The organism is Serratia sp. 4542 (genome assembly GCF_016805595.1).
Lineage (GTDB): Bacteria > Pseudomonadota > Gammaproteobacteria > Enterobacterales > Enterobacteriaceae > Serratia > Serratia nevei.
Genome location: NZ_RXKV01000010.1, coordinates 1 through 113,977, shown reverse-complemented (window position 1 = coordinate 113,977; position 113,977 = coordinate 1). Strand labels below are relative to the sequence as shown.

Below are 113,977 nucleotides of genomic sequence, written 5' to 3'. Positions count from 1 at the left end.
ACGGGCTGCGCCGGGTCAACAACGACTATCTCGATCTGGCGCGCACGATGCGCGCTTCGCGCTGGGCGCAGCTGCGGCACGTGCGGCTGATGGCGGCGCTGCCGGCCTTCGGCTCCGGCCTGCGCATGGCCGCCGCCGTCGCGCCGATCGGCGCCATCATCGGCGAATGGGTCGGCTCGGCCGAAGGGCTGGGCTACGTGATGCTGAACGCCAACGCGCGCATGCAGACCGACGTCTGCTTCGCCGCGCTGTTTATTTTGGTGCTGATGACCGTGCTGCTGTGGGCTGCGGTGGATGCGCTGCTGCGGCGCCTGATCGCCTGGGCGCCGGAAAACGACTGATGATTGCAACCATAACCAGGGATAAAGGAACGACCATGATCAAACAAACCGTTTGCGGGCTGCTGCTCGGCGCAGCCATCACCGGCCAGGCCGGCGCGGCCGAAAAGCTGACGCTGGTGCTCGACTGGTACATCAACCCCGATCACGCGCCGATTATGGTGGCCGAGCAGATCGGCGCCTTCAAGGCCGAAGGGCTGGACGTCAAGATCGTGCCGCCGTCCGATCCGGCGCTGCCGCCGCGGCTGGTGGCCGCCAAACAGGCCGACCTCGCCATCACCTATCAGCCGCAGCTGCATTTCTTCGCCGATCAGGGCCTGCCGCTGATGCGCGTCGGCACGCTGATCAACACGCCGCTGAATACGGTGATCGCGCTGGATAAAAACATCACGTCGCCGGCGGATCTCAAGGGCAAAACAGTGGGTTACTCGGTCAGCGGCATCGAACAGGCGACGCTGGCCACCATGGTCGAACACGAGCACCTCAGGCCGCAGGACATCAAGCTTATCAACGTCAACTTCCAGCTGACCAGCGCCCTGCTGGCGGGCCAGGTCGATGCGGTGATCGGCGGCTACCGCAACATCGAAGCGCTGGAGCTGAAGCTGCAGGGCAAGACGCCGGTGGTGTTCAACGTCGAAGATTACGGCGTGCCGGCCTACGACGAGCTGATCATCGTCGCCCACCGCGATGCGGTGAACGAGCCGAAAATCCGCAAGTTCCTCGCCGCGCTGAAGCAAGGCAGCGACTACCTGCATGCGCACCCGCAGGACACCTGGCTGGCATTCGCCAAGGCGCACCCGGAGCTGAATACCGAGCTGAACAAACAGGCGTGGCAAGCCAGCCTGCCGCTGTTCGCCCGCGATCCGGCCAAGCTGGATCGGGCACGCTACCAGGCTTACGAACAGTTCCTGTTCGACAACAAGCTGATCAAGAAAATCACGCCGGTGGAACAGTACGCGGTGGAGCTGGACTGATCACGCCGAGGCGGCCGGTGGCGCCACCGTCACCTCGCCCTGGCCGCTGCGCTGCAAGGCCGCCTTCACCAACCCGTTGGCCTTGCAGCGCTCGATAAAATCGTTCACGTAGGTGGCGCCCTGAGTTTTTTGCCGCGGCACCGCCATCGCCTGCCGGATGGCGGTGAAGTGCCCCTCCAGCACCCGGTAGCCGGGATGGGCGGCCGCAGCGGCCAACAGCGGCTGGCGCACGCCGGCCGCCGCCTCCAGCCCCCGTTCGAAAAACAGCGCGATCGCCTCGGCGGAGGTTGCCGCCCGCACCAGCTGCGCCTGCTGCAGCGTGCGCGATAAAAACAGATCGTACGCCGCCCCCTGGCCGACCGCGATGCGCACCTCCGGCCTGTCGAGCTGCGCCACCTCAAAGTAAGGCGCGTCGTTCGCCACCAGATAGGTTCCCTCGATGATCACGTAGGGCTCGCTGAAGGCGATCTGCGCCGCGCGCACCGGCTCGATGGCCATAAACGCCAGGTTCCAGGCGCCGCTGTCCAGGTCGGCGAACACCTTGCCCGCCGCGTCATAGGTGACCAGTTCGAGCGCCACGCCCAGTTCCTGGGCCAGCGCGGCGGCCAGCTCCACCGAAGCGCCTTGCGGTTTGCCACCGGCCCCGGCCTGTGCCAGCACCGGATTGCCGTAGTTGATCGCCGCGCGCAACACGCCTTGCGGGGCCAGATCGTCGAGTACCGCGGCGGGAATCGTCTGCATACTTCCTCCTGAATGGCTGATGGGCGCACCGTCGTGGCGCTCATTAAGCGTAGAGCGAAACCTCCGACCAGCAAGCTTTCGCCGCCGAGGCCGCCGTCGGCGTGATTAACGTCACACTATTGTCATAAAAATGTACAATAGCCGCCGCTCGTCGGCCGTAGCGGGAGATCGCGCGTTGTTCCGCCGCCGGCAATAGGCTATACCCTTCACTTTTCGCGCCGCGGCACGCTCGGCGGCGCAAACCAGGGCAGCAACGGTTTTATTTCAATCAGACAAGGTTTGGCGGATGGTTTTAGCAGTCGTTTCGTTTGTTCTCTTTTTGGCGTCGATTTTGATTTATCGCACCCGGGCCGCCGCCAACCGCTGGTGGTTCGCCATTCTGCTGACGCTGCTCGGCAGCTATCTGGTGCTGAACGTCATCCTGATCGCCAGCAACTACTTCACCGGCGACGGCATCACCGACGCGGTGATTTACACCGTCACCAGCAGCCTCAAAGGCGCGGGCATCAGCAAATACGTGCTGCCGTTTATCGGCCTGCTGGCGGCGCTGGGACTTATCTTCGCGGTGCTGGCCCGCAGCCTGCTGCGCCGCAAGGCCAAAGGCAGCAGCGTGGCCTACAGCGTCGTCGCCGTGCTGCTGGCGCTGTTCTCGGTCGGCACCACCCCGGCGTTTCAGGACATCTCGCTGCTGGTCAAGAGCCAGATCGTCGGCGATACCGCCGATTTCACCACCTACTACAAGGCGCCGAAAAAGACCGTACAGGGCAAGCGGCCGAACCTGGTGTACATCTATGCCGAGAGTCTGGAGCGCACCTACTTCGATACCGAGCTGTTTCCCGGCCTGGCCGACGAGCTGAACGCCCTGCGCACGGACAGCATCGATTTCAGCAACACCCAGCAGCTGCCGGGCACTGGTTACACCATCGCCGGCATGGTCGCCTCGCAGTGCGGCATTCCGCTGTTCGCACCTTTCGACGGCAACGCCTCCAGCGCGGTCTCCACCTTCTACCCGGAGAACGTCTGCCTGGGCGACGTGCTGAAGGCCGCCGGCTACAGCAACTATTTCTATCAGGGCGCCGAGCTGGCGTTCGCCGGTAAAGACACCTTCCTGAAATCCCACGGCTTCGACCACGTTTACGGCTTCAAAGAGCTGCGCGAACAGGTCGCCGATCCGAGCTACAAAAACGACTGGGGCTGGTACGACGACAGCGTGCTGGACGTGGTGTACGGCAAGTTCGTCGAGCTGTCCAGGCAGCGCCAACCGTTCTCGCTGTTTACCCTGACCGTCGACACCCATCACCCGGACGGCTTTATCTCCGCCGGCTGCAGCAAGAAAAGTTACGCCTGGCAGAATAAAGAAAACCGTTCGCTGAGCGCGGTGGCCTGCAGCCAGCAACACATCGCCGCGCTGATCGACAAGATCAAACGCTCGCCCTATTTCAGCAACACCGTGATCGTGGTGTCCTCCGATCATCTGGCGATGAACAACACCGCCTACGATATCCTGACCAAACAGAAGCGCCGCAACCTGTTCTTCATCATCGACGGCACCCGGCCGCTGGCGGAACAGCGCAACGAGAAGCGCAGCACGCTGGACAACGGCGCCACGGTGCTGGACGTGATGGGCGGCGACAACTACATCGGCCTCGGCCGCAGCAGCCTGTCGGCGCCGTCGCTGTCTACGGTGTTCCTGAACATCGAAGAGAAGATCAACGGCTGGAAACCGGCGGTGATCAACCAGTGGGGCCTGCCGAACCGCATCAGCGACTACAGCGTGGATACGCGCCAGCGCAGCTTCAGCTTCTCCGGCGTCACCTACAAGGTGCCGTTCATTCTGCGGGTAGGCGATAACCGCATCGAACCGATGTTCAACGTCTACCTCTCCACCCCGCTGCGCAAGCAGCTGGCCGGGCTGGGCGCGGGGGAAAAATTCGTCTGGGTCGATAAATGCTACGAGATCGGCCGGGTCTGGGCACCGCAGCTGGCGCTAAGCACCGACATCTGCGTGGCCTCCGGCACCCTGGCCTCACCGCCGCAGATCGTGCAGGCCAGCGGCGAACGCTTCCGCGGCAAGGTGAGCTTTACCGCCCCGGCGGCGGACAGCGTCGCCGATTATCAAAACGCCGTTGCTCGCCTGCAGGTGGACGACGCGGCGATGAAGTACCGGGCGGACAGCATCGAGTTCATGCTGCCCGGCCTGCCGGAGCAGGTGAAGGCCATCACCGGCGTTTCCGGCGTCGAGGAGTGGGGCCGCTGGTCCGACGCCAACCTGGCGCCGGCGGTCGACATCGATTACGTCGATCCGCTGCCGAAGCGCTTCGATCTGGTGCTGCGCGCCCGCGCCTACGGCAATAACGTCGGCGAACCGATTTCGGTGCGCGTCGGCGACGAAGAGCGCTTCGTGTCGCTCGGCGAACAGGACAGCACCGTCACCCTGCGCTTCGACAACCCGCGCGGCGCGCAGAAGATCAGCATTACCCCGCCGGCCCCCACCGAGCCGAAAGAGAGCGCCAGCGGCGGCTTTACGCCGAAGAAGCTGGGCATCGGCCTGGTGTCGTTGAAGGTCGAGGCGGCCGACCCCGCCTCCTGATCCCCGCGCCTTCACGGGCGCGGTATTTTCTTTGCCGCGCCCGTCATTTCGACCAAGCTTTTACGCCCTTCTTCGGCTAACCTGTGACGGTAAAACGCCGCAACCCCGCCACAGAGCCGGGACATCCAAGGAGAAAGTATGAGCTATGCCCCACCTCGCAGCGGCCTCAGCGCCGATCAGGCACTCGATCAACTGGAAGCCCTGTATGACGCCGCGGTAGACGCGCTGCGTCAGGCGGTCGGCGACTTTATCAGCCACGGCACGCTGCCGGATGCGCAGGCGCGCGCCGCCGGGCTGTTCGTGTATCCCGAACTGCGCGTCAGCTGGGACGGGCAGCAATCCGGCCCGAGCAAAACCCGCGCCTTCGGCCGCTTCACCCATCCCGGCAGCTACAGCACCACCGTGACCCGGCCGCAGCTGTTCCGCCACTATCTGGCCGAACAGCTGGCGATGCTGGAGCACGATTACGCCGCCCATATCGAAGTGGCGCCGTCGCAGCAGGAGATCCCGTTCCCTTACGTGATCGACGGCTCCAGCCTGGCGCTCGATCGCTCGATGAGCGCCGGCATCGCGCAGCATTTCCCCACCACCGAGCTGGCGCAGATCGGTGACGAAACCGCCGACGGCCTGTACCACACCACCGACAACCATTTCCCGCTGTCGCATTTCGATGCGCTGCGCGCGGATTTCTCGCTGGCGCGGCTGCGGCACTACACCGGCACGCCGGTGGAGCACTTCCAGCCGTTCGTGCTGTTCACCAACTACACCCGCTATGTGGATGAGTTCGTGCGCTGGGCCTGCGCCCAGATCGCCGATCCGGCCAGCCCGTACATCGCGCTCTCCAGCGCCGGCGGCACCTATATCACGCCGGAAACCAGCGCCCCGGAGCAGGCGGTGTCCGATCTGGCGTGGAAAAACCACCAGATGCCGGCCTATCACCTGATTTCGCGCACCGGCCAGGGCATCACGCTGATCAACATCGGCGTCGGCCCGTCCAACGCCAAAACCATCTGCGATCACCTGGCGGTGCTGCGCCCGAGCGCCTGGCTGATGATCGGCCACTGCGGCGGCCTGCGCGAAAGCCAGTCGATCGGCGACTATGTGCTGGCCCACGCCTATCTGCGCGACGATCACGTGCTGGATGCGGTGCTGCCGCCGGATATTCCGATCCCGAGCATCGCCGAGGTGCAGCGCGCCCTGTACGACGCCACCAAGATGGTCAGCGGCATGCCCGGCGAAGAGGTCAAACAGCGCCTGCGCACCGGCACCGTGGTCACCACCGACGACCGCAACTGGGAGCTGCGCTATTCCGCTTCGGCGCGGCGCTTCAACCTCAGCCGCGCGGTGGCGGTCGACATGGAGAGCGCCACCATCGCCGCTCAGGGTTACCGCTTCCGGGTGCCGTACGGCACGCTGCTGTGCGTCTCCGACAAACCGCTGCACGGCGAAATAAAACTGCCGGGCCAGGCCAACCGCTTCTATGAAGGGGCGATCTCCGAGCACCTGCAGATCGGCATCTGCGCCATCGATCTGCTGCGCGCCGAGGGCGACCGCCTGCACTCGCGCAAGCTGCGCACCTTCAACGAACCGCCGTTCCGATAACGGTTATCAGGCCCGCTGCGGCGGGCCGTTTTTTCCTCAACGCACCAGCGCCAGCGCGCGTTTCTCCTGGCTGCGGCCGCCGGCGATCGACAGCAGAATGTCTTTGACCAGCAGCGCCGGGGCGGACAGCGCCTGTTGGCCCGACATGCACAGCGCCAGCGGCACCGACATCGTCGGCGCATTGATGCGCGCCATCCAGGCCTTGGCCGGGCCGATCATCGCGCGTGCCACCGATTCCGGCAGCACGGTCGCCCCCAGCCCGCCGGCGATCGCGGCGCTCAGCGCGCCCGAGGATTCGATCTCCCCCACCACGTTGACAGCCAGCTTGCGCAGCGCCATCGCCTCTTCCAGCTGATTGCGCACCGCATCGCCCTCGCGCGGCAAGAACAGGTTCAGCCGCGCCACGTCCAGCAGCTCGACGCTGTTGCCGGGATGCGGCACCGCGCGCGTCGCCACCAGATAAAGATCTTCCCGCATCAGTGCAATGGCGTGCAGCCCGGCGGGCATCTTGGCGCCGTAGACCATCGCCATGTCCAGCATCTGATTGGCCACCTGCCCGGCCAGCGCCGCGCCGCTGTTTTCATGCAGGCTGAGCAGGATGCCCGGCTGCTGATCGCGCAGGCTCTGCAGCAACGGCAGCGCCAGCTGCGCCGCGGTGCTGCCCGACGCCAGCCCGAGAGACACCTGGCCGCTCATCGCCTGCCCGGCGCTGTTGACCGCGCTCTGCGCCTGCTCGCACTGGCGCAGAATGGTCTGCGCGTGGGCATAGAGAATATTGCCGGCCTCGGTCGGCTGCACCCCGCGCTTGGTGCGGATCAGCAGCTGTTGTTTCAGCTCCCCCTCCAGCGTCGCCAGCTGCTGGCTGAGCGCCGGCTGGGCGATGTGCAACACCTCTGCCGCCTGGGTCAGGCTGCCGATATCAACGATTTTCACGAAGTACTTCAGACGTCTGAAATTCATAGTGCCTCCAGCGAGCCGCTAAATTGAGAATGCCGAAATCCGGTCAGGCACCGCAGCAAGATCCGGGCCAGAGTCGGTAAACGGCCATGGAAGCGGGATACACGGCGGCCGACGGCCGTTCGTCGGGCGGCGAGCGCCACCGCGCAGGGCAGGCGTTGCACCACAGGCAAGCAACGGCCCGAACAACGGGCCATCCGGGGGCACTGCGCGCGGGATAAGCGACAAAAGCGAGAAAAAGCAGCAGGTTGGGCAATCTTGCAGCAAACGACCGCATCTGGCGTTTTCACGCTTTACAAGCCGCAACCGCCCCGCTATTATTCGCCCCGTTCAAACGATTCCTCTGTAGTTCAGTCGGTAGAACGGCGGACTGTTAATCCGTATGTCACTGGTTCGAGTCCAGTCAGAGGAGCCATATTTAGAGAAGCCCGCTCAGGGAAACCCGAGCGGGTTTTTTGTATTTCAGCCGCCGTCAAAAGCTGCGTTTCGCCACCAGATAGGCGCCCGCCACCAGCAGCAGGGCGCCGAACAGCGCCGCATGTACGCCTAAGTGCGCCACAATTGGCCCGGTGACCACAAAGGTCAACATGGTGCCGACTGTTCCACAGGTCAGAATGAAATTCACCAGATTGGGTGAGGAAACACTCGCTTGCTGTGAGCCGAGCGTAATCACCGTGGTATAAATCGCGCTGGAAACAAAACCAGGCCCGAAGATGAAATACTTTAAGATGTGAATTTCATCGCCGCTAACAAACAGGAACATGGTCAACGTGGCTAAGGCTGCGAGCACCGGTGGCTATAACAGCATGACCGTGCAGGACATGATGCAGGGAGCCGCGGAGAAGCGCTTCGAAGTGACGCTCCCGGACAAACCGGTGCAGTGGCTGACGGACAATGGTTCGGCGTATACGACGCATGGCACGCGCAAGTTCGCCACAGAGTTGAATCTGGAAGCCTACACAACGGCAGCGAGCAGCCCACAGAGCAACGGCATGGCCGAGCGGTTCGTGAAGACGATGAAGGAAGACTACATCGCGTTCATGCCAAAACCGAATGTGCGAACGGCGCTGCAGAACCTTGCTGAGGCGTTCAATCATTACAATGAAAACCATCCGCACAGCGCACTGGGATATCACTCCCCGAGAGAACACCGGCGCCTGCGGGCATTGTTAACTTAAGATACAAAAGCTGTCTGGAGATAGCGGGTCAAGATCACCTTCAGTGTCAATGCCCAGAGCGAGGAATACGGCTTTGTTAATCACGCTGCCAGCCTGACGAACCCCCACCACGATACAGTCAAGATAAACAATGGGATACAGTGCATCAAGAGACCTATTTTACCACTTTGTCACCTGTTCTTTAACTGCATCGGTGACTTTAGATATCAGCGTGGGAGACACGCCCGTATCGTACATTTCCTTGAACGTGGCGACGATTTCGCGGGTGGTCATGCCTTTGGCATAGAGGGACCAAATCTGGATGTCCATCTGCGCAATACGCGTCTGGTAACTGAGGTTCAAAGGTATTTTCACGGTCACGCGGGGTGTTCAGCTCGCTCTCGCCGTCATCACTCAGCAGCATTTTTGACGCGTAGCCATTGCGGGTATTTGAGCCTTTTTTGGGCGCGTTTTTCTCGTGTCCGAGGTGCTCGCTTAGTTCTGCATTGAGCGCCGTTTCGACGGTAAGCTTCGTCAACATCCGGAAAAACTGGTTGAGGTCGGCTTCGGTTTTAAGGCCTTTGCCAGTTCAGCAGTCAGCGCTTTGAGTTTATTTTCGTCCATAACTGCCTGTCTCGGTTGTGGGAATGAACATATCAAAAACAGGCAGATACACAATTTAAATTACAGTCTCTATTCGCACGGCTTTGGTCGAGAAATTCTACGGCGACCGAGTGGTATTATATTTCATCTTCTTACTCCACGCCTATACCCTATGGTTTACAAAGTTATTTTATCGCATGGCACATATAACCCCCTCCCTTTAATACTATATCCTTTAAGCATTCAAATATAGCCAATAAATGGATGAACTCGCTTTTGTCTGACGGGATGAACATAGCTTAAATATGAATCACCCGGTGTAGCCTCCACCGTTAAAGATGTACACAACCCTTTAACTGTCTCAAGCGTAACTTGCCATAGAAATATTGATCTCATATTAGAGATCCGAGTAATTTCCATTGATGCAACGACAAAGGGATCTTTCGATTTTTTTTGGTATGTAGACACCCAGTGATTAAGCCTTTTATTTTTCAACTCGCCACTCAAAAGATCGTAGTCGAACGTAACATAGTATTCAGTTGGATAAGCATCCGAAAGCCCATCATACATAAACATCTGAACAATATTATATGCATAGCCGTTGATCCGGTTCGTTGTGTGTTTTCTCCATATTGGCATTTGCCTGCTAAGACCCCAGTCTTTTTCAATAAAACTAGCCAAATAAATAATCTTATTAGCAGACTGGAAATCGAGAATACCTTTATTATTGGTCGTGATCCACGACTCAAGGCCATAAGGTCGTGGATAGGGGCAGCCGTTTTCCTGTAAAAATTCGTTACCTGATTCAGGGTGTAAAATAGGTGGAATTGGTGATTGCCACATTGAGCGCCAGAGCAGCGTAGAAAAATTCAGAGGTGGCAGCTCAGCACGAGCAATGACTCTGCCAGCAACCGCACGGAGATGTTGTGCACTATATACAGCTAGAAGTTGATAACGTGGATCAGATGTTAGCATAGCATAAATATCCATCACTACAGTCGTATAGTTAGATAATAGTACATGCTCTAAAATTACAATGCCATAGTATATATTGTGTAACGTAACGACAGGTACAGATTCATGAACGCTCTGGCCTGTTTGCCAGGCTGGCAAAAAGTTGCGGTATATGGCAATACGTAGATATAATCATACAACATCAATGTGCTATGACATGGAGTGTTCACTTTGAAAAAATCAATGTTGCTCTTTTTGCCGCTCATTTATTCATGCAATGTATATGCAAATAAAAATCTCTGCTCTGAAAAAACATCAGCCAACAACGCCTTTAATAATGCCATCTTGGCTCAAGAGTGGTCAGCTAAGAAAACGCCTAAAAAAATCAGCATGCGTATAACCAGCAAGGATGACTATATCTCGGCTGATTCCCAGGTAGAGTTTGATGACTGCGGTACCCTGCTGCATTCACGCGCTAAAAAAACCGTCAGGTCACAAATTAACAAGAGTATTTTAGTGATCCAGTTCAGCAGCACGCTTGATAAAAACCATAGCAACTGGGATTACAGCTCAACATTTAACATGTCTATGATTGAGAATGACAATGCCCGCCATGAGCTGATGGCGCAAGAAATCAGCGGCACCGTGCTCACCGATGGCGGTGGCCGAATCGTCCGTTCGGAAGAGGCATCCGACCTGCTAATCAAGCAAAAGCACCAGTCAAGCAAGGCGGTAACAACATATTTAGCCGATGACGCCGGGAGGCTGTCCAAGACAAAACGCGTTAGTACGCTGGGCAATGACAGTGGCAACACCGTTTATAGTTATGGCGCTAAAAATCTTTTAATAAGAACAAAATCAGGTACAACCACCGCAGATTTTACTTATGATAATGACGATAGAGAGTTAACCAGCAAAGAAGTGATGAAGTCCTTCACCACAGAAACGACCACAACCACCTGTAAAAGCTGGAATAAGTTTGGAAGATGTATTAATGCTCAGCAAAATATTTCAATTTTGATTAAAGACGTGAAGAAAAACCGGGATAACGTCTACGACCACGTTGCAGAAATAAAGTATGACTATGTTTACTAGATTGTTATCGGGGGAATAGTTTCCCCCAATGATCTGCGGCTAGCTCAAGACGCAGAAACAATCCCGGCGGCGGCAAACCGCTCCCTCAAAAGCTGCGTTTCGCCACCAGATAGGCGCCCGCCACCAACAGCAGGGCGCCGAACAGCGCCGGCAGATTCTCGCGCAGCGCCGCCGGGCCGGCGCGGTAGACGTCCACCAGCAGCCCCATGCACAGCTGGCTGGCGACCAGGATCGAGATGGTGGCCGCCGCCCCCAGTTTTTGGTAGCCCAGGATACCGGCAAACACGAACAGCGATCCCAGCAGCCCCGGCAGCAGCATCCACCACCTGGCGGCGCCGGTCACTTCCGCCACCGCGCCGAGGCCGTTTTTGGCCAGCAGCAACCCCACCAGCAGCAGTAAACCGACGCTGGAGTTGATCACCAGCGTGATAAGGATGGTCGAGACGCTTTCGGTAATGCGCACCATCAGCAGATTCTGCACCACCAGTCCCATTCCCGCCGCGATCAGCAGCAATAGCATATTCATCGCCCTGCCTCCCGGGATCAGCGCGCCGGCGGCGTGGCCCGCTCGTCGAGCGTCAGCTGCAGGAAGGTCAGATCCAGCCATTGGCCGAATTTGGCGCCCACCTGCTCCATACGCCCTACCTCATGGAATCCCTGCGCCAGATGCAGCTGAATGGAGGCCTGATTGCCGGATTCGATGCCGGCCACCATCACGTGCTTGCCGATCTCCCGCGCCCGTGCGATCAGGGCGATCAACAGCGCTTTGCCAATCCCTTCACCGCGATGCGCCTGATGGACATACACCGAGTGTTCTACGGTATGGCGATAGCCGTCCCAGGCGCGCCAGTCGCCGAACGACGCGTAGCCGATCGCCTCGTCCGCGCCGTTCACCGCCACCAGCACCGGGTAGCCCGCCGCCTGCCGTTCGCCGATCCACGCCGCGCGATTGGCCGCATCCACCGTTTGTTCATTCCAGATGGCGGTGCTGTTCAACACCGCGTCGTTATAGATGGCGGCAATCGCCGCGCTATCGTTGAGCGTCGCATTTCGTATAATCATGGTTTACCCCGGCCAATTGTCCACTATAATACTACGATATGAATATTAAATTAGACAATCTAAATCAGCTGATCGGCGCACGCATTCGCATTGAACGCGAGGCGCGCCACTGGTCGCTGTCCGATCTGGCTGAGCAGGCGGGCGTTTCACGGGCGATGGTTCATAAGATCGAGCGCGGCGAGAGCAGCCCGACGGCGATGCTGCTGGGCAGGCTGGCGGGGGCGTTCGGCCTCAGCATGTCCAAGCTGATCGCCCGGGCGGAAACTCAGGAAGGCCGGCTGCTGCGCCGGGAAGATCAACCGATCTGGGTCGATCCGGAGAGCGGCTACGTGCGGCGCCACGTTTCGCCGCGCACCGATCTGCCGCTCGATCTGGTGCGTATCGAACTGCCGGCCGGCGCGACGATCCCGATGCCGGCTTCGGTGTATGCCTTCAAGCGCCAGCTGATCTGGGTCTTATCCGGCGAGTTGGTCTTTGTGGAAGGTGACGCGCGCCATGACATGGCCGAGGGAGACTGCCTGGAGCTCGGCCCGCCGGCGGACTGCCGTTTTGAAAACCAGAGCGACCAACCGTGCGTGTATATGGTGGCGGTGCTGAGCGCCGCCTGACGCCCCGCCCGCGCTAGCCCTGCGTCGGCCGGTTATAGCCGGCGCGGAAAAACTTCTCCGCCAGCCGGCTGTCGCCGCCGGAAAAGAACTCGCTCATCGGCTCACTGCCGAGGCCATAGGCGCGACTCAGCTGCCCGGCTTCGAACGCCGCCCGGTTTTCGTCGCCGCAGCGCTGCGCCAAATGGTGCGCATAGCCGAGCACAAAGCCGCGCTTATAGTCGGAGCAAAAGCGCGACAGCTCCGCCTCCGGCTTCAGGTTCTCCGCCTTTAGCCCCGCCAACAGCCCTTTGCCAAAATGGTCACCCACGGTTTCCTCCTCATTACGCCATCGCTATATAATAAAATATACAGCGAATAAGCGAACGAGAACATACTCCCTAAGTTTTACTCGCCGCATAAAAAAGGCCCGCCAAGCGGGCCTGAGGGAAAGCGGGCAATCACAGCGTGAAATTCAGCCCTTCGCTGACGGTCTTGCCCAGCGGCAGACGGCCCGACGGCGCCTCTTTTTCCTGCAGGAAATCCGGCAGGCGGGCCTTGTCGCCCGGCTTGCCGATCGCCACCATGGCGTGCACCGCATAGTCGTCCGGCAGCTGCAGCGCCGCCTTAATCTTGTCGTGGTGAATGCCGCTCATGCAGTGGGTCAACCAGCCTTTCAGGTGCGCCTGATGCGCCAGGCTGGCCCAGGCGGCGCCGGTGTCGAACGCGTGGGTCGGGTTGTCCACCAGCCGTTCGCCGTTCAGGCTGGTGGTTTTGGAGACGATCACCACCAGCGCCGAAGCGTGCTGCGCCCAGCCGCGGTTGAAGTCGATCAGGAATTCCAGGTAGTTCTCCCAGCTGTCGGAACCGTGCTTACTGTAGGCAAAGCGCCACGGCTGAATGTTGTAGGCCGATGGCGACCAGCGCGCCGCTTCAAAAAAGCTCAGCAGCGTTTGATCGTCGATGGCGTCGTTGGCCATCGCGCGCGGCGACCAGCGCTCGATAAATTGCGCATCAATCGGGTAATCGGAGGTTCTTGGCTGGCTCATGATAGGTTCTCGCAGTGAAGTAAAAACAAAAGTTCGCTGATATTCCCACAGCTTAGAACGATAAAACTTTTATTTCGTGCCATTGCCCTGCGGCAGCTCCTGCTGCAGCCAGGCGAGAAACGCCCTGACCGGCGGATGCCGCTCGCGCCCCGGCGCGCACAGCACGCTATAGGCGGCGCCCGGTACGCGCACCTCCGGCCGGTACGCCACCAACAGACCGTTGTCCACCATATCGGACACCATCACCGAACTGGCGAGCACCAGCCCCTGCCCGGCCACCGCTGCCTGCAGGGCGTAATGCTCCTCGTGATAGCTGCGCATCGCCGCATGGCGCTGCCACCAGTCTACGCCGGCGGCCCGGCACCAGTCGCGCCAGCCGCTGTCGTACAGCGCCGAATCCCCCCACTTGACGGTGATCAGCACCGGGTTTTCCGGCTCGGCGGCGGCCAGATCCGGCGCGGCGTAGACGCCAAAGCTTTCCTCCAGCCGCGCCGTCTGATGCAGCGCGGGATACTGCGCACGGCTGTAACGCACCGCCACGTCCACGCTGGCGTCCTGCTGCAGATCGATCACCTCGGCACAGGCCTCCAGGCGCACCAGATAGTGTGGGTACGCCTGGTAGAAACGCCCCAGGCGCGGCACCAGCCACAGCGCCGCGAAAGAGTGCGTGACCGAGACGCACAGCGACCCGGTGCTGGGCTGCGGCCGCAGGCCCTCGAGCGTGGCGGCGATGTCCAGCAGCGCGCCGTGCACCCCGGCAAACAGCGTTTCTCCCTTCGGCGTCAGCCGCACGCCGCGCGGCACCCGCTCGAACAGCGCAAACCCCAACTGCTGTTCCAGCGCTTTGATCTGGTGCGAAATCGCCGTCGGCGTCACCGTCAGCTCGGCCGCCGCCAGCTTGAAGCTGCGCAGGCGAGCGGCGGATTCAAAGGTGCGTAATGCGTTGACGGGCAGCGTGGCGAACATGGCGAAGCCTCTTGAGATGAGTTGAAATCATCCTGGCAGAAAAGCCGTCATTTGTCGCCTGCCGCCACTTGTTTCTAGAGTAGGGCTCAATTCACTTGATACCGAGGAACATGACATGAATACAACTCATCAATCCAAGCGTCTGGTGGTGCTGGTCGGCAGCCCGCGCCGCGACGGCAACAGCGCCACGCTGGCGCAGGCGATCCTGGCGGGCGCCGCCGAAGCCGGCACGTCCGCCAGCCTGCATTTTCTCGATGATTACCTGAGCGGTTTTCTGAGCGATGAACGCCACACGCCACCGCCGGCCGATCGCTACGCCGAGCTGTTCCTGGAGCACTTCCTGCCGGCCGATGGCGCGGTATTCTGCACGCCGATTTACTGGTACGGCATGTCGGCGCAAACCAAAGCCTTTTTCGATCGCTCGTTCAGCTTCTATTCCAACGCCTACCCTCAGGCGGAACAGGTGCACCAGCGCATGAGCGGCAAGCGTATCGGGCTGGCGGTAGCGTCGGAAGAGACCTACCCCGGCGCGGCGCTGGGCATCGTGCATCAGATCCAGGAGTTCAGCCGCTACACCCATTCCGCATTCGTCGGCGTGGTGCACGGCGCCGGCAACCAGCGCGGCGAGATCGCCCGCGATCCGCGCAATCCGCTGCAGGCCGCCCGCGAACTGGGGCGCGAGTTCTTCACTCGCCCCTATTCGGATTATCAGATGGACAGCCCGCGCAGTACGCAGGTCTGGGAGGAGTAAGCGCGGCGCCCGGCAGCAATTGCAAACATAACGTTAGCATCTGTCGCAATCTGTTGCGGGCCATTGGCCCGCCGTTGCCGCGCTTGTATGATACGACGCGGCGCCAGACGGTGGCCGCCGATCTCAAGCGGAAGCGAACTGCAATGTCTAAACAGTGGAAAATAGCGGCGGCCAACGCCGGTTTACGTCTCTATACCCGCATCGCGGGCAATTTCCGGCCCGCAGCGAGCTTCGATCCGCAGCAATCCTTTGAACGCATCGTGATTTTCTCCACCAGCGCCCTCGGCGATCTGATGTTCAATACGCCCGCCATCCGCGCACTGTGCGAACGCTATCCCGGCGCGCAAATCACGCTGGTCTCCAGCCATAAAAACCGGCAGCTGGTCGAAGGCAGCCCCTGCTTTCATGACGTGATTTACTGGGACCACAAGGCCAAAGACATGTTGGCCGTTATCCGGCGCCTGCGAAAAAACCGGCCACAGCTGGCGGTCATCCTGCACTCGAAGGCGCCTTACGACGTGCTGGTCGCCATCGCCGCCGGTTGCCAATACCTGTTCAAAGACGTTTACGGCAACAAACCGAGCGGCATGGAGCGCTGGCTGACCGGCGTCAGCCACAGCAGCGACGGCCATTTGATTCAGCGCAAGCTGGATATGGTGGGGCAATTGGGGTGCCGTACCGACAATCCTGACATGTTCATCCCGGTCGCTTTTCCCGCGCTGGCGAAACCGGCGGGCAAGATCCTGATCGGCTTTCAGATGGGCGCCTCCGAAACGCTGCGCCGCTGGCCGGTCGATCGCTTTGTTGAGCTGGCGCAACGGCTGCTGGCGCACTCCCCCGACTGTCAGATCGCGTTGATTGGCAGCAAGGCGGAGCGCAGCCTCGAGCGGGAATTTATGGCGGGTTTGAGCGAAGAACAGCAACAGCGGGTGGTAAGCCATATCGGCGCGACCACGTTGCCGCAACTGCTGGCGACGATCGCCAATCTGCAGGTGCTGGTAACCGGCGATACCGGGCCGCTTCACCTCGCCGTGGCGTTGAAAACCGCCACCGTCAGCCTGTTCGTCACCGCTAACCCGCGGCATACCGGCCCCTATCAGGACAGCGAACGGCATCAGGTGATGCACGTGCCGGTTGACAGCGCCGCGCTGAGTGCCGCTGAGCGCCGCCAGCCGCTTAGTATTATCGCGGCGGAACAGGTGTGGGAGAAGACGCTGGCGGCGCTGTCGTCTGCACAGTCCCGATCGGCCGCCGTTTAGGCTGCGACAGCAGCAGCGCCAGCGGCAGCCAAAACAGGTACCAAAACTCCGCCGGATTGGCGATCACAAACATGCCCTGCGAACTGTAGAACACCAGCATAAACAGAAACAGGCCCGCCTCCCAGCGCCGCCCTGCGCGCCAGTGTGCGATGGCGAGCCGCGCGCCATATCCCAGCAGCGCCAGCAGCAACAGGAAACCCACGCAGCCGCCCTTCAGCAACGCGCCGAGGTACAGGCTGTGCGTGGTGTGGTTCAGCTCGCCGGTGTAATTGAGAAAGTTAAGCTGCTTATCAAAGCCGTAGCCGAAGAACGGCGCCTGTTCGATCAGCGCCAGGCTGTGGCGCCAAATGCTGATGCGAACAAAGCTCTGTTGATACAGCTCGCCAAAACGCGTCAGCAACATTTCGCCGATCGCGCTGTAAACGACGGCAAGAACCACAGCCAGCGCGCCGGGCAACAGAAACCACAGCCACCGTCCCGGCCGGTGTCGATAAGGCATCGCCACTACCACCGCGAGCGCCAGTGCGATCAGCGGGCCGCGGCTTTGCGTCAGCACCATGAATGCCAGCAGCGGCGGGATAAAGCACAGCGCCGCTTTTTGCCCGGTATCGCGGAAAATCATCAGGCTCAACAAAATGGCGATGGCGGCGTAACCGGCCAGATCGATCACGTTGCTCGGCCCCGGATTGCGGGCGGTGGTTTCTCGCAGATGATAAATCGACGGGGCGTCGACCAGCGTCAGATACAGGCACAGCGCCGTCATGCCGGCCAGCATCGCCCACTGCAGTTGGTGACGCCGCTCACCGTCGAGCAGCGTCACCAGCCAGGCGAGGTAGAGCAGGATATAGGCGCTGTGGGTCAGGGCCGACGGCATGTCGCCCGGCGTCTCGCCCCACAGCGCGCTGAGGGAATAATAAAGCAAAAACATCAGCGCCAGCCCGCCCCCCCAGCGCGCCTGACGATTGGCCCACAGCTGCCGCCGCAGCGGCGGCCAGGTGAATACGGCGGCCAGCCATAGCAGCGCCGCCAAATGAAACAGGTTGTTGACGCGGGTCTGCCCGCAAAAGATCGCGCTGAAAAACGCGAAGGCTAAAAACAGCGCGCTGCCGAAGCGATAACACCGCTCAGGCTTGCTGAAAGTAAACATTGCCGTCCACCTTCTCGAAGATATCGCTGCCGATAGCGCTGTGCAGGGAGAGGTTTTTTATCGCGATCTGCTGCTTTTTCATGATCGCGCCGGCGTGTCGAAAAGCGGGGATCACCAGCGACTCCACCTTGTCCGCCAGGAACGTGGGCAACCGATCCTGCTCCGTTTCGTAAAAGCGCGGCAGGTGGAAGTTGTTCATGTCCAGCCCGGCGATAAACAGCTGCTTGAAGCCGAGATAGGCGATAATTTGCAGCGCCCAATAGGCCACGGTGCCGGCATCGAAAATGCCGCAGCGGATATCCTGGCTAAAGCCGAGCATGCGGCTCTCGGCGGCAAAAACCACGCCGTTTTCCCGGCAGTAGTGCTCCCACAGCGCGCCGCTGTCGATCCGGGGGCGGTAAATCTTGCAGGCCGCGTCTTCGACGATCGCCAATCGGCAAGCGATCGCCGCCGGGCCAAAGCGATCGAGAATGCGCGCCACGCCGTGCACGGTGGTGAACAGCGTCAGCTCAGGCCGTTGAATGACGTCGCGCACGATCTCTGGGCGGCTGTCGATAAACCCCATGTCCACGATGACGTAGAAGCAAAAATCCACCTGCCGATGCAGAAAATAGGCGCCGTTGACCCCGATGGCGGGCATGGCGGGAATATTTTCGAAGCGCAGCGCCTTCACCGACGGGCCGGTAGCCGTCAGCAGCACCTCCCCCCGGCAGCTGCTGCGCAGTTCGCTCAGCGGGACGATCGGCACCGGCCGGTGCTTGTACCATAAGGCGGCGATTTCACCGCCTTCGCCGCGCGCGATCTTCACGTAGGGCCAGAGGTTTTCGTTATGCCGATAAGGGCGCGCGTGGGAATAGCGGTAGACCTGCTTAAAAAAAGAGCCCATGGTGGCGATGTCCTATCCAGAGTGCGTGACGATACCTACAGAGGCATCTTTCTGTATGCTCAGAATTTAAAAACGTGTCAGCACTGGCCAGGCCGCACAGCGAGTATCTAAATATTCGTTTAATGAGGCAATTTTTGTAATTTGAATTATTAGTCAGCGTATCGACAAAAGATATGTCGAAGTGTTAATTGAATGAGAAACTGTTGCAGTGCGTAAAAATAACGTGAGTGGCAGCGGCACCGCCGCTTGGCATTGATGGGGTTTTGTTATAACGTATCACAACTTCAGCCAAAGGAAGACGACGATGAAAATCCAGCTGTCGCTGCTGTTTCTCAGCCTGCTGGCCGGCAAGGCCGCGGCGTTTCAGTCAAAAGTGCCCGAACCGCGCCCGGAACAGGCGCGCGCGGCGGAACAAAACATCGAAAATCTGTTTTACGGCTTTCACGCCATGGATGCCCAGCCGGTGAACATCGGCAGCTGCGCGGCGGTGCCGGTAGCGGGATGCCAATGCGCGTTCTGCACCCAGCTGCGGCAGGCCGGGCGCTGAGTATGATTTAAATCACCAGCAACTCATCGAGCAATGCCGGGTTACGCTCAATCAGCAGCAGAAGTTTCAGTGCCGACCCCGAGGGTATGCGGCGTTCCTGCTCCCAGCTTTGCACCAGTCCCACGCTGGCCCCCACAGCCTTGGCAAACTCCGCCTGCTTCATCCCACGGGATTTGCGCAGCAGCTTGACGTCTGGAATAGCATGACGGTGAACATGCTCGGATTTTGGCGTCATCTTACCCTTTTCGATCGCCACCATTTCGTTCATACTGCTGACCAAATCGTCGAAAAGTTCTTTTTTCATAATGCTTTAATTCCTTCGTCACGCCATTTCGCCATCGTTAATCAAGTTGTTGAACGATGGATCTCAATATCGCCTTTTCCTGTCCGGATAAATCATCCTTTTCATTTTTACGGTATATCAACAATAAATAGACTCGGCCGCTGGGCGCCGTCAGATAATAAATCACTCTTACGCCGCCGCGTTTTCCCTTTCCGTCCAGCCCCCAGCGTATCTTTTTGCATCCGCCCGTGTGGCTGATCGTATCCCCTTCATGATGGTTCAACAGCAAATAGCTTTGGAAAGCCTGAAAGTCATCATCCTTCATCAATTCAGCCCGCTTTCGGCTGAAAACGGTCGTTTCGATAAACTCCAGATAGTCCATTATCATCGCCTCCTGCGATCGTTCCCTCCAGCCTACTCGTACAGGGTACGATAATCAAGGGGGTTCACCCCAGCTCATACTGCACGATCAGCTGCCCTTTCTTCATCTTTACGCCGGTGATCGCAATTGCCCCCACCTCCGCCAGCGTGGCGACATGGGTGCCGCCGCAGCCGTAGGCGGGCAGTTCGCCGAAACCGACCTGGCGCATCCCCTCCACCGCCTGTTGGCGGCGGGGTAAATCGGCGGCGATCAAGCGCGCCAGCTCCGCCTGCAAAAAGTCCGCTTCTACCGTCTGCGCATCCGGCCCTGGCGTAAACGTGATGCGCCCTTCCCCCGGCCAATGATGCGCCTTGACCGGCCGCCAGCCTCGGGTTTCTCCCAGCCAGCCGATCAGATGCCCGCCGGAGTGCCAGCGGGCGTGCAGGCGGCGCTGCGCTTCATCGATTTGCATCGTAACCGGCCCGAGCGGCAGCGACGCGGCGGTAAAGTGCAGCACGGTATCTCCTTGCTGCTGCACCCGCAGCACGGCGACGCCGCCTAACGTCCCCACGTCGGACGGCTGGCCGCCGCCCTGCGGGTGGAACAGCGTGGCGTCGAGCACCACGGCGTAAGCGCCCGCCTCGGCCGGCGCGCAGCTCAACACCTGCGCCTGGCCCTGTACATCGTCGCTGTAGTAATAACGTCGTTCGGTCATCATTTTTCTCCTCGGTTCGAAGAGCCATTATATTCATGTCATAATCGAGGGATAATCCGCCGCAATTACAATGGACCTTTGCGTCATGAGCACAAATCTTTCTTACGCCCTGTTGCCCGAAATGGCCGTTTTCGTTCAGGTGGTAGAGAGCGGCAGCTTTTCCGCCGCCGCCCGTAAACTGGGCACCTCGCCTTCCGCCGTCAGCCGCAGCGTGGCGAAGCTCGAGCAGGCGCTGGCACTGCAGCTGCTGCACCGCACCACCCGCAAACTGCGGCTGAGCGAAAGCGGCGAAGAGGCGTTTGCGCACTGCCGCACCCTGCTGGCGGCGGCCGACGCGGTCATGGCGATCGGCGGGCGCGGCGCCGTGGAGCCCGAGGGGCTGGTCAGCGTCAGCGTGCCCAAGGCGGTGGGCCGCTTCGTGCTGCATCCGCACATGCCGGAGTTCCTGCGCCGCTACCCGAAGGTGGACGTGAGGCTGAGGCTGGAAGATCGCTACATGGATTTGATCGACGATCGGGTCGATCTGGCGCTGCGCATCACCGATCGCCCGTCGCCCGGGTTGATCGGCCGCCAGTTGATGAGAATAGACCATCTGCTGTGCGCCACGCCGCACTACCTGGCGCAGCACGGCACGCCGCAGCACCCGCACGATCTGGCGGCGCACAGCTGCATCTATCTGGGCGAAACGCCGAGCGACGCGCAATGGAAGTTCCGCCGCAGCGGCAAAACGGTGACGGTCAACGTGCGCGGCCGCTACGCCGCCAACCACACCGGCGTGCGGCTGGACGCGGTGAAACAGCATATTGGCATCGGCAGCCTGCCGTATTTTACCGCCCGCCAGGCGCTCGACGACGGCGAGATCGTGCAGGTGTTGCCGGAATGGGATTTCCTCAGCAGCTATCACGGCGGCCTGTGGTTACTCTACGCGCCTAACCAGTATCTGCCGCCCAAACTGCGGGTGTTTATCGACTATCTCGTCGCCTGCCTGGCGCAGGAGCCACAGCTAAAGCGCCTTGCGTAGCGTGATGTTGATGCGGTGCGGCCCCACCAGCGAGTGGTAGCCTTCCTTGACCGGCAGGATGCCGTGAAAACAGAGCCGCGCCGGGCCGCCCCATACCACCACGTCGCCGTGCGCCAAGGGGATGCGCCGCGCCCGGTCGCTGCGTTGCAGCCCGCCGAACTGAAACACCGCCGGCAGCCCGAGCGACACCGAGACGATCGGCGCACCGAAGTCGTGCTCGTCTTTATCCTGATGCAGCGACAGCTTGCTGCCCGGATCGTAACGGTTCATCAGGCAAGAATCCGGCACGAAGGGGCCGAAGCCCGCCTGCTGCGCGGCTTCGTCCGCCAGCGCCATCAGGATGGGGGGAATGGCCGGCCAGCGTTTACCGCTGCGCGCGTCGCGTTCCGAATAGCGGTAACCGCGGCTGTCGCTGGTCCAGCCGTTGCCGCACCAGCTCATCGCCACCGACATCACGTGCCCGCCGGGGGTGGTCAAATGCCGCCACGGCACCTGGGCGACGACGCCCTGCACCGCCGCCAGCAGTTCCGGCCCGTGATCGCGCACGAAGCCGTGCATCACCACCGCGCCGGGGGCGATCTCTTCGCGCCACGGCGGCGGCAGCGCGTCTTCAAAAAGATCGATTGTCATCGCCAAAGCCTGTATGAATACACAGTAATCATTGTAACCCGCCGCCGCCGATTGTCCAGCGCCCGGCAACGCCATTGTCGTTGGCGGCAAATTTCTCTACAGTAGCCGCCATAAAATCAATCACTCACCAGGAATGCGTGTGATTAAGGGCATCACTCTTTCGGTCGTCGCCTCCATCTTGTTCGGCGCGATGTATTACTTCACCTCTACCCTCACCCCGCTGAACGGCGAGCAGGTCTACGGCTGGCGCACGCTGCTGACGCTGCCGTTCCTGACGCTGTTTATGGCGCTGTCCGGCGATTGGCGCAAAGTGGGCGACACGCTGGCCTGGCTCGGCCAACGGCCGCAGCGCCTGCTGGGCCTGCTGCTCACCTCGGCGCTGTTGGGGGTGCAGCTGTGGCTGTTCCTGTGGGCGCCGCTGCACGGCAAGGCGCTCGACGTGTCGCTCGGCTATTTTTTGCTGCCGCTGACCATGGTGCTGGCGGGCCGTTTGATCTACCGCGATCGGCTGTCGCTGCTGCAAAAGCTGGCGGTGGCGTGCGCCATGGTGGGGGTGGGCAATGAGCTGTATCAGGCGGGCGGCGTCTCGTGGCCGACGCTGGTGGTGGCGCTGGGCTATCCGCTCTACTTTATTTTGCGGCGGCGTTTCGGCACCGACAATCTCGGCGGGCTGTGGTGCGAGCTGGCGCTGATGCTGCCGGCGGCGGCCTGGTTCGCCTTCGGCGACGGCGGCGCAGCGGCGCTGCAGATCAATGCCGAGCTGTATTGGCGCATTCCGCTGCTCGGCGTCATCAGCGCCGTGGCGCTGGTGTGTTACATCCTTGCCAGCCGCCTGTTGCCGTTCAGCCTGTTCGGCCTGCTGAGCTATGTGGAACCGGTGCTGCTGGTGATCGTCGCGCTGCTGCTCGGCGAAAGCATCGGCCAAAGCGAATGGCCGACCTATCTGGCGATCTGGCTGGCGGTGCTGCTGCTCGCGGCGGAAGGCGCGCAGCACCTGCTGCGCCGCCAGCGGGTCTGACTCAGGCGGCCAGCGTGGCGCCGCCGTCGATCACGATGTCCTGCATGGTGATGTGGCTGGCCAAATCGGAGGCCAGGAACAACACCGCGTTGGCGATCTCATCCGGGCGGGCGATTTTGCCCAGCGGGATCCCCAGCTTGAACATCTCGGGGAAGCCGGCGATGGTGCGTTGCTGCGCGTCGTCGGTCTGCCACATGCCGCGCTGCATCGGCGTGTCGGTCGAGCCCGGCGACACCAGATTGCAGCGCACGCCGAACGGCGCCATCTCCAACCCCACACAGTGGTTCAGGCTGGTCAGCGCCGCCTTGGAGGCGCAGTAGGCCGCCATCTGCGCGCGCGGCACGTGCGCGGCGTTGGAGCCGATGCTGACGATCGCCCCGCTGCGCTGCGCCTTGAAGTGCGGCAGCACGGCGCGGAACAGGTAAAACGCTCCCGAGGCGTTGACGTTGATGCACTGATGCCAGTCATCCACGCTCAGATCTTCGGTATTGCCCATGCGCAGAATGCCGGCGGCGTTGACCAACACGTCCAGTCGCGGGTTCTCCGCCAGCTGTTGGCGGCACACCGCCTCCACCTGCTCCGGCCGGCTGATGTCCAGCGTCACGCAAGGGTAAGGCAGATCCGGGTTGGCGAACTCGCGGTCAAATCCCACCACCTCGGCGCCCTGCGTCAAAAAATGCCGGGCGATCTGCTCGCCGATGCCGCGCGCCGCGCCGGTCACCCACACGCGTTTGCCGGTGAAATCCATTTGAATGCTCATGCGCACACCGCCATCCGGGCACGCTGCCGGGTCATGTTGTTGTTCATCGTTGTCTCCTGCGAAAGCGTATGACGCGGCGCGCACTGCGCCGCAAAGAGGCCTACAGCGCGCCGCTGTTCAGGCCGAAAGCGTTGAGCATGGTGCCCAGTTTGGCGGCGGTTTCCATCCACTCGGACTGCGGTGTCGAAGCGGCGACGATGCCCGCGCCGGCGAACAGCCGCACCCGGTTGCCGCGCAGCAGGCCGCTGCGGATGACGATCGCCCACTCGCCGTCGCCGTTGGCGTCGCACCAGCCGACGATGCCGCTGAACAGGCCGCGATCGTGCGGTTCCAGATCGGCGATCAGTTGGCGGGCGCTCTCGGTCGGGAAGCCGCACAGCGCCGGCGTCGGATGCAGCAGGCAGGCCAGCTGCATCACGTTGAGATTCGGGTTCAGCAGCTCACCTCGAATGCGGGTGGACAGGTGCCACATGGTGCCGGTGCTGAGCAGCGACGGGCCGCTGGGCACGCTCAGGCTGGCGCACAATGGCGCCAGGTGGCGGCGAATGTCGTCGATCACCAGCTTGTGTTCGTATTTGTCTTTGGTCGAGCGCATCAGGCGCTCGCTGCCGAGGCGATCCTGCTGCGGATCGTCCTGACGGCGCGCCGAGCCCGCCAGCGGATTGGTGTGGATCTCGCCGCCCTGCTTGCGGATCAGCAGTTCCGGGCTGGCGCCGATCAGCACGCCGCCATCTGCCAGCGGCAGGGAAAAGTGGTAACCGCTCGGGTTCTGCACCATCAGGTTATTGAGGATCTGGTGGCCCGCCACCGGCTGCTCCAGCTCAATGTCGAGGATGCGCGACAGCACCGCCTTGTCCAGCTTGCCCTGTTTAAAGCGGCTGACCGCTTCCGCCACCGCATGCTTGAAGCGCGGCTCGTCCGGAATGCTGGTGCAGGCGGCCAGGCGATGCGGCTGTTGCAGCATCGGGCGCGCGGCGCGGGTAAAGCTGTCGTTGGCGACAAACTGGCAGTTTTCAGGCACGTACAGGCTGGAAGGCCGGCGCGTATCGAACGGAATGGCGCCCACCACCACCGGCGTCTCCTGGCCGGCGGCTTTGGCGCGCGCCAGTGCCTGGCGGATATGCTGCGCCAGCGCGCTGCCTTCCTGCTCACCGCCGAACGCCGGCGTCTCGATACGCTCGAACACGCCATCGGCGGAGAGGGAACGGAATTCGGACCGGTACAAAAAGGTCGATTGTTCGGCGTACACAAACCCGGGGAAGGTTTGGTTTTCTGTCGTCAGTGTCGCCACTAGACCACTCCTTTGTTGCGCCTTACCAATGATAATGTTTATGCGAATAATTATCATTAGCTATAAAAGGAGGATAAATTACACCGGATCCCCACCGTGGGTCAATCTCCGATGAATGAATCTTTCCGCCCGCTGCGGCAAATCCGCGTTACGGCAAAGTAAGAAATAACACACTGTTATTATTGTGTTTTAGCAGAAAATAAAAGTCGTGACATCGTCACCTTCACGCCAAAAACGCCCGTTAAACCGGCGGCCGGCGGGGCAATTTGGCGTCAACGTCTTAAGCAGCGCTAATACAAACGTCTGCCGCTGCATATCCACGGCGACCATGCGCGCATCGAGAAAATCGAAGTAACAGCGCACCTGCGGATAAAGCGCCTTGAACAGGCTCTCTTTGGCGGAAAACGTCAGCGTCAGCAGTTCATTGAACGGCAGCGCCTCGCGCAGCAACGCCTCGCGCTCCGCCGGGGAAACGATCGCCCCCCACAGCTCCTCCGCCCGCACGTCGGAGAGCAGCGTCTCCACATCCAGCCCCACGCCGCCCAGCCCGCTCTCGCGGTGCACGGCGCACAGCGCGGTATCCGAATTATGGCTCAGCGCCCCGGCGATGCCCGGCGGCCACTGCGGCGCACGATCTTCGCCGCGCGCCAGCGTGAAGTCGGCAAAACCGAGCGGCGCCAACAGTTGCCGCGCCAGAACACGCCCGGCCAGATACTCCGCGCGGCGCTTCGGCACCGCACGCGCCAGATGATCCGGCAGCGCAAAGCCCGCCTCGGGAAAACGCTCGTCGCGATACTCCGCCAGCGCAAAATGGCAGCGCGCCACCTGGCCTGGATAGCCGTCCGGCGTGAAAAATTCGATACTGCGGATAAAAGTGGGCAACGGCGGTATCCATGATAAACAGGCAGGCTGATGATGTTAGCCCCCGAAACGGCCTGCAACAATGACCCTGGGCAAAATAAATGGCGTTAAGGCCTGCGTGGCGGCGCGTTAGCCGGGATGGGGAGAGGCCTCTCCCCCGCGCGCGGGAGAGAGGCTGGGCATTACAAGATGCCTTTCATGGTCTTTTCGAAATCGCTCCAGGCGCAGAAGCCGTCTTTGTCGATCGGGCAGCCTTTCAGCGCCAGCGTTACTCGCTGCGGCGGGGTTTGCAGCGTCAGCGGCGTCGCCTTGCGCAGCTGTTCGGTGGACTGATAGACGTACTCGATCTTCAGCAATTCACGGTCGTTCTGCGCGTCGCGCCAGCGCTGGAACACCAGTTTGCCGCCGATCGGCGTTTTCTCGTATTGCTGCGGCAGCTGATACGGCTGGAACTGCATGGCCGACAGCAGCGAGGCAATATTGGAATCGTGGCCGACCAGCACCGTCAGCTTCGGCGCGTCCGGTTTGCGCTCGCCGAGCAGCGCGTTGTTGATGTAGGTCAGCAGCGGCTTGGCGACGTTCTGCGCCACCACCGGCGAGGTGAACAGCGAGTCCTGATAGCCGTCTTTCAGCTGTGCCAGCTGCTGCCACTGGTGCGGGGTGGCGATTTTGCCCCAGGCCACCTCTTTCATCGGGAAACCTTCGTAATACTGCAGCATAAAGGCGTCCACCAGCGAGTTGCCCACCCGCAGCGGGCCGGAGACGCCCGGCTCTTTGCCCGGCACCGCGCTCATCACGCTGGCTTCTTTGGTCAGATCACAGTGTTTGTCGGTCTTGCAGGCGGCGGAATCCTTGTAGTCGATGATCTTCGCCAGCTGTTGGTAAGAGGCGTCCAGCTTCAGCGAGCCCAGCGCGGCGTTCATCGCCGCCAGCGCCTGCTGGTTAAAGGCCTCGCTGGTGTCGGTGATGATCGGGTTGAAGGTCGGATCCATCTCGCCCATCTTGTCCTGATGGTGCACGCTGACGTCGCAGCCGGGGAACGCGCCGTTGCTGAAGAACTGCGCGGTGGCCACCGTGCGCTGCAGGCTGTTGGCGTAGACGTACACGCTGCCGGCGGTCGGGCAGCCCTCTTGCGGCAACAGGCCGGTCTGCTTCAGCCAGGCGTTGAAGTAGTGCCCCATATACACTTCCAGCACCCCGCCCTTGGTGGTCAGCTGGCCGCCCGGCGTTTCCCAGGCCGGCCAGGCCTTCGGCGTAGACTGCGCCAGCACGCTGCCGTTGTTGGCCAGCGGCGCGCGCAGGTTATGGCGGCTCATGACCAGCACCTGTTCCAGCTGATAACCGCCGGCTTCCGCCAGCGCGCTCCCGGTGAATAACAAAGGCAGGCACAGCAATAGCGTTTTTTTTCTCATCCGCAGAGGCTCCCGGAAAATGATTATTTTTAAGGTGTTAGCGTTTGCCCGAGTATGATGGCGGGGTTAGTGTGACAAGTGTGTGACAGGGTTCACGGGAAAGGATCGTAACCGCGGCCACCGGGCGGTGGCCGCGTGGCTTCAACTCAGTACCACAGGCTCATGATCGGCCAGCCGATCAGCAGCAGCGCGGCGATATACACCACGCCGAGAATACCGCCCAGGCGCCAGTAGTCTTTCGACTTCACGTAGCCGCAGCCGTAGATGATCACCCCCGGGCCGGTGGCGTACGGCGTCAGCACGCCCATGATACCGATCGACAGCACCAGCAGCATCGACAGCTGCTCCATCGGCACGCCCGGCAACCCTTTGCCGACCGCCAGGATCACCGGCAGCATGGTGGCGGTGTGCGCCGACAGGCTGGCGAACAGGTAGTGGGCGAAGTAGAACACCAGCACCAGCGCCACCACCGTCATGTTCGGCGAGAAGCCGTCCAAGTGGGTGCTCATGGTCTGGGCGAACCAGTCGATAAAGCCGGAACGCGTCAGGCCGTTGGCCATCACCACCAGCGTCGCCAGGTTAACCAGCGTGTTCCAGGCGCTGGAATATTTGGTGATCTCTTTCCACGACACCACGTGCAGCGCCAGCATCAGCGACACCGCCAGCAGACACACCGCGGTGGCGTCCAGCATTTTGCCGCCGAACACCCACAGGCACAGGCTAAGCAGCACCAGGCCGATCAGGGTGTATTCCTTGCGCGTCAGCTTGCCCATTTCCCCCAGCGCGGTATCCGCCCAGGCGGCCACTTCGCTGCTGTGGGTCACGCCCGGTTTGTACAGGTAGTAGGAGATCAGCGGCGCGATGATCAACAGCAGCAGGCCGACCGGCAGGAACGCCAGGAACCACTGCATCCAGCTGATGTGCACCCCGGCGATCTTGCCGACGAACTCGATGCCCAGCACGTTCGGCGCGGCGCCGGTGACGAACATCGAGGAGCTGATGCTGGTACCGACCACCATCATCCACATCAGGTAACCGCCGATGCGGCGTGAAGAGGGATCGTTGGGGAAGGAATCGAACAGCGGCGGCAGGTTTTTCACCACCGGGAATACCGTGCCGCCGGTGCGCGCGGTGTTGGACGGCGTGAACGGCGCCAGCAGGATATCGATGATCACCACCGCATAGCCCAGCGTCAGCGTGCGCTTGCCCATGAACTTCACCAGGAACAGCGCGATGCGCCGCCCCAGCCCGGTGGCCTCGTAGCCCAGCGCGAAGATAAAGGCGCCGAACACCAGCCAGACGGTGGTGCTGGAGAAGCCCGCCAGCCCCCATTTCAGCGCCTCTTTACCGGCCTTGAAGCCCGGCTCCGCCAGCTCCTGCGCGCCGAACAGCACCCAGTTGGCGCTCAGCACGCTGACGGTCACTGCGATAAAGCTGATGGCGGTGGCCGGGATCGGCTCCAGAATCATGCCGACGATCATCGCCACGAAGATGGCGAAGTAGTGCCAGGCCTGCGGCGGCATGCCGTCGGGCACCGGTATCAATAACAGGATCGCGAGCACCGCCAGCGGCGCTATCGCTTTCCAGATCTTTTCCTGGGTTTGGGACATAGGGACTCTCCTGAAGGCTTGGTTATTATTCTTGGGCACCCAGCTGCGCCAGCAGCCAGGTCACTATCAACAGGTCGGCGCTGCCGCCGGGGCTGAGGTTGCGAGCGATGCAGTCGGCATCGAAGCGCCGCAGGCGCGCCAGACCCGCCTCCCCCGCCGAACCGCCCTGCGCCAGCAGCAAGGCCGCCCGGCGCCGCAGCCAGCGCAGCCCGTGCAGGCCGCCGCGCGAGGCGACGTTGGTGTCGTTGTTGTGGGCCATCAGCCACAGCAGGCTGTCCAGCAGCGCCCGCTGTTCGTCGCCATCGGCGGTCAGCCGTTGCCGATACAGCGGCAGCGCGCCGTCAATGACCAGCCGGAAACCGGCCTCCGCCTCGCCGCGTGCGCCGCTCAACCCGTGCGCGGCGAACAGCCGCTGGCCGGCGGTCTGCCCTGCGTTGTTGCGCCGCAGTTCGCGATCCACCAGCCCCCGGCACATCGCCGCCACCTCGGCGCACAGTGCTTCGGCGCCGATGGCGCGGCCCTGCTGCTGCAGGCGGCCGAAGGCGGTGCACAGCAACCCGAGCGAGAACACGCTGCCCTTGTGGGTGTTAATGCCGCCGGTGGCGCGGAACATCTGGTTTTCGCAGGCCAGGCCGAGCGGCCGCAGCCGCGCCAGCTGCTGCTCTGCCGGCAAAGCGGCGTCCTCGCGCCCGCGTTGGATAAAGCGCGGCAGCCACACGCCGATGGCGCGGGCGCTGCGATAGAAGTGCCCGAGATCCATGTCGCGGTGGGCGCCAGTGTTATGGCGATCCACCAGCCCCGGCTTGGGCGTGAGGTTGACTTCCACCAGCAGCGCGCGGAAAGCGGCGCGGGCGAAATCGCAGGCCGGTTCGGCACGGTGGGCGGGCAGGTTAATCGGCAGAGATCGCATCGTTGAACATCCTTTCCATTTCATGCAGCAGCTGCTCGCTGCTGTGCCGCCGCTGGCGGGCGCAGATCTTGGCCGGTTGGCCGCACAGCAGGCAGCGCCGTTCCGGCAGGCCGATGTCGCGGCGCGACAAAATGCGCCCCTGCGTATCCAGCACGTCGATATCCCACAGCCGGCCGATCGGGCGGCTCACCTCCAGCTGCATGGCGCAGTCCTTCACCCGCTGGGCATCGGCGCGCAGCGCGACAAACCCTTCGCAGCCGGTGGAGAGCGCCAGCGCCTCGGCCTGCGGGCTGGGCCAACCCTGTTCGGCGCACAGTCGCAGCAGCGCCGCCCACCCCAGGTTGAAGATGCCGCGCGTCAGCGCGCTGTCCTTCACCGGGCCGGGCACCACCAGCGTCAGCACCAGCAGCGTGCACTCGTGCTGCGCCAGCCACGCCTGCTGGCGCGCCTGACGGCATTCGCGGCTGGTGAGTAGCTCCGGCAGGCTGACCGCGCGTTCAGCAGCCAGTTGGGGATCGACGGCGGCCATCGCTTACTCCGCCACCTGATGCACCACGTCGATCACCGAGCCGTCGCGGTAGCGCACCACCGCCACCACCTTGTCGGTAAAGGCGATCGGCTGCGGTTCGCCGGTCAGCTGCAGCGCACGGGCGCGCAGCCAGTCGATGCTCACCACCTCGAGGCCGGCCTCCCGCAGACGCTGCGCCAGCTCCGGCCGCGCCGGGTTGACGGCGATGCCGTGGTCGGTCACCAGAATGTCGATGCTGGAGCCCGGCGTGACGCAGGTAGTCACCTGCTCCACCAGCGTCGGGATGCGCCCGCGCACCAACGGCGCAACGATGATCGCCAGCCGCGCGGCGGCGGCGGTGTCGCAGTGGCCACCGGACGCGCCGCGCAGCACGCCGTCGGAGCCGGTCAGCACGTTAACGTTGAAGCCGGTGTCGATTTCCAGCGCGCTCAGCACCACCACGTCGAGCCGATCAACAGAGGCGCCCTTGGAGCTGAAGTTGGCGTACTGGTTGGCGCTGATTTCGATATGGCGCGGGTTGCGCGCCAGCGAAGTCGCCGCCGCCCGATCGAAGCTCTGCACGTCCAGCAGCTTGCCGATCAGCCCTTTCTCGTGCAGATCCACCATGGTCGAGGTGATGCCGCCGAGGGCGAACGCGGCGCGAATGCCGCGGGCGCGCATCTTGTCCTCCAGGAACCGGGTCACCGCCAGCGAAGCGCCGCCGGTGCCGGTTTGCAGCGAGAAGCCTTCGGTGAAGTAGCCGGAACCGGCGATCACCTCGGCGGCGCGGCGGGCGATCAGCAGCTCGCGCGGGTTCGAAGTCATGCGCGTGGCGTCGGCGCCGATCTTGTCGGCGTCGCCCACCCGCTCCAGCTGCACGATCAGATCCACCCGATCCTGCGCCAGGCTGGCGGGATGACGCGGATACGGCACCAGCTGCTCGGTCAGCAGCACCACGGTGCCCGCCGCCTCGGCGTCCACCCGCGCATAGCCGAGCGAGCCGCAGCAGGCTTCACCGCTGTAACCGTTGGCGTTGCCGAACTCATCGCAGGCCGGCACGCCGAGGAAGGCCACGTCTATCTTCAGCTCGCCGGATTCGATCAGGTTGACCCGGCCGCCGTGCGAGTGAATTTGTACCGGCTCCGCCAGCAGGCCGCGCGAAACCGCGTCCGCCAGCGGGCCGCGCAGCCCGGAGGTGTAAATGCGGCTCACCACACCGTGGCGGATATGCTCAACCAACGGCGCATGGCAGTCGGTCAGCGAGCTGGACGCCAGCGTCAGGTTGCGGAACCCCATCGCCGCCAGCGTCTCCATCACCTGGTTGAGGGTCAAATCGCCGCCGCGAAACGCATGGTGGAAGGAAATGGTCATGCCGTCCTGCAGCCCGCTGCGGCGCACCGCTTCCTGCAAGGAGTCGCACAGCTTGAGATCGCGCGGTTTGCGCGCCTGCAGATTGGCTTTGGACACGTCCTGATAGCCCGGCAGATCCGCCGGGTTGGCGAAGGTCATCAATCGTTGTTGGCGGTTCATCATGCTTCCTCCCCGTGCTGCGCCGGTTCTTCCCGTAAGCCGGACAGCGCGGCGCGCTCCAGCACCAGCCGGGCGCGTTCAATCACCGGGCTGTCGACCATTTTTCCATTGAGCGACACCACGCCGCGCCCTTCCCGCTCCGCCGCTTCGGCGGCGTCCACCACCCGCTGCGCGTGCGCCACCTCTTTGGCGGTCGGCGCGTACAGGTTGTGCAGCAGCTCAATCTGGCGCGGGTTGATCAGCGATTTGCCGTCGAAGCCGAGCTGTTTGATCAGCGCCGCTTCCTGCAGGAAGCCGGCTTCGTTATTGGCGTCGGAATAGACGGTGTCGAACGCCTGAATGCCGGCGGCGCGCGCCGCCTGCAGCAGCGAACAACGAGCGAACAGCAGCTCGATGCCCTCCGGCGAGCGTTCGGTGCGCAGGTTGCGCACGTAGTCTTCCGCCCCCAGCGCGATGCCGATAAGCCGCGGCGAAGCATGCGCGATCGCCACCGCATTGGTGATGCCCTGCGCCGATTCGATCGCCGCCAACAGCCCGGTGCTGCCGACCGGCCGGCCGCAGGCCGCTTCGATGGCGGCAATCTCGCGTTCCATGTCGACAACGTCCTGCGCGCTGTCGGTCTTCGGCAGGCGCACGATGTCCGCGCCGCCGCGCACCACCGCCTGCAGGTCCGCCAGGCCGTAGGCGGAGTCGAGCGCATTGACGCGCACGATGGTTTCCACCTCCTGGTACAGCGGGTGCTGCAGCGCGTGGTACACCAGCCGGCGCGCCGCGTCTTTTTCACGCAGGATCACCGAGTCTTCCAGATCGAACATCAGCGCATCGGCCTGGTAGATAAAGGCGTTGCTGACCATCGCCGCGTTGGCGCCGGGGACGAACAACATGCTGCGGCGCAGCCGGGTTTTATTCAGCGTTTTCATCTTTCGCCTCCCACGGCAGCTGGCCGCCCTCGCAGGCCCGCATCAGCGCGGTTTCCAGCCGGGCGCGCAGCACGCAGTCCAGCGCCCCCTTGTCGTCGACGATCACCTGCACCGGCTCCACCTCATAGCGCTGCAGCACCTCCAGCAGGGTGTGGCGGATCGCCGCGCCGAACTGTTTTTCCACGCTGCTGGCGATCAACAGATCGTGCTGCGGCCCCTCGGCGGGCGCGATGCGCACCATGACATCGCTGGATTCCAGCGTGCCGGCCATTGCTTCTCGGATAATTTTCATCATTCACCTGATTGTGCGGACTCAAAAGGATGCGGGGCCGCCTTGGCCCGGCGCTGCGTTTGCAGATCCTGCAGGTAGTACAGGGTATCCGGCGGCACCAGCGGCGCGGCGGCGTGGAAGTCCCCCGCCGCCAGCAGCTTGCGCACCCAGGAGGCGGAGATCGCCGTGCCCTGATATTGCAAACGCTCGATTTCCACCAGCGCGATCGGCGGGCTGGGCAACGCCGGCGTTTCCAGCCAGTAGCGCATGTCGCGGTTATATTTCGCGGTCACCGCGCAAAACGGCTCGTTGCCGACGAAGCGGTGGGTAATGCCCAGCGCGGGCGCCAGATACTGGCGGAAGATCTTCAGATCGATTTCGGTGTAACAGTCATCGGCCACGCCCTGATCCTTGATGAAGTAACAGGGGAAGGTGGCGCGCGAGATCACGTACTGCGAGCCTTCGTGTACCGTGAGGTTGGGGATATCGGCGGTGCCGGCCAGCACCAGCCGGCGGCGGTCTTCATAGCTGAAGCGCGAGGTGTTTTCCTTCACTAAAAACAGGTGCAGCCAGTCGCAGCGTTTGGCCGCCTGACGCACCAGATACTGATGCCCGCGGGTGAAGGGATTGGCGTTCATCACGATGCTGCCGATGGTGTCGCCCGGCCGGCGCTGGCTCGCCAGCTGGGCGGCGTAGCGCTTCAGGCGGCACGGGCTGTTTTCCATCAGCACCACGATGCCCGGCACGGTGGCGATCGGGTAGAAACCGCATTGGCGGAACAGCGGCTCGTTCTGCACCTTGGTGTAGATAAACAGCTGAGTGTGGTGGCGCTCGTAGGCCAGGTTCACCAGCTCGGTCGCCAGCGCCAGCGCCAACCCTTCGCCGCGCATCAGCGGGCTGATGGCGACGCATTTGATAATATTGTCGGCGATGCCGCCGCAGGCGACCAATTTGTCGTGCTGGGTAACGGTAATAAATATTTCAACCGTGGTGTCGATATTCAGATCGTTACTGCGCAAGAAGGCGCTTATTTCCGAAATCGCTTTATGATCCGATCGCTTTACCCGATTAAATACGGCATCGCCTAACATAACACGCTCTCTGGGTTAACTGGCAAACAACAAATTAAATACAAAAAGGCATTTTAATTAACATCAACAAAGGTAATTAAAACCTTAAAAACCATGAAGATAAACGCCGTCTCGCGTTCGATAAATCAATGGTAAACAGAAAAAAAACGCCGATTATTGACCTATTTCACAAACCGATTCCGGTTAATAAGTTATTTAATGTTCTTTATTTGCTTAATTAATCTTATGGTGTTTATTATTGAGATAATCTTTATTTAGCGCCGCAATTTACTTACATTCATTTAGCATCTTGATTGCAATAGTAGGTTTCATTATGGAATGGCTGAACATCCTGATCGTTGAAGACGAAACGCCGCTGGCGGAAATGCACGCGGAGTTTATCCGCCAGAACGGCGGCTGCCGCCAGATTTGGCTGGCCGGCACCCTGGCGCAGGCGCGCGCCATGACCGAGCGCTTCAAGCCGGACCTGATCCTGCTGGACAACTTTCTGCCCGACGGCCAGGGCATCACCCTGCTGCGCGAACTGACGCTGAGCGGATATCGCGGCGGCATCGTGTTCATCACCGCCGCCAGCGACATGGCCACCGTGGCCGAGGCGTTGCGTTACGGCGTGTTCGACTACCTGATCAAACCGCTGGCCTATGACCGGCTGAGCCAGACATTGCAGCGCTTCAGCCAGCGCCGCGAAGCGTTGAAGGACAAAGCGCGCCTCAACCAGCGCCGCATCGACGAGATGTTCAACACCTACGCCCGCGGCGAACAGCAGGCGGCGCTGCCCGCCGGCATCGACGAGCTGACGCTGGGCAAGGTCCGCGCGCTGTTTGCCGAACCCGCCGCGCGCCACACCGCTGAAAGCGTTGCGCAAAAAATGGGGCTCAGCCGCACCACCGCGCGCCGTTATCTGGAGTTTTGCACCGCCGCGCAGCAGCTGCGCGCCGAGATCATTTACGGCAAGGTCGGCCGCCCACAGCGGATCTACCGCGCCGGCGAACCGCATTAACGGTTATTTGATCGCCCTTGCAAGGTTGCGTGTAACCGCTTTACTTTTTATGCGCCGGTCAGCATCTTGGTGAACATCACCTAGCCGACTGGACGATCGCCGATGCCCGCTGCGCCCCTTGCTTCCCTGACCGAGATCCTCGCCCGCCGTGACTGGCAAAACCCGGCCTGCACCCACTACCGCCGGCTGGACGCCCACCCGCCGTTCGCCAGCTGGCGCACGGTGGAAGACGCGCGCGACGATGCCCCCAGCGCCAGCCGCCGATCGCTGAACGGTGAGTGGCGCTTCAGCTATTTCCCGCGCCCAGAGGCGGCGCCGGAAGGCTGGCTGCAGCAGGATTTACCGGACGCCGCCCCGCTGGCGGTGCCGGGCAACTGGCAGCTCGCCGGCTACGATGCGCCGATCTATACCAACGTGCGCTACCCGTTCCCGGTCGATCCGCCGCGCGTGCCGGAAGACAACCCAACCGGCTGCTACTCGCGCACCTTCAGCGTCGATCCGGCCTGGCTGGCCGCCGGCCAGACGCGCGTCATCTTCGACGGCGTCAACTCGGCGTTCTATTTGTGGTGCAACGGCCACTGGGTCGGCTATTCGCAGGACAGCCGCCTGCCGGCGGAGTTCGATCTCAGCCCGTGGCTGCAGCCGGGAGAAAACCGGCTGGCGGTGATGGTGCTGCGCTGGTGCGACGGCAGCTATCTCGAAGATCAGGACATGTGGCGTATGAGCGGCATCTTCCGCGACGTCAGCCTGCTGCACAAACCCGCCGCGCACCTGAGCGATGTGCGCATCACCACGCCGCTGCATGACCGCTTTACCCGCGGCGAACTGGTGGTGACGGCGCGCGCCAGCCGGCCCGGCCCGCTGCAAGTGCAGGTTCAGCTGTGGCGCGATGGCGCACGGGTGGCCGAACGCACCCAGCCGCTCGGCAGCGAGATCGTGGACGAGCGCGGCGCCTATAACGATCGCGTCACGCTGCGCCTGCCGGTAGAACGCCCGGCGCTGTGGAGCGCCGAAACGCCCGCGCTGTATCGCGCCACCGTCACCCTGCTCTCACCCGAGGGGGAGGTCATCGAGGTGGAGGCCTATGACGTCGGCTTCCGCCAGGTAGAAATCAGCGGCGGGTTGCTGAAGCTCAACGGGCAGCCGCTGCTGATCCGCGGCGTTAACCGCCACGAGCATCACCCGCGCCACGGCCAGGTGATGGACGAGGCGACGATGCGCCACGACATCCTGCTGATGAAGCAGCACAACTTCAACGCGGTGCGCTGCTCGCACTATCCCAACCACCCGCTGTGGTATCGGCTGTGCGACCGCTATGGGCTGTACGTGGTGGACGAAGCCAATATCGAGACCCACGGCATGCAGCCGATGAACCGCCTGGCTGACGATCCGCTGTGGCTGCCGGCGATGAGCGAGCGCGTCACCCGCATGGTGCAGCGCGATCGCAACCACTCCTGCATCATTATCTGGTCGCTGGGCAACGAGTCCGGCCACGGCGTGAACCACGACGCGCTGTACCGCTGGGTGAAAAGCCAGGATCCGACCCGCCCGGTGCAATATGAAGGCGGCGGCGCCGACACCGCCGCTACCGACATCATCTGCCCGATGTATGCCAGAGTGGATCAGGATCAGCCGTTCCCGGCGGTGCCCAAATGGGCGATCGGCAAGTGGATCGGCCTGCCGGAGGAACAGCGGCCGCTGATCCTGTGCGAATACGCCCATGCGATGGGCAACAGCTTCGGCGGCTTTGAGCGTTACTGGCGCGCGTTCCACCACTATCCGCGCCTGCAGGGCGGCTTTGTCTGGGACTGGGTCGATCAGGCGCTGATCAGTCGCGACGCCCAGGGCGAAGAGTACTGGGCCTACGGCGGCGACTTCGGCGATACCCCCAACGATCGCCAGTTCTGCCTGAACGGGCTGGTGTTCGCGGATCGCACCCCGCACCCGGCGCTGTTCGAAGCGCAGCGGGCGCAGCAGCTGTTCCGCTTCACCTTAGACGCCGCCGCGCTGACGCTGACCGTCACCAGCGATTACCTGTTCCGCCACACCGACAACGAGCAGCTCAACTGGCGGCTGGAGCTGGACGGCGTGGAGCGCGCCAGCGGCAGCTTCGATCTGGCGCTGCCGCCGCAGGGCAGCGCTCGCTTCACCCTGCTCGATCGCCTGCCGATGCTGCATCAGCCCGGCGAGCTGTGGCTGAACGTGGAGGTGGTGCAGCCGCAGGCCACCGACTGGTCCGAAGCGCACCACCGCTGCGCCTGGGATCAGTGGCGGGTGCCGCGCGCGCTGCATCCCGCGCCGCCGCCGCCGCAGGGCGTGCCGCCCACGCTGATTGAAGACGATCAGGGGCTGACCCTCACCCACAGCGACCAGCGCTGGCGCTTCGAGCGCAGCAGCGGCCACCTGACGCAGTGGTGGCAGAATGAGCAGCCGCAGCTGCTGACGCCGCTGCGCGACGGCTTTGCGCGCGCGCCGATCGATAACGACATCGGCGTCAGCGAGGCGGACCATATCGATCCCAACGCCTGGGTCGAACGCTGGAAGCTGGCGGGCCTGTACCGGCTGGAGGAACGCTGCACGCGGCTGCAGGCCGATGCGCTGCAAAACGGCGTGCGGGTGGTGAGCGAACACCAGTTCGGCGTGGACGGACAGATTTTGCTGCTTAGCCGCAAACAGTGGCTGTTCGATGCGCTGGGCGCGGTGAACGTGAGCGTGGAGGTCGAGGTGGCCGATACTCTGCCGCCACCGGCGCGCATCGGCCTGCACTGCCAACTGGCGACGGTGCAACCGCAGGCGGAATGGCTGGGCCTGGGCCCGCACGAGAACTACCCGGATCGCCGCCTGGCCGCGCAGCACGGGCGCTGGCGCCTGCCACTGGAGGATCTGCACACGCCGTATATTTTCCCCGGCGAGAACGGCCTGCGCTGCGACACCCGCAGCCTGCGCTACGGCGGCTGGCGCATCGACGGCCGCTTCCACTTCTCGCTCAGCCGCTACGGCCTGCAACAGCTGATGGCCTGCAGCCACCAGCACCTGCTGCAGCCGGAAGCGGGCACCTGGCTGCATCTGGACGGCTTCCACATGGGGGTGGGCGGCGACGATTCCTGGAGCCCGAGCGTGCACCGGGATTACCTGCTCACCGCCGGCGTTTACCGCTATCAGCTGCGCCTGCTTCGGGCGCCCGAGAGCTAAATCTGCCAAAAAACTCAACGGGTTGCGCATTCTGTAAGCAAACAGTCACAGAATGTGTAATCCGCCTTTGACATGCCGACGGCGCCTCGCTATTATTCGCCCCGTTCAAACGATTCCTCTGTAGTTCAGTCGGTAGAACGGCGGACTGTTAATCCGTATGTCACTGGTTCGAGTCCAGTCAGAGGAGCCATATTTAGAGAAGCCCGCTCAGGGAAACCTGAGCGGGCTTTTTGCTGTTGGGCGGTCATCATCGATGATCCCCTGCACTCTCCCTACCCGAAACCGTTCAGCCATCCGTTGAACGGGTGAGTTTCTCCCATTGTTCAATTTCCTTGCCTAACGCCTCGAGCTTTTGCCGCACCAAACTTAATGCGTCACTGCCTAACAACAGATGCGTGGGTGGATTCCGGCTCTCGATCAATGCCAGCATGGCGTGAGCCGCCTTCACGGGATCGCCCAGTTGCTTGCCGCTTTTTTCCTGACGCGCCTGACGAACAGGTTCAAATAACGCGTCATAGTCCGGGAGACAGCGAGGGCTGCGTACCATTGAACGCCCGGCCCAGTCCGTCCGAAACGAGCCCGGCGCCACGGCGGTCACGTGTAGGTTGAACGGGGCAAGCTCTTTACTTAAAGTTTCTGATATCCCTTCCAGTGCAAATTTGCTGCCGCAGTAATAGCTGATACCGGGCAAGGTAATGAAACTGCCCATTGAGGTGATATTGATAATGTGGCCGCGACGGCGCTGGCGCATGCCCGGCAGCACGGCTTTGATCATCGCCACCGCGCCAAACACATTGACCTCAAACTGGCGGCGCAGCTCTGCAAGCGGGGATTCTTCCAGAATGCCTTCGTGGCCATAACCGGCATTGTTCACCAGCACATCTATCGGGCCGACGGCGGACTCTATCTCTCCAACCACCTCATCAATACGCTCAACGTCCGTGACATCAAGCAGATAGCCAAAAGCCCGCTGCGTATCGAGCTCGCTGAAAGCCTGCAGTGCTCCGCTGTTGCGCACCGTTCCTACAACCCGATGCCCTACGGCGAGGGCTTCCCGCGCCAGCGCCTGGCCAAAGCCACTGCTGACGCCGGTGATTAAAATCGTTTTTGCAGATGCCATAAAAAGAACTCCCATGAACCATGAAGGTTGCATGGTATTCTCTGTTCTGCCGCATTTTTAGGCCATATCTTCTCTTTTTCTTGCCTGATTTTATGAGGTGGTGGGATGTCCGACATGATTGCCCTGATGAATAGACTTGCGGTGCAAGAGGGATACAACCTCACTGCCCTGCCTGATGTGCGAATTTTGCGTTCCGATCGCCCGCTTGCCAGAACGCCGGTGCTTTACGATCCGGGGATCGTGATCGTCTGCCAGGGCAGCAAACGCGGCTATTTCGGTCAACAGACCTATTTATATGATGAGCAGCACTACCTGGCGGTTTCGGTGCCGGTGCCGTTTGTGATGGAAACCGACGCGTCGGCAGCACATCCGCTGCTGGCGATTTATATGCATCTGGATTTTCAGCTTGCCGCGGAACTGATGCTGCAGATTGAACAGCATGGCGCCCCGCATCCTCCCGTCGCGCCGCAAAGCATGATGTCGAGCCCCATGGACGGCGCGGTAAAAATGGCCGTACTTCGCTTACTTGAAGTCCTGGCTAACCCGCTTGAGGCGGCAATCCTCGGCCCGGCGCGGGTGCGTGAGCTTTATTTTCGCGTGCTGACAGGCGCACAGGGCAACGCAATGCGTGCCGCGCTGGCCTTGCAGGGCCAGTTTGGCAAAATCGGTAAAGCGTTGCAGCACATCCATGCCGCTTACGCGGAGCCGTTAACGCTGACGCAGCTGGCGATGAGGGCCGGCATGAGCGTGCCGACCTTTCATAGCCATTTCAAGGCGATAACGCAGATGCCGCCGATGCAGTATGTGAAATCGGTACGCCTGCACCAGGCACGGATGCTGATGGTGCGCCAACAAATCACCGCCGCCGCCGCGAGTTACGCCGTTGGCTATGAAAGCCCATCGCAATTTAACCGCGAATTCAAGCGTCTGTTTGGCCTGCCACCGGCAGAGGAGATAAAGCGTATGCAGCATCACTTCGCCATTCCGCCCGCGCAGCCTGCCTCGGTATTTGTTTCATCGCACTGAGGCTTATTTGGTCAGGCGAACGATAGTTCGCTTCTGGCGCCAGGCGGATCGGCACTTGGGGAGAAAATCCACTATGAGCGAGAGCGGACATCAAAGTATTAAAGCAAAGAACAACATCTTCAGGTGATAAATAAATTTGACTGAAATAACGTACTTACCGACCCGAAGGCCGGTAATTGTTAACACGGATAACGGTTACCATGCGTAGGCTTCAGGGGCTTCCCCACCCGGTCCCGGCCAGATGGTATCCAGTCTTTTGAGCGTATCGCCTGAAAGGGACAACGTCAGGGCATTGAGATTCTGACGAAGCTGTTCAGCTGTGCGCGGACCACTGAGCACAGCGGTAACCACGGGATTCTGCAACAGCCAGGCCAACGCGACGTCTGAGGGCACCTCCCCCAGCTCATCACACAGCGTTTCCCAGGCCTCCAGTTGCGGCCGCAAGCGATTGATTTGTGCCTGCAGCTGCGGTGTTGCCCGGCGGCCATCGGCAATTTTTTTCAGCACGCCACCCAGCATCCCCATCCCGACCGGGCTCCAGGGGATCAGGCCAATGCCGTAATGGCGCAGTGCCGGAATGACTTCAAGCTCAACCGTGCGCTGGGTCAGGTTGTAAAGGCTCTGTTCCGATGCCAGCCCCAGCAGGTTGCGCGCATCAGCCGTGCACTGTGCGGTGGCAATATCCCAGCCGGCAAAGTTACTGCTGCCCACGTAGCTGATTTTACCCTCACGGATCAGCTGTTCCATGGCCTGCCAGATCTCCTCCCAGGGGGTGTTCCGGTCGATATGGTGCATCTGGTAGAGATCGATATGGTCCGTTTTCAGTCTTTTCAGACTGGCCTCACAGGCCCGGCGAATATGGTAAGCGGACAGGTATTTGTCATTCGGGCCCGTGTCCATCGGCTGGTAAACTTTCGTGGCCAGCACGATTCGATCACGCTGGCCACTGCGCGCCAACCAGTTACCGATGATCTCTTCGGATGTCCCGTACCCCTTTGCCATATCCGGCGACTGCGGTCCGCCATAGACGTCGGCGGTATCGAAAAAGTTGATACCCGCATCCACGGCTTCATCCATGATCCTGAAGCTGGCCGGCTCATCCGTCAGCTCACCGAAATTCATGGTACCGAGACCGATGCGGCTCACCCGCAGACCGGTACGACCCAGATGTTTATAGTTCATGTCAGATGCTCCTTAACTGAACGTGTTATTGCAGGTTCTTACGGAAAAAGTCTGTCAGTTTGTCAAAAGGGATCACGTCGGTACGATCATAGAGATCGACATGCCCTGCGCCCGGTACGACATAAAGCTCTTTAGGCTGACCGGCGCGTTTGAATGCATCCTCGCTGAACTCTTTTGAGTGAGCCCGATCGCCGGTGATAAACAGCATCGGACGCGGTGAAATGGTTTCAATATCGTTGAACGGATAGAAGTTCATAAACTTGCCGATACTGCTCAACATCGGTTTCGTCGTCAGTGCTTCTTTCTCACCCTTCGGGGTGTAACCACCGCGTTCGGTGCGGTAGAAATCAAAAAACTCACGCTGAATATCCGGCGTTGAAGCGTCCAGTGTATTCACGGTACCGGGAATGTAGGCCGTCTCGCCTCCCTGAAACTCTGCTAAACGCTGCTCTGTGGCTGACCGGATAAAGGCCTTTCGTTGTTCCGGCGTCTGGGAATGGTTGAGGCCGTTGCGAAATGCAGCCCCCATGTCATACATGCTGACGGTGGCAATGGCTTTCATACGCGGGTCAATCTTGGCAGCACTGATAACAAAACTTCCGCTGCCGCAGATACCTAATACACCGATACTATCCGGATCGACAAACGGCTGTGTGCTTAGATAATCAACCGCCGCGCTGAAATCATCTGTGTAGATTTCCGGTGAAATCAGGTGCCCCGGTTTGCCCTCGCTTTCGCCCCAGAAAGAGAGATCGATAGCCAGCGTGACAAACCCCTGCTCCGCCAGCTTCTGCGCATAAAGATTCGAACTCTGTTCCTTAACGGCTCCCATCGGGTGACCCACGACGATCGCCGGGTGTCGGGTATTCTGGTTCATCTTTTTCGGGATAAACAGGTTGCCGACCACGGCCATCTGATACTGGTTTTTAAAGGTGACTTTTTGCTGCGTCACCTTATCGCTTTTATAAAAATTATCGGCCCCACGGGACATATCCGCCGCAGAGGAAGCAAATGCACTGATCAACAGCCCCAGCGCTAACGTAAATTTTTTCATGATGGTCTCCTTATCATTAAGCCAGGGTGGCGTTATCCGAATGACAGACGCCGCAGTACGCGATATTAATCTGCACATCATGGGCACCGGGGGCGCGACGGGTGATATCCATCGGCTCCAGCGGCAGTGTGCCCGCATGGGCACCGTAAGCTTTAACTGTCATGGCATTACTCCTGGGTTTATGAATGGTCTGCGGCAGAAGTGTCTGCCCGCGAGGTCAGAAAGATCAGTACGGTTGCGATAATCAGCATCGCGGCGCTGGCCAGGAAGGTGCTCTGGTAGCCGTGATGGTCGAAAAGCAGGCCGCCCACCGTCGAACCGAGAGCAATGGACAGCTGCACCATCGCCACCATCAGTCCGCCGCCCGCTTCGGCATTCTGAGGGAAGGTACGCGGAACCCATGCCCACCATCCCACCGGTGCGGCAGTGGAAATCAGCCCCCACAGCCCAAGCAGCGCCGTCACGATGGCTACCTGACTGCCGAAGGCAATCAGTGCCAGCGCGGTGATGGCCATCAGTACCGGGATGGCCATCAGGGTCGGGTAGAACCCGCGTTTTAACACCCGGCCAATCAGCGTAGTGCCGATGAAACCCGCGACACCAATAACCAGCAGGACCAGGGTCACCGTTGCGGCATCCACCCGCGTCACCGTCTCAAGGAAAGGCCGAATGTAGGTAAAGAGCGTGAATTGCCCCATAAAGAAGATCCCCACACCCAGCATGCCCAGCGTGACCACCCGGCGACGAAACAGCGTGAAAACGTTGCGGGAAGCCGCCGCCTGACGGGTGACCGACATGGAAGGCAGACTGAGTAATTGCCAAACAAACGCGATGATGGCGACCGGCACTAGGCAGAAGAAGGCGCCCCGCCAGCCAACAACCGATCCGAGCCAGCTGCCCAGAGGGGCAGCCACGACGGTAGCCAAAGCATTGCCGCTGTTGAAAATAGCCAGCGCCAGCGGAACACGATGCACCGGGACCAGACGCATTGCCGTCGCGGCCGACATCGACCAGAACCCGCCGACCACAATGCCAATCAGGGCCCTGCCCGCCATATAGGTCAGGTAATTGGGTGCCATCGCAATAACAGCACCGGAAATTGCCATAATGCAGGTCAGGCCGAGCAGCAGCGTTTTCCGGTTAAGCGTGCCTGCCAGCACGGAAATAAACAGGCTGGTTACCACTGCAAATGCCCCGGAAATGGCGATGCCCTGTCCGGCCATGCCTTCGGTGACACGAAGGGTCTGCGCCATCGGTGTCAGCAGGCTGACCGGCATGAATTCGGAGGCGATCAGGGCGAAGACGCACAGCGTCATGGCAAAGACACCACTCCAGTGCGCAGGCTGTTTCCCGCTTCCGGTGTTTTTTTTTCTGTTTTCGTCTGTCTTATTACTCATTCAGGGATTTCTTTTCAGTAGATAACATGAAGTCTGTGCCCCGCGCTGCAGGAAGAGCTGAAACGGCATACGGGGACGGGTTAAGAGGGATAATCGCGGTACGGAAGGTGCTGCGGGTCAGTTGGCGACCCTGATCTGCACCGCAAGAGGTCCGTGGCGCTGCAGGAGCGGCAGTCCGGAATCCACTTTCCCTAACGGGATCAGTGAACGGGCGTAAGCCCTGCCCCGGGCAAAAATCGCCAGGTTGCCCCAGGGCGCGTAGTAAGTGATATCTCCGGCTTCCGGCGTCATGCCGTCCGGTGCCTGCACCGTGGAAAGCCTGCGCGGCAGGTCGCTTATACGCTCAATATCGTCATAGTCTTCCAGCGTCAGGCTGAGGGGAAGCAAAGACGCAAAGTCCCGGCCTGTCGGCGTATCAAAGAGGGTGGCGGTGGCGGTTTCTCCCTCCACAATGATCTCAATTTTCATAAGCGTCTCCTGCGCCACTCCCCGGTCGTTCTCACCCGCCATAGCGGACTGCGTGACGAAAAGCAGGCCGGCAAGGAGCAGCAGTGATGTTCTGCAGTAAGCGTTTTGCATAAGGGTTAGCGTTGACTTTTTCATCGCATTATTGTTACCAATATGCAGCGGGTTAACTAGCTAATGAATACTTAATACCCTTATAAGTAAAATTTATAAATGGACCGGAAACGAGCATGGCCAGACGCAATCTCAACGACTTACTCTCTTTCGTCACCGTGGCGCGTGAGGGCAGCTTTACGCGCGCTGCCGCCCAGCTCGGCGTGACCCAGCCCGCACTGAGCCAGGCGATTTCCGGGCTGGAAGAACGGATGCAAATCCGCCTGCTGACAAGGACCACGCGCAGTGTGTCAGTGACGGCTGCCGGGGAGCGACTGCTGCAGTCTGTGGGCCATCGTATTGATGAGATTGAAGCCGAGCTGGACATGCTGACGGCACTGCGTGATAAACCTGCGGGGACCGTCCGTATTACATGTGGACCTAATGTTCTGAAGACCACGCTGCTGCCAAAGCTGACACCACTGTTACGCGAATATCCTGATATTCATATTGAGTTTGATGCCAACCACGGGTTCCGGGATATCGTTGCGGATCGTTTTGATGCCGGCGTGCGGCTCGGAGACACTATCGACAAAGATATGATAGCCGTACCCATTGGCCCGAAACTGCGCATGGCGGCTGTAGCTTCCCCTGAGTATTTTGCCCGGTGCGCCGCCCCTCAGACGCCACGCGATCTGATGCAACACTGCTGTATTAATGAGCGCATGGTTCAATCGGGGAAAATTTACGCCTGGGAGTTTGAGCAGGAAAACGGTAAATTTCACGTTCGGGTTGAAGGGCAAATGACGTTTAATACATCGGAACACGTCGTTGACGCAGCTCTTGCCGGACTAGGCATTGCCTTTTTACCTGAAGAGGAGTTCGGCACACATCTGCAGGAAGGAAAACTGATCCGCGTGCTTGAAGAATGGTGCCGTCCTTTTCCCGGCTACTATCTTTATTATCCCAGCCGTAAACAGCCTTCCCCAGCGTTTTCACTCGTTGTGGATGCGTTGCGTATTAACCGGAAAATTTAACGCTGAATTATCGGGCCAATATTTCAAGAACGGACGTGAACGTCCGCTTCTGGCACGCAACGGACAGGCTACGTGGTCATTGGGTCTGCTTTGAGCGAAGTGCAGACTTCGGCGTCAGCAAAATTACGCTCAGTTGACAAAGCTATATGATATAATTTTATCATGCTGAATCGGCGGATAATTCGGTAGAGTAGTACTAAGTATGCGTTACGTTGCTATTAAGAATGAGACAGTAAATTGAAAACAAAACAGTCAAAAATCCCCAAATCAATTTATAGGCCCATGCATGACGACGAGTTTGACCTCTGGGGGGGCCTCTCTTCAAATGACTATGTTGAAGACCTGATGGCAAATCATCGGTACAGCCGTAAAAAAGCCCAGATAGAGGCGTCGAAATCATTTAAAGCAGCCTTGCCAGCGGGTATCAATACTCAAAATAACCATTTTAGAACTTATGAACATGACGGTCAGGCTGCGGGATATCTGTGGTTCAGCCTGGAAGATAACTCAGCCTTTTTGTTAGATATAATGCTTCTCCCAGAATTTCAGGGTAAGGGAATGGGTCGGGATTTTATCCGTGCATTCCTGAATGAGCTGACTCAACAGGGCGCATATGAGGTGGAACTCAGAGTGTCACCGGACAATCAAAGGGCTTTGAAATTATATAAAGAGTTTGGTTTTCGGATAACTGGTTTTGATATGAGTCTTTTGCTAGGATCCGACTGATCAGCAATCCGTTAATCATAATTTTCGGAGACAATCTCGGATAATATCAACTATCGATAGGCAATCTACCACTATATATCTTCACATCATCAATGTCCGCTCCTGGCACAAAACCGACCGCCAGAGTCCCCACTCCAGCATTTCCCCACCCCATTCCACGCCCCAGCAGCGTTGGAGCGAAACCGCCCCCCTGCGTTGCCGTCGGTGTAAATCCGCAAAGCGGCAACAACAATCACCGCCATAACGCCAACGCTTGGCCCCCCCCACCAGCGAAACCCACTCTTTTATCTAAGAAGATTCCTAACCCAGCTGACGGAAATCCCTCCCTGGCGCCAATACGCGGGTTAACCCGCCGATTTACAGCAATAATCCTGTAAAAACAATCGATAAGCGAATTGTTCGCACTCGGCAAGTTGCGTCTATCCTTTCGCTATGGGCGCCTGCCGCCCATCGTTCGCTGCGGTTCGCGGCATGCGCGTTTCTGGCTGTACGGGTTTCGGTTTATTTCATCGCGCGCTTCCATTCATCATGTTGAATTTCACAGCAATCTCTCAGCAACAAGGAGTGTTTATATGGCTTACGTCATTACCGACCGAGAAAAACTGCAAGCGATTTGGGAGGCCGCCAAAGCCGGCGACTGGCCGGCCGTGTATGCCGCCTCCGTCGATGCACTCACCGATCCCAACCATGCCAATCAACCTATTCAGGGCGTGGACATCGCGGTGTATACCTGGATCAAAGGCGCCTATGGCGTGAACTCGAATCAGGGGGCGTTTGCCCATTACATTCGCGACCAAACCAAGCTGCAGTATGAGCTGCGCACCGGGCATGTGCCCGATGACTGGGAAACGCGCATCCAGAATGCCTCCGACAACATCGCCAAGAACTTCGCCAAGACGCTGTTTGGCGTCGATCTGAGCAGCGATCCCAACGCGCCGCTGCCGGATGCCCCGCCAACCAGCGCCAAAGTGCCGGACATTCACGAGGTCGGCCTGATCGACGCCGGCGCGGCGGCGTCCGAGGTGTTCACCGATGCCTCCTCGACCGGAGCCCCCAACTATTCACCCTGGGCCGGCACCACGCTGTTCTCTTATTTAGGCGACACCTCGTTCTTTACCGAATGGGTGGCCACCAACGGCACCTCGCCTTTTAAGGTCGAAAGCGGCACCTATGATTTGATTGCGGCGGCGCAGGTCTCCATGCAGATGAAAAACCTCAGCTACGTGGTTGAAACGCTGCTAGCGGGCGAAGTGCCCACCTATTTAACCACCCTCGGCATTGGCCACGAGACCATCCGCCTCGCCGCCGAAGCGGCGCGTGATTTCTACACCGAATCCTACGGCAGCAGCGTGACCGGCGGCGGCAGCATCATTCCCGGCAAGCTGGATATCGGCTCGGCGATTTTCAACGACATTGCCGACGTGCTGTCCACGCCGAATCTGTACCGCGTCGGTACGCTGTATGACGACGATTTCACGCTGGCGTTCGGCAATATCGCCGTTAACACCGGCAGCGGCGACGACACCATCAGCGTGCCGCGCGGCTGGCAAAACAATGCCGGCAACTACGGCTGGACGGTTATCGACGGCGGCAGCGGCCATGATACGGTCGATTATTCCAGCCTGTCGCACGGGGTAAACCTGAAGTTTGACGCCCAGGGCAGCTATGGCGGGCGCGGGGTGATCGAGAAAAACGGCATCGGGCTGTATGGCTTTAAGGACGGGCTGTACAACATCGAGGCGGTAAAGCTGACGGACTTTAAGGATAACGTCACCTTTAACGATCGGGTGCTGACGCCGGCCAACGGTCTGGAGGTCAACCTGGGCAAAGGCTCCAGCGAGATTCGCTTCGAGCACGGCTATACCACTGCGCCGGGTGGGAGCGCGCCGCAGGATTATCTCGGCGTGAACCTGAGCATGCTGTCCAACGATGTGCCCTTCCCCAACAGCCTGCTGAATATTCCCGTAAAGCAGACCCACAATATCTACATCGACGACAGCTTCGAGCTGGGCTTTTTACAGGCCTCTTCCCTGTCTATCGATAACCACCTGCTGGCCTTCGGCACCGAAGGCTCAAACAGCAGCTTCTCGCTGAACTACAACGCGCAAACCCATACGCAAGATCTGTCGATATTCATGCAGGGTGAAAGCGCGCTCAATCAGCACGTCGTCAATATCTACAATTGGGCACAAGGCGACTTCGGCATCACGCTGGAGCAGCCGACCATTCAGCTCGTCGGCTTGCAAACCGTTACGCCGCAAGAGCTCGCGGCCGCCTAAGCGAAGCCCGCCGGGTTTACCGGCGGGCTGTTTTCCTTCAGCACGACGGCTCAGGCCCCATCCCGCTCCGCAACCCGCGCCATCAACGCCCCCAACAGCGCCAGATCGACCAGCAACGCCAGCGCGAAACAGCTTCCTCTCGCGCCCAGCGCGGCGTAGGTTTGAATCAGCAACGCGGCAACCACCACGGCCACGATGCTCACCACCGTCGCCAGCCTGCACGCCACGGCGAACGCCGCTTTCTCCCCCACCGCCGTGCGGTAGGCTACGCCCTGCCCCAGGCCGCCGAGGGCGATGCCCGCCAGCAGGGCCGGCCAATCATGGCCGCCGAACAGCATCAGCAGCGTCAATAGCCACCCCGCCGCCGCCAGCAAAAAACCGTAGCGGAGCACAGCCAGCGCAGGCCGCTTCCGCAGCGGCTGCCAGCGGGCCAGCGCGGCGCCGCCGAGAAACGCCAGCGCCAATGCCGTTAGCAGCATCAGCGTTACGCCGATGCCCAGCAGGCTTTCGGTCTTCAGCAGCAAGGCGCCCGCCGCGACCGGCACGCTGAGCGCCAGACCGCTCGCCGCCGTTCCCGTGTGTTCCATGGCGCCCAGGGCGCCGTTGTTGATATAAAGGCTCATCGTTAACTCCCGACATGTGGAAATGATGAAATTAATTCATTCCCCTGTTCACATGTCGCTAGCCTATCTCTTGTATAATCGGTCAGACAAACTCATAGTTTTCAGCCTTAGATGAGAATAACTCAGCCATGAGAAAACCCCGTTTGCCGCCGCTGGGCGCGCTGCGCGCCTTCCACGCCGTGGCCGGCTGCCGCAGCTTCAAGCTGGCCGCCGAGGAGCTGGGCGTCAGCGCGACGGCGGTCAGCCATCAGATCAAGCTGCTGGAATCGGTGCTGGAATGCCGGGTGTGCGAGCGCAGCGCGCAGGGCGTCAGCCTGACCGAGACCGGCGAGATCCTGTATGCCGGCACCCAGCGCGCCTTCGCCGCGCTGGAGCAGTCCGTCGCCCAAATCACCCGCGCCCAGCAGCCGCCGGCGCTGACCGTCACCACCACCTCCAATTTTCTCACCCACTGGCTGGTGCCGCGCCTGGCGGATTTCAAGGCGGAGTTTCCCGCCATCGATCTGCGCCTGCACACCAGCGTCGAGCGGGTCGATCTCAACCAGCGCACCGTGGACGTCGCCATCCGCTACCGCGAAACGCCGGAAAGCGATCTGCACTGCACCCTGCTGCATGAGGATCGCTTTATCGTGGTGGCCAGCCCGGCGCTGGCGCTGGAGCGCAGCGAGGATTTGCAGCGGGTAACGCTGTTTCACGTGGAACATCGGCAGGTGCCCGCCGACGCGCCGACCTGGGAAAACTGGCGGCGGCGCTACGGGCCGGAAGGGTTGAACGTGGAAGCCGGGCTGACCTTCAGCGACGAGACGCATGCGCTGCAGGCGGCGGTGGCGGGCCAGGGGGTGGTGATCGCCAGCCGGCTGCTGGCGCGCGATTTGTTGCAGCGCGGCGTGCTGGCCGCGCCGTTCGAGATGTCGTTACCCGGCGCCAACTATTATCTGGTGACCACCGAAGAAACTGCGCAGCGCCCCGATATCATTGCGCTGCGCGAATGGTTGCTGCGGCAAATGGCGGCGGGCTAACGGCGCTCGGGGGCGATCTCCCCCAGGCGGATCGCCACGCCGATCGCCTGCGCGGTGGTGGCGGCGCCAAGGCGTTGGCGAATGCGGCGCAGGTGGTTTTCCACCGTGCGTTCAGACAGGCCGAGCATCGCGGCGATATCCGCCTGCCGCCGGCCGATGGCGGTCCAGCTCATCACCTCGCGCTCGCGCGCCGACAGCCGGCCCTCTCCCTCGCCGGCCGCCGGTGCGAACAGCCGCCGCGCCGCCTGAAAGGCCGCCGTGCCCACCAGCGACAGCGCCAGCCGCACCGGCGGCGAAGCGTCGATGCGCTCGCCCCCCAGGCTGACGGCGCCCTCCAAACCGGCCGGGCCGAACACCGGGATCTGCACGCCGTGCAGGCCCGCGCCGCGCGGCGTGCGCACAATCCGGTAGCGTTCACCCTGCTGCGCCCGGGTCTTGGTCCAGAAAAACGGCTCGCTGACCCGCAGCATGTGCCGGGTCACCGGGCAGTGCCGCACGTAGGTCAGGGCATCGACGGCCTCGCCGTCGCCGAACCAGTCGCCCTCGACCCAATAGATATGCTCGATCCCCGCCTCCGCCGCGGCGGAAGCGGAAAACAGCACAAAGCGATCGAAGCCGAACGGCGCGGCAAAGGCGCGAACTCGCCCCTGAATGGCGGACAGGGTTCGCTCGTGGTCCATCGCCAGCGCCGTCTGGAAAGCGCGCTGCGCGATCTCGTCGCTCATCGCGCGGCGACGTCGGCCAACAGCGTCTCCGCTGCCAGCTTGCCGAGGTTGTTGGAGGCCAGCGGGCTGTCGCCGGTCAGCAGGCGCCGATCTTTATGCACCTTGCCGGTGATGTCGCCGTTGACGATCTTGACGCCCCGCTCGCGCAGGCGTTCGCCCACCAGCCAGGGCATCGGGCCGGGGATGTAGCCGATGTCGATGTTGGCGCCGGTATCGAGCGAGTCCGGGAACACGCACATCTCATAGCCGCGATAGAGGAAATCCTCTTTGCGCTCGCCGATGCCCGCCGCCAGCAGGCCCGCCGGCCCGTGGCACAGCGAAATCACGTAGCGATCGTTGTCGTGCGCCCAGTGCAGGGTCTTTTTCACCTCTTCGCTGAACGGAATATCATTCAGCACGCCGTGGCCGCCGGGGATGAAAACGCCGAGGTAGTTGCCGCCATCCAGATCCTTCACCACCTCCGTCAGCTTTTTCGGCTGCTTGAGTTGGCTGCGGTACTTCTCATAGGTGGCCTTGACCGCTTCGTCTTCCTGCGGGAACGCCCACATCTCCAGCTTCACCGGATCGCCGGACGGCGTGGCGATGTCGATCTCGAAACCGGCCAGATCCAGGTGATACATCGGCAACAGCATCTCGACCGGGTGGTTGCCGGTGGAGAAGAATTTGCCGTTTTGCATCAGCAGGTAGCGCTCCTGCGAGGCGATCATCAGCACCTTCCACTTGCCGCCGCGATAGGCGTTCGGGTAGCTGGCGCCCGCAAAGTCGGTTTTGGACGAGGTGTACTGGCTGAGGGAGTAAGGCGATGGGAAGAACGCGTTGTCTTCCGCCACATCCGGGGTGGGATTACGATCGTTGGACACTGAATCAGTCATGATTATCTCCATATTCACCGTTACGTTGCCCTTTCAGCTTAAATAACCGCCGGCGGGGCCGCAATGAGGGATATCCCTCAAGCAATCTTTGCAGCCGAAACTCAGGCGAGATTGCGCAGAGCGATAATAAAGGTTTCTTCGCCGGCGCCCTGGTATTCATAGCGGCACTTTCTTACCGGCACCCGAAAATAGCGTTCCAGGATATCTTCCCGCAGCACAGCGCTTTTAACGCCAAACAACGACTGCCGTTTTGTCATCAGTAAACACTTGTCGGAGATGCGTTCGGCGTAATTGAGGAAATGCGTATTCAGCACGATCGTCATCTGCCGCTCTTTGGCGAGGCGCCAGAGCATCTCAATCATTTTTGCCTGATTGTAAAAATCCAGGTTCGACTCCGGCTCATCAAGGATCATGACGTCAGGATCTGCCATCAGCGCCTTGGCGAAATAACACATCTGCAGTTCACCGCCGCTGATCTGATCGATGCTTTTCTGCGCCAACGGGCCGATTTCCAGGGATTGCAGCACCGCCTGCGCCCTGGCGAAATCGTGCTTTCCCGGCCGGGCAAACAGTCCGGCCTGACGAACGCAGCCGAAAGTGACAAAATCGAGTACGCCATAGGAAAAATGTGGCGCCTTCGCCTGCGGCACATAGGCCAGGCGCGCCTCTCGATTATCGACGCGGCCGATCTCGCACCAGCCGGCGCTGGGCCGACACAGGCCCGCAATATTTCTCAGCAGCGTGGTTTTGCCGGCGCCGTTCGGGCCCAGCACGCTGAGGATCTCGCCGCGCTTAAGCTCGAAGCTGACGTTGTCGAAAATGGGCTCCCGCCCTTTGAAACCAAAGGATAGTCGGCTAGCGGTGATCATATCGATTGCCCATAATAAAAAGCGTGGCGAAAAGCGGCGCACCGATCAGCGCGGTCAGGATGCCGATCGGGATTTCTGCGTAGGTGGCGCCTCTGGCGATATTGTCTATCACCAGCAAAAACAACGCCCCGCTCAGCGCCGAGACCGGGATCAGGCGGCCGTGGTTATACCCCAGCACGCTTCTCACCAGATGCGGGATCACCAAGCCGACCCATCCCACCACGCCGGCCAAACTCACCGAGGCGGAAACCAGCAGGGAGGCGGCGATCAGCAGCAGGATCTTCAACCGGGGCGGATTTAGGCCGGCAATGCGCGCCTCGTCGTCCCCCAGCGAGAGAATGTTCATTTTCCACCTGAGCCGATAGATTGTCAGGTAACACGCCGCAAACAGCGGGATTAGCCAATAGACCTGCGCTTTCGCCACCGAAGCGAAGCTGCCCATCAGCCAGAAGACGATCGCCGGCAAGGTATCCTGCGGATCGGCGACATATTTTATGACCGAGACAAACGCGATAAACAACGACGCGATAATCATGCCGGACAGGATCGTCGTCAGTGCATCCTGCCGACGTTTCAGGCGGCAGATGCCGAACACCAGCAGCAGGCTCACCACGCCGAAAAGAAACGACAGCATGGCACTCAGGGCAAAAGGCAAACTCAATAAAATGCCCAGCGCGGCGCCAAAAGCGGAGGCGGAAGAGGTGCCCAGCACGTCCGGGCTGGCTAACGCGTTTTTCAGCACCGCCTGAAAGGTCGCGCCGGCGACCGCCAACCCACCGCCCACCAGCATCACCGCCACCACCCGCGGCGCACGCAGGTTAAAAATCACCGAATAGCGGGTCGGGTTTTCCCCCGGCATGTTCCCCTGCCATAAAATCTGCATCACATCGTGGGCCGACAAGGCGTAGCGGCCGGCAAACAGTGATGCGACGGCGGCCACACACAAGGCCAAAAACAGCCCCGCCAGGATCGCCACATATTTTCCTCTGCCCGGCATCCCCAAGCTCCCCCCATTAATGAATGCTATTCAACCGTGGCACTAGCGCTGTGCCAGCACCTCATCCAGCAACCGGTCCGGGATCGCATAGGAGAACATCGTCTGATAATAGCGGCGCGTCTCCTCCCGCAGCGTCTTGTCGCTAATGTCTTCAGGGGCATAGCGGTTGATCATAAACAGCGGCAGCAGTGACGTTTCCGCCGACAGGCCCCCCCAGTTATGAATGCCCACCGGCGTCGAGAAAACCTTGCCGTTTTTTACCGCCCTGAGCGTTTCCCAGGCCTGGCCGGGGATCCCCCCGTGCAGCAGCGCTTTGGCGCTGCCGAAAACCACGAAAATCACATCCGGGTCCCAGGCCATGATCTGCTCCATCGAAACGGTGATGTACCTGCCGGCATCCCCCTTCACCGGCAAATCCCCGGCGACGTTGTCCATGCCGGCCATTTTCAGGTAGGTATCGCCGTAGGTATGTGGGCCACTCACCTTCAGCTGCCTGCCGTCACTTTCTTCGAGATACAACGCCCTGACGTGCTGCGCATGGATGGCTGCGGCATAGGGGCGGATCTGCTTCAGGGTCTTTTCCCAGGCGTCTTTGAATTTGTGCGTGCGCGGCAGGCCGAGCGTGTCGGCGAAAGTGTTTTCCCAATACACCTGGGTGGCCATCGGCTGGTATTTTGTCTTCCCACCGGCATCCAGATCGACGGTCATCACGCCCGCCCTTTCCAGCCGATCGTCCTGGCTTTTGCCGTAGTAATAAATAATGTCGGGCCGTAGATTCATTAACGATTCCATGTTGACCCGGTAGTCCTTATTGATGAAGGCGGAGGTGATCCTGCCGATGTCAGGCTTCATGTCCTCCAATACATGCCTATCGGCATGCATGAACGCCCAGGGCCCCACGCCGACGACGTGCCGGTAGGCCGCCTCGTTCGCCAGGATCACGCCGAAGGGGCAGTTGCCGGTGATGACGATCCGCGGGTAGCTGCCGGACAGCGTTTGCGCCGCCACGCTTTGTGGCGGTTCGGCCGCCGCCGGCTGGCCGGCGGTGGCGCAAGGCGCGGTCGGCAAGGCGAATATTGCCAGCAGAGCGGTGGCGATAAATTTCACTGTGACGCACATGGTGCCTCCTGTGCGCACGCTCGGCGGCGTGCGTCGATGGGCTGCTTTAGGCCGACGCGGCGATGCCGGCGGCCATGATGGTGATCCCGGCCACAAACACGATTGCCGTGGTGGCGACCGCGCCGCCGCCGACCAACGCGGCGGTTTTTCCTGTGGAAAGGTCTTTTCGTTGCAGGAAAGAGAGCTGCGACAGAGGAATGATTTTTCCGCTGTCGGCAACCAAGTCTTTCGGTTCAACCTTCGCCACCGTCAGCTCGCCGCCGCTGCCGTCCTTCAGACCATATTTCAACTGGTCGCCGACATAGACCGGCGGCTGCAGCAGGTAATATTGGCTATTGAGCCCCGTCTCTTTTTGTTGCAACGCCACGTCGTGGTAGGTCGTGCAGCCGGCAAGGGAAAACGCCGCCATCCCGATAACCAACGGCACTAATGGGATAAATCGCATGGGAAACCTCGTGCTTCTATTTGCTGGTTTTTAACGTAACGGCGGACTTGAAGCGCATATAGCTCACGACCAGAGAAAGGAACGAGAATGCCGCCCCCGCCATTAAACTGATATTCGTCGCTTGCGCGCCCCGCATATTGAAGAAAATCGCCACTAACGCCGAACCGACGATTTGCCCAATCAGCCGGGAACTGCCCAACAGGCCGCTGGCGATGCTGCTGTTTTCATGGGAGACCGACGTCATGATCAGCAGGTTGTTCGGTGATTGAAACAGGCCAAAACCGATGCCGCACAGCGCCACGCGCCATACGATCGCCCCATTCGACGGATCGCTGGGCAGATTGGCCATCAGCAGCATGCCTGCCAGCAGACAGGCGAGGCCCGAGAGGGCAACAAGATTGGGATCGTATTTCTTGGCCAAATCGCCGGAAATTAGCGAAGATGCCATGGTGGCCAGCGGCCAGGCGGTCAGCAACAGACCGATATCCACCACGTTTCTTTGCAGGACATTGTGGAAATAGAAAGGCAGCGATACAAAAGCCAAAAGCTGGGTGCTGTAGGACAGCATCGACATCAGCAAAGACAATGACAGCGTCGGGTTATGCAGCATCGCGATCGGGATCAGCGCGGCGTTGGCCTTTCTTTTCTGATTGATATACAGCAACCCGGCCAGCCCGGCGAATACCGCAAAGCTCAGCGCCGCCGCCGGCAGATGGTGGGTGGTCATGCTCATGGTGCTGAGCGAGAAAGCGATGAACAGCACAAACACCAACAGGGCCCCCCCGCTGTCGAATCCAACGCTGCGCCGCTCGCGGGGGGCCAGGAAGATCAGGCTCAACAACAGCGACAGGCAGGCGATGGGAACATTGATGGTAAACAGCCAGTTCCAGCTCGTTTGAGAAAGTATCGCCGAGGCGATGGAGGGCCCGGCGGCGGCGGAAACCGACACCACCATTACGTTTATGCCCAGGCCGCGCCCCAGCAGCCTTTCCGGGTATATCTCCTTGATCAGCGCCGCATTGACGCTGAGCACCGCCGCCGCACCGAAGCCCTGTATCACCCGGAATGCCGTCAGCATCGACAGCGTCGCGGAAAGCGCGCAGCCCAAGGATGAAAAAGCAAACAGCACCACCCCGGCTATAAAGATCTTTTTATTGCCTACCGCGCGGCCTAGCGCCGCGAAGGGCATCAAAGAGGCAACGACGGCAAACTGGTAGGCATTAATAATCATGATGGAGGCCGATTCGGAGACGCCGAAATCTTTGGCGATCACCGGCAGTGCCACGTTGGCGATGGTACTGTCGAGCATGGCGATGACCGTGCTTAACGAGACCGCGAGAACGGCGAATATATTTAATGTCTCTTTTTCCTGGTGTTTAAAAGTCATGTTAACGCTCCAAAAACGTGAGTGGCTTCATGCCGGCGGCAAAGACCCCGTTTTTTATCCGTTTTAGTAATTACGTTATAACATATCAATTAAAAAGGAGAATAAATCTCATTTGAAATATTAGATTAAATAGTGTGTCAAAATAAGAATTAACAAATGCAAAACAAATGAATAGCAATACGAACATTCAATAAACAAAATAAATGCAGTATAAAAAGCCAGTGAATTTAAGGAATGACATTAAAAGTAACAGCCGCTAACAGACAACCCCGCCGACGCACGGAATTGTTATGTTATAACAAAAACACCCTTTCCTTTTATGCTGGTTACCCTTATGGCTAAGACGGACCTTTTGAACACCCGGTTATCTCGCCGCAGAATGATGTTGGCAGGGTTGGCGGCCCTGGCGCTGAACGGCGCCGTTTCCCCGCTGGCTCACGCCCACGGCCTGCCACGCCCCAAAAAGCAGAACGGCCCTCACGGGGCGCGAAAAAGATTCCTGGTGATGTTGGATCCCGGTCATGGCGGCATCGACTCCGGTGCCATTGGCCACACCGGTTCGCTGGAAAAACATGTCGTTCTGGAGATCGCCAGAAATGTGCGTGCACAGCTCGATCGACACGGCATCGATGCCCGCCTGACGCGCGACAGCGACGTTTTTATTCCGCTTTACGATCGGGTGGAGATCGCGCACCGGCATGGCGCGGATCTTTTCATGTCCATCCACGCCGACGGCTTTACCTGCCCCAGCGCCTGCGGCGCGTCGGTCTTTGCGCTTTCCAATAGAGGCGCCAGCAGCGCGATGGCGAAATACTTATCGAACAGTGAAAACGCGGCGGACGATCTCGCCGGCCCTAACGTCATCAAGAAAGACCGCTATTTGCAGAAGATACTGTTTGATTTGGAGCAGACGGAAACGATCAAAGAAAGCCTGGCGCTGGGCTCGCACCTGATTCAACATATTGCGCCCATCCATCATCTGCATGCCAAAAATACCGAACAGGCGGCCTTCGTGGTCTTAAAGTCCCCGTATATTCCTTCCGTCTTGGTGGAAACCTCTTTCATCACCAACCCTGAGGAAGAAAGGCTGCTCGGCACCCCCGCCTTCAGAAATAAAATTGCCACGGCGATCGCTCAGGGGATCGTCAGCTACTTTAAACGCGAAACGCACGCTTAAGCTTCGCCGGGGCGGCAAGCTCACGGGCTTGCCGCGCACAGGGACGGTGCCATCATGATAAAACGCAATCCTCGTAATTTTTCGGCGGGCATGCTTTTCCCCCTGCTGGCCTTGTTGCCGTGCGGCGCCTCCGCCGTGTCGTTGACGGGATCGCAGCAAAACAGCCTGAATTTCTACGGCACGATTATCGCCAGACGCTACAGCGGCCAAAACGAACGCGACGACGGCGACCGCAGCTACCTCTATTTCGGCCTGATAGGCAAAAAAAAGATCGCGCCGCGCTGGCAGGCCTACGCCCACTGGGAATATACCGTCAGCTTCGCCGACGCGACGCGCAACAGCACCCGGCTCGCCTATATCGGCGTGCAAAACGCCGCCCTGGGCAGCCTCGATATCGGCCGCAACTGGGGCGTGCTTTATGATGTGACCGCCCTGACCGATCGCTCTCCGCTGTTTAGAGAGATGGCCTACAACTATATCGACAACTTTATGCGCGGCCGGGCGCATAACCTGCTCACCTACCGCCAAACTTTCAGCCTGTTTCAGCGGCGCGCCGCCCTCGCGCTGCAATACCAGTTCAAAGACGGCGACGAACGGCAAGCGCCGGGCAAACAAAACGGCAACGGATTCGGTGCCTCGTTCCGTTATGCGCTGACGCCGACGCTCAGCCTCATCGCCGCCGCCTCGGCGTCTCAAACCACGCAGCAGCAGCAACACGCCGCCGGTTATCGCCGGCGCATCGACACGCTGGCCGAAGGGGTTCTCTATGCGTCGAAAAAAATCTATCTTGCGGCCGTGTTCACCCAAAGCGACAACGCCATCAGCCCGCAACAAACCGCTAACCACGGCTCGGCGTCAAGTTATGAAGCGCTCGCCAAATATCGGCTGACGGACCATATTCAACCCAACATCGGCTATACCCGCTTGATACAGGCCCGGGCAGGCCGGAACACGGACTTATTGAACTATGAGGAGTTGGGGGTCACCTGGTTGCTCAACGGCAATATGCAGGTGTTCATTAACTATGAATTCAATAACCTTTCGCAGCACACGCCCGGCGTCGATGCGTCGGACAAGCTCGATATGGGCATCAGCTATCATTGGTGATCCGCTCTCCCGCAGCCAATAAAAAGCCCCGCCCGGTAAGGGGCGAGGCTCGCGACGCGTTGAGTCTTTAGCTGTTCACGAACGCCAGCAGATCGGCGTTGACCTGATCGGCATGGGTGGTCGGGATGCCGTGCGGCGCGCCCTTATAGGTATGGAGCGTGCCGTTTTGCACCAGCTTGGCCGACAGCACGCCGGAGTCCTGATAAGGCACCACCTGATCGTCATCGCCGTGGATCACCAGCACCGGAATGGCAATCTTCTTGAGATCCTCGGTGAAATCGGTCTGCGAGAAGGCGACAATGCCGTCGTAGTGCGCCTTGGCGCCGCCCATCATGCCCTGGCGCCACCAGTTCCAGATAATCGCCTCAGAGGGTTTGGCGCCCGGGCGGTTATAGCCGTAGAACGGGCCGGCGGGCACGTCGTAATAGAACTGTGCCCGGTTGGCGGCCAGCTGCGCCTGGAAATCATCGAACACCGCTTTGGGGGTGCCCTGCGGATTGGCGTCGGTTTTCACCATCAGCGGCGGCACCGCGCTGATCAGCACCGCTTTGGATACTTTGTCCTCGCCGTGGCGCACGATATAGCGCACCACTTCGCCGCCGCCCGTCGAGTGGCCCACATGCATCGCGCCCTGCACGCCCAGGTGTTTTACCACCGCGGCGACGTCATCGGCGTAGTGGTCCATGTCGTGCCCTTCCGACACCTGGCTGGAGCGGCCGTGGCCGCGGCGATCGTGCGCCACCACGCGGAACCCTTGGTTCACGAAGAACAGCATCTGGGCATCCCAGTCATCGCTGGACAGCGGCCAGCCGTGGTGGAAGTAGATAACCTTGCCGTTTTTTGGGCCCCAATCCTTGTAGAAAATCTCGACGCCATCGCTGGTTGTTACGTAACCCATGTCGTTTCTCCCATTTACACTATGGTTAAAAAAGAAGGTTTATACTGCGCGCGGCGCCGGGATCTCTGGCTCCCTCATCCCGGTTGGCCGACGATCTTGCGTTGATCGTTTAACGAGTATAGGTTTAAAGCTCACTTTAAGGTCAAACAGGATTCGGCAAACCGCATTCCCGCTTTCACTCGGCATCAGGAGAATTCAAGTGCAGGGAGATGACATCCTCATGACGATGGAGCAACGGCTTGCCGCCCAGCGCCATGCCTTCCTGCGCGACGGCGCACCGACGATCGCTCAGCGCAAAACCGCCCTGCGCCGCCTGCGGAGCGCCATTTTGGCCCAGCGCGGTGCGCTGACGGCGGCCGTCAGCGCGGACTTCGGCCACCGCTCGCCTTACGAAACCGAAATTCTGGAGATCCTGGTCACCGTGCAGGCGATCGATTATCTGCTGCGCCACCTGAAGCGCTTTATGCAGCCGGAACGCCGCCACGTCGCCCTGCCGTACCAGGCCGGGCGCGCCTACGTGCAATACCAACCTAAAGGCGTGATTGGCGTCATGGCGCCGTGGAACTATCCCTTCTCGTTGACCTTCATCCCGCTGGCCACCGCCCTGGCCGCCGGCAACCGCGTGATGCTGAAACCTTCGGAGCTCACGCCGCACACCAGCCAACTCATCGAAACCATGCTGGCGGCGCTGTTTCCCGCCGATGAGGTCGCGGTGGTGACCGGCGGGCCGGACGTCGGGGCCGGGTTCAGCACACTGGCGTTCGATCACCTGGTGTTCACCGGCAGCACGACGATCGGCCGCCAGATCATGCAGGCGGCCGGTAAAAATCTGGTGCCCTTGACGCTCGAGCTGGGCGGCAAAAGCCCCGCCGTCGTGGCGCCCGGCGCGCTCACCGCCAGAACCGTTAACAGCCTGGCATTCGGCAAGCTGTCGAACGCGGGCCAAACCTGCATCGCACCCGATTACCTGTTGATCCATCAGGACGATGTGGAAAACTTCATCGCGCTCTACGACGCGGCGGTCAAAGCGTTTTACCCTGACGGGCCGACGGGCCATGACTACGGCGCCATCATCAACGACAGGCACTACCACCGTTTGCAGGATCTGCTCACCGACGCACAGGCGCGCGGCGCGCAAATCCATCCGGTCGGCCATCGCCCGAACTCGGCGGCGGAACGGCCGAAAACCCTCGCCCCCACGCTGATCGTCGGCGCCCCCGACGACAGCCGGATCATGCAAGAGGAGATCTTCGGGCCGCTGCTGCCGATACGCACCTACGCCGCCTTTGATGAAGCGATCGACGTTATCAACGCCGGGCCGCGCCCGCTGGCGCTGTACTACTTTGGCCCAGGCGGCACGCTGCAGGACAGGCTGCTGGCGCGCACCACCTCCGGCAACGTCAGCGTCAACGCCACCCTACTGCATTTTGCCCAGGACGATCTGCCGTTCGGCGGCATCGGCCCCAGCGGCATGGGGGCCTATCACGGCATTGAAGGATTCCGGGCGCTGAGCCACGCCAAGGGCGTCTTCATCCAAAGCCGCTGGCACTTCACCGATCTGCTGCGCGCACCGTTCGGCAAGCTGGCAGACGCGGTGCTCAAGGTGATGCTGCGGCGTCGATAAGGCGGCGTGCCGGCTATCAATAACACAGCCATGAATCGCCGCAAGCTATCGCAATATTCACTCATTCCTATTTTATCTCTCCGCCGCCGCTGACTAAGCTTAGCCATGAGTCGCCCTGTGCCCGTTAGCGGCCGGGGCGATGTGATTCCATTGAGTTCAGTTACTTAGCGCAACACCCGACGCAAGCCTGACCCGCATGCCTTGTTAACCGCTCCACGCCCGGCGGCTGGAGCACCCTTACGGAAGCAGAGAGCGCATTATGACAACTGAAAGCAAATGCCCGTTTTCGGGCGGCAAGCAGCCCGCACCGCAAGACGGCCCCACCAATCAGGATTGGTGGCCTAATCAGCTCAGCCTGAAACCGCTGCATCAGCACTCCCCCCTGTCCGATCCGATGGACAAAGACTTCAACTACGCCGATGCCTTCAACAGCCTCGATCTGGCGGCGGTCAAACAGGATCTGCACGCCCTGATGACCGACTCGCAGGCATGGTGGCCGGCGGACTTCGGCCACTACGGCGGCCTGTTCATCCGCATGGCCTGGCACAGCGCCGGCACCTACCGCATCGGCGACGGCCGCGGCGGCGCGGGCGAAGGCCAGCAGCGCTTCGCCCCGCTCAACAGCTGGCCGGACAACGTCAGCCTCGACAAGGCGCGCCGCCTGCTGTGGCCAATCAAACAGAAATACGGCCGCAACCTCTCCTGGGCCGACCTGATTATCCTGACCGGCAACGTGGCGCTGGAATCGATGGGCTTCAAAACCTTCGGCTATGCCGGCGGCCGCGCCGACACCTGGGAGCCGGACGACGTCTACTGGGGTTCGGAGAAGATCTGGCTGGAGCTGAGCGGCGGGCCAAACAGCCGCTACTCGGGCGACCGCGACCTGGAAGACCCGCTGGCGGCGGTGCAGATGGGCCTGATCTACGTCAACCCGGAAGGCCCGGACGGCAATCCCGATCCGGTGGCCGCCGCGCGCGACATTCGTGAAACCTTCGCCCGCATGGCGATGAACGACGAAGAAACCGTGGCGTTGATCGCCGGCGGTCACACCTTCGGCAAGACCCACGGCGCCGGCCCGGCGTCTAACGTCGGCGCCGATCCTGAAGCGGCCGGGCTGGAGTCGCAGGGCCTCGGCTGGCACAGCACGTTCGGCACCGGCGTCGGCAAAGACGCCATCACCAGCGGCCTGGAAGTCACCTGGACCACCACCCCAACCCAATGGAACCACGACTTCTTCCGCCACCTGTTCGAATACGAATGGGAGCTGAGCCAAAGCCCGGCCGGCGCGCATCAGTGGGTGGCGAAAGACATCGGTGAAACCATTCCCGACGCCTTCGATCCGAACAAGAAACGCCGCCCGACCATGCTGACCACCGATCTGTCGCTGCGCTTCGATCCGGCCTACGAGAAGATTTCGCGCCGCTTCTATGAGCACCCGGAGGAGCTGGCCGACGCCTTCGCCCGCGCCTGGTTCAAGCTGACCCACCGCGACATGGGGCCGCGTGCGCGCTACCTCGGCCCGGAAGTGCCGCAGGAAGAGCTGATTTGGCAGGATCCGATCCCGGCGGTCGATCATCCGCTGATCGACGAGCAGGATATCGCCGCGCTGAAAAACGCCGTGCTGGCTTCCGGCCTGCCGGTGTCGGCGCTGGTCTCCACCGCCTGGGCTTCCGCTTCGAGCTTCCGCGGTTCCGACAAACGCGGCGGCGCCAACGGCGCGCGCATTCGCCTGGCGCCGCAAAAAGACTGGGCGGTCAACCAGCCTGCGCAGCTCGCCACGACGCTGGCCAAGCTGGAGAGCATCCAACGCACCTTCAACGATGCCCAGACCGGCGGCAAGCGCGTCTCGCTGGCAGATCTGATCGTACTGGCCGGCGCCGCGGGCGTGGAACAGGCGGCGAAGAACGCCGGTTTGGCCCTGACGGTGCCGTTCGCGCCGGGCCGCATGGACGCTTCGCAGGAACAGACCGACGTGGACTCTTTCGAGGCGATGGAACCGCTCGCCGACGGTTTCCGCAACTTCCTGAAGGGCAAATACCGCGTGCCGGCCGAAACGCTGCTGGTCGACAAGGCGCAGCTGCTGACCCTGACCGCACCGGAAATGACGGTGCTGGTCGGCGGGCTGCGGGTGCTCGGCGCCAACGTCGGCGGCACGCAGCACGGCGTGTTCACCCAGCGGCCGCAGGCGCTGACCAACGACTTCTTCGTCAACCTGCTCGACATGGGCACCACCTGGCACCCGGTCGGTGAAGACGGCCTGTTCGAAGGGCGCGATCGCCGCAGCGGCGCGGTCAAATGGACCGGCAGCCGCGTCGATCTGGTGTTCGGTTCACACGCGCAGCTGCGCGCGCTGGCCGAAGTCTACGGCAGCGCCGACGCGCAGGAGAAGTTCGCCCACGACTTCGTCGCCGCCTGGAACAAAGTGATGAACCTCGATCGTTTCGATCTGGCGTAAACACCCCGCAACGGCCTGCTTCGGCAGGCCGTTTTTTCTCCCGAGATCAACACCGCCTCCGCTCAGCGCCAGCCGCAGCGCCCGTCGTTATATTTCATTTTTCCGCTTATTCGTATTTACTCAACAAGTCATATAAAAATTTGATGGGCGGCAATTCTTTTAATGTTGTATTTATATTTAGACGGCAATGAAGACCGTAAACTCAGCTGGCTAATGCGATATATCCCATCCAGGAGAACACCGTTATGGATTATCCTCGATTCACCTCAATATGCGCCAAGGCGGGCTTTATTCTCATCGCCGCCCCTTAGCGGCTGCGGGCCCGGCCGCCAAAGGCGCCCACCGTTTTTATGCCAATAAAAAAGAGGTTCTGCATCTGGGTGATATTTTCCTAGGCGCCAGACGCTCGCCCTTATTTAATGCTTCACCCCGCGCACTGCGCTTTTCTTTTTTATTTTTCAACCGACGGGAAAGGTCATAGGGAATCACACTTTACTCAGGAAAATAACCGCTACCTGGAGGTCATCATGCAACATATTATCGGTATTTCTTCTCGTCGGCTGAGGATATCGGCCCTTGCGCTGCTGCTCCCGGCACTGTCCTGGGCGGCCGATACGGCGTCTCTCGCCGTAGGGCCGCAATATGACACCACCCATGTCTACGTCGAACGCGGCAAGATGGATGCTTTTGTCGACAGCATTCTGAAAACATTCGGCGGTACCCGCACCGAACGCGTGCTGGTCAACGTCACGCCCACGCCGAGCGAAACTTACTCCCAGCTGATACTGACGCCGGCCGGCAGCTTCTCGGTGTTCGATTTCAAAACGCCGATCCCGCACCCGTTCGGCACCGAGCGCAACGGTTTTCTGGTCAGGGATATGGACGCCGCCATCCGCCAAGCCAGGGCCGCCGGCGCCGATGTGCAGGTTGCGCCTTTCGACGATCCGATCGGCCGCGACGCGGTGATCCAGTGGCCCGGCGGCGTCAACATGCAGCTCTATTGGCACACCAAGGCGCCTAACTACAAGCCGCTGCTGAGCGTGCCGGAAAACCGCCTGTATCTCTCCGCCTACCGCGTCGACGATTTCCTGAAAAGCTACCAGGCGTTCTCGCACGGCAAGGTCGTGAGCGACGAACAGGTCAGCGATACGGCGATCGGCCGCAGCGACAACGGCAAGATCCGTCAGATCGCGCTGGACTCCCGCTTCGGCAAAACGCGCATTTTCGTCACCGACGGGCATCTGCCTTATCCGTTCGGCCATGAGCGCACCGGCTATGGCGTCGACGATCTGCCGGCCACGCTGGCCAAAGCGACGGCCAGCGGCGCGCAGGTGCTGTGGCGTTCGACGGCGGCGGAGCGCCGCGCCTCGGCGCTGGTGCGTTTCCCCGGCGGCTACATCGCCGAAATTCACCAGGCGGCTAAATAAACCCAAGGCGCGCTGCGGCGCGCTTTTTTCTTCGGATATCCATGATGAAACGCACGCTTCCCGCACTGTTGCTGTTCTCCACGCTCCCCACCCTGGCGGCGGAGCCCGCCGCGTCCCCCTGGAAAAACATCCCGTTGGGCGATGCGGCCACCCTGTCTTTCGACGGTTCACTGCGCGAGCGCTATGAATGGACGGATCAACGGGATCTGAGCGGCGGACGCGACGATACCTTCATGCAGCGCCTGCTGATTGGCGCACGCCTCGACTATGGCGACAACTTTGGCGCCTATGTTCAGTTGGGATCGTCACTGGCCACGCCGCGCGATCGCGGGCGCAAGCCGACCGACGAAGATCATGCCTATCTCGGTCAGGGCTATGTGGACTTAAAACTGCCCACCGCCTACGGCCTCGGCACCCTGCGGGTCGGCCGCCAGGAGATTGCGCTGGGTTCGCTACACCTGATGGGCACCCGCGACGGCCCCAACGTGCGCCGTTCTTTCGACGCCGTCCGCGCCAGCTGGGCCAAGGATAAAAACCGCCTCGACGCCTTTATCGGCCATCCCGTCACCCTTAAAACCGGCAGTTTCGACGACGATACCGACAACAGCCAAAAGGTGTGGGGGCTGTACGGCACCACGCCGCTGGCCGCGCTGGCTTCCGCGCTCGATCTCTACACCTTCGGCTTTGAGGATAACGATGCCCACTACGCGCAGCTCAGCGGGCAAGAGCGGCGTTATACCGTCGGCGCGCGCATTTTCGGCGCGGCGCAGGGATTCGACTGGGACAACGAGGCCGCCTGGCAGTTCGGCAGCGCAGAACAGCGCGACATCCGCGCCTGGTCGGCGTCGGCGCACGCCGGGTATACGGTGAGCGACTGGCGCTGGCAGCCGCGCTTTGGCGGCAAAATTGGCATCGCCAGCGGCGATAAAAACGGTCACGATGGGCAGCTCAATACCTTTAACGCCATGTACCCCAAGCTGCCCTACCTGACCGAGAACGGGCTGGTGGCGCCGGCTAACCTGATCGCCATCCACCCTTCGGTCACGATTACGCCGTGGCAAACCCTGTCCATCGATTTCAGCTGGGACGCGCTATGGCGGCAACGCCGCGAGGATGCCTTCTATCTCGGGCCGATGCGCCCGGTGAAAGGCAGCGAGCAGGGCTCGCGCTTTATCGGCAATCAGTATCAGGTCGAAACCACCTGGACGCCACGCAGAGATCTCCAGTTCAAAGTGGCCTATGTCTACTTCGACGTCGGCCACAGCCTGCAGCAACATGCCGGGCTGAAAGACATGAACTTCGTGCTGGCGCAGGGCACCTACAGCTTTTAACGCCAGGCCAAGAAAAAGGGCGCCGAACCTGGCGCCCCGTCTGTCTCACACCGCTTCCAGCTCCCTCGCCAGGGTGGCGACCAGCTCCGCGGCCGGCATCGGCCGCGCCAGGCCCACGCCCTGCCCGGACCACAGCGACATAAACTCTCCGCGCCCGGCCTTGGCCGCCGCCTGGCGGATATCGCCGGTGAGCGCGTTCTGCACCGGATAAGGCAGGATCTGCGCCTCTTCCGCGCGCATCTGGCGCATGAAATCATTGACGATACCGCGCGCCGGGCGGCCGCTGAAGGCGCGCGTCAGGCGCGTGCTGTCATCGCCGGCGTTGCGCAGCGCCACCCGCCAGGCATCGGCGATGCCCGACTCCGGGCTGCACAGGAACGCGGTGCCCAGCTGCGCCGCCTGCGCGCCCAGCAAGCGCGCCGCCGCGATGCCGCGCCCGTTCATAATGCCGCCCGCGGCGATCACCGGGATCTTCACCGCCGCCACCACCTGCGGCAGCAGGGCCATCAGGCCGACGCAGGATTGCTCGATGTCGCCGAGGAAGGTTGGGCGGTGGCCGCCCGCCTCCGAGCCCGAGACGCAAACGAAGTCGGCACCCGCCTCTTCCCAGGCGCGGGCTTCCGCCACCGTGGTGGCGGTGCCGATCACCCGCGAGCCGGCCTTCTTGAACTGCGTAACCGTGGCGCGCGGCAGCACGCCGAAGGTGAAGCTGGCCACCGGCGGCGCCGCCTCCAGCAAGGCCGCGATCTGGTCGCGGTTGTTTTCGGCGAATTGGGTGGGGATCGGCGGCTCGCTCAGCCCCAGCGCTTCGCGGAACGGCCGCAGCAGGTGCTGGGCGCGCTTGAGCTCGGCGAGATCCGGGTGCTGCTCATCGAGCAGAAACAGATTGATGTTGAACGGCGCGGTGGTCTGCGCGCGGATCTGCTGCACGCGTTCGAGGATCACCGCCGGTGAAAACAGCGCCGCCGCGCACGAGCCCAGCGCCCCGGCGTTGCTCACCGCCACCGCCAACGCCGGCGGCGACGCGCCGTTCATCGGCCCCTGAACGATCGGATAGCGCAGCCCAAGCTCGCGGGCAAAAGCAGAAGGTGCCGTCATCAATGTGTCTCCCTGTGCTGACTACATTCGTCTTACGGCGGCCGCGCCGCCGAACCGACCAAAAGCATAGCACCTTCTCACCGCCTGGCCGTGCAGTTAATGCTTCACCTGATGCCGGTCGAGCGACAGGAAGTGATGCACCACCGGTTTCTCCGGCCCGATGTGGAAGCGCAACGCCTCCTGCTGCAGATCGGCGTCGGCGTGCGACACCCGCTGGTGCTGCCGCAGGTGCTCCGCCCAGGACTCCACCAGGAACCACTCCATGATGCATTCCGGATCGCCGGTGTGCTCGGTGATGCCCCAGGCGTAAGCGCCGTCGCGGCGACGCGCCCGCTCCAGCATCAGCAGCGTGCGCAGGAACTGCGGCCGATCCTGTTCGCGGATGCGGTACTCCACCTGAATCATCACCGGGCCGCGATCGTTCTCAACCGGCGTGTTGACCAGCGGCTCCGGCCAATGGTTCGACGGCTGCAGATCGGCCTCGCCGGTCGGCAAGCGCAGGCGGTGGAACAGCAGCCCCGCCGCCAACAGGCCGACGCCGCCGACCAGCAGCGTGGCGGCCACGCCCAGCTCCTGCGCCACCAGCCCCCACAGCAGGCTGCCTGCCGCCATCGCGCCGTTGAAGACCATCAGGTAGATGGCCAGGCCGCGGCCGCGCACCCAGTTGGGCAGCACGCCCTGCGCCGCGCCGTTGAGCGTGGTCAGCGCAATGATCCAGCCGGCGCCCAGCACCAGCAGCAGCACCACCGCCAGCCACTGCGGCGGCGCCAGCGACAGGGCCGCCATCACCACGGCGGTCAGCACCGCCGCCAGCAGCACCAGCCCGTCGGCACTCAGCCGCTGGCGCAGGCGCGGCAGCGCGATCGCCCCGAGGATCGCCCCGGCGCCTACCGCCCCCAGCAGCACGCCGTAAAAGCCGGCGCTGCCGCCCAGCATGCGGCGCGCCACCAGCGGCAGCAGCGCCCAGACCGAGCTGGAGAAGGCGAAGAACACCGCTGCCCGCAGCAGCACCACGTGCAGCTCACGGCTGGAACGGGCATAGCGCAGCCCGGCGCGGAAAGCGCCGAAGAAGTGTTCTGACAGGCCGCTGTCCTCGGCCTTCGGCCGCTTCCACCACAGCAGCGCCGCGATCACCAGCACATAGCTCATCACGTCCGCGCCGTAGGCCGCGCCGGCGCCGAAGCTGGCCAGCAGCAGCCCGCCGGCCGCCGGGCCGATGGAGCGAGCGATGTTAATGCCGAGCGAGTTCAGCGCCACGGCGTTTTTCAGCTCGGTGCGCGGCACCAGCTCCGGCACGATCGCCTGCCAGGTCGGCCCCATCAGCGCCGCACCGATGCCGCCGACGAAGGTCAGCGCCAGCAGGTATTCCACCGTCAGCGCACCGGTCTGCGACAGCACCAGCAGGCTGCCGCTGACACAGGCCAGCAAAATTTGCACGAAGATCAGAAAGCGCCGCCGATCGAGGATGTCCGACAATACCCCGGCCGGGATCGCCAGCAGGAACACCGGCAGCGTGGCGGCGGTCTGCATCAGCGCCACCGCCGAGGGGTTGCTCGACAGATCGGTGATCAGCCACGAGCTGGCGACGTCGCGCATAAAGCTGCCGACGTTGCCGAGCACCGTGGCGCCCCACAGCACCGCAAATAATGGGATTTTCAGCGGCGCGAAGCCGCCCGCCGCCGCCTTGTTTTCCGTCTGTTCAGCCATCCGTTCGCTCCTTCAAATCGTTAAATGCCACCAGCAACAGCGCGCCGGCCAGCCCGAGGTGTTCAAAAAATCCGTTCATCATCTGGCCGTGCTCCGCCCCGTCGAACTGCCAGAACGGATTGGCCATCAGCGTCGCCATCAGGGTAAAACCGGCCAGCGCCAACGCGCCGAGCCAGCGATAAAAGCCGCTCAGGATCAGCGCCGACGCCGCCAGTTCCAGCAGCGTCACCAGCACGGCGAACAGCGCCGCCGGCTGCAGGCCGAAGTGGGTCATCTCGGCAACCGCGCCTTCGACGTTCAGCGCCTTGACCAACCCGCCCTGGATGTAGGCGGCGCAAATGGCGAGCAGCAGCAGCCAGCGCACCGCGGGCGCATGCAGCCGCTGCGCGCAGCGGGCGGCGATAGCAGTCAGGTTCATCGCGCCCCCTTAGAACGGCGAATTCTGGATAAAGGCCAGCAGATCGGCGTTGAAGCGATCGGGATCGACCTGCGCCAAGCCGTGAGCGCCGCCGGCGTAAACGTTCAGCTCCGCCTGTTGCATAAGCTTAGCGGCTTTCAGCGCCGAGGCGCCGATCGGCACGATCTGATCGGCGTCGCCGTGCACCAGCAGCGTCGGCCTGTCGATCGCCAACAGATCGGCGGTGTAATCCACTTCGGAGAACGCGCTCACGCCGTCGTACTGCCCTTTCACACCGCCCTGCATGGCCATCAGCCAGAAGTGGTCGATCAGCCCCGCATTGCTCTCCACCTCGTCGCAGTGGAAGCCGTAGAACGGCACCGCCAGATCTTTGAAGAACTGCGAGCGGTTGCCCGCCACGCCGCAGCGAATGCCGTCGAAGGCCGCCATGGGCGCGCCTTCCGGGTTGGCCGGCGTTTGCAGCATCAGCGGCGGCACGGCGCCCACCAGCACCACCTTCGCCACCCGATCGCTGCCGTGGCGGCTGATGTAGCGCGCCACTTCGCCGCCGCCGATGGCGTGGCCGACCAGGATCAGATCGCGCAGATCCAGCGTTTCGATCAGCAGAGCCAGATCGTCGGCGTATTGGTTGATGTCGTTACCGTGCCAGCTCTGATCCGAACGGCCGTGGCCGCGGCGATCGTGGGCGATCACCCGGAATCCGCTCTGGCCGAAAAACAGCAGCTGGTTGTCCCAGGCGTCGGCGGACAGCGGCCAACCGTGGGAGAACAGGATCGGCTGGCCGCGGCCCCAATCCTTGTAGAAAATGCGCGCGCCATCGGGCGCGGTGAGGATGCTCATGACGTGTTCCCCGCTCGGTATTGAATTGGATTTTGTACCGGGTAACAGTACGGCAGGCGCAAAAGCAGTGATAACGGAATAATTTTCGCATGATCGCGAGTTTTTTTGCTGAAGAGGCCGGCGTCGCCGCCGGCGCAAAACGTCAGATGTTTTCCAGATCGATACCGCGCGTTTTCGGGCCGAACAGCCCGATCACCAGCATCACGATCAGCATGCTGGCGACGATAAACGCGATCACCCCCAGCGAGCCGCCGTACTGCAAGATAATGCCGATGATGATGCTGCTGAACACCGTCGACAGCCGGCTGAAGGAGTAGCAGAAACCGACGGCGCGGGCGCGGATGTGGGTCGGGAAGATCTCGGATTGATAGGAGTGGTAGCTGTAGGTCAGCCAGGCGTTGGACCAGGTGATGAAGAAGCCGCACAGGATCAGCCACAGCGGGTTGTTCTGCAGCGCGAACAGCGAGCCGAAGATCACCGTCACCAGGCAAGACAACACGATCTGCCACTTGTTCTCCATCTTGTCGGCGTAGAAGCTGCACAGCAGCGAGCCCAGCGGGTAGGCCAGCGTGATGAAGAAAGCGTACAGCAGGCTGTGGGTGACCGAAGCGCCCTTGCCCGACAGCAGCGCCGGCAGCCAGTTGCCGAAGCCGAAGAAGCCGATGGCCTGAAAGAAATTCATCACCACCAGCATCAGCGTGCGATCGCGATACTGCGGCGCCCAGATATCGCGAAAGCGGCCGCGCAGCGGCGCGCCCTCGGCATCGTCAACCGGGCGCGACGGGAAGTCCGTAGCCGCCACGCCGCAGCGCCGCTCCATATCCCGCATCACCTGCCGGGCCTGCGCATAGCGCCGCTGCTGCACCAGCCAGCGCGGCGACTCCGGCAACCCCTTGCGCACCAGCCAAATCACCAGCGAAGCCAGCGCGCCGGCGATCACCACGTAGCGCCAGCCGCTCAGGCCCCAAATCGTCTGCGGCACCAGCCACCAGGACATCAGCGCCACCGCCGGCACCGACAGGAACTGCACGAAGAACGCGAAGGCGAAAGCCCGGGTGCGCAGATGCGCGGGCACCCACTCCGTCAGGTAGGTATCGATGGTCACCAGCTCAATGCCGAGCCCGACGCCCACCAGAAAGCGCAGAAAGATCACCCACTCCGCCTGCTGTTGAAACGCCAGCAGCAGCGAGAAGGCGCCATACCAGATCAGGGCGAACATGAAGGTGGCGCGGCGGCCGAAGCGATCGGCGTACGGGCTCAGCAGGCTGGCGCCGACGAACAGGCCAAGAAAGGTGGCGGAGGCGAAGGCCGCCTGATCCGACACGCCGAAGACGCCCTGCGCGCCGGTGTGGAAAATGCCGTCGGCGATAAGGCCGGTGCTGATATAGCCGGTCTGGAACAAATCGTAGAGTTCGAAAAAGCCGCCCAGCAACAGCAGAATGATAAAGCGCCACAGGCCGGCCGACGCGGGCAAGGCGTCGATTCTGGCCGCCAAATCCCGCGCATGGATCGGCGACGCCGCTACAGAGTCACTCACCGTTAACCTCGCATTAACATTTTTGATGACTTTCTATGCTAGCGAAGCGGCGTCGGAGTTAAATTTTTAATTAGCAGACTATGAAAAAAAGTTAAGCATAAAACGCTGCAGCAGCCTGTTTTATAGCAGGAAAATGCAACCTGGGATGCCGCAGCGGCATCCCGAATCGGTGGCTTAACGGCTGGGGTGCTGCTGCAGCCGTTCGCTGCGGTAGAAACTCAGCAGGCACCAGCCGAGGGCGATCAGCGCCAGCGGCGCGGCGACGAAGCCGATGTTGCCCATGCCCAGATGCAGGCTCACCTGGTTGCCCAGCAGCGCCCCGCTGCCGATGCCGAAGTTGTACAGGCCGGAGAAGATCGCCATCGCCACGTCGGTGGCGTCCGGCGCCAGGCTCAGCACTTTGGCCTGCATCGACAGGCCGATGGCCATGATCGCCATGCCCCAGAAGATGCACAGCACGGTCAGGTGGCTTTCGCTGCCGGCGGCCGGCAACAGCAGCAGCAGGCTCAAGGCCAGCAGCGCGATGGCGCCGATAAAGAAGCCGGAAGGAAAACGCTCGCTGTAGCGGCTGAACAGCAGGCTGCCGACGATGCCGGCGGCGCCAAACAGCAGCAGCATCAGCGTGGTGAAGTTCTCCGACAGCCCGGCCACGGTCTGGATAAATGGCTCGATGTAGCTGTAGGCGGTGAAGTGTGCCGTCACCACGATGACGGTCAGCATGTACAGCGCCAGCAGCGCCGGGCGTTTGAACAGCAGCGGCACGCTGGCCAGCGAACCGGAGTGCTCGCTTTTCAGCACCGGCAGCAGGCGCCACAGCAGCACCAGCGCCAGGGTGGCGCACACCGCGATGCCGATAAAGGTCATGCGCCAGCCGAGCAGCTGCCCCACCACCCGCCCGAGCGGCAGCCCGAGCACCATCGCCAGCGCGGTGCCGCCCGCCAGCAGGCTCAGCGCCTGGGCTTTCTTGCCCGGCGGCGCCACACGGATCGCCAGCGAGGCGGTGATCGACCAAAACACCGAGTGCGCCAGCGCCACGCCGGCGCGCGAGATGACCAGCGTGGTAAAATTCCAGGCCACGGCGGTCAGCACGTGGCTGGCGATAAACAGCATGAACACGCCGATCAGCAGCTTGCGGCGCTCGATTTTGCTGGTCAGCAGCATGCACGCCAACGAGGCGGCGGCGACGATCCAGGCGTAGATGGTGATGATCAGGCCGACCTGTTCGGTTTGCATCGAGAAGCTGGCGGCGATGTCGCTCAGCAGACCGACCGGAATAAATTCGGTGGTGTTGAAGATAAAGGCCGAGACGGCGAGGATAACCACGCGCAACCAGGCGGTTGAGCGCGAAACGGCAGCGTGTTCCATGGTAAACAAAATCCGGACAGGTGCGGGCAAGTAGCGATATTTTAACCAACCGGCCCGCTAAATGCGATACGCGTCACACTTTAATTGTGTGGTTTTTTTCGCCGCATTTCGACACATTCGCAGACACACGGTTGCACAAATGCTGTGCTAATCTATTGAAGCGTACCAATTTTTCCTGCCGCTCTTCCCCTCCGGCCGCCGCAGACGACGCGCCGCGCCGAAGAACCGCGCGCAGTGTCCATTTGGCGTTTTCTGAGGCGAGGTCATTATGTCCGCGATTTATGATTGGTCCGTGCTCGCATTGCGCAATGTTTACGATCGCCGCATTCAGGGCAAGCCGGTGCTCGACAGCGCCGCGCTGTTCCCCGACGCCGAACGTTTCACCGCCCAATGGCGGCAGATCCGCGAAGAGGCGCTGACCGTCGCCCACGCTCTGCACAATATTCCCCGTTTTCACGAGATCATGATCCAGCAGGAATCGATCTCCGCCAACGACGCGCGCGACTGGCGCATGTTCATCATGAAGGCCTACGGCCAGCCGATCGCCCGCAACCTGGCACGCTGCCCGACGCTGGCAGCGCTGATCGCCTCGTCGCCGGACGTGCTGTCCGCCTCGCTCTCCTTCCTGGCGCCCGGTAAACAGGTGCCACCCCACCGCGGGCCGTTCCGCGGCATTCTGCGCGGCTATCTGGTGCTGGACATGCCCAAACGCGCCGACGGGGTGCCGGCGGCGGTGCTGAAAGTGGACGGCCGCGAATACCGGCTGCACGAGGGGGAGTTCATGCTGTGGGACGATACCTTCGAACACGAGGTGTGGAACGACAGCGCGCAGGTGCGCACCGTGCTGCTGCTGGACATCCGCCGCCGCGACATGCCCGGCGGGTTGCGGCTGCTCTCCAGCGCCATCATCGCCCTGGTGCGGCTGAACGTGCGCTGGATGCAGCGCCAGTTCTGAACGCGGGCCTCCCTGCCCAAAGGGCGGCGCTCAGCCGCCGCCCAGATAGGCCTTTCTCACCTCCGGATCGTTCAACAGCGCCTGCCCGCTGCCGGTGAGGCGGATCTGGCCGTTGACCATCACATAGCCGCGATCGGACAGCTTCAGCGCGTGGTTGGCGTTCTGCTCCACCAGAAACAGCGTCATGCCGCTGCGGGTCAGCTCGCGCAGCACGCCGAAGATCTGCCGCACCACGATCGGCGCCAGCCCCAGGCTCGGCTCGTCCAACAGCAGCAGCTTCGGCCGGCTCATCAGCGCACGGGCGATCGCCAGCATCTGCTGCTCACCGCCGGACAGGGTCATCGCCCGCTGGTTGCGCCGCTCCTTGAGGCGCGGAAACAGCTCGAACATGCGCGGCAAATCCTCTTCCAGATAGCGGTTGCCGACGGTGATGGTGCCCATCAGCAGGTTCTCCTCCACGCTCATGTCCGGGAAGATGCGCCGTCCTTCCGGTGCCTGCGCGATGCCGCCGGCCGCCACGTAGTGCGTGGAGCGACGGCTGATGTCCTCGCCGCCAAACAGGATCTGCCCGCCGGCGATGCGCGGCTGGCCGAAGATCGACATCAACAGCGTGGATTTGCCCGCGCCGTTGGCGCCGATCAGCGCCACCGTCTCCCCGGCGTTGACCTGCAGCGACACCTGGCGCAGCGCCTGGATCGGCCCGTAAAACACGTCCACTTCGCGAAATTCCAGCATCGCTTCGCTCATCCCGCCAGCTCCTCTTCGTCCGCGCCCAGGTAGGCGGCGATCACCGCCTCATTGTGCTGGATCTCCTGCGGCGTGCCGCGGGCGATCACGTCGCCGTGATCGAGCACGATCACCCGATCGGAGATCTCCATCACCATGCCCATGTCATGCTCGATCAGCAGCACCGTGATGCCGTGATGCTGGCGCAGAAAACGGATGATGCGGCTCAGCGTGGCCGTTTCCACCGGGTTCAGCCCGGCGGCCGGCTCGTCGAGGCAGATCATCTCCGGCGCGGTGCACATGGCGCGCGCGATCTCCAGCCGCCGCTGCTGGCCGTAGGACATCTCCCCCGCCAGCCGGTTGGCGCAGTCCACCAGATCCACCACCTCCAGCCAGTAGAAGGCGTGATCCAGCGCAGCGCTCTCCGCCCGGCGGTAGCCCGGCGTATTCAGCACCCCGGCGATCAGGTTGCGGTTGCTCTGCATGTGCTGCGCCACCAGCAGGTTCTCCACCACCGACATTTCGCGGAACAGGCGGATATTCTGGAAGGTGCGCGCCAGCCCGGCGCGGTTGACCAGGTGGGTGCCGCCGAACATCTTGTAATAGAGGCGCGAGCCGAGCCGCTTCGGGCGTATCCAGTCGCCGGCGCGAAACTTTTGCCCCAGCACCTGGATCACGTCGGTCGGCCGCTTGTGGGTATTGAGCAGGATCGCGCCGCCGCTGGCGCGGTAAAAGCCGGTCAGGCAGTTGAACACCGTGGTCTTGCCGGCGCCGTTGGGGCCAATCAGGGCGGTGATGGAGCCGCGCTCCACCTCCAGATTGACGTCGTTCAGCGCCTTGATGCCGCCAAAGCGCATCATCAGGTGCTCCACCCGCAAAATGGCGTCGCTCATGGCGCCACCCCCTTGCGTTCGGCGAAGCTGGCGCGGCTGATGCGCACCAGCCCGCGCGGCCGCCAGATCATCATCGCCACCATCAGCACGCCGAACAGCAGCACCCGGTATTCCGCGAAACTGCGCAGCAGCTCCGGCGCCACCGTCAGCACGAAGGCCGCCAGCACCACGCCGAGGGTGGAGCCCATGCCGCCCAGCACCACGATCGCCAGGATCAGCGCCGACTCGAAGAAGGTGAACGAGGTCGGGTTGACGAAGCCCTGATAGGTGGCGAAAAATACCCCCGCCAGCCCGGCGGTGGAGGCGCCCAGCATAAACGCCGACAGCTTCACCAGCACGTGATTGAGCCCGAGAGAGCGGCAGGCGATCTCATCCTCGCGCAGCGCCTCCCAGGCGCGGCCGATCGGCATGCGCGTCAGCCGGTGCTTGATGTACAGTACCAGCAGCACCACCAAAAACAGCACCGCGTAAATGAAAATGAACTTGAGGTTGGGGTTGTAATCGATGCCGAGAAACTCGTGGATCGGCACCCCGCCGTCTTTGGCGCGGCGGCCGAACTCCAGGCCGAACACCGTCGGCGCCGGCACCGAGACGCCGTTCGGCCCGCCGGTGAGCGACATCCAGTTGTTCAGCACCAGCCGGATGATCTCCCCAAACCCCAGCGTGACGATCGCCAGGTAGTCGCCGTGCATGCGCAGCACCGGAAAGCCCAGCAGCGCGCCGGCCAGCGCCGCCATCAGCGCCCCCAGCGGCAGCATCGCCCAAAATCCCAGCCCGAGGTACTGATAGCCCAGCGCCAGCCCGTAGGCGCCGATGGCGTAAAACGCCACATACCCAAGATCGAGCAGCCCCGCCAGGCCGACCACGATATTCAGCCCCAGGCCGAGCAGCACGTAGATCAGGCCGAGGATCGCCACCGTCAGCAGGTATTTGGTGGCGACGAACGGGAACAGCAGCGCGATCGCCGCCATCAGCGGCAGGATCCAGCGCAGGTTGGATTTATAGCCCAGCGGCCGCACGTAAACGCCGTCGTTGCCGCCGTCGAAGCGCGCCAGCACCCTGCGCCCCGGCGCGGTTTGCAAGAACAGGCTCAGCAACAGCCGCCCGGCCATCACCGCGATGATAATCCACACCAACCGGTGCGGCTCGAAGTTGAAGCTGTAGCCGTTCAGCACGATGCCGACGATCGGCCCGAACACGATCAGGGCGATCAGCCCGGCCAAGACGGCGTCCAGCAGGCTGCGTTTAACGTCCAGCCCGCCGTTGATCACGGATTGCGACATGGCGTTCTCCTTAAACCTTGGCGATCAGCGGCCGGCCGAGCAGGCCCTGCGGACGGAAGATCAGGATCGCCACCAGCAACCCGAAGGAGAACACGTCCTTGTAATCCGAGTTCACCATGCCGGCGAACTGCGCCTCCGCCACCCCGAGCAGCAGCCCGCCCAGCATGGCGCCTGGCAGCGAGCCGATGCCGCCCAGCACCGCGGCGGTGAAGGCCTTGATGCCGATGATAAAGCCGACGTAAAAATCGAAGGTGCCGTAGTTCATGGTGATCAGCACCCCGGCCAGCCCGGCCATGGCGGCGCCGATCACGAACACCAGCGAGATCACCCGATCGGTATTGATGCCGAGAATCGAAGCCATTTTGCGATCCTGCTGGGTGGCGCGGCAGATGCGCCCCAGCCGGGTGCGCTGAATGATGTAGGTGAGGATCGCCATGCCGAGCAGCGACGCCACCAGAATAAACACCTTGGTGTAAGTGATCTGCACCACGCCGCCGTCGAACTCCAGGCGGAACACGCCGCTCAGCAGCGTCGGGATGCCCTGCTGGCGCGGCCCCTGGCTTATCTGCGCGTAGTTTTGCAGGATTAACGACATGCCGATGGCGGAGATCAAGGGCGCCAGGCGGGTGGAGTTGCGCAGCGGCTTGTAGGCGATGCGCTCGATCACCCAGCCGTACACCCCGGTGATGACGATGGTGAACACCAGCGTGCCGAGGATCAGCAGCGGGAACGAGTGCAGCCCGAAGAACGACAGCAGCGCCAAGCCGATGGCGCACAGGTAGGCGGAGATCATGTACACCTCGCCGTGGGCGAAGTTGATCATGCCGATGATGCCGTAAACCATGGTGTAGCCGATGGCGATCAGGCCATACACCGCGCCAAGGGTCAGGCCGTTGATCAGCTGTTGCAGAAAGAATACATCCATAATGAGCAGTCTCGCCTGGTAAGGCCGCCAACGCAGTCCGACGCGGCCCAAAGGTCATCGCGGAACGGGCTCGCCTGAGCGGCGAGCCCGTCGGTCATAGGGTTACAACTTCAAGGTTCGGCCGTTTACAGCTGGTGATATTTGCCCTTGTCATCCCATTGGTAGACCACGTAGTCCGAGACCTTCAGGTCGCCCTTCTGGTCCCAGGCCTTCTTGCCCATCACGGTGTCGACGTCGTGCGACTTCAGCCATTCGGCGGCCTTGGTGCTGTCTTTGCCGCCAGTGGCGTTGAAGGCGGCGGCGATCGCCTGGATCGAGGCGTAGGAGTAGAGGGTGTACCCTTCCGGTTCAAAGCCGCTGGCGCGGAACTTGGCGATCACCGCCTTGCCTTCCGGGATCAGGCGCGGATCGTTGCCGAAGGTCATCAGCACGCCGTTGGTGTACTGCGGCCCGCCGGCGGCGGTCACCAGCTCTTCGGTCACCACGCAGTCGCCGGAGAAGAACTTGGCGGTCACGCCCTGCTCGCGCATCTGGCGCACCAGCGGCCCGGCTTCCGGATGGCAGCCGCCGAAGTAGACCACGTCCGGCTTGACCGAGGCGATCTTGGTCACCAGCGCGTTAAAGTCTTTCTCGCCGCGCGACAGCCCCTCATACAGCACTTCTTTGACTCCGCGCTTGTTCATCGCCGCCTTGGCGGCGTCCGCCAGCCCCTGGCCGTAGGTGTCTTTATCGTGGATCACCGCGATGCGTTTGGCCTTCAGGGTATCCAGCATGTAGTTGGTGGCGATCGCGCCCTGCTGATCGTCGCGCCCGCACATGCGGAACATGGTCTTCATGCCGCGCTCGGTGATTTGCGGGTTGGTGGAGCCGGGGGTGATGGCGATGATGCCGGCCTCGTCATACACCTCGGAGGCGGGCATGGTGGAAGAGGAGCAGAAGTGGCCGACCACCGCCGAGACCTTATCCTGATCCACCAGCCGGTTGGCCACCGCGACCGCCTGTTTCGGTTCGCAGGCGTCATCCCCCTGCACCAGCTTGATTTTTTCCCCTTTGATGCCGCCGGCGGCGTTGATGTCCGCCGCCGCCTGCGAAGCCCCGCGCCAATACTGATCGCCATAGGTGGCGTTCGGCCCGGAGAACGGCCCGGCGACGCCGATGACGATATCGGCCTGCGCGGAAAACGCCGTACCTAAACAACCGATGAGCAAAGCAGCGAGCGGACTTTTTATCAATTTCGATGACATTGTTATCTTCCTCAGCACTGTTGTAGCGAAACGCCCGGGGGCGCGGATCAGTCACTTTATGTGTAGACGGGGAAAATAATTTTCTTGAGAGCGCAGTCGCATTCCCCAAAAATGGGTAAGCAAAAATCCAGCCATTGTGACGACGAATACATATTCTTTGCTTATTCATCCTACATATCAGTTGCGGCGCGGCGTGTGGCGGGGATAACGGGGTCGGGGCCGTACGACTAGCGTGAGAGGGGGCATGAGAGGGAGAGTGGCCCTGCACCATCGCCGTGCAAGGGCTTGTGCAAGCGATATGACAACGAAACAGGCGGGAAAATCAGCGCCTGCCAGCGAAAGATGCCGAAAAACAGCGCAAGGTGCTCATTCCCTCAGCAAACGCACTTTTTTTGCAGTTTAGCGCTTTGACAAACCCCAGGCACCCCGCTATTATTCGCCCCGTTCACACGATTCCTCTGTAGTTCAGTCGGTAGAACGGCGGACTGTTAATCCGTATGTCACTGGTTCGAGTCCAGTCAGAGGAGCCATATTTAGAAAAGCCCGCTCAGGGAAACCCGAGCGGGCTTTTTGCTTTCTGCCGTTAACCGAGCAGCGGCGTCTACAGCACCACTTCGTAGTGAGAGCCGTCCGGCAGTTCAACATCCAGCCGCAGTTTGCCGCCCGCCGCCTCAACGTAGCGTTTTAGCGAAGACAGTTTCAGATCGCGGCCCGGTTTTTCCATCACGGCCACGGTCGGCTGCCGGATCCCCAGCGCCTGCGCCATTTCAACCTGCGTTTTCTGTACTTTTTCGCGCAGCTCGGCAAGGTGAATGTTCAGCATGATGTCCGCCGCCAGCGCCTGCGCGTTGGCCACGACCTCGGGCTTTTCATCCGCAATAAGCTGTTCCAGCGTTCTGCCCATCGCGTCACTCCTTCTCGTTTAATGTGTTCAGCCAACAGGTGAATTCCCGATCGGCAATCTGAAGCATTCGATCGTAAAAGCGTTTTTCATTGCCGGCTTTATTGCCCGCGCAAAGCACAATGCCAATACGGTACGGATCGAAAGCGAAGAATGCCCGCAACGGTTCGCCACGGCTCTGAATGCGCAACTCTTTCATATTGCTGTAACGTGAGCCTTTCACCGTATCGGCATAGGGTCTGGGCAGCCCGGGCCCCTTTTCCCGTAGGACCATCAATGCGGCAAGTACGCCGGCCCGATCGGCATCGTTGAGTGAGCTAAACCAGTCATCAAACACATCCGTTGTTTTAATTTCCCACACGGGACCTCCCTGCAATATAGATCAACAACTATATAGATGTAAAGCTATAGCAGAGAGGTGCAGGGATGACATGCAAAGGCATGCGTTGTTACTGCAAGGCTGAACGTACATCCGAGCATTTTGCAAACGCAGTGCGAGGCATTCACCTTTTTACGAGCGGTATCGAACAATCGTTCAGAGGCACGGGGCGCTTCCCCGCCGCCCCTTTATGAACCCTGTCACAAAAAGCGCATAACGTTTTCGGCGTTCTGCGCAGCGGGCGATGAGCGACAAACTTGTTAACGCCACGTTACATCGGGTTAGGCAACATTGTTAACGCCGATTGATGCGCCAAACGCATCGCGCCATGCGTTTATTGCGCTTATTTAGTTTATTTTCCTGAGCGAGTCTTCAGCAACAGGCGTGGCGTCAAGCGCCAATAACAAACTGGAGATAAAGATGCATTCCTCTACCTCACCCATGACCACCCGGACCCGAGCCGGCGCGATCCTGCGCGTCACCTCCGGCAACTTTCTGGAACAGTTCGACTTCTTTCTGTTCGGCTTTTACGCCACCTACATCGCACACACCTTTTTCCCGGCCAGCAGCGAATTTGCCTCGCTGATGATGACCTTCGCGGTATTCGGCGCAGGTTTTCTGATGCGTCCCATTGGCGCCATCGTGCTGGGCGCTTACATCGATAAAGTCGGCCGCCGCAAAGGGCTGATCGTCACCCTGTCGATCATGGCTACGGGCACCTTCCTGATCGTGCTTATCCCTTCTTACCAAAGCATCGGGCTTTGGGCGCCGCTGCTGGTGCTGTGCGGGCGCCTGCTGCAAGGCTTCTCGGCGGGCGCGGAGCTGGGCGGCGTGTCCGTCTATCTGGCCGAAATCGCCACGCCGGGCCGTAAGGGCTTCTACACCAGCTGGCAGTCCGGCAGCCAGCAGGTGGCGATCATGGTGGCGGCGGCAATGGGCTTCGCGCTCAACGCGGCGCTGGAAGAAAGCGCCATTCGCGAATGGGGATGGCGCCTGCCTTTCCTGTTTGGCTGCTTGATCGTTCCCTTCATCTTCCTCCTGCGCCGCAAGCTGGAAGAAACACAGGAATTTACCGCCCGCCGCCACCACCTGGCGATGCGCGACGTGTTTAAAACCCTGCTGAAAAACTGGCCGGTGGTGATCGCTGGCATGCTGATGGTCGCCATGACCACCACCGCGTTTTACCTCATCACCGTCTATGCGCCAACCTTCGGCAAAAAGGTGCTGCTGCTCAGCGCCTCCGACAGCTTGCTGGTCACTTTACTGGTCGCGATTTCCAACTTCATCTGGCTGCCCATCGGCGGTGCGCTGTCGGATCGCTTCGGCCGCAAACCGGTGCTGATCGCCATGGCGCTGCTGACGCTGGCCACCGCCTACCCGGCGCTCAGCCTGCTCGCCGCCGCCCCCAGCTTCAGCATGATGCTGGCCGTGCTGCTGTGGCTGTCCTTCATTTATGGCCTCTACAACGGCGCGATGATCCCGGCCTTAACCGAGATCATGCCAACGGAAGTGCGGGTGGCCGGGTTCTCGCTGGCCTACAGCCTGGCGACGGCGGTATTCGGCGGCTTTACGCCGGTGATCTCCACCGCGTTGATCGAATACACCGGCGATAAGGCTTCACCGGGCTACTGGATGAGCTTCGCCGCGCTGTGCGCCTTGCTGGCGACGCTGTATCTGTATCGCCGCATCGCCATGCCGCTGCAAACCGCACGCTAACGCGCCATCGCCATAAGGAATCATGTCATGCAGAAACTCACTCGTTCGATCATCACCCTGCTCGTGTGCGCCTCCTTCAGTACGGCGGCGCTGGCCAAAGACCTGACCGTGATGATCTCCGGCGGCTTCAAAGCCGCGCTGGAGAAACTGGCCCCGGAATATGAAGCTCAAAGCGGCGACAAAATCATTCTGGTGTCCGGCCCTTCCATGGGGAAAACGCCGCAGGCGATCCCTGCGCGGCTGGCGCGCGGAGAGAAAGCCGATGTGGTGATCATGGTGGGCGACGCGTTGGCCCAACTGGACAAAAGCGGCTGGCTCCAGCCGGGTTCGCGCGTGGAGCTGGCTGATTCGCCGATTGGCATAGTGGTGAAACAGGGCGCGCCCAAACCGGCGATAAAAACGGATGCCGACCTGCGCAATGCCTTGCTGCAAGCCGACTCTTTCGCCTATTCCGACAGCGCCAGCGGCCGCTACGTCAGCGGCCAACTGTTCAAAAAGCTGGGCATCGAGCAACAGGTGAAAGGAAAAGCGCACGTGGTTGAGCGCATTCCGGTGGCTTCTGAAGTGGCGCAAGGGAAATACGCGCTGGGCTTCCAGCAGGTCAGCGAATTGCTGCCCGTGGCGGGCGTCACCTTTATCGGCGAGCTGCCGGAAAACGTGCAGTACATCACCCGCTTCGCCGGCGCGGTAACTGCCAAGGCGGAGCACCGTCGCGAAGGCAAAGCGCTGCTGGACTTCCTCGCCTCCTCTCAGGCACAGCCGACCATTCGCGCGACCGGCATGCGAACCGTGCCGGCGCAGCAGCCGGTCAGGCTGAGTGATACTGTTCAGTAATCAGCTTTTCCAGCTCGGCGGCGACGAAAGACTGCATGCGGCCGCCGCGTCTGATGAGGCCCACGCTGCGTTTCACCACCGGATCGACCAGTGGCACCGACGTCAACACCGAATGTTCTGAAGCGGGCATCGACATGGCGGGCACGGCGGCAATGCCGATGCCCGCCTCAACCATGCCCAGCATGGTCGTCACATGGCGAGTTTCACACACGCTGGGACGTTCCGGCACGATGTGTTCCAGGCGCTGATCGAGCAGATTGCGATTGCCGGAGGTTTTATCCAGCGACACGTAATCCTGCTGATAAAACTCCCGCCAGGTGAGGCTCTTTTTACCGGCGAGCGGATGGTCGCGCCGGCAGGCGGCCACGTAGACGTCCTCCACCAACGGCACAAACTCAAGATTAGGCTGCAGCCGCCCGGCGAAGCAGATGCCGAAATCGGCCTGGCCGCCGGTGACCGCCTCGATGACATTGCCGGCGCTGCCGTCGATCAGCTTAACGCGCACGCGCGGATAGCGAAGCCGGAAGCGGCGTATCACGTCGGGCATGAAATAGTAGGCCGCCGACGGCACCGTGGCGACGGTGACCAGCCCGGTACGCTCCTGGCTGACCTTATCGATATCGGCCAACACCGCTTCGACATTCATCAGCAGCTGATCCGAACGCTCGGCAAAAGCCTGCCCGTACAGCGTCAAAGTCACGCGCCGGGTGGTGCGATCGAACAGTTTGCTGCCCAGCGCGTTTTCCAGCTTCTCAATCCTGCGGCTCAGCGCCGACTGCGACAGGCAGATGGACTCTGCGGCCAGCCGAAAATTGCCGTACTCCACCAGCGCGCGGAAGGCATAAAGATCGTTGAGATCAAAATTCACGGGCATAACGGCCTACTCTCCTTGCTGAACGCAAAACAACGATGATAACCGCTTATATCGCCACGACAACCGCCTGGTGGTTGAACCACTCAAACCCCTATCGCCCCAGCAGCACCGTTGCCCAAACCACGATGGTCAGCACCACCGCCACCAGCTGCGCTGCGCCGCCCAAATCTTTGGCGCGTTTGGATAACGGATGTAATTCCAGCGAAATGCGATCGACCACGGTTTCAATCGCCGTATTCAGCAGCTCCACCACCAATAGCAGGAAACTGCAGATAATTAATAACAGCCGCTCCATTTTTGTAATATCTAAACCAAATGTAACAACCAGTAAAATGGCGTTAATAACCAATAATTGGCGGAACGCATCTTCGGTAAGCACCGCGTCAATAACCCCGGCCCATGAGTTCCTTATGCTGTAGGTTAATCGGCTTATTCCCTTTTTCTTATTTCCAGGCATAGCATTTGCTCTCATCAACACGACGACAACGTCCGCAAATAAATCACGCGCCGTGAATTTATCTCGGGTTTATTAATTAAAGACCTTAACCGTTTGCCCTCAGGAGAGGATTCATTCGCTCACGCGATGCCCGCACAACAGTGAAACGACCAGCGCGAAAAATGCCCTGGCGGGCTTATTATCCTGAGGACGTTAAAAGACGAAACGTTATCAGCCGGTTAAAGCGTTTTCTCGTACAAGCGGTAGCGCTTATAGGGCACTGCGCCGATGCGTTCTAAAATCGTCCGCATGCCGGTATTGGTTTCCAGGATCCAAGACATTTCCAATGCGTCGATATTGCGCTTGGCGAAAGGCTCGCGCAGCGCCTCAATCAGCAGCAGCGCAATAATCGGCCCGATGCGGCTGAATTGATATTCCTGGCGCACGCCCATCAACGGCACGCGCGCGGTGCGCACGCCGCTGACCTTCAGCCGCCACAATAACTTCGCCCAGCCAAACGGCAATAACCGCCCCTGCAGATCGGCAATCGCTTCGTTAATGTTCGGCAAGCCGACGATAAAGGCGCAGGGGGCGCCATCCACCTCGGCGATATGGATCATATCGTCGGGCACCAGGAACTTCAGCTGATCCCCCATGGTGGCGAACTCGTGCTGGGTGAACGGGACAAACCCCCAGTTATGTTGCCACCCGGAGTTGAACACCTCGCGCAGCACCTGCATCTCCTCGCGAAAGCGCTTGCGGTTGAGGCGGCGAACGGTCACCTTTTTGCGTACCTGGTCCATCATCCGGGTTAACGACGGCGAAAAGTGCAGATCGGTTCTTTTCATCCAATAGGCAAGCAAATCAATCCCTTCGCTGTAGCCCTGCTGCGCTATCTGGGGCGCGTAATAAGGCTTGGCGTGCGTCATCAGCGCCGAGGGTGGAGTGTCGAACCCCTCGACCAGCAGGCCGCTTTCCTGATTGATGTTGAGGCTGAACGGCCCGGTAATTTTACGCGCGCCTTTCGACCTCAACCACTCCTCCGCCACTGTGAACAACGCGCTGAATACGGCGGGATCGTCAACGGCGTCGATCATGCCGAAGTGGCCGGTATCCTCGCCATGCAGCTCGCGGTGCAGGGAATCAATTTGTGCGGTGATGCGCCCAACGACTTTCCCCTGCTTTTTGGCCACCCACGCCTGCCATTCGATATGGTCGGTGCCGGGATTCTTCTTTGACAGATGCTCTTCGCGCTCTAAATACAGCGGCTCAATCCAGTTTGGATCATCGCGAAACAGTAACGAGGGGAAAGCAATAAATTCTTTAAGCTCGCGTTTATCCAGAACTTTCTCAATGCGGATCATAAATAGCCTTACGTTTTAATAAAATAATTAAATAAGCGCGCGACAACGCCTTTAGCATTTTTTATGCTGTTCTCTTTAATTGGATTGTGTATTGCCTCCGGTTCAACGATAAGAAAAACCGAATATTACCCCCGGTGAATCAGCGTGCTCATTGCCCGATATTCACCCTGAGGTTTCCGTGATTGTTCGAAAAAAGGGAAACAAAAAGCGGCGCTGACATGCTACGCTAATGATGCTCTTTTATTATTTCGTGCTGTATGGGCAAAAGAAATCTGCCGCATTTAGTGTACCGACTTTAATCAGGAGCGGGATCGCCATTTTTACCACTTAATGCTCTTTTTAAGATTCAGCTTAAATGAGCCATTCACTTTTTGATTTCTTGCGGCATACTGTTTAGGAAGTGTTTAAGTTCTAAGATAGCCATGCACGAGGTCAAAACCTATGAGTCGACAGTTATTTTCTGCCCGACACATTCAGGCTAAAGAACGGCGAAACCCGGAGCTTACAATAGCCCCCTGTATATCGCCAGGGTGCCGTACAAGGCTGATAAAACGGGCAGCTCACACTCTGCCCGGGTAATAACCGGCGTACCGTTCAAGCACGGTAATATACGCTGTTCGCGGAATGAAGATGGTTGAATAACAAACTTATTCAAAACCTATTCATAGTAAAATATCAATTACCTCGCCAAGAGTCTTTTATCTCTTTTGGTGATTTTTAATCTATGGCTAGTTTGTCTATGTCTGAAACAAGTTCCGTTCATTCTCTTCCCATGCGCTATGCGGACTTCCCCACTTTAGTGGACGCGTTGGATTACGCGGCGCTGGGCAATACGGGAATGAATTTTTACGATCGGCGCAATCAACTCGTGACCGTTCTCGAATACCGCACGCTGCAGCAAAAAGCGATCTCGGGCGCGCGGCGTTTATTGTCGCTGAAACTCAAGAAAGGCGATCGCGTGGCGCTGATCGCCGAAACCAGCGCGGGATTCGTCGAAGCGTTTTTCGCCTGCCAATATGCCGGCCTGGTGGCGGTGCCGCTGGCGATCCCGATGGGCGTGGGCCAGCGCGACTCCTACACCGCCAAGCTGAAGGGGCTGATCGCCAGCTGTAACCCCGCGGCGATCATCAGCAGCGAAGAGTGGACGCCGCTGATAGCCTCGGCCACGGAAAAGGCGCCGTCGCTGCACATCCTCAGCGACGAGGATTTTAACGCCTTGCCGGAGCCGGAAATCGCGTTGCCGGCGCCCTCGCCCGACGACATCGCCTATCTCCAATACACCTCGGGCAGCACCCGCTTTCCGCGCGGCGTGATCATTACCCAGCGGGCGGCGATGGCGAACCTGAACGCGATCAGCCGCGACGGGATCAAGCTGCGCGCGGGCGACCGCTGCGTCTCCTGGCTGCCCTTCTATCACGATATGGGCCTGGTCGGTTTCCTGCTGACCCCGGTGGCGACCCAGCTGTCCGTCGATTACCTGCGCACGCAAGATTTCGCCATGCGCCCGATGCAGTGGCTGAAACTGATCGCCAAGAATCGCGGCACGGTGTCCGTCGCCCCGCCGTTCGGCTACGACCTGTGCCTGCGCCGCAGCAACGCCAAAGAGCTGGCCGATCTGGATCTCTCCAGCTGGCGGGTCGCGGGCGTGGGCGCCGAGCCGATCCCGGCCGAGCTGCTCGGCCAGTTCGGCGAACACTTCAGCAGCATCAACTTCGACAGCAAAGCCTTCATGCCGTGCTATGGCCTGGCCGAGAACACTCTGGCGGTGAGCTTTTCCGACCCTTGCTCCGGCCCGCAAACCAACGCCGTCGACCGCGATATTTTGGAGTACGAGGGTAAGGCGGTCGCGCCCGGCAAGAAGACCCGCGCCGTCTCGACCTTCGTCAACTGCGGCCGAGCGTTGCCCGGCCACCGCATCGAGATCCGCAGCGAAACCGGGCAGCCGCTGCCGGAACGCCAGGTCGGCCATATCACGATTTCCGGCCCCAGCCTGATGAACGGTTATTTCTGCGACGATGAATCCCAGCAGCAGATCCAGGTGACCGGCTGGATGGACACCGGCGATCTGGGCTATCTGCTGGACGGCTATCTGTACGTCACCGGCCGCAAGAAGGATCTGATCATCATTCGCGGCCGCAATATCTGGCCGCAGGATATCGAGTACGTCGCGGAATCTGAACCGGAAATCCGTTCCGGCGATGCGATTGCCTTCGTGACCGAAGAACACGACGAGGCGGCCAGGATCATTTTGCAAATCCAGTGCCGAGTCAGCTCGGAAGAACGCCGGGAGCAAATCGTGCATTCGCTGAGCGCGCGCATTCAAAGCGAGTTCGGCATCGCGGTGGATATCGAGCTGCTGCCGCCGCACAGCATTCCCCGCACGTCGTCGGGCAAACCCGCCCGCGCCGAGGCCAAAAAACGCTGGCTGAGCGCCTCGCTCTACCCGCAAATGCCGCAGCTGGCCGGTTTCGCGCAATGAGCGGCACCGTGGCGGTGACGGGCGCGACCGGCTTTATCGGCCGGCACATCGTCCAGGAACTGCTGGCGCAAGGGTTTAGCGTGCGCGCCCTGACGCGGCAAGCCGGAAAAGCCGCCATCGACAACCTGCAGTGGATCCCCGGCGCGCTGGAAGATCGGCCCTCGCTCACCGAGCTGGTGCGCGGCGCAGAGTGCGTGGTGCACTGTGCGGGCCAGGTGCGCGGGCATTCGGAAGCGGTGTTCACCCGCTGCAACGTGACCGGCAGCCTGAATTTGATGCAGGCCGCCAGGCAGAACGGCCGCTGCCATCGCTTCCTGTTCATGTCGTCGCTGGCGGCCCGCCATCCGGCGCTGTCCTGGTATGCCCATTCAAAACAGGCCGCCGAGCAGCAACTCATCGCCGCCACGGGCGACATCGCGCTGGGGATTTTCCGCCCGACGGCGGTTTACGGGCCCGGCGATAAAGAGCTGAAGCCGCTGTTCAACGGCCTGCTGCGCGGCGTGCTGCCCCGGCTGGGCGCGCCTGACGCCAGGCTCTCTTTTCTGCACGTGAGCGATTTGGCCAAGGCGGTCAGCCAATGGGTGCAGGCCGAACCCGCGCAGCCAAATATTTACGAACTGTGCGACGGCGTGGCCGAAGGCTATAACTGGCTGCGCCTGCGGGACATCGGCGCCGCCGTGCGGCACGGGCCGGTGCGTCTGGTAGGCATTCCGCTGCCGCTGCTGAAAGCCCTGGCGGATATCAGCGTGGTGTGGAACCGCCTGGTCAAACAGGAACCGATGCTGACGCGCAGCAAAATACGCGAGTTAACCCATCACGACTGGTCCGCCAGCAATCACGCGCTGTCGCAACAGATTAATTGGTTTCCACAGGTGAGTTTGGAACGCGCGCTGCGTGAAGGGCTGTTTTAATTATTCCAAATAGAGGTGTGTCAACGTTCTTATGCTAAATCGCGATGCTGTAATGGATTATATCCTGACGTGTTTGCAAGGTATCGTCGAAGGCGGAGTGGAAATAAAACCTGATAGCGATCTCGTCAATGATCTTGGCCTGGAGTCCATCAGAGTCCTGGATCTGCTGATGATGCTGGAAGATGAATTAGATATCTCCATTCCTATCAATATATTGCTTGATGTCAGAACGCCTGAGCAACTGCTTGACGCGCTGCGCCCTTATCTGGAGAAAAGCCATGGGACTGTATGATAAGTTTGCGCGGCTCGCCAATGACCGTGAACAATTTCAAACGTCCGGTCTGAATCCGTTCGGCACCTGTATCGACGAAGTGTATTCCGCCACCCAGGGCCGCATCGGCGATCAAAAGATTGTCCTCGCCGGCACCAACAATTATCTCGGCCTGACGTTCGATGCGCAGGCGATCGCCGCCGGCCAGGCGGCCCTGGCCGCGCTCGGCACCGGCACCACCGGCTCGCGCATGGCGAACGGCAGCTACGGATCGCACCTGACGCTGGAACGGGAGCTGGCGGAATTCTTCGATCGCCCCAGCGCCATCGTATTCTCCACCGGCTATACCGCCAACCTGGGCGTCATCAGCACCCTGGCGGGGCCGGGCTCCGTGGTGTTGATCGACGCGGACAGCCACGCGAGCATTTACGACGCCTGCGCCCTCGGCGGCGCGGAGATTATTCGCTTCCGCCACAATGACGCCGCCGATCTGGAGCGCCGCATGGTGCGCCTGGGCGAACGGGCCCGCGAGGCGATCATCATCGTGGAAGGCATCTACAGCATGCTGGGCGACGTCGCCCCGCTGGTGGAAATCGTCGACATCAAGCGGCGGCTCGGCGGGTATCTGCTGGTGGACGAAGCACACTCCTTCGGCGTGATGGGCGAGCACGGCCGCGGCCTGGCCGAAGCGCTGGGCGTCGAGCAAGACGTGGATATCATCCTGGGCACCTTCAGCAAAAGCCTGGCTTCGATCGGCGGTTTCGCCGTCGGCGGCAAGGGGATGGACGTGCTGCGCTACAGCAGCCGGCCGTATATCTTTACCGCGTCGCCGTCGCCTTCCAGCATCGCGTCGGTGCGCACGGCGCTGCAAAAAATCGCGCGCCATCCCGAGCTGCGGGAAAAACTGTGGAGCAATGCGCACCGCCTGTACCACGGCCTCGCCGAGCTGGGGTATACCCTGGGGCCGCGCATCAGCCCGGTGGTGCCGGTGATGATCGGCTCAAAGGAAGAAGGGCTGCGTTTCTGGCGCGAGTTGATCGCCCACGGCGTGTATGTGAATCTGGTGCTGCCACCGGCCGCGCCGGCGGGCGTTACCCTGCTGCGCTGCAGCGTCAATGCCGCGCACAGCGATGAAGAGATCGACACTATCGTGCGCGCCTTTGCGGCGCTGAAAAAATAAAGCCTTTCCCTCTCGGCCGCGGCGGCGGTGCCGAAAATGGCATCGCCGCCCTGCCGAAGCGATGCGCACCTCAGTGCGCAGCCGTTGATACTCCATCAGTCGAATAGCGATATCCCTGCGCAGCCATAAATTCCGCGATGGCTTTTTCCGCCGCAGAAAGCACCTCCTCGATCGGCCGATCGGCATCAAGATCCACGATGTCGGCACCTTCAAACGTCAATAACGGCGTGGCGGCGATCTTCTTCTCCAGCGCCGCTTTGCGGTGATCGGGTTTGCGCGCGCAGGCCACCGCCAGACTGACATTCAGCTTGAGCACCAGATCCGGTTTTTGCCCCGCCATCCATTGGAACGCCGCCCGTTCGCGCGCCGCCAGCCAACGGACGAAACGGCTCCCTTCAACGTCGACGGGAAATACCGTGCCGTCGTAAGCGCCGGGGATTTGCGCCTGCGGAAAACGGTCGGTCAACACGATGAACCCTTGCCGACGAAACGCCAGCATGCGGCGAAAACGCAGCAGCCGCCGCCCCACGAAAGCGATGATCACCGCCGACGGCAACAGGCCAATCCGGGATTTTTTCGTTTTGACTTTTTTGGTATTGCTCTCGATAGCCTTGCCCACCGAGCGCCCGAGCAGCGGCAATTTCGCCGCCGCACGCCCGACGTTACCCGCCTGTTTGCCCAGATGCACCTGCACCGCCGGGCCATAATGTTTCACATATTCGATCAGATGTTCACAAACGGTGGACTTACCCGATCCGTCGCTGCCAATAACCGCAATCAACGGCGGAAATTTTGCACTCATAATAAGACTCTCTTTCAATACACCAGAAACGGCGTGCCATGTTTGCAGCGAAATCACGCTTAACCTTGATCGGCAGCCGCGCAAAATAAATTGCCTCAGCGCAGTGCCAAACAGCACAAAAGATTAAGCGAAAATTAAAAACCTCTGCTCTTTTTTCGCTGCGGGTCAGGCCGAAATTAACATAAAAAGCGAAACTGACCTGCGCGCGAACAATTAGCACAAAATAACAAGAACGAACGCCATGAATATCAATTCAAATAACAAACCAAAATACCCATCTCATTATTTTATCGTGGCAAAGCACAATAAATATCTTGAACCCAAGGCGTATTGGAATACAATAGTTTTTTTCGCATTGGATCAATTATTGTGAGTCAGCAGATAAGACCTTCGTCTGATCGCTCGCCCGTGCGCGTAATAGCGATAACCGGCTGTGACGGCTCGGGAAAATCTACCTTGGCCACCAGTCTGGTCAACGCCTTATCGGCAAAAGAACCTGCCGAACTGCTTTATCTCGGCCAGTCTTCCGGGCGTATCGGCGAATGGATCAGTTCGCTGCCGATTATTGGCGCGCCCTTCGGGCGTTATTTGCTGAAGAAATCGCAGCGCGTGCACGATCGCCCTTCCGCACCGCCGGATAATGCCACGGCGCTGGTGATTTTTTTACTTTCCTATTGGCGCGTCTATAAATTCCGCCGCATGCTGAAGAAAAGTCGCCGCGGCGCATTGCTGATTACCGATCGTTATCCGCAGGCCGAAGTGGCAGGGTTTCGTTTCGATGGCCCGCAGCTGGCAAAAACCGCCGGCGGCAATCGCTGGGTACGCTGGCTGAGAAAGCGCGAACAACACCTGTACCAATGGATGGCGTCTTATCAGCCCCTATTATTAATTCGGCTGGATATTGACGAACAAACGGCCTATTCACGCAAACCCGATCACTCGCTGGCGGCGTTGCGTGAAAAGATCGCCGTCATCCCGCACCTGACGTTTAACGGCGCTAACATACTGGATTTAGACGGCCGCGAACCGGCCAGCCATATTTTCGATGAATCTCTGCGCGCCGTTAAAATATCGCTGAGGGCCGCCAATGCCTAGCCGACAAATAACCTTTTCGTACCGAAACAGATGAAAAAAAATAAACTCACTGCCGAACAGCACTCCTCTTCCACCTGCATTAGCGGGCTGATTGCCGTGGTGGGCAGCGACGGCACCGGCAAGTCCACGCTGACCGCCGATCTGGTGAAAAACCTGCAGCAGCATCGCCCCACGCAGCGGCGCTATTTAGGGCTGATCTCCGGCGAAGACGGCGACAAAATCAAGAAATTGCCGTTCATCGGCGTGTGGCTGGAACGGCGCCTGGCGGCCAAATCCGATAAAACCCAACGCATGAGCAACAGGCCGCCGGCACTGTGGGCGGCCCTGATCATGTACGGCTTTTCGCTGTGGCGCGCCTCCAACCTGCGCAAGGTGCGGCGGCTGGCGCAGAGCGGCGTGCTGGTGATCAGCGATCGCTACCCGCAGGCGGAAATTTCTGGTTTTTACTACGACGGGCCCGGTATCGGCGTGGAGCGCGCAAAAGGCTGGCTATTGAGCCGCCTGGCGGCGCGCGAACGCCGTTTATATCAACGCATGGCCGTCTATCGGCCGGCGCTGATCATTCGCCTCGATATCGACGTCGATACGGCGTTTTCCCGTAAGCCCGATCACAGCTATGACGAGCTGAAAGACAAGATTTCCGCCATGGTGCGCCTGCAGTACAACGGCGCGCGCATCATCGAGCTGGACGCCAGAGCCCCTTACGACGAGGTGCTGAGCAACGCGCTCAACGCCATTTCGGCCGTGGTGCCCCCCGTGAAGCGCCCACAGAGCGACATCGGGCAACCCGGCGAAAACGCCGGCGAAGAAACTCAGGTTTATTAAACGCATACAGGGCAAGCGCATGACAGCGGAACACAAGATGCAGAAAAACAACGATAACGGCTGGTTTGGGTTATGAAACGGTGGTTTTCCGATGGTGCGTTTCGCTCCATTTTACGTAATGCCGCCTACTTAGGCTCCGGCAGCGTGGCCAGCGCGCTGCTTGGCCTGCTGGCGCTCTCCTGCGCCGGTAAAGGCATGTCGCCTGAAATGTTCGGCGTGCTGGTGGTGATCCAGGCCTATACCAAAGCGGTCAGCGATTTCATCAAATTCCAGACCTGGCAGTTTGTGGTGCAATTCGGTACCCCGGCGCTGGAGCACCAAAACACCGGGCGCTTCCGCGACGTCGTCACCTTCTCCTTCGGGCTGGATATCGCCAGCGGCGTCATCGCCGTACTGGGCGGCATGATCATGCTGCCGTTCTTGTCCCACGCCCTGGGGCTGGACAGCGAAAGTTTCTGGCTCGCCATGCTGTACTGCACCCTGATCCCGTCGATGACCTCGTCCACGCCGACCGGCGTGCTGCGCGCCTTCAACCGCTTCGATCTCATCGCCATCCAGCAGGCGATCAAGCCGTTCCTGCAGGCGGTGGGCAGCGTCATCTCCTATTATTTCGATCTGGGATTCCCCGGCTTTATCGTCACCTGGTACGCCTCTAACCTGATCGGCGGCACGCTGTTTTGGTGGTTCACCGCGCGCGAACTGCGCCGCCGCGATATCCACGGCGCGCTGAGGCCACGGCTGTTCAACGTCGCACGCCGCATCGAGGGCGCCTGGAACTTCGTCTGGACCACCAACATCGCCCATACCATCTGGGCCGCACGCAACTCCTGCACCACCGTGCTGGTGGGCGTGGTGCTCGGGCCGGCCGCCGCCGGGCTGTTCAAGATCGCCATGACCTTCTTCGATGCGACGGGCACCCCGGCCAAGCTGCTGGAGAAAAGCTTCTATCCCGAGATCATGCGCCTGGACCCGCGCACCAAGACCCCGTGGCTGCTGGGCCTGCGCTCCTCGCTGCTGGCCGGCGGCATCGGCCTGGCCGTCGCGGTGTTGATGCTGCTGGTGGGCAAGCCGCTCATTTCCGCCGTCTTCGGGCAGCAATACCTGGAAGCCTATGACCTGATTCAAATCATGCTGGGCGCGATCATCGTTTCCATGATGGGCTTCCCGCAGGAATCCTTACTGTTTATGGCAGGCAAGCAGCGCGCCTTCCTGATCGCGCAGGCGACGGCCTCGGCGGCCTACATTGCGCTGCTGGTGTCGATGGCGTATGCCTTCGGCGTGCAGGGCGCCGCCTTCGCTTATTTACTGGGGCAATGTTTAGACGTTCTGTTATCCCTGATACCGACGATCGGCGCCTACCGCAATCGCTTTATGTTGGGGCTGAATGTGCCCAAAGAGAGTAATTAATGACCGCTAACGATAATTGGAAGAAGTTCTCCGCCGAAACCACCCAGGCGCTGTTTGTCGCGGTGGAAGAGGATGACCTGGTTGAGGCGAATATCAGCCTGCCGCAGCAGATTGATTTGCAGTGTTCCCCCGAGAGCATTCGGGACAACTACGCGCTGTGCCTGCAGTTTTGGGAAGACGGCTTTTCCCGCCGCGAGCTGCTGCAATTGGTGAACGGTTTCCTGAAAGACCCGCAGTTGGCGGCGGCTACCCGCATGCGCTACAAATATATCCGCGCCCGCTACAAGCACCTGCGCTTCGCCCAGCAGCTGTACGGCGCGCCCCACCGCGCCAACCGCCTGTTCCACACCACCACCGTGGTGCTCGGCCATTTTCAGGACGCGTTTCGCAACGGCAACCAGAAGAACCTGACGCTGTACGGCAACCTGCTGCGGCTGCTGCTCAGCAAGCCGGTGTGGTCGTACGTGCGCTATGCGCTGCGCCACACCCAGCTGGAAAGCGCACAGGGCTTTATCACCTACCGCCAGGAACAGATGCGCCAGCTGCAGACGCTGATCGCCAGCCCGGCGCTGACCGGGCATCAGTTCCACGACGTGCGCAAAATCGTCAGCCGCCAGGTGTCGTTTTACGACACGCTGAGATCGATCGATCCCGACAACCGCGAAGCCCGGCAGATCTCGCGCTTCCTGGCGGCGATTAACGGCCTGATGGGCGACCGGCATGACGTGATGGTGGCGGACAAGCTGGCCGGCGGCGATATCTATGACCGGCCGGCTATCCTGGATATCGACATCCGCCAGCGCCTGGAGCTGCTGCTGGCGCGCTTTCCGCTGTCGTTTTCCCAGCCGGCCATCGCGGCGGGCAGATAAGCGCGTTGCGCGGAGCCATGATGACGTTACGCCGCTTGCTGACCCTCGCGCTGCTGCTATCGCCGCTGGCGGCGTCAGCGCATAACTTCGTGCATGGCCGGCCGGTGGCGCCGATCGCCATCGCCGATCGCGGCGAGCTGCTGCTACGCAACGGCGATTTCAGCTACCGGCCGTGGAACAGCGCAAAACTGGCGGGCAAGGTGCGGGTGATCCAGTACATCGCCGGGCGCACCTCCGCCAAAAAGAAGAACTCGCTGCTGATCAACGCCGTCAAAGACGCGAACCTGCCGGGCGATCGCTTCCAGCCCACCACCATCGTCAACACCGACGACGCGATACCGGGCTCCGGCTTTTTCGTGCGCGGCAAGATCGAGAAAAACAAGCGGCATTACCCCTGGGCGCAGTTCATCGTCGACAGCGACGGGCTGGGGCGCATGGCCTGGCGGCTGCCGGAGGAGAGCTCCACCATCGTGGTGCTGGACCAGGCCGGGCGCGTGCAGTGGGCGAAGGACGGCGCACTCACGCCGCAGGAAGTTGACAAGGTGATCGCCCTGCTGCGCGCGCTGATCGCGCAGGAGACGCCATGACGCGCACGCCGCCGGGAGCCGATGACGCATGTCTTTGATTGAACGCTACATCACGGTTGAGATCCGCCGCCTGGTGATGATGATCGCCGGGTTTCTGATCTTTATGTTCGCCAGCTACTCCGCCCAGCGCTACCTGACCGACGCCGCCAACGGCACGCTGGCGCTGCGGGTGGTGGCCGAGGTGGTTTTCTATAAATCGCTGATTGCGCTGGAGATGATATTGCCCGTCGCGCTGTATGTCTCGGTGGCGGTGGCGCTGAGCCAGCTGTACAGCGATGCGGAGATCACCGCCATGCTGGCCGCCGGGGCCAGCCCGCTGCGGCTGTATAAGGCGGTGCTGATACTGGCCGTGCCGCTGGCGATAGCGGTCACGCTGCTGTCGCTGTATGGCAGGCCCTGGGCGTACGCCAATATCTATCAGCTGCAGCAAGAGTCGCAGTCGGTGCTGGACGTGAGCCACCTGCAGGCCGACAAATTCAACGTCAGCGGCAACGGCCGTATGATCCTCGCCAGTCACGTCGACAAAACGGCCAACCACCTGACGGACGCCCTGATTTATGTGCGCGGCGGCCATCACACCAACCTGTACCGCGCGCAGTCGGTGGAGGTGCTCGACGCCTCTCCCGCCAGCCCCGCCGTGCGGCTGAAAACCGGCACCGCCTATGTGCTGGATCGCCAGGGCACCGACGACAACGGGCAGAACTACGACAACTTCGACATCGCGCTCAAGCCGTTCGTGCCCAGCGCCGAGAGCCGGCACAAATCGGCCTCGCCGGCGGAGCTGGCGCGCTCCGCCGATCCGGGTGACGCCGCCGAACTGCAATGGCGCGAAAGCCGCGGGCTGACCACCGTGCTGATGGTGCTGCTGGCGATCCCCTTTAGCCGCATCAAGCCGCGGCAGGGCCGCTACGCCGCACTGCTGCCCCTGACGGTGCTGTTTACCGTGATTTTCTATGGCGGCAACATTTGCCGCACGCTGGTGGCCAACGGCTCTCTGCCGACGATCCCCGGCGTTTGGCTGGTGCCGATAGCCATGGCTGTCGGCATCGCCCTGCTGCTGGCGCGCGACTTATCCCTGCTGCGGAAACCCTCCCGATGACTATTTTTAGCCGTTACCTGATCCGCAACGTGTTCATCGGCTTTGCCGCCGCGGCCGGGCTGCTCATCCCGCTGTTCACCACCTTCACGCTGATCAACGAGCTGGAGGACGTGACCCCGGGCGGCTACCGCTGGCAGCAGGCGCTGCTGGTGACCGTGCTGACCCTGCCGCGCAGCCTGGTCGATCTGGGGCCGTTTATCGCGCTGCTCGGCGGCATCGTCGGGCTGGGGCAGCTGTCGAAAACCCTGGAGCTGACGGCGATCCGCTCCGCCGGGATGTCGATATTCCGCATTGCGCTGGTGATGCTCGCCGCCGGGCTGCTGATGAACCTGTCGCTCGGCGCCCTCGATGAGTGGGCGGCCTCGCCGCTGCAGCAACGCGCGCTGCAAATGAAGAACAACGCCCTGGCGCAGTCGAACGATAACGACGTCACCGTTAACCCGCTGTGGGCACGGCACGGCAACGAGTTTGTGACGGTAAAAACCGTCGATGAGAACGACCAGCCCCACGGCATTGAGATCTTCCGTTATCAGGCCAACCGCGCGCTGGAATCTTACCTTTACGCCGAAAGCGCCAGCACCGCCGCCGACGGCAACTGGCTGCTGCACAACGTGATGCAGAAAAGCTGGCAAGGTAGAAAGGAGACGATTGAGCGGCATAACAGCCTGCTCTGGCGCTCGCTGTTCGCCGTGCCGAGCCTGAAAGAGCTGACCCTACCGGCCGGCAGCTTCTCGCTCCAACAGCTGGATCGCTATATCGATTACCTGCAGGGCTCGGGCCAGCCCAGCACCGAATACCGCCTGGCGCTGTGGAAAAAACTCGGCCAGCCCCTACTGGTGCTGGCGATGATTTTGCTGGCCATCCCGTTTACCTTCACCGCCCCGCGTGCGCCCGGCATGGGCAGCCGGTTAGCGATCGGCGTGATCGTCGGGCTGCTGACCTACATCGCTTACCAGATCGTCCTCAACCTGGGGTTGCTGTTCGCCCTCAACGCGCCCTTCACTGCCCTCGCCCCGCCGCTGCTGATTTTGGCGCTGGCGTTGGTGCTGGTTTATCGGTTTGATCGGCGGGGTTAGGGGTGAGAACAGTGGTGTGATGGGAAAGGCTGAAGATGATTTACTCGTCCGCAGGTTGAACCCTATCGGCCAGGGTTGAGGGAGTGCCTGCGCTGCCACTCGTCAACCACATCACCTAGCGTCTTTGGCACGTCATTGCGTATCCATGCCATAAATTCACGATCGAAGCGAAAGTCCTCTCCGCACGCCTCAACCATGAAACGACGGACGTTTTGCGTATTTTTGTAGCTTTTATCCACGATCGTGGCGCGTGTTAGCAATGCGCTATGCCAATCGATTTTCAATTTAACCACTCCTGTGAAGAGCCGTTCGATAAAGAGCTTCAACCTGGCCTGACCTATCGCACTTTTGTCACGTCCGTTTCGGCGCAAAATGGATGTGGTGAAAAGCATAGCCCAGATCGCTTTTATATGTACGGGCGCATTTATGCCATCGCCGTCGAACAGGGGCTAAATGACAACCGCCCCTGCTCGCTCCGTGGAATTAACGCAATTCCTTCGCTATCGCGCTAAACATCAGTGAGGCCTCCAGCGGTTGCGCGCTGAAAGACGGCTCCGCCTGCGGCCAGGTGGACCACTGGACGATCACCAGATTCTCCGCCTGATTGACCATAATCATCTGGCCGAAGATCCCCAGCGCCCACAGGGAATGTTTCAGGGAAGCCTGCGGGGCAGGTTCTACGTTAGTCGCATTCATCGGCACTTCGTTGTTCCACCATTGGTAGCCGTAGATGCCGTTAGGGTGCGCCGCCGATACCGAGCCCGCCGCCCGCGTCCAGTTGGATGACTGGGCTACCCAATCAGCCGGCAAGATCTGTTTGCCGTTCGGCAGCTTCCCGTTATGCAGAATGAACTCGCCGAAGCGCCCCCAGTCTTCCAGCGTGGCGTTGAACCCGTGCGCGCCCACGTCGTGCTGGCCTTTGGCGTAGGCATGCCATACACCGTCGCTCGCCATGCCGTAGGGCTGCCAGATGCTTTGCTGCAGATAGGCCGCCAGCGGCATGCCGGTGGCGCGCTCCAGCACGTCGCCCAGCAGCCACGCGCCGCCGGAGGAGTAAGACCAGTTCTGCCCGGCCGGATGCGCACGCTGCAAACCGGCTACCAGCTTGCGCACGCAGGCGTAGGTGCCGGGCTTGGCTTCACACTCGGTCAGCTGCGCGAAGTCCGATTTCGGGTTGGTGTAATCCTCATTCCACGCCACGCCGGAGGTATGGGTGATCAGCTGCCTGAGGGTCACGCCGTCCCACGCGGTGCCTTTCAGATCGGGTTCGTATTGCGTGATGAGATCGTCGAGCGAGCGGATCTTGCCCTGTTTAATCGCCACGCCCACCAGCGTAGCGACCACGGATTTGCCCACCGAGCGCGACGTCCACAGGGTGGTGTCGGTATTGCCCTGCCCCAGATATTTCCAGGCGATTTTGCCGTCTTTCAATACCAGCATGCCGCTGACGTTCTGGCGCTGCAGGTAGTCCTGCAGGCTGTAGGTTTTGCCATTCACCCGATAGCTGGCGTCCGTTAGCGGTTTAGCGGCAGCCAGCAGCGGCGTGGCATTGCCGTGATGAAACACATCCCCCGCATAGTTGCGGTAGTCGTTACGAAAACCGATCACCCGGTCGCTCTGGCTCCAGGTGAGCATCTTGTGCGTATCCGGCAATTGCGCATCGAAAGGCGCCGGACAGGCGCTGAGTTCGGTGCCCGCGCAAGCGGCCAGCGCGGCGGGCGCCAACAGGCCGCTGCAGAGACTGATGACGACGCCCGCCAGCAGGCTGCGGTTAAACACTTTGCTTTTCATATTTTTTCTCGCTTAGCTCAGGAAGGCGTTCAGCTTAAAAAAACGCGGCCTATAATAAAAAACGCCTGATGGGGGAAAATCCCCCGCAAAATCGACTGGAGAGCCGCGTGCCGAGCCTGATTTATTCCTTTGCCCAACTGGAAGCCTTCACCGCCGTGGCCGAGCACGGCAGCCTGGCGAAAGCCGCGCTCAAGCTGGGCAAAGACCGCACGACACTGCGCGATTTGATTGATTTTCTCGAGGATGGCTTGGGCTATGCGCTGTTCCTGCGCGAGGGGCGCAGCCTGCACCTGACGCCAGAAGGCGAACAGCTGCAGCGCCAGGCGCACCTGCTGATGCGCCAGGTGAAAGCGTTTGAGGCGTTTGCCAAAGACGTGCCCAAGAGCGCGGCGCAGGAAATCTCGCTGGTCTACGATCCCTTTACCCCCCGCGCATTGCTGCAGGCGCTGATTGCCGCCATGGCCCAACGCAACACGCACCTGAGCCTGATTAACGCTTCGCGCGACGAGGCGGAAAGGTTGCTGGCAAACGGCCAGGCCGATCTGGGCATCTGCCAGGCGCGCCATCGCAGCGTGGGCGACGCCATGGAGTGGCGCGCCTTAGGGGCGATAGAGATGGATTTTTACGCCGCCGAAACGCTTTTCCCCGGCGCAGAACAGCCGCTTTCGCTGCTGGAGCTTTCGCTCGCGCCGCAGGTGATCATGCACCCGAATTCTGACGAGCCCGTGGCGCGCCGCCTGCAAATTTCGGGGCATACAATATTTACCAACGAGCTGGAAATGCTACGCGCCCTGCTCGAACAGGGCTGCGGTTGGGGATTCTTGCCGACGCATATGCATGCGGAACGGTGGAAAAATGTCAACACGCTGCGCACCGAAGTGGGCAGCCAGGGGATCAGCCAAACCATGGTGACCATCTGGAAGCCGGGCAATGACCGGCGGGCGCTGATTGATGAGACGTTAGCGCTGTTGCCGGGGTTGTGGCGGGAGGTTGGGAGTGTAAAGTCGCGGCTAGATTAGCGGTATTGTTACCGGAAGACGGTCGTAGAGTTCATCATCTGCGTTGTTTACCCGAACGTTCTTAAGCGGGGATTGATGCTTTCACCCAATGAGAGCCCCTCACCACCAGCGCTGCTGGCGCTAGTTTAACGCGTTGAGCGGAGGTATTTGAGTGGGCAGGTTTGAGCGAGAAACGGACGTAGAGTCCTTTATCAAACTGATTCATTTTTTTGAGCCACTTCTTGGTTGAGAGTTTACTCACTTGACACCGAGACTACATTACTTTGGTGAGATCATTACGCCTTTTGTTCTTCTATGGTGAAAATGGCTAGAGGATTGTTACCTACATCACCATTTGCACATCTTCTTGCTTATCAGGGACATTTTTAATCTCAAATAACTCGATTAATCATCCTATAGCAAATAAAATGCAATTTTTAGTCGTTATCTGATTGCGATATCGATAGTTGCACATTACCACATGCAGTGCTCATGCAGCTGAGGGCGGTAGCTTGGAGCAAAGTTATGACTTGCTGACTATGATATCCTCTTGGCTATCGCATTCGAGTCCATTCTTAGTAGAAAATTGAATTATTTACGTCTGGGTATCCCTGATACAGGGGCGGCAAAATTTATATCAAAAGTCAAACGTAGTTTATCAATTAATGGATTATTCTTTCTTAGCTTGAGGTTTGGTTTATGCACACCATCTACGGAGAAACTATTAACGATCTAATGATGAAAGCCATAGAAAAAGTGCTCTTTGAGGGTGTCAGCATACCGACTAGGAATGGGAATGCTGTAACTATCTATGATGTTAGTATGATCCTTAGTAATCCAAGATCAAGGCATTTAAGTTTAGTCGGTCGAAAAAACAATATATTCTCAACTTTCGCTGAGGCAATATGGGTTTTTGCAGGGGATAATCGGATTCATCCATATTTAACTTTTTTTCTGCCAAGAGCTCCTAAATATTCAGATGATGGGATCATTTGGCGAGCTGCTTATGGAGAAAGGCTTTACGCTCATGGGCAACTAGAGAACGTTGTACAACAATTCAAAAATGAAGGGATTTTTACTAGGCGAGCAGTTATCAGTTTATACATGCCTGATAGAGACACTAATGACAGCCTTAGAAAAAAACACAACTTAGAGAATAGCGTTGACATACCCTGTAATAATTTAATTCATTTCTTTATCACTCCGGATAAGAAACTAAATATTAAAATAATACAAAGGAGTGGGGACTTGATATTCGGTGTAAGCAATATTAATATTTTCGAATTTAGTTTACTCCAGGAGATTGTACTATCTATATTGCAGCGAGAAGTTGATAGTCAAATAAAACTAGGGTATTTGCATCATTCAATAACAAACCTGCATATTTATGAAGATAGGATAGAGCAAGCTAGAGATATTTTTAACTGTAAGGAAATACAAATAACCGATTTGGTAAATAATGATGAAATATCATTTCCACCATCATTATTTGATATAAAAATGTTATTCTGTGAAATAGTCTCATTTCTTGATTCAAAGATAACAGGCTCACCGCATAACGTTAAAACTTTAACTCAGGAAGTTACTAATCTAAAAAAAATATTCGATAAACATTCTGTGAAAATAGAAAAAAATCTATTATGGGGATATGCAGAAGCTGCTTTATCATATATATATCAAGTTAGATTTGATGAGCCAATAGCATTGAGCACAAAATTAAGTCATGAGTTCAGTTTAAGCGTAAATTCAAACTACTTTAATAAATCCAACAAGGGAAATCTATGAAAATTGCTTTCATGGGTATATCAGGTAGTGGGAAGGATTTTCTTGCAAACTATCTGATATATAATCATGGCTTTACACGATTATCATTTAGTGATCAACTAAAAAAATTAGCGCATTACATTTACCCATGGTTCGAAAAAGATTATCCTTCTGAAGAAAAAACACTCCCACTAAATATTTCCTTATCGACCGGTGAATTAATCAGTTGTTCCCCAAGAGATATATGGTTAAGCCTGAATAAGTTAAGAGAGATTGAAGACAAGATATTTATTAGAATGCTATCAGAAGAGTTAAACATTTTAGAGTCAAATAGTAAGATTAATGAAAGAAGAATAATAATTACTGATATAAGATCTAATGAAGAGTTCATATGGTGTAAGCATAATCATTTCACTGTAATCTATATAGAAAGGGAAACAAATGATTATAAAAAATATGAGATTGATAATCATGTAATTGAAAATAAAGAAAAGGCCGATTATCACTTTCATAACAATACAAGCGGAATAGATAGTTTTAAATTTTTCTTTGAAGAGGAACTATCTAATGGATAATAAAAACGATCAACTATTTTGTAATGTCAGTGACATTAAAATAAAAACCGCCAAACCAATATTGAATGAAAATGTTATAAGAGAATGGTTTTATCATCAACGAGAAAGAACCTCTATATATTACAAGAAGGAAATACTTAAATGCCCACCTTATTGGACAGATGATGAAATTTTGAGGAGCTATAAATTCGTTAATACCAAGAGAACATGGGATAGAGAAACAAAATGGCTATTGGCTAATGTAATTAACAATAGCAATGTGAGCTACGAAAATAAAATACTCAATTCATTTCTCTTTAGGGTAATAAACAAAAGTGAGACCCTACATGAAATTAATGCTCCTTTTGATTTTTCGAGAATGACCGTTATTGATATTGATCATACCATTAGAGATATAACCCATGACATGTCAATAAAGAATCCAGAGTATGTTTTTTTTAGCGCCGCGTATATACTTGGCGGACCAAAAGTTAATTTTGGAAGATTTTTAGAAGAAAAAGAGCATAAAACGGAAATGAACATGATTATCAGGATGATAAAGTTTGTTTTTTACAACCAAGATAAAATAGTAAAGGGAGTAAAATCTGCGGCAAATCAGTTAGAAGTATTCAATCATCTTAAATCATTCGCTGGGATTGGCGATTTTCTTGCTTATCAAATATTTGTGGATTTAACATACATAGTTGACTTTCCATTTACAGAAATGAACTTTGTTATTTCGGGTCCTGGCTGTGAAAGAGGGATTAATTGGATTTTTTCTGATAGAGGAGGAATGAATAGCGAAGAATGTTTATTTTGGTTCACTTTAAATCAAAGCAATATTGCAGAAAAATATAATGAAGAGTGGGAACCGGATAAAATATTTCATTTTTTGCCTGAAAAAGAAAGAATATATACTTTAATGGATATGGAAAATAGTGGCGCCTGCGAAATAGATAAAAGATGTAGAACAAAGTTTGGTGGAAAAAGGCCGAAGCAAAAATATCATTATCAAAATAATATGAGGCTATTTTGATAACTGATAACTGATAACTGATAACTGATAACTGATAACTGATAACTGATAACTTCAATGGTTCAGAAAGGATTTTAAAATGCCTAAAGAAATTAAGAAAAATGTTTTTGTTAGTCATCATCACAAAGATGATGCCAGTGTCGATGGAGTTTCGCGGTTAGCTGCAGCAAAAGGTTATCACCTACGAAATAGCTCTGTCAGAATGAAACCTGAAAATCAGAGACGTGCGGATGAAAAAAAGATTAGTGATAGAACCATAGCTCGTTTGCTCAGAATGAAAATGAGATGGGCTGGTCAAGTTATAGTAGTTATCGGGAAAGAAACACACACAAGACCATGGGTGAATTGGGAAATTCAAGCAGCTCATCAGCTTGGCAAGCCTATTATAGGTGTCTATGAAAATGGTTTAAAAGGTGATGTAAAACTACCTGAAAACCTTGAAAAATATGCAACATCTATCGTTTCCTGGAGAAGCGATGCAATTATCAGTGCACTTGAGGGTAAAACAAGTTTTCAAAAACCTGATGGTACAGATAGGGATAAAGTACAGGGGGGAAATGTAGTATGTTAATAGAAAACAACTCTTATCTTTATGCCTATTCAATAACACGAGACTTTGGTTTTGCACCTAACCCATTTCATGGAATTTGTACCTTAGCAACATGCAAACCTAGAATTAGAAAGGCTGCTAACATTGGCGATTGGATTCTGGGGATTGGCGGGGCTAATTTAAAATCAGCTAAAAAAAAGTGCATTTTACTAATGAAGGTGACTGAGAAAATAAGTTTTAATGACTATTGGGAAGACAATAGATTTACCATCAAAAAACCAGCGAGAAATGGTAGTCATGTGCAGATTTTGGGGGATAATATCTATCATCAGGACGACAATAATGATTGGATTCAAGAGGATTCACATCACAGCAATGCTGATGGCTCATTCAATATGACAAATCTTGAACGTGATACTCGTACTGACCAGGTGTTGATTTCAAGATATTTTTATTATTTTGGTGATAAAGCCGTTGATGTAGACTTAGACTCAATTGGCTATCACAGAATTAGAGATTATATAAAGCTTTGCTTAGATCACTCTATCCCTGCAAATGATCTTATTAAAAAAATAGACACTGAGTTTCATAGTGATAAAAATATAGTTATATCTGATCCATGCCAGTTCTCTGATTTCTATAAACGTGTAGATCAGGGAACTGGTGAGCTCTATTAATAAGCACTCACACTATAACTCTGGGCATTATTTAACAATCCTCAACTTTCATTCAGAAACTGGCAATCTTGCAATGTTTAGTAATTCAAGATTCTACAGTGAAACTTGCCATGCAATTCGATTAAATAGGCCTTTGCATTATGATTTTGACTTGGCATTTCTGGTAGCTATGCTATCAAAAAGACGGTTAATTCGAATAGGGGCAACGCCTTTTCCTGCCCCCTAACGACCTCTTCCTATACCCACGGGAGCGTAGCCGATCAACCCCAATGACACCTCATGACTTGTTAATTGGCTTGAGAGCATAGAGGTTTAATTAGATAACGATCGAATAAAGATGCGAAATCCACGTCTCCCAGACGGCCTCCATCTAAGTAACCATGATCCCTTGCCAGGCTCAGTGCTGCGCCTCCAGGGGCGGCGACCGGTAGAATTATTGCGTCAGGATGAAATTGCTTAAAGAGCTCATACTCAACCTGAACTCCCTCCATACCCCCTACAAAGACTGCGCCAACTAAATCACATCGAGACAGCATTTCCTGCCGCATAAGATGTAGGCTGCCGGCTAGATCATCAGGCACTGCATCGGTGTAAACGACATTGTCGAATCGCTCATTTTCTTCAGGATACTGGCCTTCGAAAAATCGGCTCTGGTACAATACAACTGAGCGAGTGTAATCGACGCCCAGATCTTCGCAAATGCTCCAGATCATGGGTGTTATGGCAGGGTGCCCACCCCATACGATTTTCATTTTTCTTACGACCGCGATAGCAAACTCACGTACAGCACACTGAATCAGGAACGGATCAGCAGTTTCGTAATAATCACCTCGCCCATTGACCGGGACGCTTGCTGAGAGAAAAATAGAATCCACTTTTTAAACCTCCCAATCTGCAAACTGCCAGCCGGCCTCGCATGCTTTCACCCACTTCGTTGCCTGGATGTGCGAGCCGAGCCAATCCATATGATTCAGCCACTGAGGATGTAGCCCCACATGGTCATACAGTATAGCAACTGATTCATCTGGATAGTTCATTGAGGCTTGATGCATGGTTGATGACGTCGGGACCCCGACCGTCGGGTAAACCACTATAATTCGTCCTGTGGGCAGACGAACTTTGATTTCCCGCCCCACCCCCATACCAATGACTTCACCACCTATTGCCTCAATTCCAATGCGCAAATTGCTGACTAGGTTGATAGTCCTCACAGCATGACTTTTGCTGCGCACCGCCTCAAGTTGTAGACAAATGCGGTCGATAGCGGAATTCTCGATATGTCCTGTTCCGCCGTCCAACTCGCCTTCAGCTAACTCAGCAAGGCTTGCAGTACCCAATCCACGAGACTGCTTCGTTTCAGGCCAAGCGACTCGAAGAACACTGATACCTTTCGCGAGAGCCCTCCCAAACTCAGCTGATGTCCAACGACTATTAAAATAGTCAGGAGTATCTAGCATCAACAGCACGTCAGAATCGCAGAGCCTATGCCACAACATGGTCTGAAAATCTTCTGCTGGCGCAATACTATGAGTGTCAAGGAATACGTCGAAATGGCGTTCTGATAGAGCATCGAACATCTGGAGCGCGGCAACTCTGGCTTCATCCCGACGGTAGCTTACGAAGACCCTTCGTTGTTTCGGAAGCAATCCAGCGCATTCAAGAAGAGCTATCGAGACACGCTTAGCACCACCATTTGCGTAGGCCAGACAGTTCAGCGATCGCAGCAGCTCAGGAATCTCCGAAGCTACATGTCGTAGATCGGATACAATTGGAATTACAGGAGTACCGCTGCGAAGCAAGCTCGGTAAACTTGGGTGATCTACGCCCTCTCCTCCAAAAAAGACAACCGCGCTCGATCGCAACTGATTTGGTGTAAACATATCTGGAGCTATTTCCCAACTGATCTCCTGACCGAGTCGTAGCCCGTACATATCCACTGCGGTTTTAACCGCATCCTCCAAATCGCGCAGTTGCTCGTCTGAAGGAGAGCCTATAACAGCAAGCTGATAGATAGGAAGCATGGTTGCCCTTTTATGCAATTACAGTTATCTGCGGTTTCTCAGCGGAATCGGGGTGATTCTAGTAATCTTTTATCAACCCCCAGTTCTTTATAAAGCTTATCGACATGCTGGAGCCCGTTGATCCGCTTGATGAGGTCAGTGTAATGCGGCTGGGAATGCTTGCTGTAATCGGAGTCATCCGGCTGACAACAGGAACGTAGCCACTCAATAAACTTTTCATAACCCATCGAATAAGTGGACTGCGGGAGTAAGTATCTAAATTCAACAGGTTGACTATCACCCACTGCCTCATTCAATTCCCGAAAACTCTCCGCCCCCATGAGTTCCAGTTTCTTGCGCTCGGTCCGTTTAACATTTCGGGCAAACATCAGTTCGGAGAATATCCAGGGAGAGGACAATTGCTCTGCATGCGTCATGTATTCATCAATTTTAATCGAGCTTTCTGTACCTAAGAAAATGAAAAGCTCAGAGTTATGAATCATTTGCTGAAGGGCTGTATTCAGGATCAGGTGAACGTTAGTTGTCGTTCTGTTCCTTAGCTCATAGCTATAATGTTCCCAACCAGTAGGGATGCAGAATTCCCCATCAATTTTTTTAAGCAGTTCATCAGCATAACCCCAAACGCAAGAGTCGACGAATGGCTTGAGGCCAATAGCTTCCAAGCTTAATGCAATCTGGATGGCTTGCTCTTTGTCATTATGTGAATGGGAGATGAATACGTCAACCTCCACATCTGGGAATACGTTTTGCTGGATTTTCGATGCATCCAGTAGGTTATTACCGTTCATCAGGTACTCTTCAAGCCTGATGGCAATGTTGTCTTTTTTCGCTTTGTAGGATGCGACGTCAGAATCACTCCATTCTGAATCGGACGCAACGACATTTTCAATTTTCAAGTCCAGGAACATACAACCCTCATTTATTTAAAGGAGCTTAGGATTATGTGAACTGATTTCTCGCAAAGTGCCGGTTAAAAATGCTCCCATTCATCGGCATGACGACCATCAAAAAACCTTGAGCGCACTTCAGCAAAATGTTCTTTTGCCGCTTCATTTCCACGCGCAGCCATTTCGTGTATTGCCTCTCTGTCATCAAGCTTGATTTCGACAGGGGTTTGTTGGTTGATGCGCAAATGACGAGTAGGTCCCAGGAAACTTTCAGCAAGTGCGAGTGCGCCGTGCTCCTGTGCAGCAAAAAACAGGTCAGCGCTATGAGGCGCCCATCCGGCTTTGCCCTTCCCCAACTGGTCGGTAAAATCGCTTTCGCTGCTGAGTGTTCCAATGCTCAGCACATCAATACGATCCAGTGGAATTTTTAGGTATCTGACAGCTTCCGCAAGCGCAGGCAAAATAGGATTGTTTGCCCAAACTCCTCCGTCAAGGAACGTTTCGAGGGCGATTGGCCCCTCCCATGTCGACTCGTCGAAGAATGTTGGTGCAGCTGACGAAGCCAAGGCCGCATCGACGGCAGAGATATCGCGATACGCAGTACGATCTGGACTATGAGGTGTTACTATCGCTTCTGCTTGTCCCTGTTTCGCTCTTACCGTAGGTATGACCAAGCGACAGCATGAATCTGCAGCCAGTGTCTTTTCACCGTACACCTCTGTAAGTAGCTGTCGCAAGGTGGTTGAATCATGCTTGGATTTGAGCCAATGTCTCAGCTTTCGATCCTTAGGAAAAATTTTGGGGCCCTTTTCTTCGTAAAAAGCCAGAATTTCACTTGGGTTCAGGCCAAGGGCTAGACCGATGGCAAGGATAGCGCCAGTCGATGTACCTGCAACTAAATCGAAATGAGAGATGATGCCATTACCGCCACCAACTTTGAGCATATCATCCCACTTGGCCAGCACAGCTGCAGTAAATGTGCCCCTCAGTCCGCCACCGTCTAAAGCCAAAATTCGGAAATTTCGGCCTCGAGTTACATTCCTTCGTGAGAGGGGCAAATTTTTGAGCTGCTCGACAATCAGATCGACAACTGAATCAACATTAGTGCCACGCGCAATGACCTCGTTAGCCTCTTGACCCAGTCCGTTTTTTAGGCGTCTTATTAGCGACGGATCTTCATTGAGGTAGCCAGCAATCGCGCCGCCAAACCCGGCTGCGACGAATCCAGGCTTTCCAAGCTCCAGCATGGTGTCTAGTTCATTGGGCACACCCGCATTCGCTTTATTGATATCCCACCAGGCACCACCAACACAGACAATCGCATCAGAGCGATCAGCCATCCAATCACGCATGGGTGTCAAACCACTTATCGGATTTCCATCTGCGGACTCTGCCGGAACTATCTCGACAGCCGCATACATTCGTTGATCATCGATTTCAGCAGCATACTGAGCTGTAGCGAAGCTTTTTGCTCGAACCAGAGTGAGCGCACATTTGTCCCCACCTGCATCAATAAAACCTTCTGCTGCCCTCTTTAGAGGAGCGTTAAACGAAGGGTGACTGCCATGTACTATCGTTCCCCCTTCTGCAAAGATCTTTGCCGCAAACTTACTCACAAAATGGTCAATATCTTCGTTTTGCTCTTTGTTCGAGCCCGAAAGGTGGATTCGCACGCCCGCCAGGCGTTGATTAACTAGCATTCTAGGTACCCATATTTGTATAAATGCATGATTATCTGCTCTAAGCTGAACAGTTCAGTCAGGATACGGCGTCGCCTATCAGTCCGTTTTTCGAGAGCTCCCAGGCATCATGAAAACATACAAACGTAGGAGCCCACGTTGACTAGCGACCAGCAAGTCCGGCAGCTGTTTCAATCCACCCAGATATGTTTGCTCTGCCGTTCTGAGCTGCATAATCGTATCTCAGGGCATGGTCAGTCCAACTATAGGGCAGGATCGTCTACCGGGGTGGGGTTAGTCCACTCTAGCACGTAACAATGGCAAATAACCTGATTTTTAATGTGTATTATTGCGTGGTTACGGGTATCTAAGGGGAACATCCTATGGTAATTCGAGGCGATTCATAGCACTCTTAAGTGGAAATGTGACTCGGTTGCCCCCCAATCACTGACTCAACTTTGTTAACAACGCCAGCTTCTGGCAAAGCAGTCCAAGACAACGGCAAGGTCACAGGGGCTTTTAGGAGCGAAAAGTGTCAATTAGTACTTAACTACCAACAATGAGAATTGGCTACTAAATCCGTGGCTCTTCATTGCTATACACACTCCATACCAGATCAGGGCACTTTAAAATACTAACTAAAGTCTTTAAATAATGTATAGATAGAGGTATATACAATGGCTATAAACTATATCGATAAGCACTGTTCGCAGCCATAACGAATCCATTTTGAAGCCATAGCACTCCGTTTAAGTGGTATTACCAAATGGCTAGTGTTGGTTTGCGGTATGATGCTAGATACCTATCTTCTAACAGGATCGTTTAAAATATGAGTGTTCAGTTTTCAGCTGAAATAGAAGCTTTCATCAGAACCTATGTGAAAGATCTCGAAGAAGGGGTTGCTGCCGTTTTTGCTGGCGCGGGCCTATCCAGGACTAGCGGCTTCGTTAATTGGAGCGAGCTGCTAAGTGAAATTGCAGAGGAACTGGGCCTATCTGTTGAGCTAGAGCATGACTTAATTTCGGTTGCGCAATACCACGTCAACAAGAAGAACAGCTCAACCGGTCTAGCAAGGAAAGTCCTGGAGGAATTTTCGGAGCAGGCAGAACCGTCTGAAGCCCACAAAATCCTCGCGAGGCTTCCTATCAGAACATATTGGACAACCAACTATGACACTTTGATCGAGGACAGTCTTAAAGAGAACTACCGCATCGCAGATATCAAGCGGAAGACAGATGATCTTATTACCACTCGTCCTAAGCGGGATGCTGTCATTTACAAAATGCACGGTGATGTAGATTCGCCAGGCGAAGCCGTACTCTACAAAGCGCAGTATGAGCAGTACTACAAGACCCACGAAGGCTTTGTAACTGCACTGAGTGGAGACCTGATTTCCAAAACATTTTTATTTATTGGCTTCAGCTTCACTGATCCCAATCTTGATTACATACTGAGCCGTCTGCATGTGCCTGACAAGCATCGACGCACTCACTACTGTTTCCTTCGCAAAGAACCTGCTATGAGGCAAGGGAAGGAAGACGAAGATAGTGCAATATATAGGCAGCGGCGGCAAGAACATCATATTCGCGATTTGCTGCGATTTGGCATTCAGGCAGTACTGGTCAATGAGTACGAGGATATTCCAGTCATACTGAAGGAGATCGAGAGTCGCTTCCTCAAGAAGACCATCTTTATCTCAGGAAGTGCAGAAGAGTACGGAGTTTGGGATAAGCAGGAGGCACTGAGTTTTGTACACTCCCTCTCGGCATCCTTAGTTAAGGAGGGTTATCGAGTTGTCAATGGATTCGGATGGGGTATTGGCAGTGCAGTCATCAACGGGGCTCTTGATGCCATCTATGCCAACCCTGAAAAATACTCTGAAGACCAACTTATTATGCGACCATTCCCACAGTATCCGTCAAACGGTAAAGAGTTGGCTGAGTTGTGGGATGAATATCGGCACCGCATGATCGGCCTTTCTGGAGTCGCTTTATTTCTTTTCGGGAACAAGCTCCATGATGGCCACATCATCAATGCCAATGGGGCGCGAAAGGAGTTTCAAATTGCTCAGGACTCAGGGATTACTGTGGTTCCGCTTGGTATTACTGGCTATATGGCTAAGGAACTGGCAGACGAGCTATTGGCGGATCCAGGTAAACATTTTGCACAGAACCCTTGGCTGGAAACTGAAGTAACTCAACTTGCGGATCTCTCTGCTGACCGGACAAAGATCGAAAAAAAGGTTCTAACAATTTTAAAGAAACTGGGAGGTTAGATATGAAACGCAAGGTCTTTTATAGCTTTCACTTTGATAACGATGTTATGCGGGTACAACAGTGTAGGTCACCCCCTACATGTACTCCATGAGGAGTGCTCCGCGCTCTTTTTCATTCTGGCGTGCAAGTTGTACTCATGATCCTGGTCATCGATGACCTCATTATTACCAAGCTTAGCTGTAATAATTAGCGCCAGCAACCAGCATTGGTGACGAAATAGGGAATAAAAAAGATCCATTCTGAGCCACGAAGGCAACCTACTCAAGCTGACGTAGCAATGTCATATACCATGCCGCGTATTACCTTAAGCATTTCGCGATACTTTCCTAATAGGGCCAACTGGCGATGAGGTCATGCCCCTCTAGATGAACTGCAACTCCGTTAGCGGCCTCGCCCCAAGTTTCATGACGGGATAGATGAGGTGCCGACGCAAAATCAGCTTGTGAGCGAGTTTACTATCACTGTGCCTGAGTGTGGTAAAGCGTAACAACAGTGCTTCACTCTCAAACAAACCTACTAGAAACCACTTCCTCCCCCCCTAGCACCGC

General features: G+C 59.1%; 107 protein-coding genes, 3 tRNA genes and 5 pseudogenes (1 of these 115 cut by a window edge). 50 read left to right on the top strand and 65 right to left on the bottom strand.

Features of this window, described 5'->3' with window-relative positions; genetic code table 11:
* Positions 1-341: the 3' portion of an ABC transporter permease gene (locus EKL15_RS12795; protein ID WP_060420416.1), read on the top strand. 427 nt of this gene lie to the left of the window's left edge; the window shows 341 of its 768 coding nt (coding positions 428-768); its start codon lies off the left edge, out of view; the stop codon is at positions 339-341.
* Positions 342-376: 35 nt separating this feature from the next.
* On the top strand, positions 377-1,312 hold the full coding sequence (locus EKL15_RS12790) for an ABC transporter substrate-binding protein (protein WP_147840146.1): 936 nt from the start codon (positions 377-379) through the stop codon (positions 1,310-1,312).
* Here the strand turns inward: EKL15_RS12790 and EKL15_RS12785 are convergent, their stop codons facing one another.
* Positions 1,313-2,053 (bottom strand): transporter substrate-binding domain-containing protein, encoded by a 741-nt coding sequence (locus EKL15_RS12785; RefSeq protein ID WP_100396960.1) that lies wholly within the window; start codon positions 2,051-2,053, stop codon positions 1,313-1,315.
* A 286-nt stretch (positions 2,054-2,339) separates the two neighbouring features.
* Between EKL15_RS12785 and opgB the strand changes: the two genes are divergently transcribed.
* Positions 2,340-4,643, top strand: coding sequence for a phosphatidylglycerol--membrane-oligosaccharide glycerophosphotransferase (gene opgB, locus EKL15_RS12780; RefSeq protein ID WP_070914584.1), 2,304 nt, complete (start codon positions 2,340-2,342; stop codon positions 4,641-4,643).
* Positions 4,644-4,781: 138 nt separating this feature from the next.
* The gene (locus tag EKL15_RS12775) at positions 4,782-6,245 is read left to right on the top strand and encodes an AMP nucleosidase (RefSeq protein ID WP_049198706.1); all 1,464 of its coding nucleotides are present in this window, start codon (positions 4,782-4,784) and stop codon (positions 6,243-6,245) included.
* A gap of 36 nt (positions 6,246-6,281) precedes the next feature.
* Here EKL15_RS12775 and nac read toward each other — a convergent pair whose 3' ends face one another.
* Complete coding sequence (gene nac, locus EKL15_RS12770; protein ID WP_203089608.1) at positions 6,282-7,205, bottom strand: nitrogen assimilation transcriptional regulator NAC; 924 nt, start codon at positions 7,203-7,205, stop codon at positions 6,282-6,284.
* Between the two features lie 336 nt (positions 7,206-7,541).
* On the opposite strand from nac, the gene EKL15_RS12765 reads away from it, so the two are divergent.
* Positions 7,542-7,617: transfer RNA gene (locus tag EKL15_RS12765), tRNA-Asn, on the top strand.
* A 57-nt stretch (positions 7,618-7,674) separates the two neighbouring features.
* Here the strand turns inward: EKL15_RS12765 and EKL15_RS12760 are convergent.
* A pseudogene (locus EKL15_RS12760) lies at positions 7,675-7,992 on the bottom strand (MFS transporter TsgA); the annotation flags it as partial.
* On the opposite strand from EKL15_RS12760, the pseudogene EKL15_RS12755 reads away from it, so the two are divergent.
* Positions 7,982-8,380 (top strand): annotated as a pseudogene (locus EKL15_RS12755) (integrase core domain-containing protein); the annotation flags it as partial. The pseudogenes EKL15_RS12760 and EKL15_RS12755 sit on opposite strands and share 11 nt — an antisense overlap.
* Positions 8,381-8,401: 21 nt before the next feature.
* Here EKL15_RS12755 and EKL15_RS12750 read toward each other — a convergent pair.
* Both EKL15_RS12750 and EKL15_RS12745 read right to left on the bottom strand, forming a co-directional pair.
* Positions 8,402-8,983, bottom strand: a pseudogene (locus tag EKL15_RS12750) (transposase); the annotation flags it as partial.
* 222 nt (positions 8,984-9,205) lie between these two features.
* Entirely contained in the window at positions 9,206-9,937 is a 732-nt protein-coding gene (locus tag EKL15_RS12745) for a hypothetical protein (RefSeq protein ID WP_157800495.1), read from the bottom strand.
* Positions 9,938-10,147: 210 nt separating this feature from the next.
* Here EKL15_RS12745 and EKL15_RS12740 point away from each other — a divergent pair, with 210 nt between their 5' ends.
* Positions 10,148-11,011 (top strand): hypothetical protein, encoded by an 864-nt coding sequence (locus EKL15_RS12740; protein WP_238423703.1) that lies wholly within the window; start codon positions 10,148-10,150, stop codon positions 11,009-11,011.
* 85 nt (positions 11,012-11,096) lie between these two features.
* Here EKL15_RS12740 and EKL15_RS12735 read toward each other — a convergent pair whose 3' ends face one another.
* Both EKL15_RS12735 and EKL15_RS12730 read right to left on the bottom strand, forming a co-directional pair.
* Entirely contained in the window at positions 11,097-11,537 is a 441-nt protein-coding gene (locus EKL15_RS12735) for a DMT family transporter (RefSeq protein ID WP_043143187.1), read from the bottom strand.
* A gap of 17 nt (positions 11,538-11,554) precedes the next feature.
* Positions 11,555-12,073 carry a GNAT family N-acetyltransferase gene (locus EKL15_RS12730; RefSeq protein WP_100396964.1) on the bottom strand — a complete coding sequence of 173 codons (519 nt, stop codon included), beginning with the start codon at positions 12,071-12,073 and terminating at the stop codon, positions 11,555-11,557.
* A 38-nt stretch (positions 12,074-12,111) separates the two neighbouring features.
* Here EKL15_RS12730 and EKL15_RS12725 point away from each other — a divergent pair, with 38 nt between their 5' ends.
* Positions 12,112-12,681, top strand: coding sequence for an XRE family transcriptional regulator (locus EKL15_RS12725; protein ID WP_060420404.1), 570 nt, complete (start codon positions 12,112-12,114; stop codon positions 12,679-12,681).
* Between the two features lie 13 nt (positions 12,682-12,694).
* Here EKL15_RS12725 and EKL15_RS12720 read toward each other — a convergent pair whose 3' ends face one another.
* The 3 genes from EKL15_RS12720 to EKL15_RS12710 all read right to left on the bottom strand — a co-directional run bounded on the left by EKL15_RS12720 (position 12,695) and on the right by EKL15_RS12710 (position 14,672).
* Entirely contained in the window at positions 12,695-12,988 is a 294-nt protein-coding gene (locus EKL15_RS12720; RefSeq protein WP_060451675.1) for a DUF2623 family protein, read from the bottom strand.
* Positions 12,989-13,118: 130 nt separating this feature from the next.
* Complete coding sequence (locus EKL15_RS12715; protein ID WP_033635168.1) at positions 13,119-13,706, bottom strand: nitroreductase family protein; 588 nt, start codon at positions 13,704-13,706, stop codon at positions 13,119-13,121.
* Between the two features lie 69 nt (positions 13,707-13,775).
* The gene (locus EKL15_RS12710; protein ID WP_203089593.1) at positions 13,776-14,672 is read right to left on the bottom strand and encodes a LysR substrate-binding domain-containing protein; all 897 of its coding nucleotides are present in this window, start codon (positions 14,670-14,672) and stop codon (positions 13,776-13,778) included.
* A 115-nt stretch (positions 14,673-14,787) separates the two neighbouring features.
* On the opposite strand from EKL15_RS12710, the gene EKL15_RS12705 reads away from it, so the two are divergent.
* Both EKL15_RS12705 and EKL15_RS12700 read left to right on the top strand, forming a co-directional pair.
* Complete coding sequence (locus tag EKL15_RS12705) at positions 14,788-15,423, top strand: flavodoxin family protein (RefSeq protein ID WP_063989218.1); 636 nt, start codon at positions 14,788-14,790, stop codon at positions 15,421-15,423.
* A gap of 143 nt (positions 15,424-15,566) precedes the next feature.
* Positions 15,567-16,682 carry a glycosyltransferase family 9 protein gene (locus EKL15_RS12700; RefSeq protein ID WP_100396967.1) on the top strand — a complete coding sequence of 372 codons (1,116 nt, stop codon included), beginning with the start codon at positions 15,567-15,569 and terminating at the stop codon, positions 16,680-16,682.
* On the opposite strand, the gene EKL15_RS12695 is transcribed toward EKL15_RS12700, so the two are convergent.
* On the bottom strand, positions 16,606-17,829 hold the full coding sequence (locus tag EKL15_RS12695) for an O-antigen ligase (RefSeq protein ID WP_060439553.1): 1,224 nt from the start codon (positions 17,827-17,829) through the stop codon (positions 16,606-16,608). The genes EKL15_RS12700 and EKL15_RS12695 overlap by 77 nt on opposite strands.
* Complete coding sequence (locus EKL15_RS12690) at positions 17,807-18,715, bottom strand: sugar glycosyltransferase (RefSeq protein WP_203089566.1); 909 nt, start codon at positions 18,713-18,715, stop codon at positions 17,807-17,809. Before EKL15_RS12690 ends, EKL15_RS12695 begins: the two co-directional genes overlap by 23 nt.
* A gap of 304 nt (positions 18,716-19,019) precedes the next feature.
* Here EKL15_RS12690 and EKL15_RS12685 point away from each other — a divergent pair, with 304 nt between their 5' ends.
* Positions 19,020-19,262 carry a hypothetical protein gene (locus tag EKL15_RS12685; RefSeq protein WP_025303447.1) on the top strand — a complete coding sequence of 81 codons (243 nt, stop codon included), beginning with the start codon at positions 19,020-19,022 and terminating at the stop codon, positions 19,260-19,262.
* A gap of 7 nt (positions 19,263-19,269) precedes the next feature.
* On the opposite strand, the gene nadS is transcribed toward EKL15_RS12685, so the two are convergent.
* From nadS to EKL15_RS12670, 3 genes are all read right to left on the bottom strand, one after another.
* A complete protein-coding gene (gene nadS, locus EKL15_RS12680) occupies positions 19,270-19,566 on the bottom strand; it encodes a NadS family protein (RefSeq protein WP_060420390.1) in 297 nt (98 codons plus the stop codon).
* 37 nt (positions 19,567-19,603) lie between these two features.
* Positions 19,604-19,927: a type II toxin-antitoxin system RelE/ParE family toxin gene (locus EKL15_RS12675; RefSeq protein WP_060420873.1), complete on the bottom strand. Its 324-nt coding sequence runs from the start codon at positions 19,925-19,927 to the stop codon at positions 19,604-19,606.
* 64 nt (positions 19,928-19,991) lie between these two features.
* Complete coding sequence (locus EKL15_RS12670) at positions 19,992-20,621, bottom strand: hypothetical protein (RefSeq protein ID WP_100396970.1); 630 nt, start codon at positions 20,619-20,621, stop codon at positions 19,992-19,994.
* 85 nt (positions 20,622-20,706) lie between these two features.
* Between EKL15_RS12670 and EKL15_RS12665 the strand changes: the two genes are divergently transcribed.
* Positions 20,707-21,642 (top strand): LysR family transcriptional regulator, encoded by a 936-nt coding sequence (locus EKL15_RS12665; protein WP_033647920.1) that lies wholly within the window; start codon positions 20,707-20,709, stop codon positions 21,640-21,642.
* Here the strand turns inward: EKL15_RS12665 and alkB are convergent.
* The gene (alkB, locus tag EKL15_RS12660; protein ID WP_019452474.1) at positions 21,625-22,272 is read right to left on the bottom strand and encodes a DNA oxidative demethylase AlkB; all 648 of its coding nucleotides are present in this window, start codon (positions 22,270-22,272) and stop codon (positions 21,625-21,627) included. The two genes, EKL15_RS12665 and alkB, sit on opposite strands and share 18 nt — an antisense overlap.
* A 139-nt stretch (positions 22,273-22,411) precedes the next feature.
* Between alkB and rarD the strand changes: the two genes are divergently transcribed.
* Positions 22,412-23,290: an EamA family transporter RarD gene (gene rarD, locus EKL15_RS12655; protein WP_087763156.1), complete on the top strand. Its 879-nt coding sequence runs from the start codon at positions 22,412-22,414 to the stop codon at positions 23,288-23,290.
* 1 nt (position 23,291) lies between these two features.
* Here the strand turns inward: rarD and dhbA are convergent, their stop codons facing one another.
* From dhbA to citC, 11 genes are all read right to left on the bottom strand, one after another.
* Positions 23,292-24,050, bottom strand: coding sequence for a 2,3-dihydro-2,3-dihydroxybenzoate dehydrogenase (gene dhbA, locus EKL15_RS12650; protein ID WP_039565253.1), 759 nt, complete (start codon positions 24,048-24,050; stop codon positions 23,292-23,294).
* Positions 24,051-24,150: 100 nt separating this feature from the next.
* Positions 24,151-25,341, bottom strand: coding sequence for an isochorismate synthase MenF (locus EKL15_RS12645; protein WP_100396971.1), 1,191 nt, complete (start codon positions 25,339-25,341; stop codon positions 24,151-24,153).
* Positions 25,342-25,530: 189 nt separating this feature from the next.
* Positions 25,531-26,223: a 4'-phosphopantetheinyl transferase gene (locus EKL15_RS12640; protein WP_080432909.1), complete on the bottom strand. Its 693-nt coding sequence runs from the start codon at positions 26,221-26,223 to the stop codon at positions 25,531-25,533.
* A 161-nt stretch (positions 26,224-26,384) separates the two neighbouring features.
* The gene (gene agp / locus EKL15_RS12635) at positions 26,385-27,614 is read right to left on the bottom strand and encodes a bifunctional glucose-1-phosphatase/inositol phosphatase (RefSeq protein ID WP_100396972.1); all 1,230 of its coding nucleotides are present in this window, start codon (positions 27,612-27,614) and stop codon (positions 26,385-26,387) included.
* Between the two features lie 146 nt (positions 27,615-27,760).
* Positions 27,761-29,224: an anion permease gene (locus EKL15_RS12630; RefSeq protein WP_004940821.1), complete on the bottom strand. Its 1,464-nt coding sequence runs from the start codon at positions 29,222-29,224 to the stop codon at positions 27,761-27,763.
* A gap of 25 nt (positions 29,225-29,249) precedes the next feature.
* On the bottom strand, positions 29,250-30,134 hold the full coding sequence (gene citG, locus EKL15_RS12625) for a triphosphoribosyl-dephospho-CoA synthase CitG (protein ID WP_100396973.1): 885 nt from the start codon (positions 30,132-30,134) through the stop codon (positions 29,250-29,252).
* Positions 30,115-30,663, bottom strand: coding sequence for a citrate lyase holo-[acyl-carrier protein] synthase (gene citX / locus EKL15_RS12620; RefSeq protein WP_033654921.1), 549 nt, complete (start codon positions 30,661-30,663; stop codon positions 30,115-30,117). Before citX ends, citG begins: the two co-directional genes overlap by 20 nt.
* Positions 30,664-30,666: 3 nt before the next feature.
* Positions 30,667-32,172, bottom strand: a complete 1,506-nt coding sequence (gene citF / locus EKL15_RS12615; RefSeq protein WP_203090065.1) for a citrate lyase subunit alpha — start codon at positions 32,170-32,172, stop codon at positions 30,667-30,669.
* Entirely contained in the window at positions 32,172-33,092 is a 921-nt protein-coding gene (citE, locus tag EKL15_RS12610; protein WP_016927085.1) for a citrate (pro-3S)-lyase subunit beta, read from the bottom strand. The genes citF and citE overlap by 1 nt, the downstream gene beginning before the upstream one ends.
* Positions 33,076-33,384: a citrate lyase acyl carrier protein gene (gene citD / locus EKL15_RS12605; protein ID WP_019452464.1), complete on the bottom strand. Its 309-nt coding sequence runs from the start codon at positions 33,382-33,384 to the stop codon at positions 33,076-33,078. The genes citE and citD overlap by 17 nt, the downstream gene beginning before the upstream one ends.
* A complete protein-coding gene (citC, locus tag EKL15_RS12600; RefSeq protein WP_004940809.1) occupies positions 33,384-34,454 on the bottom strand; it encodes a [citrate (pro-3S)-lyase] ligase in 1,071 nt (356 codons plus the stop codon). Before citC ends, citD begins: the two co-directional genes overlap by 1 nt.
* Positions 34,455-34,767: 313 nt before the next feature.
* Here citC and dpiA point away from each other — a divergent pair, with 313 nt between their 5' ends.
* The 3 genes from dpiA to EKL15_RS12585 all read left to right on the top strand — a co-directional run bounded on the left by dpiA (position 34,768) and on the right by EKL15_RS12585 (position 38,836).
* Complete coding sequence (dpiA, locus tag EKL15_RS12595; protein ID WP_021505854.1) at positions 34,768-35,454, top strand: two-component response regulator DpiA; 687 nt, start codon at positions 34,768-34,770, stop codon at positions 35,452-35,454.
* Positions 35,455-35,556: 102 nt separating this feature from the next.
* On the top strand, positions 35,557-38,646 hold the full coding sequence (locus EKL15_RS12590; protein WP_203089557.1) for a beta-galactosidase: 3,090 nt from the start codon (positions 35,557-35,559) through the stop codon (positions 38,644-38,646).
* 114 nt (positions 38,647-38,760) lie between these two features.
* A tRNA-Asn gene (locus EKL15_RS12585) sits at positions 38,761-38,836 on the top strand.
* 96 nt (positions 38,837-38,932) lie between these two features.
* Here the strand turns inward: EKL15_RS12585 and EKL15_RS12580 are convergent.
* Complete coding sequence (locus tag EKL15_RS12580) at positions 38,933-39,766, bottom strand: oxidoreductase (RefSeq protein WP_203090062.1); 834 nt, start codon at positions 39,764-39,766, stop codon at positions 38,933-38,935.
* A gap of 105 nt (positions 39,767-39,871) precedes the next feature.
* On the opposite strand from EKL15_RS12580, the gene EKL15_RS12575 reads away from it, so the two are divergent.
* Positions 39,872-40,792 (top strand): AraC family transcriptional regulator, encoded by a 921-nt coding sequence (locus EKL15_RS12575; protein ID WP_187322574.1) that lies wholly within the window; start codon positions 39,872-39,874, stop codon positions 40,790-40,792.
* Between the two features lie 195 nt (positions 40,793-40,987).
* Here the strand turns inward: EKL15_RS12575 and EKL15_RS12570 are convergent, their stop codons facing one another.
* From EKL15_RS12570 to EKL15_RS12550, 5 genes and pseudogenes are all read right to left on the bottom strand, one after another.
* Entirely contained in the window at positions 40,988-41,974 is a 987-nt protein-coding gene (locus tag EKL15_RS12570) for an aldo/keto reductase (RefSeq protein ID WP_147840136.1), read from the bottom strand.
* Between the two features lie 25 nt (positions 41,975-41,999).
* Positions 42,000-43,028: an alpha/beta hydrolase gene (locus EKL15_RS12565; protein ID WP_004928673.1), complete on the bottom strand. Its 1,029-nt coding sequence runs from the start codon at positions 43,026-43,028 to the stop codon at positions 42,000-42,002.
* Between the two features lie 34 nt (positions 43,029-43,062).
* Positions 43,063-43,191: pseudogene (locus EKL15_RS12560) on the bottom strand (NAD(P)-dependent alcohol dehydrogenase); the annotation flags it as partial.
* Between the two features lie 16 nt (positions 43,192-43,207).
* Positions 43,208-44,425: an MFS transporter gene (locus EKL15_RS12555; protein ID WP_074442806.1), complete on the bottom strand. Its 1,218-nt coding sequence runs from the start codon at positions 44,423-44,425 to the stop codon at positions 43,208-43,210.
* Between the two features lie 117 nt (positions 44,426-44,542).
* Positions 44,543-44,893, bottom strand: coding sequence for a cyclophilin-like fold protein (locus EKL15_RS12550; RefSeq protein WP_203089555.1), 351 nt, complete (start codon positions 44,891-44,893; stop codon positions 44,543-44,545).
* A gap of 227 nt (positions 44,894-45,120) precedes the next feature.
* Between EKL15_RS12550 and EKL15_RS12545 the strand changes: the two genes are divergently transcribed.
* From EKL15_RS12545 to EKL15_RS12535, 3 genes are all read left to right on the top strand, one after another.
* The gene (locus EKL15_RS12545) at positions 45,121-46,020 is read left to right on the top strand and encodes a LysR family transcriptional regulator (protein ID WP_004928662.1); all 900 of its coding nucleotides are present in this window, start codon (positions 45,121-45,123) and stop codon (positions 46,018-46,020) included.
* 237 nt (positions 46,021-46,257) lie between these two features.
* A complete protein-coding gene (locus EKL15_RS12540) occupies positions 46,258-46,746 on the top strand; it encodes an N-acetyltransferase (protein ID WP_060439524.1) in 489 nt (162 codons plus the stop codon).
* 572 nt (positions 46,747-47,318) lie between these two features.
* A complete protein-coding gene (locus EKL15_RS12535; protein WP_100396977.1) occupies positions 47,319-49,025 on the top strand; it encodes a hemolysin in 1,707 nt (568 codons plus the stop codon).
* 50 nt (positions 49,026-49,075) lie between these two features.
* On the opposite strand, the gene EKL15_RS12530 is transcribed toward EKL15_RS12535, so the two are convergent.
* Entirely contained in the window at positions 49,076-49,648 is a 573-nt protein-coding gene (locus EKL15_RS12530; RefSeq protein WP_087763163.1) for a hypothetical protein, read from the bottom strand.
* Positions 49,649-49,660: 12 nt separating this feature from the next.
* Between EKL15_RS12530 and EKL15_RS24825 the strand changes: the two are divergent.
* Positions 49,661-49,726, top strand: a pseudogene (locus EKL15_RS24825) (SWIM zinc finger family protein); the annotation flags it as partial.
* Between the two features lie 50 nt (positions 49,727-49,776).
* Complete coding sequence (locus EKL15_RS12520; RefSeq protein WP_087763164.1) at positions 49,777-50,667, top strand: LysR substrate-binding domain-containing protein; 891 nt, start codon at positions 49,777-49,779, stop codon at positions 50,665-50,667.
* Here the strand turns inward: EKL15_RS12520 and EKL15_RS12515 are convergent.
* From EKL15_RS12515 to EKL15_RS12485, 7 genes are all read right to left on the bottom strand, one after another.
* A complete protein-coding gene (locus EKL15_RS12515) occupies positions 50,664-51,392 on the bottom strand; it encodes a PA1136 family autoinducer-binding transcriptional regulator (RefSeq protein ID WP_203089552.1) in 729 nt (242 codons plus the stop codon). The two genes, EKL15_RS12520 and EKL15_RS12515, sit on opposite strands and share 4 nt — an antisense overlap.
* Positions 51,389-52,264 (bottom strand): glyoxalase III HchA, encoded by an 876-nt coding sequence (hchA, locus tag EKL15_RS12510; RefSeq protein WP_063919640.1) that lies wholly within the window; start codon positions 52,262-52,264, stop codon positions 51,389-51,391. Before hchA ends, EKL15_RS12515 begins: the two co-directional genes overlap by 4 nt.
* A 101-nt stretch (positions 52,265-52,365) precedes the next feature.
* Positions 52,366-53,133 (bottom strand): ABC transporter ATP-binding protein, encoded by a 768-nt coding sequence (locus EKL15_RS12505; RefSeq protein WP_060420360.1) that lies wholly within the window; start codon positions 53,131-53,133, stop codon positions 52,366-52,368.
* Positions 53,120-54,130: an iron ABC transporter permease gene (locus tag EKL15_RS12500; RefSeq protein ID WP_060425978.1), complete on the bottom strand. Its 1,011-nt coding sequence runs from the start codon at positions 54,128-54,130 to the stop codon at positions 53,120-53,122. The genes EKL15_RS12505 and EKL15_RS12500 overlap by 14 nt, the downstream gene beginning before the upstream one ends.
* Before the next feature lie 42 nt (positions 54,131-54,172).
* Positions 54,173-55,249, bottom strand: a complete 1,077-nt coding sequence (locus EKL15_RS12495; protein WP_225528604.1) for an ABC transporter substrate-binding protein — start codon at positions 55,247-55,249, stop codon at positions 54,173-54,175.
* 46 nt (positions 55,250-55,295) lie between these two features.
* Entirely contained in the window at positions 55,296-55,694 is a 399-nt protein-coding gene (locus EKL15_RS12490) for a hypothetical protein (RefSeq protein WP_223182167.1), read from the bottom strand.
* Between the two features lie 16 nt (positions 55,695-55,710).
* A complete protein-coding gene (locus EKL15_RS12485) occupies positions 55,711-57,081 on the bottom strand; it encodes an MFS transporter (protein WP_060451691.1) in 1,371 nt (456 codons plus the stop codon).
* 334 nt (positions 57,082-57,415) lie between these two features.
* Here EKL15_RS12485 and amiA point away from each other — a divergent pair, with 334 nt between their 5' ends.
* Together amiA and EKL15_RS12475 are read left to right on the top strand one after the other, a co-directional pair.
* Positions 57,416-58,258 carry an N-acetylmuramoyl-L-alanine amidase AmiA gene (gene amiA / locus EKL15_RS12480; RefSeq protein ID WP_060428219.1) on the top strand — a complete coding sequence of 281 codons (843 nt, stop codon included), beginning with the start codon at positions 57,416-57,418 and terminating at the stop codon, positions 58,256-58,258.
* A gap of 54 nt (positions 58,259-58,312) precedes the next feature.
* Complete coding sequence (locus EKL15_RS12475) at positions 58,313-59,365, top strand: porin (protein WP_203089550.1); 1,053 nt, start codon at positions 58,313-58,315, stop codon at positions 59,363-59,365.
* 67 nt (positions 59,366-59,432) lie between these two features.
* Here the strand turns inward: EKL15_RS12475 and EKL15_RS12470 are convergent, their stop codons facing one another.
* A complete protein-coding gene (locus EKL15_RS12470) occupies positions 59,433-60,263 on the bottom strand; it encodes an alpha/beta fold hydrolase (protein ID WP_060434591.1) in 831 nt (276 codons plus the stop codon).
* A 220-nt stretch (positions 60,264-60,483) separates the two neighbouring features.
* Here EKL15_RS12470 and EKL15_RS12465 point away from each other — a divergent pair, with 220 nt between their 5' ends.
* The 4 genes from EKL15_RS12465 to EKL15_RS12450 all read left to right on the top strand — a co-directional run bounded on the left by EKL15_RS12465 (position 60,484) and on the right by EKL15_RS12450 (position 67,100).
* Positions 60,484-61,887: a coniferyl aldehyde dehydrogenase gene (locus EKL15_RS12465; RefSeq protein ID WP_159318967.1), complete on the top strand. Its 1,404-nt coding sequence runs from the start codon at positions 60,484-60,486 to the stop codon at positions 61,885-61,887.
* A 259-nt stretch (positions 61,888-62,146) separates the two neighbouring features.
* Positions 62,147-64,342: a catalase/peroxidase HPI gene (gene katG / locus EKL15_RS12460; RefSeq protein ID WP_203089548.1), complete on the top strand. Its 2,196-nt coding sequence runs from the start codon at positions 62,147-62,149 to the stop codon at positions 64,340-64,342.
* 527 nt (positions 64,343-64,869) lie between these two features.
* Positions 64,870-65,769, top strand: a complete 900-nt coding sequence (locus tag EKL15_RS12455) for a glyoxalase (protein WP_238423700.1) — start codon at positions 64,870-64,872, stop codon at positions 65,767-65,769.
* A gap of 41 nt (positions 65,770-65,810) precedes the next feature.
* A complete protein-coding gene (locus EKL15_RS12450) occupies positions 65,811-67,100 on the top strand; it encodes an alginate export family protein (RefSeq protein WP_203089546.1) in 1,290 nt (429 codons plus the stop codon).
* A 45-nt stretch (positions 67,101-67,145) separates the two neighbouring features.
* Here the strand turns inward: EKL15_RS12450 and EKL15_RS12445 are convergent, their stop codons facing one another.
* The 6 genes from EKL15_RS12445 to EKL15_RS12420 form a co-directional block, all read right to left on the bottom strand.
* A complete protein-coding gene (locus EKL15_RS12445) occupies positions 67,146-68,198 on the bottom strand; it encodes a nitronate monooxygenase family protein (protein WP_203089544.1) in 1,053 nt (350 codons plus the stop codon).
* Between the two features lie 96 nt (positions 68,199-68,294).
* The gene (locus tag EKL15_RS12440) at positions 68,295-69,905 is read right to left on the bottom strand and encodes an MFS transporter (RefSeq protein WP_089186181.1); all 1,611 of its coding nucleotides are present in this window, start codon (positions 69,903-69,905) and stop codon (positions 68,295-68,297) included.
* Positions 69,898-70,323, bottom strand: a complete 426-nt coding sequence (locus EKL15_RS12435; protein WP_203089540.1) for a DoxX family protein — start codon at positions 70,321-70,323, stop codon at positions 69,898-69,900. Before EKL15_RS12435 ends, EKL15_RS12440 begins: the two co-directional genes overlap by 8 nt.
* Before the next feature lie 9 nt (positions 70,324-70,332).
* Entirely contained in the window at positions 70,333-71,163 is an 831-nt protein-coding gene (locus EKL15_RS12430) for an alpha/beta fold hydrolase (protein ID WP_203089538.1), read from the bottom strand.
* 142 nt (positions 71,164-71,305) lie between these two features.
* The gene (locus tag EKL15_RS12425; RefSeq protein WP_203089536.1) at positions 71,306-72,700 is read right to left on the bottom strand and encodes an MFS transporter; all 1,395 of its coding nucleotides are present in this window, start codon (positions 72,698-72,700) and stop codon (positions 71,306-71,308) included.
* Between the two features lie 174 nt (positions 72,701-72,874).
* The gene (locus tag EKL15_RS12420; protein ID WP_033654945.1) at positions 72,875-74,065 is read right to left on the bottom strand and encodes a sugar transporter; all 1,191 of its coding nucleotides are present in this window, start codon (positions 74,063-74,065) and stop codon (positions 72,875-72,877) included.
* A gap of 268 nt (positions 74,066-74,333) precedes the next feature.
* On the opposite strand from EKL15_RS12420, the gene EKL15_RS12415 reads away from it, so the two are divergent.
* Complete coding sequence (locus EKL15_RS12415; protein ID WP_203089534.1) at positions 74,334-75,020, top strand: aspartyl/asparaginyl beta-hydroxylase domain-containing protein; 687 nt, start codon at positions 74,334-74,336, stop codon at positions 75,018-75,020.
* A gap of 30 nt (positions 75,021-75,050) precedes the next feature.
* On the opposite strand, the gene EKL15_RS12410 is transcribed toward EKL15_RS12415, so the two are convergent.
* The 5 genes from EKL15_RS12410 to EKL15_RS12390 form a co-directional block, all read right to left on the bottom strand.
* On the bottom strand, positions 75,051-75,767 hold the full coding sequence (locus EKL15_RS12410; protein WP_049198033.1) for an ABC transporter ATP-binding protein: 717 nt from the start codon (positions 75,765-75,767) through the stop codon (positions 75,051-75,053).
* Positions 75,764-76,639: an ABC transporter ATP-binding protein gene (locus tag EKL15_RS12405; protein ID WP_033635209.1), complete on the bottom strand. Its 876-nt coding sequence runs from the start codon at positions 76,637-76,639 to the stop codon at positions 75,764-75,766. The genes EKL15_RS12410 and EKL15_RS12405 overlap by 4 nt, the downstream gene beginning before the upstream one ends.
* Positions 76,636-77,922, bottom strand: coding sequence for a high-affinity branched-chain amino acid ABC transporter permease LivM (gene livM, locus EKL15_RS12400; RefSeq protein ID WP_060420324.1), 1,287 nt, complete (start codon positions 77,920-77,922; stop codon positions 76,636-76,638). The genes EKL15_RS12405 and livM overlap by 4 nt, the downstream gene beginning before the upstream one ends.
* A 10-nt stretch (positions 77,923-77,932) precedes the next feature.
* Positions 77,933-78,847, bottom strand: coding sequence for a branched-chain amino acid ABC transporter permease (locus tag EKL15_RS12395; protein WP_004928592.1), 915 nt, complete (start codon positions 78,845-78,847; stop codon positions 77,933-77,935).
* Positions 78,848-78,972: 125 nt separating this feature from the next.
* Entirely contained in the window at positions 78,973-80,091 is a 1,119-nt protein-coding gene (locus tag EKL15_RS12390) for a branched-chain amino acid ABC transporter substrate-binding protein (RefSeq protein ID WP_087763177.1), read from the bottom strand.
* 454 nt (positions 80,092-80,545) lie between these two features.
* On the opposite strand from EKL15_RS12390, the gene EKL15_RS12385 reads away from it, so the two are divergent.
* Positions 80,546-80,621, top strand: a tRNA-Asn gene (locus EKL15_RS12385).
* Positions 80,622-80,692: 71 nt separating this feature from the next.
* On the opposite strand, the gene EKL15_RS12380 is transcribed toward EKL15_RS12385, so the two are convergent.
* Positions 80,693-80,995, bottom strand: a complete 303-nt coding sequence (locus tag EKL15_RS12380; RefSeq protein WP_049200011.1) for an XRE family transcriptional regulator — start codon at positions 80,993-80,995, stop codon at positions 80,693-80,695.
* A 4-nt stretch (positions 80,996-80,999) separates the two neighbouring features.
* A complete protein-coding gene (locus tag EKL15_RS12375) occupies positions 81,000-81,353 on the bottom strand; it encodes a type II toxin-antitoxin system RelE/ParE family toxin (protein WP_100396990.1) in 354 nt (117 codons plus the stop codon).
* A gap of 438 nt (positions 81,354-81,791) precedes the next feature.
* On the opposite strand from EKL15_RS12375, the gene EKL15_RS12370 reads away from it, so the two are divergent.
* The gene (locus EKL15_RS12370; protein ID WP_060439477.1) at positions 81,792-83,087 is read left to right on the top strand and encodes an MFS transporter; all 1,296 of its coding nucleotides are present in this window, start codon (positions 81,792-81,794) and stop codon (positions 83,085-83,087) included.
* Positions 83,088-83,114: 27 nt separating this feature from the next.
* Positions 83,115-83,921 (top strand): extracellular solute-binding protein, encoded by an 807-nt coding sequence (locus EKL15_RS12365; protein WP_159318226.1) that lies wholly within the window; start codon positions 83,115-83,117, stop codon positions 83,919-83,921.
* Here EKL15_RS12365 and EKL15_RS12360 read toward each other — a convergent pair.
* The 3 genes from EKL15_RS12360 to EKL15_RS12350 form a co-directional block, all read right to left on the bottom strand.
* The gene (locus EKL15_RS12360) at positions 83,896-84,795 is read right to left on the bottom strand and encodes a LysR family transcriptional regulator (RefSeq protein WP_203089532.1); all 900 of its coding nucleotides are present in this window, start codon (positions 84,793-84,795) and stop codon (positions 83,896-83,898) included. The genes EKL15_RS12365 and EKL15_RS12360 overlap by 26 nt on opposite strands.
* Before the next feature lie 91 nt (positions 84,796-84,886).
* The gene (locus tag EKL15_RS12355; protein ID WP_072265422.1) at positions 84,887-85,252 is read right to left on the bottom strand and encodes a diacylglycerol kinase; all 366 of its coding nucleotides are present in this window, start codon (positions 85,250-85,252) and stop codon (positions 84,887-84,889) included.
* Positions 85,253-85,470: 218 nt separating this feature from the next.
* Positions 85,471-86,595 carry an N-acetyltransferase gene (locus tag EKL15_RS12350; RefSeq protein ID WP_089186190.1) on the bottom strand — a complete coding sequence of 375 codons (1,125 nt, stop codon included), beginning with the start codon at positions 86,593-86,595 and terminating at the stop codon, positions 85,471-85,473.
* A 739-nt stretch (positions 86,596-87,334) separates the two neighbouring features.
* Between EKL15_RS12350 and EKL15_RS12345 the strand changes: the two genes are divergently transcribed.
* The 4 genes from EKL15_RS12345 to EKL15_RS12330 are packed head-to-tail and all read left to right on the top strand — an operon-like array spanning position 87,335 to position 91,436.
* Entirely contained in the window at positions 87,335-89,074 is a 1,740-nt protein-coding gene (locus EKL15_RS12345) for a fatty acyl-AMP ligase (protein WP_172906261.1), read from the top strand.
* Positions 89,071-89,985: an NAD(P)-dependent oxidoreductase gene (locus EKL15_RS12340; protein ID WP_100396994.1), complete on the top strand. Its 915-nt coding sequence runs from the start codon at positions 89,071-89,073 to the stop codon at positions 89,983-89,985. The genes EKL15_RS12345 and EKL15_RS12340 overlap by 4 nt, the downstream gene beginning before the upstream one ends.
* A 31-nt stretch (positions 89,986-90,016) precedes the next feature.
* Complete coding sequence (locus EKL15_RS12335) at positions 90,017-90,277, top strand: acyl carrier protein (RefSeq protein ID WP_019453571.1); 261 nt, start codon at positions 90,017-90,019, stop codon at positions 90,275-90,277.
* On the top strand, positions 90,264-91,436 hold the full coding sequence (locus EKL15_RS12330; RefSeq protein WP_087763182.1) for an aminotransferase class I/II-fold pyridoxal phosphate-dependent enzyme: 1,173 nt from the start codon (positions 90,264-90,266) through the stop codon (positions 91,434-91,436). The genes EKL15_RS12335 and EKL15_RS12330 overlap by 14 nt, the downstream gene beginning before the upstream one ends.
* Positions 91,437-91,506: 70 nt before the next feature.
* Here the strand turns inward: EKL15_RS12330 and EKL15_RS12325 are convergent, their stop codons facing one another.
* A complete protein-coding gene (locus tag EKL15_RS12325; RefSeq protein WP_084827416.1) occupies positions 91,507-92,238 on the bottom strand; it encodes an ATP-binding protein in 732 nt (243 codons plus the stop codon).
* A gap of 369 nt (positions 92,239-92,607) precedes the next feature.
* On the opposite strand from EKL15_RS12325, the gene EKL15_RS12320 reads away from it, so the two are divergent.
* The 7 genes from EKL15_RS12320 to lptG all read left to right on the top strand — a co-directional run bounded on the left by EKL15_RS12320 (position 92,608) and on the right by lptG (position 99,196).
* Positions 92,608-93,333 (top strand): hypothetical protein, encoded by a 726-nt coding sequence (locus EKL15_RS12320; RefSeq protein ID WP_147840121.1) that lies wholly within the window; start codon positions 92,608-92,610, stop codon positions 93,331-93,333.
* A gap of 30 nt (positions 93,334-93,363) precedes the next feature.
* The gene (locus tag EKL15_RS12315) at positions 93,364-94,158 is read left to right on the top strand and encodes a hypothetical protein (protein WP_070914551.1); all 795 of its coding nucleotides are present in this window, start codon (positions 93,364-93,366) and stop codon (positions 94,156-94,158) included.
* Between the two features lie 72 nt (positions 94,159-94,230).
* Positions 94,231-95,565, top strand: a complete 1,335-nt coding sequence (locus tag EKL15_RS12310) for a lipopolysaccharide biosynthesis protein (RefSeq protein WP_100396996.1) — start codon at positions 94,231-94,233, stop codon at positions 95,563-95,565.
* Positions 95,565-96,434 (top strand): hypothetical protein, encoded by an 870-nt coding sequence (locus tag EKL15_RS12305; RefSeq protein WP_100396997.1) that lies wholly within the window; start codon positions 95,565-95,567, stop codon positions 96,432-96,434. The genes EKL15_RS12310 and EKL15_RS12305 overlap by 1 nt, the downstream gene beginning before the upstream one ends.
* Before the next feature lie 20 nt (positions 96,435-96,454).
* Positions 96,455-97,021: a YtfJ family protein gene (locus EKL15_RS12300; RefSeq protein ID WP_159318972.1), complete on the top strand. Its 567-nt coding sequence runs from the start codon at positions 96,455-96,457 to the stop codon at positions 97,019-97,021.
* Between the two features lie 28 nt (positions 97,022-97,049).
* Complete coding sequence (lptF, locus tag EKL15_RS12295; protein ID WP_203089530.1) at positions 97,050-98,120, top strand: LPS export ABC transporter permease LptF; 1,071 nt, start codon at positions 97,050-97,052, stop codon at positions 98,118-98,120.
* Positions 98,117-99,196 (top strand): LPS export ABC transporter permease LptG, encoded by a 1,080-nt coding sequence (lptG, locus tag EKL15_RS12290; RefSeq protein ID WP_203089528.1) that lies wholly within the window; start codon positions 98,117-98,119, stop codon positions 99,194-99,196. The genes lptF and lptG overlap by 4 nt, the downstream gene beginning before the upstream one ends.
* A 62-nt stretch (positions 99,197-99,258) precedes the next feature.
* On the opposite strand, the gene EKL15_RS12285 is transcribed toward lptG, so the two are convergent.
* Entirely contained in the window at positions 99,259-99,480 is a 222-nt protein-coding gene (locus EKL15_RS12285; protein WP_203090056.1) for a DUF6434 domain-containing protein, read from the bottom strand.
* 199 nt (positions 99,481-99,679) lie between these two features.
* The gene (locus EKL15_RS12280; protein WP_203089527.1) at positions 99,680-100,987 is read right to left on the bottom strand and encodes a serine hydrolase; all 1,308 of its coding nucleotides are present in this window, start codon (positions 100,985-100,987) and stop codon (positions 99,680-99,682) included.
* Between the two features lie 107 nt (positions 100,988-101,094).
* Here EKL15_RS12280 and EKL15_RS12275 point away from each other — a divergent pair, with 107 nt between their 5' ends.
* The 6 genes from EKL15_RS12275 (at position 101,095) to EKL15_RS12250 (ending at position 106,566) form a co-directional block, all read left to right on the top strand.
* The gene (locus tag EKL15_RS12275; RefSeq protein WP_203089526.1) at positions 101,095-102,006 is read left to right on the top strand and encodes a LysR family transcriptional regulator; all 912 of its coding nucleotides are present in this window, start codon (positions 101,095-101,097) and stop codon (positions 102,004-102,006) included.
* A 678-nt stretch (positions 102,007-102,684) separates the two neighbouring features.
* Entirely contained in the window at positions 102,685-103,770 is a 1,086-nt protein-coding gene (locus tag EKL15_RS12270; RefSeq protein WP_203089525.1) for a thymidylate synthase, read from the top strand.
* Positions 103,767-104,324: an adenylate kinase gene (locus EKL15_RS12265; RefSeq protein ID WP_203089524.1), complete on the top strand. Its 558-nt coding sequence runs from the start codon at positions 103,767-103,769 to the stop codon at positions 104,322-104,324. Before EKL15_RS12270 ends, EKL15_RS12265 begins: the two co-directional genes overlap by 4 nt.
* Complete coding sequence (locus EKL15_RS12260) at positions 104,317-105,339, top strand: nucleotide kinase domain-containing protein (protein WP_203089523.1); 1,023 nt, start codon at positions 104,317-104,319, stop codon at positions 105,337-105,339. Before EKL15_RS12265 ends, EKL15_RS12260 begins: the two co-directional genes overlap by 8 nt.
* Positions 105,340-105,418: 79 nt before the next feature.
* Entirely contained in the window at positions 105,419-105,910 is a 492-nt protein-coding gene (locus tag EKL15_RS12255; protein ID WP_023321452.1) for a TIR domain-containing protein, read from the top strand.
* On the top strand, positions 105,904-106,566 hold the full coding sequence (locus EKL15_RS12250) for a hypothetical protein (RefSeq protein ID WP_203089522.1): 663 nt from the start codon (positions 105,904-105,906) through the stop codon (positions 106,564-106,566). The genes EKL15_RS12255 and EKL15_RS12250 overlap by 7 nt, the downstream gene beginning before the upstream one ends.
* Before the next feature lie 287 nt (positions 106,567-106,853).
* Here EKL15_RS12250 and EKL15_RS12245 read toward each other — a convergent pair whose 3' ends face one another.
* The 4 genes from EKL15_RS12245 to EKL15_RS12230 form a co-directional block, all read right to left on the bottom strand.
* Complete coding sequence (locus tag EKL15_RS12245) at positions 106,854-107,441, bottom strand: hypothetical protein (RefSeq protein WP_097760786.1); 588 nt, start codon at positions 107,439-107,441, stop codon at positions 106,854-106,856.
* 3 nt (positions 107,442-107,444) lie between these two features.
* Positions 107,445-108,587, bottom strand: a complete 1,143-nt coding sequence (locus tag EKL15_RS12240; protein WP_203089521.1) for a toll/interleukin-1 receptor domain-containing protein — start codon at positions 108,585-108,587, stop codon at positions 107,445-107,447.
* 38 nt (positions 108,588-108,625) lie between these two features.
* The gene (locus EKL15_RS12235; RefSeq protein ID WP_203089519.1) at positions 108,626-109,495 is read right to left on the bottom strand and encodes a toll/interleukin-1 receptor domain-containing protein; all 870 of its coding nucleotides are present in this window, start codon (positions 109,493-109,495) and stop codon (positions 108,626-108,628) included.
* Between the two features lie 62 nt (positions 109,496-109,557).
* The gene (locus EKL15_RS12230) at positions 109,558-111,174 is read right to left on the bottom strand and encodes a CBASS cGAMP-activated phospholipase (RefSeq protein WP_089196072.1); all 1,617 of its coding nucleotides are present in this window, start codon (positions 111,172-111,174) and stop codon (positions 109,558-109,560) included.
* 808 nt (positions 111,175-111,982) lie between these two features.
* Here EKL15_RS12230 and EKL15_RS12225 point away from each other — a divergent pair.
* Positions 111,983-113,428: an SIR2 family protein gene (locus EKL15_RS12225; protein ID WP_089196073.1), complete on the top strand. Its 1,446-nt coding sequence runs from the start codon at positions 111,983-111,985 to the stop codon at positions 113,426-113,428.
* Positions 113,429-113,977: the final 549 nt, after the last annotated feature.

Coding starts and splice junctions, on each gene's coding strand:
- EKL15_RS12695 (WP_060439553.1), bottom strand. CDS start 17,829: ATGTTTACTTTCAGCAAGCCTGAGCGGTGTTATCGCTTCGGCAGCGCG.
- EKL15_RS12265 (WP_203089524.1), top strand. CDS start 103,767: ATGAAAATTGCTTTCATGGGTATATCAGGTAGTGGGAAGGATTTTCTT.
- EKL15_RS12530 (WP_087763163.1), bottom strand. CDS start 49,648: ATGAGCCTTTATATCAACAACGGCGCCCTGGGCGCCATGGAACACACG.
- EKL15_RS12435 (WP_203089540.1), bottom strand. CDS start 70,323: ATGAACCTGACTGCTATCGCCGCCCGCTGCGCGCAGCGGCTGCATGCG.
- EKL15_RS12690 (WP_203089566.1), bottom strand. CDS start 18,715: ATGGGCTCTTTTTTTAAGCAGGTCTACCGCTATTCCCACGCGCGCCCT.
- EKL15_RS12685 (WP_025303447.1), top strand. CDS start 19,020: ATGAAAATCCAGCTGTCGCTGCTGTTTCTCAGCCTGCTGGCCGGCAAG.
- EKL15_RS12225 (WP_089196073.1), top strand. CDS start 111,983: ATGAGTGTTCAGTTTTCAGCTGAAATAGAAGCTTTCATCAGAACCTAT.
- EKL15_RS12340 (WP_100396994.1), top strand. CDS start 89,071: ATGAGCGGCACCGTGGCGGTGACGGGCGCGACCGGCTTTATCGGCCGG.
- EKL15_RS12555 (WP_074442806.1), bottom strand. CDS start 44,425: ATGAGTAATAAGACAGACGAAAACAGAAAAAAAAACACCGGAAGCGGG.
- EKL15_RS12675 (WP_060420873.1), bottom strand. CDS start 19,927: ATGGACTATCTGGAGTTTATCGAAACGACCGTTTTCAGCCGAAAGCGG.
- nadS (WP_060420390.1), bottom strand. CDS start 19,566: ATGAAAAAAGAACTTTTCGACGATTTGGTCAGCAGTATGAACGAAATG.
- amiA (WP_060428219.1), top strand. CDS start 57,416: ATGGCTAAGACGGACCTTTTGAACACCCGGTTATCTCGCCGCAGAATG.
- EKL15_RS12670 (WP_100396970.1), bottom strand. CDS start 20,621: ATGACCGAACGACGTTATTACTACAGCGACGATGTACAGGGCCAGGCG.
- EKL15_RS12465 (WP_159318967.1), top strand. CDS start 60,484: ATGACGATGGAGCAACGGCTTGCCGCCCAGCGCCATGCCTTCCTGCGC.
- EKL15_RS12475 (WP_203089550.1), top strand. CDS start 58,313: ATGATAAAACGCAATCCTCGTAATTTTTCGGCGGGCATGCTTTTCCCC.
- EKL15_RS12335 (WP_019453571.1), top strand. CDS start 90,017: ATGCTAAATCGCGATGCTGTAATGGATTATATCCTGACGTGTTTGCAA.
- EKL15_RS12455 (WP_238423700.1), top strand. CDS start 64,870: ATGCAACATATTATCGGTATTTCTTCTCGTCGGCTGAGGATATCGGCC.
- EKL15_RS12775 (WP_049198706.1), top strand. CDS start 4,782: ATGAGCTATGCCCCACCTCGCAGCGGCCTCAGCGCCGATCAGGCACTC.
- EKL15_RS12330 (WP_087763182.1), top strand. CDS start 90,264: ATGGGACTGTATGATAAGTTTGCGCGGCTCGCCAATGACCGTGAACAA.
- EKL15_RS12240 (WP_203089521.1), bottom strand. CDS start 108,587: ATGCTTCCTATCTATCAGCTTGCTGTTATAGGCTCTCCTTCAGACGAG.
- EKL15_RS12520 (WP_087763164.1), top strand. CDS start 49,777: ATGAGAAAACCCCGTTTGCCGCCGCTGGGCGCGCTGCGCGCCTTCCAC.
- lptF (WP_203089530.1), top strand. CDS start 97,050: ATGTCTTTGATTGAACGCTACATCACGGTTGAGATCCGCCGCCTGGTG.
- EKL15_RS12565 (WP_004928673.1), bottom strand. CDS start 43,028: ATGAAAAAATTTACGTTAGCGCTGGGGCTGTTGATCAGTGCATTTGCT.
- dpiA (WP_021505854.1), top strand. CDS start 34,768: ATGGAATGGCTGAACATCCTGATCGTTGAAGACGAAACGCCGCTGGCG.
- EKL15_RS12710 (WP_203089593.1), bottom strand. CDS start 14,672: ATGTTCGCCACGCTGCCCGTCAACGCATTACGCACCTTTGAATCCGCC.
- EKL15_RS12255 (WP_023321452.1), top strand. CDS start 105,419: ATGCCTAAAGAAATTAAGAAAAATGTTTTTGTTAGTCATCATCACAAA.
- EKL15_RS12535 (WP_100396977.1), top strand. CDS start 47,319: ATGGCTTACGTCATTACCGACCGAGAAAAACTGCAAGCGATTTGGGAG.
- EKL15_RS12305 (WP_100396997.1), top strand. CDS start 95,565: ATGACCGCTAACGATAATTGGAAGAAGTTCTCCGCCGAAACCACCCAG.
- EKL15_RS12360 (WP_203089532.1), bottom strand. CDS start 84,795: ATGCCCGTGAATTTTGATCTCAACGATCTTTATGCCTTCCGCGCGCTG.
- EKL15_RS12665 (WP_033647920.1), top strand. CDS start 20,707: ATGAGCACAAATCTTTCTTACGCCCTGTTGCCCGAAATGGCCGTTTTC.
- EKL15_RS12280 (WP_203089527.1), bottom strand. CDS start 100,987: ATGAAAAGCAAAGTGTTTAACCGCAGCCTGCTGGCGGGCGTCGTCATC.
- citF (WP_203090065.1), bottom strand. CDS start 32,172: ATGAACCGCCAACAACGATTGATGACCTTCGCCAACCCGGCGGATCTG.
- EKL15_RS12495 (WP_225528604.1), bottom strand. CDS start 55,249: ATGTGCGTCACAGTGAAATTTATCGCCACCGCTCTGCTGGCAATATTC.
- nac (WP_203089608.1), bottom strand. CDS start 7,205: ATGAATTTCAGACGTCTGAAGTACTTCGTGAAAATCGTTGATATCGGC.
- EKL15_RS12370 (WP_060439477.1), top strand. CDS start 81,792: ATGCATTCCTCTACCTCACCCATGACCACCCGGACCCGAGCCGGCGCG.
- EKL15_RS12590 (WP_203089557.1), top strand. CDS start 35,557: ATGCCCGCTGCGCCCCTTGCTTCCCTGACCGAGATCCTCGCCCGCCGT.
- EKL15_RS12550 (WP_203089555.1), bottom strand. CDS start 44,893: ATGAAAATTGAGATCATTGTGGAGGGAGAAACCGCCACCGCCACCCTC.
- EKL15_RS12430 (WP_203089538.1), bottom strand. CDS start 71,163: ATGAGCATCCTCACCGCGCCCGATGGCGCGCGCATTTTCTACAAGGAT.
- EKL15_RS12415 (WP_203089534.1), top strand. CDS start 74,334: ATGTCCGCGATTTATGATTGGTCCGTGCTCGCATTGCGCAATGTTTAC.
- EKL15_RS12260 (WP_203089523.1), top strand. CDS start 104,317: ATGGATAATAAAAACGATCAACTATTTTGTAATGTCAGTGACATTAAA.
- dhbA (WP_039565253.1), bottom strand. CDS start 24,050: ATGAGCATTCAAATGGATTTCACCGGCAAACGCGTGTGGGTGACCGGC.
- citC (WP_004940809.1), bottom strand. CDS start 34,454: ATGTTAGGCGATGCCGTATTTAATCGGGTAAAGCGATCGGATCATAAA.
- EKL15_RS12790 (WP_147840146.1), top strand. CDS start 377: ATGATCAAACAAACCGTTTGCGGGCTGCTGCTCGGCGCAGCCATCACC.
- EKL15_RS12420 (WP_033654945.1), bottom strand. CDS start 74,065: ATGGAACACGCTGCCGTTTCGCGCTCAACCGCCTGGTTGCGCGTGGTT.
- hchA (WP_063919640.1), bottom strand. CDS start 52,264: ATGACTGATTCAGTGTCCAACGATCGTAATCCCACCCCGGATGTGGCG.
- katG (WP_203089548.1), top strand. CDS start 62,147: ATGACAACTGAAAGCAAATGCCCGTTTTCGGGCGGCAAGCAGCCCGCA.
- EKL15_RS12725 (WP_060420404.1), top strand. CDS start 12,112: ATGAATATTAAATTAGACAATCTAAATCAGCTGATCGGCGCACGCATT.
- EKL15_RS12440 (WP_089186181.1), bottom strand. CDS start 69,905: ATGGCTGAACAGACGGAAAACAAGGCGGCGGCGGGCGGCTTCGCGCCG.
- citG (WP_100396973.1), bottom strand. CDS start 30,134: ATGCGATCTCTGCCGATTAACCTGCCCGCCCACCGTGCCGAACCGGCC.
- EKL15_RS12395 (WP_004928592.1), bottom strand. CDS start 78,847: ATGGATGTATTCTTTCTGCAACAGCTGATCAACGGCCTGACCCTTGGC.
- agp (WP_100396972.1), bottom strand. CDS start 27,614: ATGAGAAAAAAAACGCTATTGCTGTGCCTGCCTTTGTTATTCACCGGG.
- EKL15_RS12500 (WP_060425978.1), bottom strand. CDS start 54,130: ATGCCGGGCAGAGGAAAATATGTGGCGATCCTGGCGGGGCTGTTTTTG.
- citE (WP_016927085.1), bottom strand. CDS start 33,092: ATGAAAACGCTGAATAAAACCCGGCTGCGCCGCAGCATGTTGTTCGTC.
- EKL15_RS12515 (WP_203089552.1), bottom strand. CDS start 51,392: ATGAGCGACGAGATCGCGCAGCGCGCTTTCCAGACGGCGCTGGCGATG.
- opgB (WP_070914584.1), top strand. CDS start 2,340: ATGGTTTTAGCAGTCGTTTCGTTTGTTCTCTTTTTGGCGTCGATTTTG.
- EKL15_RS12505 (WP_060420360.1), bottom strand. CDS start 53,133: ATGATCACCGCTAGCCGACTATCCTTTGGTTTCAAAGGGCGGGAGCCC.
- EKL15_RS12235 (WP_203089519.1), bottom strand. CDS start 109,495: ATGTTCCTGGACTTGAAAATTGAAAATGTCGTTGCGTCCGATTCAGAA.
- EKL15_RS12450 (WP_203089546.1), top strand. CDS start 65,811: ATGATGAAACGCACGCTTCCCGCACTGTTGCTGTTCTCCACGCTCCCC.
- EKL15_RS12380 (WP_049200011.1), bottom strand. CDS start 80,995: ATGGGCAGAACGCTGGAACAGCTTATTGCGGATGAAAAGCCCGAGGTC.
- lptG (WP_203089528.1), top strand. CDS start 98,117: ATGACTATTTTTAGCCGTTACCTGATCCGCAACGTGTTCATCGGCTTT.
- EKL15_RS12700 (WP_100396967.1), top strand. CDS start 15,567: ATGTCTAAACAGTGGAAAATAGCGGCGGCCAACGCCGGTTTACGTCTC.
- EKL15_RS12490 (WP_223182167.1), bottom strand. CDS start 55,694: ATGCGATTTATCCCATTAGTGCCGTTGGTTATCGGGATGGCGGCGTTT.
- EKL15_RS12715 (WP_033635168.1), bottom strand. CDS start 13,706: ATGAGCCAGCCAAGAACCTCCGATTACCCGATTGATGCGCAATTTATC.
- alkB (WP_019452474.1), bottom strand. CDS start 22,272: ATGACAATCGATCTTTTTGAAGACGCGCTGCCGCCGCCGTGGCGCGAA.
- EKL15_RS12745 (WP_157800495.1), bottom strand. CDS start 9,937: ATGCTAACATCTGATCCACGTTATCAACTTCTAGCTGTATATAGTGCA.
- EKL15_RS12580 (WP_203090062.1), bottom strand. CDS start 39,766: ATGGCATCTGCAAAAACGATTTTAATCACCGGCGTCAGCAGTGGCTTT.
- EKL15_RS12705 (WP_063989218.1), top strand. CDS start 14,788: ATGAATACAACTCATCAATCCAAGCGTCTGGTGGTGCTGGTCGGCAGC.
- EKL15_RS12485 (WP_060451691.1), bottom strand. CDS start 57,081: ATGACTTTTAAACACCAGGAAAAAGAGACATTAAATATATTCGCCGTT.
- EKL15_RS12730 (WP_100396964.1), bottom strand. CDS start 12,073: ATGATTATACGAAATGCGACGCTCAACGATAGCGCGGCGATTGCCGCC.
- EKL15_RS12250 (WP_203089522.1), top strand. CDS start 105,904: ATGTTAATAGAAAACAACTCTTATCTTTATGCCTATTCAATAACACGA.
- EKL15_RS12325 (WP_084827416.1), bottom strand. CDS start 92,238: ATGAGTGCAAAATTTCCGCCGTTGATTGCGGTTATTGGCAGCGACGGA.
- EKL15_RS12785 (WP_100396960.1), bottom strand. CDS start 2,053: ATGCAGACGATTCCCGCCGCGGTACTCGACGATCTGGCCCCGCAAGGC.
- EKL15_RS12570 (WP_147840136.1), bottom strand. CDS start 41,974: ATGAACTATAAACATCTGGGTCGTACCGGTCTGCGGGTGAGCCGCATC.
- EKL15_RS12345 (WP_172906261.1), top strand. CDS start 87,335: ATGTCTGAAACAAGTTCCGTTCATTCTCTTCCCATGCGCTATGCGGAC.
- EKL15_RS12270 (WP_203089525.1), top strand. CDS start 102,685: ATGCACACCATCTACGGAGAAACTATTAACGATCTAATGATGAAAGCC.
- EKL15_RS12630 (WP_004940821.1), bottom strand. CDS start 29,224: ATGTCCCAAACCCAGGAAAAGATCTGGAAAGCGATAGCGCCGCTGGCG.
- EKL15_RS12405 (WP_033635209.1), bottom strand. CDS start 76,639: ATGAGCGACGCCATTTTGCGGGTGGAGCACCTGATGATGCGCTTTGGC.
- EKL15_RS12230 (WP_089196072.1), bottom strand. CDS start 111,174: ATGCTAGTTAATCAACGCCTGGCGGGCGTGCGAATCCACCTTTCGGGC.
- EKL15_RS12315 (WP_070914551.1), top strand. CDS start 93,364: ATGAAAAAAAATAAACTCACTGCCGAACAGCACTCCTCTTCCACCTGC.
- EKL15_RS12350 (WP_089186190.1), bottom strand. CDS start 86,595: ATGATCCGCATTGAGAAAGTTCTGGATAAACGCGAGCTTAAAGAATTT.
- EKL15_RS12470 (WP_060434591.1), bottom strand. CDS start 60,263: ATGGGTTACGTAACAACCAGCGATGGCGTCGAGATTTTCTACAAGGAT.
- EKL15_RS12355 (WP_072265422.1), bottom strand. CDS start 85,252: ATGCCTGGAAATAAGAAAAAGGGAATAAGCCGATTAACCTACAGCATA.
- EKL15_RS12575 (WP_187322574.1), top strand. CDS start 39,872: ATGTCCGACATGATTGCCCTGATGAATAGACTTGCGGTGCAAGAGGGA.
- EKL15_RS12390 (WP_087763177.1), bottom strand. CDS start 80,091: ATGTCATCGAAATTGATAAAAAGTCCGCTCGCTGCTTTGCTCATCGGT.
- citX (WP_033654921.1), bottom strand. CDS start 30,663: ATGGCCGCCGTCGATCCCCAACTGGCTGCTGAACGCGCGGTCAGCCTG.
- citD (WP_019452464.1), bottom strand. CDS start 33,384: ATGAAAATTATCCGAGAAGCAATGGCCGGCACGCTGGAATCCAGCGAT.
- EKL15_RS12300 (WP_159318972.1), top strand. CDS start 96,455: ATGACGTTACGCCGCTTGCTGACCCTCGCGCTGCTGCTATCGCCGCTG.
- EKL15_RS12365 (WP_159318226.1), top strand. CDS start 83,115: ATGCAGAAACTCACTCGTTCGATCATCACCCTGCTCGTGTGCGCCTCC.
- EKL15_RS12545 (WP_004928662.1), top strand. CDS start 45,121: ATGGCCAGACGCAATCTCAACGACTTACTCTCTTTCGTCACCGTGGCG.
- EKL15_RS12735 (WP_043143187.1), bottom strand. CDS start 11,537: ATGAATATGCTATTGCTGCTGATCGCGGCGGGAATGGGACTGGTGGTG.
- EKL15_RS12310 (WP_100396996.1), top strand. CDS start 94,231: ATGAAACGGTGGTTTTCCGATGGTGCGTTTCGCTCCATTTTACGTAAT.
- EKL15_RS12445 (WP_203089544.1), bottom strand. CDS start 68,198: ATGACGGCACCTTCTGCTTTTGCCCGCGAGCTTGGGCTGCGCTATCCG.
- EKL15_RS12410 (WP_049198033.1), bottom strand. CDS start 75,767: ATGAGCGAAGCGATGCTGGAATTTCGCGAAGTGGACGTGTTTTACGGG.
- livM (WP_060420324.1), bottom strand. CDS start 77,922: ATGTCGCAATCCGTGATCAACGGCGGGCTGGACGTTAAACGCAGCCTG.